Source organism: Amycolatopsis endophytica (assembly GCF_013410405.1).
GTDB lineage: Bacteria > Actinomycetota > Actinomycetes > Mycobacteriales > Pseudonocardiaceae > Amycolatopsis_E > Amycolatopsis_E endophytica.
On the sequence record NZ_JACCFK010000001.1, the window covers coordinates 4,800,414 to 4,913,537 of the forward strand.

111 protein-coding genes and 5 pseudogenes (2 of these 116 running past the window's edge) are annotated in these 113,124 nt (G+C 72.1%); 63 read left to right on the forward strand and 53 right to left on the reverse strand.

The window, feature by feature from the left end; genetic code table 11:
* On the reverse strand, positions 1-644 hold the 5' portion of the coding sequence (locus tag HNR02_RS23670; RefSeq protein ID WP_179775310.1) for a dihydrodipicolinate synthase family protein. The gene continues 301 nt to the left of window position 1, outside the view; the window shows 644 of its 945 coding nt (coding positions 1-644); it begins with the start codon at positions 642-644; its stop codon lies beyond the left edge, outside the window.
* A 200-nt stretch (positions 645-844) separates the two neighbouring features.
* On the opposite strand from HNR02_RS23670, the gene HNR02_RS23675 reads away from it, so the two are divergent.
* Genes HNR02_RS23675 through HNR02_RS23710 form a run of 8 tightly spaced genes read left to right on the forward strand, consistent with a single transcriptional unit; the run spans position 845 to position 10,777 of the window.
* Positions 845-1,921, forward strand: a complete 1,077-nt coding sequence (locus HNR02_RS23675; RefSeq protein ID WP_179775311.1) for a LacI family DNA-binding transcriptional regulator — start codon at positions 845-847, stop codon at positions 1,919-1,921.
* Entirely contained in the window at positions 1,918-4,023 is a 2,106-nt protein-coding gene (locus HNR02_RS23680; protein ID WP_179775312.1) for an amylo-alpha-1,6-glucosidase, read from the forward strand. The genes HNR02_RS23675 and HNR02_RS23680 overlap by 4 nt, the downstream gene beginning before the upstream one ends.
* Entirely contained in the window at positions 4,020-4,949 is a 930-nt protein-coding gene (locus HNR02_RS23685) for an ABC transporter permease (protein ID WP_179775313.1), read from the forward strand. The genes HNR02_RS23680 and HNR02_RS23685 overlap by 4 nt, the downstream gene beginning before the upstream one ends.
* Positions 4,946-5,818 (forward strand): ABC transporter permease, encoded by an 873-nt coding sequence (locus tag HNR02_RS23690; RefSeq protein WP_179775314.1) that lies wholly within the window; start codon positions 4,946-4,948, stop codon positions 5,816-5,818. Before HNR02_RS23685 ends, HNR02_RS23690 begins: the two co-directional genes overlap by 4 nt.
* 27 nt (positions 5,819-5,845) lie before the next feature.
* The gene (locus HNR02_RS23695; RefSeq protein ID WP_179775315.1) at positions 5,846-7,375 is read left to right on the forward strand and encodes an ABC transporter substrate-binding protein; all 1,530 of its coding nucleotides are present in this window, start codon (positions 5,846-5,848) and stop codon (positions 7,373-7,375) included.
* Entirely contained in the window at positions 7,372-8,388 is a 1,017-nt protein-coding gene (locus HNR02_RS23700) for an ABC transporter ATP-binding protein (RefSeq protein ID WP_179775316.1), read from the forward strand. The genes HNR02_RS23695 and HNR02_RS23700 overlap by 4 nt, the downstream gene beginning before the upstream one ends.
* Positions 8,385-9,173 (forward strand): ABC transporter ATP-binding protein, encoded by a 789-nt coding sequence (locus tag HNR02_RS23705; protein WP_312861110.1) that lies wholly within the window; start codon positions 8,385-8,387, stop codon positions 9,171-9,173. The genes HNR02_RS23700 and HNR02_RS23705 overlap by 4 nt, the downstream gene beginning before the upstream one ends.
* Entirely contained in the window at positions 9,170-10,777 is a 1,608-nt protein-coding gene (locus HNR02_RS23710; protein WP_179775318.1) for an FAD-dependent oxidoreductase, read from the forward strand. The genes HNR02_RS23705 and HNR02_RS23710 overlap by 4 nt, the downstream gene beginning before the upstream one ends.
* 132 nt (positions 10,778-10,909) lie before the next feature.
* Here the strand turns inward: HNR02_RS23710 and HNR02_RS23715 are convergent, their stop codons facing one another.
* Both HNR02_RS23715 and HNR02_RS23720 read right to left on the reverse strand, forming a co-directional pair.
* Positions 10,910-12,511 (reverse strand): MDR family MFS transporter, encoded by a 1,602-nt coding sequence (locus tag HNR02_RS23715; protein WP_179775319.1) that lies wholly within the window; start codon positions 12,509-12,511, stop codon positions 10,910-10,912.
* A complete protein-coding gene (locus tag HNR02_RS23720; RefSeq protein WP_179775320.1) occupies positions 12,508-13,089 on the reverse strand; it encodes a TetR/AcrR family transcriptional regulator in 582 nt (193 codons plus the stop codon). Before HNR02_RS23720 ends, HNR02_RS23715 begins: the two co-directional genes overlap by 4 nt.
* Before the next feature lie 157 nt (positions 13,090-13,246).
* Here HNR02_RS23720 and HNR02_RS23725 point away from each other — a divergent pair, with 157 nt between their 5' ends.
* On the forward strand, positions 13,247-14,092 hold the full coding sequence (locus HNR02_RS23725; protein WP_179775321.1) for a glycerophosphodiester phosphodiesterase: 846 nt from the start codon (positions 13,247-13,249) through the stop codon (positions 14,090-14,092).
* 38 nt (positions 14,093-14,130) lie between these two features.
* Here HNR02_RS23725 and argG read toward each other — a convergent pair whose 3' ends face one another.
* Positions 14,131-15,582, reverse strand: a complete 1,452-nt coding sequence (gene argG / locus HNR02_RS23730) for an argininosuccinate synthase (RefSeq protein WP_179775322.1) — start codon at positions 15,580-15,582, stop codon at positions 14,131-14,133.
* 187 nt (positions 15,583-15,769) lie between these two features.
* On the opposite strand from argG, the gene HNR02_RS23735 reads away from it, so the two are divergent.
* Positions 15,770-16,981, forward strand: coding sequence for an acetyl-CoA C-acetyltransferase (locus HNR02_RS23735; RefSeq protein ID WP_179775323.1), 1,212 nt, complete (start codon positions 15,770-15,772; stop codon positions 16,979-16,981).
* Here HNR02_RS23735 and HNR02_RS23740 read toward each other — a convergent pair.
* From HNR02_RS23740 to HNR02_RS23750, 3 genes are all read right to left on the reverse strand, one after another.
* Positions 16,915-17,928, reverse strand: coding sequence for an RluA family pseudouridine synthase (locus HNR02_RS23740; RefSeq protein ID WP_179775324.1), 1,014 nt, complete (start codon positions 17,926-17,928; stop codon positions 16,915-16,917). The two genes, HNR02_RS23735 and HNR02_RS23740, sit on opposite strands and share 67 nt — an antisense overlap.
* A 34-nt stretch (positions 17,929-17,962) precedes the next feature.
* Positions 17,963-19,405 (reverse strand): MDR family MFS transporter, encoded by a 1,443-nt coding sequence (locus HNR02_RS23745; RefSeq protein ID WP_179775325.1) that lies wholly within the window; start codon positions 19,403-19,405, stop codon positions 17,963-17,965.
* Between the two features lie 309 nt (positions 19,406-19,714).
* A complete protein-coding gene (locus HNR02_RS23750) occupies positions 19,715-21,319 on the reverse strand; it encodes a DNA polymerase domain-containing protein (RefSeq protein WP_446680330.1) in 1,605 nt (534 codons plus the stop codon).
* A 98-nt stretch (positions 21,320-21,417) separates the two neighbouring features.
* Between HNR02_RS23750 and HNR02_RS23755 the strand changes: the two genes are divergently transcribed.
* From HNR02_RS23755 to HNR02_RS23795, 9 genes are all read left to right on the forward strand, one after another.
* Entirely contained in the window at positions 21,418-22,125 is a 708-nt protein-coding gene (locus HNR02_RS23755) for a GntR family transcriptional regulator (RefSeq protein WP_179775327.1), read from the forward strand.
* 86 nt (positions 22,126-22,211) lie between these two features.
* Positions 22,212-23,345: an N-methyl-L-tryptophan oxidase gene (gene solA, locus HNR02_RS23760; protein ID WP_312861111.1), complete on the forward strand. Its 1,134-nt coding sequence runs from the start codon at positions 22,212-22,214 to the stop codon at positions 23,343-23,345.
* A gap of 17 nt (positions 23,346-23,362) precedes the next feature.
* Positions 23,363-24,814: a sodium:solute symporter family protein gene (locus tag HNR02_RS23765; RefSeq protein ID WP_179775329.1), complete on the forward strand. Its 1,452-nt coding sequence runs from the start codon at positions 23,363-23,365 to the stop codon at positions 24,812-24,814.
* Entirely contained in the window at positions 24,811-25,971 is a 1,161-nt protein-coding gene (locus HNR02_RS23770; RefSeq protein WP_179775330.1) for an NAD(P)/FAD-dependent oxidoreductase, read from the forward strand. Before HNR02_RS23765 ends, HNR02_RS23770 begins: the two co-directional genes overlap by 4 nt.
* A 133-nt stretch (positions 25,972-26,104) precedes the next feature.
* Entirely contained in the window at positions 26,105-27,385 is a 1,281-nt protein-coding gene (locus HNR02_RS23775; protein WP_246338624.1) for a sensor histidine kinase, read from the forward strand.
* On the forward strand, positions 27,382-28,044 hold the full coding sequence (locus HNR02_RS23780) for a response regulator (RefSeq protein ID WP_179775331.1): 663 nt from the start codon (positions 27,382-27,384) through the stop codon (positions 28,042-28,044). The genes HNR02_RS23775 and HNR02_RS23780 overlap by 4 nt, the downstream gene beginning before the upstream one ends.
* A gap of 83 nt (positions 28,045-28,127) precedes the next feature.
* A complete protein-coding gene (locus tag HNR02_RS23785; RefSeq protein ID WP_179775332.1) occupies positions 28,128-29,006 on the forward strand; it encodes an ABC transporter ATP-binding protein in 879 nt (292 codons plus the stop codon).
* The gene (locus tag HNR02_RS23790; protein ID WP_179775333.1) at positions 29,006-30,127 is read left to right on the forward strand and encodes an ABC transporter permease; all 1,122 of its coding nucleotides are present in this window, start codon (positions 29,006-29,008) and stop codon (positions 30,125-30,127) included. The genes HNR02_RS23785 and HNR02_RS23790 overlap by 1 nt, the downstream gene beginning before the upstream one ends.
* 67 nt (positions 30,128-30,194) lie before the next feature.
* On the forward strand, positions 30,195-30,809 hold the full coding sequence (locus tag HNR02_RS23795; protein WP_179775334.1) for a TetR/AcrR family transcriptional regulator: 615 nt from the start codon (positions 30,195-30,197) through the stop codon (positions 30,807-30,809).
* Here HNR02_RS23795 and HNR02_RS23800 read toward each other — a convergent pair whose 3' ends face one another.
* From HNR02_RS23800 to HNR02_RS35605, 4 genes are all read right to left on the reverse strand, one after another.
* Positions 30,810-32,030: an FAD-dependent oxidoreductase gene (locus HNR02_RS23800; protein ID WP_179775335.1), complete on the reverse strand. Its 1,221-nt coding sequence runs from the start codon at positions 32,028-32,030 to the stop codon at positions 30,810-30,812.
* A 42-nt stretch (positions 32,031-32,072) separates the two neighbouring features.
* Positions 32,073-33,617 (reverse strand): carboxylesterase/lipase family protein, encoded by a 1,545-nt coding sequence (locus HNR02_RS23805; protein WP_179775336.1) that lies wholly within the window; start codon positions 33,615-33,617, stop codon positions 32,073-32,075.
* A 78-nt stretch (positions 33,618-33,695) separates the two neighbouring features.
* Positions 33,696-34,367 carry a response regulator gene (locus tag HNR02_RS23810; RefSeq protein ID WP_312861112.1) on the reverse strand — a complete coding sequence of 224 codons (672 nt, stop codon included), beginning with the start codon at positions 34,365-34,367 and terminating at the stop codon, positions 33,696-33,698.
* Positions 34,364-35,509 (reverse strand): sensor histidine kinase, encoded by a 1,146-nt coding sequence (locus tag HNR02_RS35605; RefSeq protein ID WP_218903058.1) that lies wholly within the window; start codon positions 35,507-35,509, stop codon positions 34,364-34,366. The genes HNR02_RS23810 and HNR02_RS35605 overlap by 4 nt, the downstream gene beginning before the upstream one ends.
* A 128-nt stretch (positions 35,510-35,637) precedes the next feature.
* On the opposite strand from HNR02_RS35605, the gene HNR02_RS23820 reads away from it, so the two are divergent.
* Entirely contained in the window at positions 35,638-36,267 is a 630-nt protein-coding gene (locus tag HNR02_RS23820; RefSeq protein WP_179775338.1) for a VC0807 family protein, read from the forward strand.
* Between the two features lie 34 nt (positions 36,268-36,301).
* Here the strand turns inward: HNR02_RS23820 and HNR02_RS23825 are convergent, their stop codons facing one another.
* Positions 36,302-36,883, reverse strand: a complete 582-nt coding sequence (locus HNR02_RS23825) for a hypothetical protein (RefSeq protein WP_179775339.1) — start codon at positions 36,881-36,883, stop codon at positions 36,302-36,304.
* A 35-nt stretch (positions 36,884-36,918) separates the two neighbouring features.
* The gene (locus HNR02_RS23830) at positions 36,919-37,491 is read right to left on the reverse strand and encodes a class F sortase (protein WP_179775340.1); all 573 of its coding nucleotides are present in this window, start codon (positions 37,489-37,491) and stop codon (positions 36,919-36,921) included.
* Positions 37,492-37,646: 155 nt separating this feature from the next.
* Here HNR02_RS23830 and HNR02_RS23835 point away from each other — a divergent pair, with 155 nt between their 5' ends.
* The 4 genes from HNR02_RS23835 (at position 37,647) to HNR02_RS23850 (ending at position 40,345) form a co-directional block, all read left to right on the forward strand.
* The gene (locus HNR02_RS23835) at positions 37,647-38,222 is read left to right on the forward strand and encodes a TetR/AcrR family transcriptional regulator (RefSeq protein ID WP_179775341.1); all 576 of its coding nucleotides are present in this window, start codon (positions 37,647-37,649) and stop codon (positions 38,220-38,222) included.
* Complete coding sequence (locus tag HNR02_RS23840) at positions 38,219-39,367, forward strand: GDSL-type esterase/lipase family protein (protein ID WP_179775342.1); 1,149 nt, start codon at positions 38,219-38,221, stop codon at positions 39,365-39,367. The genes HNR02_RS23835 and HNR02_RS23840 overlap by 4 nt, the downstream gene beginning before the upstream one ends.
* Before the next feature lie 72 nt (positions 39,368-39,439).
* Positions 39,440-39,769, forward strand: a complete 330-nt coding sequence (locus HNR02_RS23845) for an MmcQ/YjbR family DNA-binding protein (protein WP_179776093.1) — start codon at positions 39,440-39,442, stop codon at positions 39,767-39,769.
* Between the two features lie 99 nt (positions 39,770-39,868).
* Entirely contained in the window at positions 39,869-40,345 is a 477-nt protein-coding gene (locus tag HNR02_RS23850) for a DUF2087 domain-containing protein (RefSeq protein WP_179775343.1), read from the forward strand.
* Positions 40,346-40,431: 86 nt separating this feature from the next.
* On the opposite strand, the gene HNR02_RS23855 is transcribed toward HNR02_RS23850, so the two are convergent.
* Both HNR02_RS23855 and HNR02_RS23860 read right to left on the reverse strand, forming a co-directional pair.
* Positions 40,432-41,358 carry a DUF5829 family protein gene (locus tag HNR02_RS23855; protein WP_312861113.1) on the reverse strand — a complete coding sequence of 309 codons (927 nt, stop codon included), beginning with the start codon at positions 41,356-41,358 and terminating at the stop codon, positions 40,432-40,434.
* Between the two features lie 34 nt (positions 41,359-41,392).
* On the reverse strand, positions 41,393-41,938 hold the full coding sequence (locus HNR02_RS23860) for an NADPH-dependent FMN reductase (protein WP_179775344.1): 546 nt from the start codon (positions 41,936-41,938) through the stop codon (positions 41,393-41,395).
* A 529-nt stretch (positions 41,939-42,467) separates the two neighbouring features.
* Between HNR02_RS23860 and HNR02_RS36195 the strand changes: the two genes are divergently transcribed.
* Complete coding sequence (locus HNR02_RS36195) at positions 42,468-42,782, forward strand: sigma factor-like helix-turn-helix DNA-binding protein (RefSeq protein WP_281377272.1); 315 nt, start codon at positions 42,468-42,470, stop codon at positions 42,780-42,782.
* Positions 42,783-42,889: 107 nt separating this feature from the next.
* Positions 42,890-43,460, forward strand: a pseudogene (gene shbA, locus HNR02_RS23870) (RNA polymerase sigma factor ShbA).
* Here shbA and HNR02_RS23875 read toward each other — a convergent pair.
* The 6 genes from HNR02_RS23875 to HNR02_RS23900 form a co-directional block, all read right to left on the reverse strand.
* The gene (locus HNR02_RS23875) at positions 43,452-45,542 is read right to left on the reverse strand and encodes an iron ABC transporter permease (RefSeq protein WP_179775345.1); all 2,091 of its coding nucleotides are present in this window, start codon (positions 45,540-45,542) and stop codon (positions 43,452-43,454) included. The pseudogene shbA and the gene HNR02_RS23875 overlap by 9 nt on opposite strands.
* A 7-nt stretch (positions 45,543-45,549) precedes the next feature.
* Complete coding sequence (locus HNR02_RS23880) at positions 45,550-46,524, reverse strand: ABC transporter substrate-binding protein (protein ID WP_179775346.1); 975 nt, start codon at positions 46,522-46,524, stop codon at positions 45,550-45,552.
* Between the two features lie 30 nt (positions 46,525-46,554).
* Positions 46,555-47,382 carry an ABC transporter ATP-binding protein gene (locus tag HNR02_RS23885; RefSeq protein WP_179775347.1) on the reverse strand — a complete coding sequence of 276 codons (828 nt, stop codon included), beginning with the start codon at positions 47,380-47,382 and terminating at the stop codon, positions 46,555-46,557.
* A 260-nt stretch (positions 47,383-47,642) separates the two neighbouring features.
* Positions 47,643-48,794 (reverse strand): DUF6236 family protein, encoded by a 1,152-nt coding sequence (locus tag HNR02_RS23890; protein WP_179775348.1) that lies wholly within the window; start codon positions 48,792-48,794, stop codon positions 47,643-47,645.
* A gap of 51 nt (positions 48,795-48,845) precedes the next feature.
* Positions 48,846-50,369, reverse strand: a complete 1,524-nt coding sequence (locus tag HNR02_RS23895) for an acyl-CoA synthetase (RefSeq protein WP_179775349.1) — start codon at positions 50,367-50,369, stop codon at positions 48,846-48,848.
* Positions 50,362-51,240 (reverse strand): amidohydrolase family protein, encoded by an 879-nt coding sequence (locus HNR02_RS23900; RefSeq protein WP_179775350.1) that lies wholly within the window; start codon positions 51,238-51,240, stop codon positions 50,362-50,364. The genes HNR02_RS23895 and HNR02_RS23900 overlap by 8 nt, the downstream gene beginning before the upstream one ends.
* Before the next feature lie 74 nt (positions 51,241-51,314).
* Here HNR02_RS23900 and HNR02_RS23905 point away from each other — a divergent pair, with 74 nt between their 5' ends.
* The 8 genes from HNR02_RS23905 to pntB all read left to right on the forward strand — a co-directional run bounded on the left by HNR02_RS23905 (position 51,315) and on the right by pntB (position 59,255).
* Positions 51,315-51,737, forward strand: coding sequence for a MarR family winged helix-turn-helix transcriptional regulator (locus HNR02_RS23905; protein ID WP_179775351.1), 423 nt, complete (start codon positions 51,315-51,317; stop codon positions 51,735-51,737).
* Positions 51,738-51,851: 114 nt separating this feature from the next.
* Positions 51,852-52,823 (forward strand): thiamine pyrophosphate-dependent enzyme, encoded by a 972-nt coding sequence (locus HNR02_RS23910; RefSeq protein WP_246338625.1) that lies wholly within the window; start codon positions 51,852-51,854, stop codon positions 52,821-52,823.
* A complete protein-coding gene (locus HNR02_RS23915) occupies positions 52,816-53,805 on the forward strand; it encodes an alpha-ketoacid dehydrogenase subunit beta (RefSeq protein ID WP_179775352.1) in 990 nt (329 codons plus the stop codon). Before HNR02_RS23910 ends, HNR02_RS23915 begins: the two co-directional genes overlap by 8 nt.
* Positions 53,798-54,124 (forward strand): biotin/lipoyl-containing protein, encoded by a 327-nt coding sequence (locus HNR02_RS23920; protein ID WP_179775353.1) that lies wholly within the window; start codon positions 53,798-53,800, stop codon positions 54,122-54,124. Before HNR02_RS23915 ends, HNR02_RS23920 begins: the two co-directional genes overlap by 8 nt.
* A 2-nt stretch (positions 54,125-54,126) precedes the next feature.
* Positions 54,127-54,786, forward strand: coding sequence for an alpha/beta fold hydrolase (locus HNR02_RS23925; protein WP_179775354.1), 660 nt, complete (start codon positions 54,127-54,129; stop codon positions 54,784-54,786).
* Positions 54,787-54,884: 98 nt separating this feature from the next.
* Positions 54,885-56,096: a hypothetical protein gene (locus tag HNR02_RS23930; protein WP_179775355.1), complete on the forward strand. Its 1,212-nt coding sequence runs from the start codon at positions 54,885-54,887 to the stop codon at positions 56,094-56,096.
* A 158-nt stretch (positions 56,097-56,254) separates the two neighbouring features.
* Positions 56,255-57,781: a Re/Si-specific NAD(P)(+) transhydrogenase subunit alpha gene (locus tag HNR02_RS23935; protein WP_179775356.1), complete on the forward strand. Its 1,527-nt coding sequence runs from the start codon at positions 56,255-56,257 to the stop codon at positions 57,779-57,781.
* A 22-nt stretch (positions 57,782-57,803) separates the two neighbouring features.
* On the forward strand, positions 57,804-59,255 hold the full coding sequence (gene pntB / locus HNR02_RS23940) for a Re/Si-specific NAD(P)(+) transhydrogenase subunit beta (RefSeq protein WP_179775357.1): 1,452 nt from the start codon (positions 57,804-57,806) through the stop codon (positions 59,253-59,255).
* A gap of 4 nt (positions 59,256-59,259) precedes the next feature.
* Here the strand turns inward: pntB and HNR02_RS23945 are convergent, their stop codons facing one another.
* The 6 genes from HNR02_RS23945 to HNR02_RS23970 form a co-directional block, all read right to left on the reverse strand.
* Positions 59,260-60,765, reverse strand: coding sequence for an amino acid permease (locus tag HNR02_RS23945; RefSeq protein WP_179775358.1), 1,506 nt, complete (start codon positions 60,763-60,765; stop codon positions 59,260-59,262).
* 119 nt (positions 60,766-60,884) lie between these two features.
* Positions 60,885-61,592: an alpha/beta fold hydrolase gene (locus tag HNR02_RS23950; protein ID WP_179775359.1), complete on the reverse strand. Its 708-nt coding sequence runs from the start codon at positions 61,590-61,592 to the stop codon at positions 60,885-60,887.
* Positions 61,593-61,599: 7 nt separating this feature from the next.
* Positions 61,600-61,872, reverse strand: coding sequence for a hypothetical protein (locus tag HNR02_RS23955; RefSeq protein WP_179775360.1), 273 nt, complete (start codon positions 61,870-61,872; stop codon positions 61,600-61,602).
* A 25-nt stretch (positions 61,873-61,897) separates the two neighbouring features.
* Entirely contained in the window at positions 61,898-63,244 is a 1,347-nt protein-coding gene (locus tag HNR02_RS23960; protein ID WP_179775361.1) for a TRAP transporter large permease subunit, read from the reverse strand.
* A gap of 42 nt (positions 63,245-63,286) precedes the next feature.
* On the reverse strand, positions 63,287-64,108 hold the full coding sequence (locus HNR02_RS23965; RefSeq protein ID WP_179775362.1) for an HpcH/HpaI aldolase/citrate lyase family protein: 822 nt from the start codon (positions 64,106-64,108) through the stop codon (positions 63,287-63,289).
* Positions 64,105-65,292: a CaiB/BaiF CoA transferase family protein gene (locus HNR02_RS23970; RefSeq protein ID WP_179775363.1), complete on the reverse strand. Its 1,188-nt coding sequence runs from the start codon at positions 65,290-65,292 to the stop codon at positions 64,105-64,107. The genes HNR02_RS23965 and HNR02_RS23970 overlap by 4 nt, the downstream gene beginning before the upstream one ends.
* 101 nt (positions 65,293-65,393) lie before the next feature.
* On the opposite strand from HNR02_RS23970, the gene HNR02_RS23975 reads away from it, so the two are divergent.
* Positions 65,394-66,059 carry a GntR family transcriptional regulator gene (locus HNR02_RS23975; protein ID WP_179775364.1) on the forward strand — a complete coding sequence of 222 codons (666 nt, stop codon included), beginning with the start codon at positions 65,394-65,396 and terminating at the stop codon, positions 66,057-66,059.
* A 41-nt stretch (positions 66,060-66,100) separates the two neighbouring features.
* On the opposite strand, the gene HNR02_RS23980 is transcribed toward HNR02_RS23975, so the two are convergent.
* From HNR02_RS23980 to HNR02_RS23990, 3 genes are all read right to left on the reverse strand, one after another.
* Entirely contained in the window at positions 66,101-66,556 is a 456-nt protein-coding gene (locus HNR02_RS23980) for a pyridoxamine 5'-phosphate oxidase family protein (protein WP_179775365.1), read from the reverse strand.
* Entirely contained in the window at positions 66,553-68,802 is a 2,250-nt protein-coding gene (gene treS / locus HNR02_RS23985; RefSeq protein WP_179775366.1) for a maltose alpha-D-glucosyltransferase, read from the reverse strand. Before treS ends, HNR02_RS23980 begins: the two co-directional genes overlap by 4 nt.
* A gap of 67 nt (positions 68,803-68,869) precedes the next feature.
* Positions 68,870-70,033, reverse strand: coding sequence for an MFS transporter (locus HNR02_RS23990; protein WP_179775367.1), 1,164 nt, complete (start codon positions 70,031-70,033; stop codon positions 68,870-68,872).
* A gap of 77 nt (positions 70,034-70,110) precedes the next feature.
* On the opposite strand from HNR02_RS23990, the gene HNR02_RS23995 reads away from it, so the two are divergent.
* From HNR02_RS23995 to HNR02_RS24005, 3 genes are all read left to right on the forward strand, one after another.
* A complete protein-coding gene (locus HNR02_RS23995; protein WP_179775368.1) occupies positions 70,111-70,668 on the forward strand; it encodes a TetR/AcrR family transcriptional regulator in 558 nt (185 codons plus the stop codon).
* Between the two features lie 19 nt (positions 70,669-70,687).
* Complete coding sequence (locus HNR02_RS24000) at positions 70,688-72,097, forward strand: class I adenylate-forming enzyme family protein (RefSeq protein WP_179775369.1); 1,410 nt, start codon at positions 70,688-70,690, stop codon at positions 72,095-72,097.
* 194 nt (positions 72,098-72,291) lie between these two features.
* Positions 72,292-75,594: a type ISP restriction/modification enzyme gene (locus HNR02_RS24005; RefSeq protein WP_179775370.1), complete on the forward strand. Its 3,303-nt coding sequence runs from the start codon at positions 72,292-72,294 to the stop codon at positions 75,592-75,594.
* Positions 75,595-75,620: 26 nt separating this feature from the next.
* Here the strand turns inward: HNR02_RS24005 and HNR02_RS24010 are convergent, their stop codons facing one another.
* Positions 75,621-76,658, reverse strand: a complete 1,038-nt coding sequence (locus HNR02_RS24010; protein WP_312861115.1) for a LacI family DNA-binding transcriptional regulator — start codon at positions 76,656-76,658, stop codon at positions 75,621-75,623.
* 116 nt (positions 76,659-76,774) lie between these two features.
* Between HNR02_RS24010 and HNR02_RS24015 the strand changes: the two genes are divergently transcribed.
* Genes HNR02_RS24015 through HNR02_RS24025 form a run of 3 tightly spaced genes read left to right on the forward strand, consistent with a single transcriptional unit; the run spans position 76,775 to position 79,399 of the window.
* A complete protein-coding gene (locus tag HNR02_RS24015; RefSeq protein ID WP_179775371.1) occupies positions 76,775-77,857 on the forward strand; it encodes a fatty acid desaturase family protein in 1,083 nt (360 codons plus the stop codon).
* A 13-nt stretch (positions 77,858-77,870) separates the two neighbouring features.
* Complete coding sequence (locus HNR02_RS24020) at positions 77,871-78,185, forward strand: Rieske 2Fe-2S domain-containing protein (RefSeq protein ID WP_179775372.1); 315 nt, start codon at positions 77,871-77,873, stop codon at positions 78,183-78,185.
* Positions 78,185-79,399 carry an NAD(P)/FAD-dependent oxidoreductase gene (locus tag HNR02_RS24025; protein WP_179775373.1) on the forward strand — a complete coding sequence of 405 codons (1,215 nt, stop codon included), beginning with the start codon at positions 78,185-78,187 and terminating at the stop codon, positions 79,397-79,399. The genes HNR02_RS24020 and HNR02_RS24025 overlap by 1 nt, the downstream gene beginning before the upstream one ends.
* A 14-nt stretch (positions 79,400-79,413) precedes the next feature.
* Here the strand turns inward: HNR02_RS24025 and HNR02_RS36965 are convergent.
* A pseudogene (locus HNR02_RS36965) lies at positions 79,414-79,584 on the reverse strand (aromatic-ring hydroxylase C-terminal domain-containing protein); the annotation flags it as partial.
* A gap of 179 nt (positions 79,585-79,763) precedes the next feature.
* On the reverse strand, positions 79,764-79,982 hold the full coding sequence (locus HNR02_RS36815) for a hypothetical protein (protein WP_179775375.1): 219 nt from the start codon (positions 79,980-79,982) through the stop codon (positions 79,764-79,766).
* Positions 79,983-80,001: 19 nt separating this feature from the next.
* Here HNR02_RS36815 and HNR02_RS24040 point away from each other — a divergent pair, with 19 nt between their 5' ends.
* From HNR02_RS24040 to HNR02_RS36545, 3 genes and pseudogenes are all read left to right on the forward strand, one after another.
* A complete protein-coding gene (locus tag HNR02_RS24040; RefSeq protein ID WP_179775376.1) occupies positions 80,002-80,457 on the forward strand; it encodes a Fur family transcriptional regulator in 456 nt (151 codons plus the stop codon).
* Entirely contained in the window at positions 80,454-82,730 is a 2,277-nt protein-coding gene (gene katG, locus HNR02_RS24045; RefSeq protein WP_179775377.1) for a catalase/peroxidase HPI, read from the forward strand. The genes HNR02_RS24040 and katG overlap by 4 nt, the downstream gene beginning before the upstream one ends.
* Before the next feature lie 31 nt (positions 82,731-82,761).
* Positions 82,762-83,148, forward strand: a pseudogene (locus tag HNR02_RS36545) (PLP-dependent lyase/thiolase); the annotation flags it as partial.
* A gap of 407 nt (positions 83,149-83,555) precedes the next feature.
* Here the strand turns inward: HNR02_RS36545 and HNR02_RS36550 are convergent.
* The 4 genes and pseudogenes from HNR02_RS36550 to HNR02_RS24070 form a co-directional block, all read right to left on the reverse strand.
* Positions 83,556-83,783 (reverse strand): annotated as a pseudogene (locus HNR02_RS36550) (TetR family transcriptional regulator); the annotation flags it as partial.
* 2 nt (positions 83,784-83,785) lie between these two features.
* Positions 83,786-85,957, reverse strand: a complete 2,172-nt coding sequence (locus HNR02_RS24060; protein WP_179775378.1) for a xanthine dehydrogenase family protein molybdopterin-binding subunit — start codon at positions 85,955-85,957, stop codon at positions 83,786-83,788.
* Positions 85,957-86,916 (reverse strand): FAD binding domain-containing protein, encoded by a 960-nt coding sequence (locus HNR02_RS24065; protein WP_179775379.1) that lies wholly within the window; start codon positions 86,914-86,916, stop codon positions 85,957-85,959. Before HNR02_RS24065 ends, HNR02_RS24060 begins: the two co-directional genes overlap by 1 nt.
* On the reverse strand, positions 86,903-87,367 hold the full coding sequence (locus tag HNR02_RS24070) for a (2Fe-2S)-binding protein (protein WP_179775380.1): 465 nt from the start codon (positions 87,365-87,367) through the stop codon (positions 86,903-86,905). Before HNR02_RS24070 ends, HNR02_RS24065 begins: the two co-directional genes overlap by 14 nt.
* A 201-nt stretch (positions 87,368-87,568) precedes the next feature.
* On the opposite strand from HNR02_RS24070, the gene HNR02_RS24075 reads away from it, so the two are divergent.
* A complete protein-coding gene (locus HNR02_RS24075; protein ID WP_179775381.1) occupies positions 87,569-88,135 on the forward strand; it encodes a TetR/AcrR family transcriptional regulator in 567 nt (188 codons plus the stop codon).
* Between the two features lie 357 nt (positions 88,136-88,492).
* Positions 88,493-89,782, forward strand: a complete 1,290-nt coding sequence (locus HNR02_RS24080; RefSeq protein ID WP_179775382.1) for an MFS transporter — start codon at positions 88,493-88,495, stop codon at positions 89,780-89,782.
* Positions 89,783-89,823: 41 nt separating this feature from the next.
* Here HNR02_RS24080 and HNR02_RS24085 read toward each other — a convergent pair whose 3' ends face one another.
* On the reverse strand, positions 89,824-91,623 hold the full coding sequence (locus HNR02_RS24085) for a glycoside hydrolase family 15 protein (RefSeq protein ID WP_179775383.1): 1,800 nt from the start codon (positions 91,621-91,623) through the stop codon (positions 89,824-89,826).
* A gap of 113 nt (positions 91,624-91,736) precedes the next feature.
* Between HNR02_RS24085 and HNR02_RS24090 the strand changes: the two genes are divergently transcribed.
* Positions 91,737-92,792: a glucose 1-dehydrogenase gene (locus tag HNR02_RS24090; protein ID WP_179775384.1), complete on the forward strand. Its 1,056-nt coding sequence runs from the start codon at positions 91,737-91,739 to the stop codon at positions 92,790-92,792.
* A 9-nt stretch (positions 92,793-92,801) separates the two neighbouring features.
* Here HNR02_RS24090 and HNR02_RS35620 read toward each other — a convergent pair whose 3' ends face one another.
* From HNR02_RS35620 to HNR02_RS24120, 7 genes are all read right to left on the reverse strand, one after another.
* Complete coding sequence (locus HNR02_RS35620) at positions 92,802-93,023, reverse strand: hypothetical protein (RefSeq protein ID WP_246338627.1); 222 nt, start codon at positions 93,021-93,023, stop codon at positions 92,802-92,804.
* A gap of 129 nt (positions 93,024-93,152) precedes the next feature.
* The gene (locus HNR02_RS35625; RefSeq protein ID WP_312861116.1) at positions 93,153-93,647 is read right to left on the reverse strand and encodes a cation:proton antiporter domain-containing protein; all 495 of its coding nucleotides are present in this window, start codon (positions 93,645-93,647) and stop codon (positions 93,153-93,155) included.
* Positions 93,648-93,710: 63 nt separating this feature from the next.
* The gene (locus HNR02_RS24100) at positions 93,711-94,373 is read right to left on the reverse strand and encodes a winged helix-turn-helix transcriptional regulator (RefSeq protein ID WP_179775385.1); all 663 of its coding nucleotides are present in this window, start codon (positions 94,371-94,373) and stop codon (positions 93,711-93,713) included.
* Positions 94,374-94,375: 2 nt separating this feature from the next.
* On the reverse strand, positions 94,376-94,588 hold the full coding sequence (locus HNR02_RS24105; RefSeq protein ID WP_179775386.1) for a hypothetical protein: 213 nt from the start codon (positions 94,586-94,588) through the stop codon (positions 94,376-94,378).
* A gap of 135 nt (positions 94,589-94,723) precedes the next feature.
* Positions 94,724-94,939: a hypothetical protein gene (locus HNR02_RS24110; RefSeq protein WP_179775387.1), complete on the reverse strand. Its 216-nt coding sequence runs from the start codon at positions 94,937-94,939 to the stop codon at positions 94,724-94,726.
* Positions 94,936-96,312, reverse strand: coding sequence for a sensor histidine kinase (locus HNR02_RS24115; RefSeq protein ID WP_312861117.1), 1,377 nt, complete (start codon positions 96,310-96,312; stop codon positions 94,936-94,938). Before HNR02_RS24115 ends, HNR02_RS24110 begins: the two co-directional genes overlap by 4 nt.
* The gene (locus HNR02_RS24120) at positions 96,309-96,989 is read right to left on the reverse strand and encodes a response regulator (RefSeq protein ID WP_281377273.1); all 681 of its coding nucleotides are present in this window, start codon (positions 96,987-96,989) and stop codon (positions 96,309-96,311) included. The genes HNR02_RS24115 and HNR02_RS24120 overlap by 4 nt, the downstream gene beginning before the upstream one ends.
* A 123-nt stretch (positions 96,990-97,112) precedes the next feature.
* On the opposite strand from HNR02_RS24120, the gene HNR02_RS24125 reads away from it, so the two are divergent.
* On the forward strand, positions 97,113-97,529 hold the full coding sequence (locus HNR02_RS24125) for an ATP-binding protein (RefSeq protein ID WP_218903062.1): 417 nt from the start codon (positions 97,113-97,115) through the stop codon (positions 97,527-97,529).
* 7 nt (positions 97,530-97,536) lie between these two features.
* Here HNR02_RS24125 and HNR02_RS24130 read toward each other — a convergent pair whose 3' ends face one another.
* The 3 genes from HNR02_RS24130 to HNR02_RS24140 all read right to left on the reverse strand — a co-directional run bounded on the left by HNR02_RS24130 (position 97,537) and on the right by HNR02_RS24140 (position 98,938).
* Entirely contained in the window at positions 97,537-98,001 is a 465-nt protein-coding gene (locus HNR02_RS24130; protein WP_179775389.1) for a DUF4440 domain-containing protein, read from the reverse strand.
* Between the two features lie 111 nt (positions 98,002-98,112).
* The gene (locus HNR02_RS35630; RefSeq protein WP_312861119.1) at positions 98,113-98,580 is read right to left on the reverse strand and encodes an alpha/beta hydrolase; all 468 of its coding nucleotides are present in this window, start codon (positions 98,578-98,580) and stop codon (positions 98,113-98,115) included.
* A 103-nt stretch (positions 98,581-98,683) separates the two neighbouring features.
* Positions 98,684-98,938, reverse strand: a complete 255-nt coding sequence (locus tag HNR02_RS24140) for a hypothetical protein (protein WP_179775390.1) — start codon at positions 98,936-98,938, stop codon at positions 98,684-98,686.
* A 158-nt stretch (positions 98,939-99,096) separates the two neighbouring features.
* Between HNR02_RS24140 and HNR02_RS24145 the strand changes: the two genes are divergently transcribed.
* The 12 genes from HNR02_RS24145 (at position 99,097) to HNR02_RS24200 (ending at position 105,060) form a co-directional block, all read left to right on the forward strand.
* Complete coding sequence (locus HNR02_RS24145; RefSeq protein ID WP_179775391.1) at positions 99,097-99,285, forward strand: CsbD family protein; 189 nt, start codon at positions 99,097-99,099, stop codon at positions 99,283-99,285.
* Between the two features lie 113 nt (positions 99,286-99,398).
* Positions 99,399-99,971 carry an RNA polymerase sigma factor gene (locus tag HNR02_RS24150; RefSeq protein WP_179775392.1) on the forward strand — a complete coding sequence of 191 codons (573 nt, stop codon included), beginning with the start codon at positions 99,399-99,401 and terminating at the stop codon, positions 99,969-99,971.
* Positions 99,962-100,510, forward strand: a complete 549-nt coding sequence (locus HNR02_RS24155) for an Asp23/Gls24 family envelope stress response protein (RefSeq protein WP_179775393.1) — start codon at positions 99,962-99,964, stop codon at positions 100,508-100,510. Before HNR02_RS24150 ends, HNR02_RS24155 begins: the two co-directional genes overlap by 10 nt.
* Before the next feature lie 45 nt (positions 100,511-100,555).
* Entirely contained in the window at positions 100,556-100,972 is a 417-nt protein-coding gene (locus HNR02_RS24160) for an Asp23/Gls24 family envelope stress response protein (protein ID WP_179775394.1), read from the forward strand.
* On the forward strand, positions 100,969-101,283 hold the full coding sequence (locus tag HNR02_RS24165; protein ID WP_179775395.1) for a hypothetical protein: 315 nt from the start codon (positions 100,969-100,971) through the stop codon (positions 101,281-101,283). The genes HNR02_RS24160 and HNR02_RS24165 overlap by 4 nt, the downstream gene beginning before the upstream one ends.
* A gap of 130 nt (positions 101,284-101,413) precedes the next feature.
* On the forward strand, positions 101,414-101,881 hold the full coding sequence (locus HNR02_RS24170) for an Asp23/Gls24 family envelope stress response protein (RefSeq protein ID WP_179775396.1): 468 nt from the start codon (positions 101,414-101,416) through the stop codon (positions 101,879-101,881).
* Entirely contained in the window at positions 101,878-102,171 is a 294-nt protein-coding gene (locus HNR02_RS24175; protein WP_179775397.1) for a hypothetical protein, read from the forward strand. The genes HNR02_RS24170 and HNR02_RS24175 overlap by 4 nt, the downstream gene beginning before the upstream one ends.
* Before the next feature lie 28 nt (positions 102,172-102,199).
* Complete coding sequence (locus HNR02_RS24180) at positions 102,200-102,376, forward strand: hypothetical protein (protein WP_179775398.1); 177 nt, start codon at positions 102,200-102,202, stop codon at positions 102,374-102,376.
* 204 nt (positions 102,377-102,580) lie between these two features.
* Complete coding sequence (locus HNR02_RS24185; RefSeq protein ID WP_179775399.1) at positions 102,581-102,970, forward strand: Asp23/Gls24 family envelope stress response protein; 390 nt, start codon at positions 102,581-102,583, stop codon at positions 102,968-102,970.
* Complete coding sequence (locus HNR02_RS24190; protein WP_179775400.1) at positions 102,967-103,500, forward strand: DUF6286 domain-containing protein; 534 nt, start codon at positions 102,967-102,969, stop codon at positions 103,498-103,500. Before HNR02_RS24185 ends, HNR02_RS24190 begins: the two co-directional genes overlap by 4 nt.
* The gene (locus HNR02_RS24195) at positions 103,500-104,075 is read left to right on the forward strand and encodes an Asp23/Gls24 family envelope stress response protein (RefSeq protein ID WP_179775401.1); all 576 of its coding nucleotides are present in this window, start codon (positions 103,500-103,502) and stop codon (positions 104,073-104,075) included. The genes HNR02_RS24190 and HNR02_RS24195 overlap by 1 nt, the downstream gene beginning before the upstream one ends.
* Positions 104,076-104,109: 34 nt before the next feature.
* Entirely contained in the window at positions 104,110-105,060 is a 951-nt protein-coding gene (locus tag HNR02_RS24200; RefSeq protein ID WP_179775402.1) for a YihY/virulence factor BrkB family protein, read from the forward strand.
* 102 nt (positions 105,061-105,162) lie between these two features.
* On the opposite strand, the gene HNR02_RS24205 is transcribed toward HNR02_RS24200, so the two are convergent.
* From HNR02_RS24205 to HNR02_RS24215, 3 genes are read right to left on the reverse strand one after another with little or no spacing between them, the layout of a single operon-like run.
* Positions 105,163-106,356 (reverse strand): SAM-dependent methyltransferase, encoded by a 1,194-nt coding sequence (locus HNR02_RS24205; protein WP_179775403.1) that lies wholly within the window; start codon positions 106,354-106,356, stop codon positions 105,163-105,165.
* Entirely contained in the window at positions 106,353-107,066 is a 714-nt protein-coding gene (locus HNR02_RS24210) for a DUF1365 domain-containing protein (protein ID WP_312861120.1), read from the reverse strand. The genes HNR02_RS24205 and HNR02_RS24210 overlap by 4 nt, the downstream gene beginning before the upstream one ends.
* On the reverse strand, positions 107,063-108,340 hold the full coding sequence (locus tag HNR02_RS24215; RefSeq protein WP_179775405.1) for an NAD(P)/FAD-dependent oxidoreductase: 1,278 nt from the start codon (positions 108,338-108,340) through the stop codon (positions 107,063-107,065). Before HNR02_RS24215 ends, HNR02_RS24210 begins: the two co-directional genes overlap by 4 nt.
* A 110-nt stretch (positions 108,341-108,450) precedes the next feature.
* Between HNR02_RS24215 and HNR02_RS24220 the strand changes: the two genes are divergently transcribed.
* Both HNR02_RS24220 and HNR02_RS24225 read left to right on the forward strand, forming a co-directional pair.
* A complete protein-coding gene (locus tag HNR02_RS24220; protein WP_179776100.1) occupies positions 108,451-109,671 on the forward strand; it encodes an SAM-dependent methyltransferase in 1,221 nt (406 codons plus the stop codon).
* Positions 109,668-110,414 (forward strand): DUF1295 domain-containing protein, encoded by a 747-nt coding sequence (locus tag HNR02_RS24225; RefSeq protein WP_179775406.1) that lies wholly within the window; start codon positions 109,668-109,670, stop codon positions 110,412-110,414. Before HNR02_RS24220 ends, HNR02_RS24225 begins: the two co-directional genes overlap by 4 nt.
* Before the next feature lie 181 nt (positions 110,415-110,595).
* Here HNR02_RS24225 and HNR02_RS24230 read toward each other — a convergent pair.
* Positions 110,596-111,417 (reverse strand): annotated as a pseudogene (locus HNR02_RS24230) (integrase core domain-containing protein); the annotation flags it as partial.
* A 2-nt stretch (positions 111,418-111,419) separates the two neighbouring features.
* Positions 111,420-112,616, reverse strand: a complete 1,197-nt coding sequence (locus HNR02_RS24235; protein ID WP_179775407.1) for an MFS transporter — start codon at positions 112,614-112,616, stop codon at positions 111,420-111,422.
* Positions 112,617-112,732: 116 nt separating this feature from the next.
* Here HNR02_RS24235 and HNR02_RS24240 point away from each other — a divergent pair, with 116 nt between their 5' ends.
* Positions 112,733-113,124, forward strand: the 5' portion of a protein-coding gene (locus tag HNR02_RS24240; protein ID WP_179775408.1) for a winged helix-turn-helix transcriptional regulator. Its footprint extends 52 nt past the window's final position; the window shows 392 of its 444 coding nt (coding positions 1-392); the start codon lies at positions 112,733-112,735; the stop codon falls past the right edge of the window.

Sequence of the window (113,124 nt, forward strand, 5' to 3'; positions counted from 1 at the left end):
GCCGCCCCGGCACGCAGCCCGGCGGCGAGCTGCCGCTCGGCGCCCTGGGCGATCCCGAACCCGGGCCGTTCCCCGGCCAGCTCGCAGAACCGGGCGAACAGGCGCGCGTCGCCGGAACTGTCCTTCACACCGACGATCCCCGGTTCGTCCAGGAGTCCGCGCAGCAGTGACGCGGTGACGGGGTTCCCGGTGTAGCCGGGGCTGTTGTAGACGATCACGGGACGGCCGTGCGTGGCCACCTCGCGGAAGTGCCGGTGCAGCTCGCTCTGGCCGTGCCGGTAGTAGAACGGCGCGAGCGCGACCACGGCGTCCAGGCGCACGTCATCGAGAATTTCTAGGCGCCGCAGGGTGTCCCGGGTGCCTGCTCCCGGCACGGTCACCAGTATGCGGGCGGGTTCCCCGGCCAGGTCACGCCACTGGGCCGACACTTCCGTGGCGTAGTCCCGCACCTCGGTGGCGGTCAGCAGCGGCCCCTCACCGTTGGTGCCGCCGAGCATGAGCGTGGTGATCCCGCCCGCGGCGAGGTGCTCCAGCAGCGGGAGCACGGCGGGTGGATCGGGCCGCCCGCGCCGGTCGAGCGCGGTGACCAGGGGGATCGTCACACCGGTGACGAGGTGGTCGGAGCTGTCGGACGTGGCCGTCATGGGCACTCCCTCCGGGAAGTCGTTCGGATGCTAACCGCGGCCGGGGCGGGGGACCAGGGGCTAATAGGAATTAGCAAAATCGGCACGGTGGCGGATAACGAGTAGGACACCAAGTATGCCCAGGATCCTTGACATGCCAGGGATTCGCGGTCAACACTTTGCGACCATCGCACTGGGGCGAATTAGCGGGAGGACGGACGATGAACCGCGGACCGGTCCGGCGGCCGACGCAAGCCGATATCGCCCGGCTTGCCGGGGTCAGCCAGGCCACCGTCTCGCTCGTGCTGAACGACCGTGACTCCGACGTCCGGATCAGTCCGGCGACGCGTCAGCGCGTGCTCGCGGCGATGCGGGAGTGGGGTTACGTCGCGAACCTCTCCGCTCGCTCGCTCGCCGGCGGCCGCAGCCGCATCATCGGGGTCTACACGTTCGAACCGGTCTTCCCGACCACGAGCGTGGACTTCTACTTCCCGTTCCTGCTCGGCATGGAACAGCAGGCCGCGGAGCTGGGGTACGACCTGCTGCTGTTCACCAGCGCGGGCGGGCAGCGGCAGATCTTCCGCGACGGCACCACGCGGCTGTCGCTGGCCGACGGCGCGCTGCTGCTCGGCCGGTACCCCAACACCGAGGAAATCGAGCAGCTGCGCGACTTCGGCTACCCGTTCGTCTACGTCGGGCACCGCGAGGTGTCCGGTCCGCCGGTGTCCTATGTGGCCGCCGACTACACCAGTGCCACCCAACAGCTCACCGAGCGGCTGTTCGGGCTCGGGCACGAGCACGTGGCCTACGCCCGGATCGGCGACGGCGACCTGCAACCGAGCCGGGACCGCGAAAAGGGGTTCCGGCGGGCCGTGCCGTCGGGCCGCGAACGCAGGCTGCCCGGTCCGGTGTGGACACTGGAGTCCACCGAGGACGTCGAGGGCCTGCTCGCTGAGATGCGCCGCGGCGGCATCACCGGCCTGGTGGCCGAGCAGGACCTTCTCGCCGAGGAGATCCTGGCCGTCGCGCACCGGCGGGGACTGTCGGTGCCCGGCGACCTCAGCGTCGTCGCGCTCGGCGACACGATGGGCGCGCGCGGTACCGGCACGGACTGGACCCGGCTCGTGGTGCCGCGGGAGGAAATGGGCAGGCAGGCCACCCGCCTGCTGGTGCGCCTGCTCGAAGCCGACGACCGCGAGGCCGTCAGCGAGAACGTCGAATGCCCGCTCGCGCCGGGCACCACCGTGGGACCACCGGCCGGGGGCGGCGAAGCCCCCAGAAACGGGAGAGAGTCATGACGCAACCCGCCCCCACCGACTGGAACACGTGGGACGTGCGGTACCACACCGCGGCGGCCCACCTGCCCTCCGGGCTGCGCGTCCGGATCGGCATCGGCACTCCGGACGGCGAGGTCTTCGACGGGTTCACCTGGCGGCAGGGCCTGGAACGGCTCGGGCACAAGACGGTCGACGGCGAGTACGCCGAGGTCACCGTCCGGCACGGTGAAGCCGTCCTGCGGCTGGTGTTCACCAATCCGCGCAAGGACGTCCTGTGCGGTCTGGCCGAATGGGCCGGTCCGGTCCCCGAAGGTCATTCCGTCCACCTGATCGTCGACAAGCTGCCGGGCGCCGCCGCGCCGCCGGACACCGAGTGGCGCACCTCGATGTCGGTGGCTCCCACCGTGCACGACGACGACGGCGCCACCCGGCTGGACCTGGGCACGGCACCGTCGTACCGGTTCGCGTGGGCGCCCGCCGGGGACACCGGCGAAGATCTGGAGTTCGACTTCGACGCCGCGCGGGAGCGGGCCGAGTCGGCGGCGATCGGCAGCTCCGGCTGGCTCGGCCGCGCCGCCGAGGGCTACCAGCGGGCCCTGACCTGGAACACGGTGATCCGCACCGATCTGGGCCGGGTCATCACGCCGACCTCGCGGGACTTCGTGTGCCAGGCCCGCGGCGGCTTCTACGGCACCTGGGCCCTGCACGGCTGGGACACGTTCTTCTGCGGGCTGACCGCGACCTGGATCGGGCACGACTACGCGCGCGGTATCCACGAGCAGATCCTGGAGCAGGTGACCGAGCGCGGGTTCGTGCCCAACCGCGTCTCCGACGAACGCGGCCGCACCGACGACCGCTCGCAGCCGCCGGTGGGCGCCTACACGATCCTCAAGTCCTACCTGAGCACCGGGCTGTCCGACGAGACCCGCGACCGGCGCCTGCTCACCGAGACCTACCCGGTGCTGCTGCGCTGGCACGACTGGTGGAGCAGCGACCGGCGGGGGCCGCACGGCATGCTCGCCTGGGGTTCGGACCCGACCGACGATCCCAAATCGGCCACGGTGGACAGTACGCGCCGCGAGTCCGGGCTGGACGATTCACCGATGTACGACGAGATCCGCTACGACCCGGACACCCACACGATGGACCTGGCCGACGTGGGTCTCAACGCCCTGCACGCGATGGACGGCGAAGCGCTCGCCCACATGGCCGGTCTGCTGGGGGACACCGCGACGGCCGAGCGGCTGCGCGCGGAAGTGGCCGACACGCGCAAGCGGATCGACGAGGTCTTCTGGGACGGGGACGCCGGCCACTACCGCAACCGGCGCGCCGACGGATCGTTCGACGTGCACCTCGCTCCGACGATGCTCTACCCGCTGCTGGCCGGTGTGCCGGACGCGGAACGCGCCCTGGCGACAGTGGATACGTTGCTCGCGCCCGACCTGCTCGGCGGATCGCCGCCGCTGCCCAGCGTGTCGCGCAGCGATCCCGGCTACAACCGGCACTACTGCCGCGGCCGCATCTGGGGCCCGATCGCGTTCCTCGTCGTGGAGGGGCTGCGCCGCTACGGGCTGGACGACCGGGTCGGCCACATCGTCGACGAGCTGCTGAGCATCTTCCGCCTGGAGTGGGAGGAGCACAGCCACGTGCACGAGAACTACTTCTCCAGCCCGGATGAGGACATCCACCCCTTCGAGGCGCGGTCGGACTTCCTGCTCAGCTGGGGCAACCTGCTGGCCTACCTGGCGATGCAGCAGCTGGCCGACCCCCGCGCGGGCGGGTGGCGCTTCGCCCACCCCGGCCGCGAAACCGGGCTGACCAACCTCACCCTGCGCGAAGGCCCGCTCGGCGTCGAGGCCACCGCCGGACGGTTCCGGGTCACGCTCGACGGCTCGACGCTGGTGGACGCGCCTGCCGACGTGGTGATCGAGGACTACACGCGCGACGGCGACATGGTGCGTGCGGTGATCCGCAACCCCGGCGGCGGAGTGGTCACCCTCGGTGTTCCGGCGGCGGCCGGTGAAACGGTGACGGTCCGGGGGAGCAGCGTCGCGGTCGAACCCGGCGGCGTGGTCACCCTCGCCGCGGCCGACGGGGAAGTCGTCCTCGGCAGGCCGTCGTGATCCGCGTCGTCGTCAAGCGGCTCCTGATCGGTGTACTGGTGATGTGGGGTGCGGCGTCGCTGATCTTCCTGATCGTGCGGGTCGCGCCCGGCAACCCGGCGACGATCCTGCTGGGCCCGGACGCCACACCGGACCAGGTGCAGGCGCTGACCGCGAAACTCGGCCTCGACCGGCCGCTGATCGCGCAGTACCTGAGCTACCTCGGCGACGTGGCCCGGCTGCACTTCGGCGACTCCTACCGGCTGGGCGGCCCGGCGATGGCGGAGGTGTTCGGCCGGCTGCCCGCGACGTTCGAGCTGATGCTGTTCTCCACCCTCATCGCGGTGGTCGCGGGACTCACGCTCGGCCTGGTGGCCGCGGCCCGTGCCGGCGGGATGCTGGACCGGGTGGTCTCGGCGGGCACGATCGCGTTGCAGTCGTTCCCCACGTTCTGGGTGGGCATCATGCTCATCCTGGTCTTCGCGCTCGTCCTGCGCGCGCTGCCCAGCGCGGGCGCCGGCACACCGGCGCACCTGGTCCTGCCCGCGGTCACGCTGGCACTGCCGTTCACCGCCACCGTCGCGCGGCTGACCCGCACCAGCGTCTCGGAGACGCTGCGCGAGCCCTACATCGCCACCGCCCGGTCGAAGGGCCTGGCGCAGCACCAGGTGCTGTTCGGGCACGCGCTGCGCAACTCGCTCATCCCGGTGGTCACGGTCGTCGGCCTGCACATGGGCGGGCTGATGGGCGGCGCGGTCGTGGTGGAGAACGTGTTCGCGTGGCCGGGGCTCGGCACGCTGGTGGTCGACGCGGTGTCCAACCGCGACTACGAGGTGGTGCAGGCGGCCGCGTTCCTCATCGCGGGCGTCGTGATGCTGTTCAACCTCGTCGCCGACCTCCTCTACTCGCAGCTCGACCCGCGCATCCGGCTGGAGGGAGCGGCATGACCGCGCAGGCCGTCGTCGCGACCACACCACGCCGCCGCGCCGCGGGCCGCTGGTTCGGCCGCGTCCCGCACGTGGTGCTCGCGATCTACGCACTGGTCGCCGTGTTCGGGCCGCTGCTCGTCGACTACGACCCGGTCAGCACGGCGCTCAACGACCGGCTGCTCGCGCCGGGATCGCCACTGTCCACCGGCGGGACCGCGTGGTTCGGCACGGACGGCCTGGGCCGGGACGTCCTCGCGCAGGTGATCTACGGTGCGCGCACGTCGGTGATCATCGGGTTCGCGACGGTCGCGGTGTCCTGCGCCGTCGGCGTCGCGGTCGGCGCCGTCGCCGGGTACTTCCGGGGCTGGCCGGACACGATCCTGGCCCGCGGCATCGACATCCTGCTCGCGTTCCCGGCGATCCTGCTCACCATCGTCATCGCGGGCGCGTTCGAGCGCAGCGTGCTGGTCGTGGTGACCGCGCTGTCGGCGACGGCGTGGATCTCCTTCGCCCGCGTCACGCGTTCCGTCGCACTGTCCACCCGGGAACGCCCCTGGGTGGACGCGGCGCGGGTGCTGGGCGTCGGGCGGTTGTCCATCCTGTGGCGGCACATCCTGCCGTTCACGATCGGGCCGGTGATCGCGCTGGCCACCCTGGAGTTCGCGCTCATCGTGCTCGCCGAGGCCGGCCTGTCCTTCCTCGGCATCGGACTGCCCTCCTCCGCCGTGTCGTGGGGGCAGGTCATCGCAGGCGGCAAGCAGTACCTGGCCACGGCCTGGTGGATCTCGGCCATCCCCGGCATCGCGCTGTCGCTGCTGATCATCAACATCGGAATCCTCGGCGACCAGCTCACCGCGCGGCACGGGCGCGGCCACGTCGGCCGGTAACCGTCCACAGCAGACAGGAACACGCTCATGACCAGAATCCCCGGCAAGGGCAGGACCCGCCGCGTCGCGCTCGCCGTCTTCGCGTCGGCCGCGGTGGCGCTCACCGGATGCGGCACCACCGGCGGGGCCGGTGGTGCCGCCGACGGTGAGATCACGGTCGCCGGCACCTACGCGATCGAGAACCTCGACGCGGCCAGCCCCTCGGGCGGCGGCAGCACCGGCACCCAGCTGGTGTCGTTGCAGATCTTCAGCAGGCTCGTCAAACCACGCGCGGACGGCACGCTCGAAGGCGACCTCGCCACGACGTGGAAGGCCGACCCGACGGCCTCGGAGTGGACCTTCACCCTGCGTCCCGGCGTCACGTTCAGCGACGGGCGCGACCTCACCTCGGCCGACGTCGTCGCCGCGTTCACCCGCTTCCTCGAACTGAAGAGCACGAACGCCAACAACTTCACCGGCGACACGATGACCGCGACCTCGCCGACCGAGGTGGTGCTCAAGTCGCCGAAACCGGACGCGGCGATCCCGTACAAGCTGGCGTTGTTCTACGTCGTGCCGGGCACCGTGACCGGTGAGGACCCGGCCTTCTTCAAGAACCCCGTCGGATCCGGGCCGTTCAAGGTGGAGCGGTTCGATCCGTCCGGCACGGTCGTGCTGGTGCCCAACGAGACCTACTACGGCGGCGCGCCGGCCCTGAAACGCGTGACGCTGCGCAAGATGCCCGAGCTCGCGGCCCGGCTGACCGCGCTGCGCTCCGGCGAGGTCGACCTGATCTGGGGCATCCCGGACGACCAGCTGCCCCAGCTGCAGCAGGACCCGGCACTGACCGTCCAAACGGCACAGAGCACCGCGGTGTTCACCATGTGGTTCAACTCGTCGGTCCCGGCACTGACCAAGCCCGAGGTGCGGCGGGCGCTGTGGCAGGCGGTCGACTTCGCCACGATCATCAAGCAGCTCTACCCGCAGACCGGCACCCTGTCCGAGTCGCCGGTGTCCCCCGTCACCGTGGGATACGTGCCGCAGCAGCCGGTCCGCTACGACCCGGCCGCCGCGAAGGCGGCGCTGCAGGCGGCGGGCTTCGACTTCTCGGCGAAGCTGCGGCTGCAGTTCGCCAACGCCGAGTTCCGCCAGTTCAACCAGGCGGTCGTGTCCGATCTGGCCAAGATCGGCGTCCAGGTCGACCTGCGGGAGAAGGAACAGGCCGTGTTCACCAGCGACCTGCTGGCGATGAACTGGGACATCAACTTCCAGCAGCTGTCCAACCCGACCTTCGACGGATCCAACACGCTCGGCAGGCTCTACCCGTGCGCGGCCAAGCGCACCGGCTACTGCAACCCGGAGCTGGACCGGCTGCTGACCGACGCGGTGGCGACCCCGGACCTGGGCGAGCGCACCCGCCTCTACGGCGAAGCGAGCAAGATCATCTGGGGCGACGCGGTCGGTATGTTCCCGATGGCCGTCAAGTACGCCTACGCGTGGAACAGCTCGCTGAGCGGGGTCGTACCGGATCCCAACGGCCTGCCCGACTTCGCCTCCATCCGGGCCGGCGGGGCATGAGCCGCGCGGCGGCCGCGCAGGTGGTCCCGGCGGCCCCGGTGTCCGAGGCGCTGCTGGAGGTCGACGGGCTGACCGTCGACCTGCCCTCGGCGCGCGGAGAGCTGCGGGTGGTCGACGGGGTGTCGTTCGACATCCCGCCCGCCACGACGGTCGGGCTGATCGGCGAATCGGGCAGCGGCAAGACCATGACCGCGAACGCGGTGATCGGCCTGCTGCCCGGCGGCGCGGGCACCGGGGGAGAGCTGCGCTGGCGTGGCGACGACCTGCTGCGGCTCCCGGCGGCGCGCCGTCGGCGCCTGCGGGGCCACGAGATCGCGATGATCTTCCAGGACCCGCTGGCCGCACTCAACCCGACCCAGACCATCGGCCGTCAGGTGGGCGAAATCCTCCGGCGAGCCGGGCGGCCGCGTGCCGAGGTCCGGCGGCGGGTCCTGGAGCTGCTCGACCTGGCCGGGGTGCCGGACCCGCCGGTGCGCATGCGCAACTACCCGCACGAGTTCTCCGGCGGCCTGCGCCAGCGCGCGATGATCGCGCTCGCGCTGGCCGGAGATCCGGCGCTGCTGCTGGCCGACGAGCCGACCACCGCGCTGGACGTCACCGTGCAGGCGCGCATCCTGCGCCTGCTGCGGAGCGTCCAGCACGAACGGGGGCTGGCGATGCTGCTGGTCAGCCACGATCTGCGGGTCGTGGCGCACGTGGCGCACCAGGTCGTGGTGATGTACGCGGGGCGGGTCGCCGAACGCGGGCCCACCGCGGAGGTCCTGCGGACCCCGGCCCACCCCTACACCCGCGCGCTCGTCGAGAGCGTCCCCGCCGTGCGCACCCGGACCGCGCTGGCGCACCCGCTGCCGGGCACGCCCGCCACCCCGGCGAACCGGCCCGCCGGGTGCGCGTTCCACCCCCGCTGCCCGCTGGCGCGCGACCGGTGCCGCACCGACCAGCCGGAGGTGCGCGAGGTCGCGCCCGGACGGTGGGGCGCGTGCCACTTCGCCGGGGAGGTGCTGGACCGGTGACGTTGCTGGAAGTCCGCGATCTGCGGGTCGGATTCGGCCGCGGCCGCACGGTGTTCGTCGCGGTCGACGGCGTCAGCCTGAGCGTGGACACCGACGAGACCGTCGGCCTGGTCGGCGAGTCGGGGTCCGGCAAGACCACGGTGGCGCGCACGATCGCCGGGCTCGTCCGGCCCACCGCGGGCACGGTCCTGCTCGACGGCCGTCCGCTCGGGCCCGTCGGGCGACGGCCGGCGGCACACCAGCGGGCCGTGCAGATGGTGTTCCAGGACCCGCGTTCGTCGCTGAACCCGCGGATGACGGTCGCCGCGATCGTCGGCGAAGCGTGGCGCACGCATCCGGACTCGGCTCCCGAGGGCGACCGGACGGCGGCGCTGCACCAGCTCCTGGACGACGTCGGCCTCGACTCCGGGGTGGCCGGGCACCGCGCGAGCGAGCTGTCCGGCGGGCAGTGCCAGCGCGTGAGCATCGCCCGCGCGCTCGCCGTGCGGCCACGGCTGCTGGTGTGCGACGAGGCGGTGTCCGCATTGGACGTTTCCGTGCAGGCGCAGATCCTGCGGCTGCTGGTCGATCTGCGACGGCGGCACCAGCTGGCGATGCTGTTCATCTCACACGACCTCGGCGTGGTGCACCAGATCGCGGACCGGATCGCCGTGATGCGGCGGGGCGAGCTGGTCGAGGAGGGACCGGCCGGGGACGTCCTCGGCGCACCGCGGCACGAGTACACCCGCAGTCTGCTGGACGCGGCTCTGGAACTGAACGACGCAGGAGGGGAAGGCACCGGGTGACCACCGAATCGAAGACGGACGTGCTCGTCGTGGGTGGCGGGCTGGGCGGGGTGGCGGCGGCGCTGGCGGCGCTGCGGCGCGGGCGGTCGGTGCTGCTGACCGAGGAAACCGGCTGGCTGGGCGGGCAGATGACCAGCCAGGGCGTTCCGCCCGACGAGCACCCGTGGATCGAGCAGTTCGGCTGCACCGCGAGCTACCGCGCGCTGCGCGAGGCGATCCGCGACCACTACCGCCGGTGGTATCCGCTGACCGAGCAGGCCCGCGCGCGGGTGGACCTCAACCCCGGCGAGGGACGGGTGAGCAGGCTCTGCCACGAACCGCGGGTCGCGGCCGCGGTCATCGAAGCGATGCTGGCGCCCTGGGAATCGTCCGGGTCGCTGCGGGTCTGGTACCACCACCGTCCGGTCGCGGCCACTGTGGACGGTGACCGGATCACCGGTGTCACGGTGGCCGGGCCCGCGGGCGTGACGCGCGAGGTGACGGCCCGGTTCGTGGTCGACGCGACCGAGCTGGGCGATCTGCTGCCCCTCGCCGGCGCCGAGCACGTGACCGGGTTCGAATCGCGGGAGCAGACCGGGGAACCGAGCGCGCCCGAGCAGGCCCAGCCGTCGAACATGCAGGCGTTCTCGTGGGTGTTCGCGGTGGACCACCTCGACGGCGAGGACCACACGATCGACCGGCCCGCGGGCTACTCGTCGTGGGTGCGCTACCAGCCGCCGGGCTGGCCGAACCCGCTGCTCGACCTGACCGCGCCCGATCCGCGCACGCTGGAGACCGTCGAGCGCACCTTCGTCCCCAACACCGACACCGGACCGGTCGTCGCCGACCAGAGCAAGGACCCCGGTGACAAGGACCTGTGGGTGTTCCGGCGCATCCTGGCGCGCCGGGCGCTGCGGCCCGGGTTCGCCGCCAGCGACATCACCCTGGTGAACTGGCCGATGATCGACTACCTGCCCGGGCCGCTGATCGGCGTGGGGGAGGAGGAGAAGGCCAAGCACCTCGACGGGGCGCGGGAACTGAGCCTGTCCATGCTGTACTGGCTGCAGACCGAGGCGCCGCGCCCGGACGGCGGCACCGGCTGGCCCGGGCTGCGGCTGCGCGGTGACGTGATGGGCACGGCCGATGGCCTCGCGAAGGCGCCCTACATCCGGGAGTCCCGTCGCATCACGGCGTTGCGCACGGTCGTGGAGCAGGACCTGTCCCTGGCCGTGCGCGGTGACCGGGGCGCCGAACCGTACGCGGACTCGGTCGGGGTCGGGATGTACCGGATCGACCTGCACCCCTCCACCGGCGGCGACACCTACATCGACGTCGCGAGCTGCCCGTTCCGGATCCCACTGGGCGCGCTCGTGCCGGTCCGGCTGCGCAACCTGCTGGCGGGCGGCAAGAACCTCGGCACGACGCACATCACCAACGGTTGCTACCGGCTGCACCCCGTCGAATGGAACATCGGCGAGGCGGCGGGAGCGCTGGCCGCCCACTGCGCCGGGAACGGCTTGGAGCCGCACCAGGTCCACGCTCGCGAGGAGCTGCTGCGCACGTTCCAGGACGAGCTGGTGGCCGACGGGTTCGAGCTGGCGTGGCCGGAGGTCCGCGGGTACTGAGGATCGCCCGTCACCTCAGCGGGCCGCCGAGGTGACGGGCGACGTCCGGGATGCCCCTCGTCACGGGCGGTGTACTCGGCGGGCAGCCGCATCTGGTGGACCACGCCGCCCCATCCCACCGCGGCGGTGATGTCAGATTTTCCCGGTGCGTTGCTCGGCTTCCAGCCGTTCGGCCTCCTCGCCGCCGATGGCTTCGCCCCGCGCCACCAGCCCGGCGACGTCGGAGAGCGGAATCTGCTTGAGCACCAGCGCCAGCACGAACGCGATCCCGATGAACGGCAGCAGGTACCAGAACACCGGGGCGAGCGCGTCGGCGTAGGCGGTGACCACGCCGTTTCGCACCGGTTCCGGCAGCAGGTTCAGCGCGGCCGGGTCGAGGGTCGCCGTGGCGGCCGAGGCGTCCGAGGCCGAGGCGCCCGCCGCGGTGAAGACCCCGTTGAGGTTCTCGGTCAGGCGCGTGGTGAACAGCGTGCCGAACACCGCGGTGCCGAGCGCGGCCCCGACCTCGCGGAAGTAGTTGTTCGTGCTGGTCGCGGTGCCGATCATGGCGGCGGGCACGGCGTTTTGCACCACGAGCACGACCACCTGCATGATCAGCCCGAGCCCGGCGCCGAACACGAACAGGTAGACGCAGATCAGCCAGATCGGCGTGTCCGCGGACAGCGTGGTCATCAGGACCATCGCGACGCCGGTGACGACGGTGCCGAGGATCGGGTAGATGCGGTAGCGGCCGGTCTTCGTGATCGCCGATCCGGAGATGATCGACGTGCCGATCAGGCCGACCATCATCGGCAGGAGCAGCAGCCCGGACGCGGCCGCCGAGGTGCCCGAGGACATCTGCAGGAACGTCGGCACGAACCCGATCGCGGCGAACATGCCCAGGCCCAGCGCCAGTCCGATCGCGGTGGCGTTGACGAAGATCGGGTTGCGGAACAGGCTCAGCGGGATGATCGGGTCCGCGGCGCGCCGTTCGGTGAGGACGAACGCGACCCCGGACACGAGCAGGCCCGCTCCCCAGGCCCAGGTCGACAGCGCGCCCCAGCCGTGGGCCCGGTCGCCGCCGAAGTCGGTGAAGAAGATCAGGCACGTGGTGGCCAGCGAGAGGAACACGACGCCGGCGACGTCGATCGGCTGGGTGGCCTTCTTGGCCGGCAGCGTCAGCGCGACGAGCGCGATGACGAACGCGGCGATGCCGACCGGGATGTTGATGTAGAACGCCCACTGCCAGGTGAGGTGATCGACGAAGAACCCGCCGAGCAGCGGGCCGCCGACCGCGGACAGACCGAAGATGCCACCGAGCGGGCCGAGGTACTTGCCGCGCTCGTTGGCGGGCACGATGTCGGCGATGATCGCCTGCGACAGGATCATCAGACCGCCACCGCCGAAGCCCTGCAGGGCGCGGAACACCACGAACACCCAGAAGTCCGTGGCGAACGCGCACCCCACCGAGGCGAGGGTGAACAACGCGATCGCGACGAGGAACAGCCGCCGCCGCCCCAGTACGTCGCCGAACTTGCCGTAGATCGGCATCACGATCGTGGTGGCGAGCAGGTAGGCGGTGGTGATCCACACCTGGTGCTCGACACCACCGAGATCACCGACGATCGTCGGCATCGCGGTCGCGACGATCGTCTGGTCCAGACTCGACAGCAGCATGCCGGCGATGAGGGCGCTGAAGATGATCCAGATCCGCCGCTGGGTCAGCAGCAGTGGTCCGGGCGCGGTGGTGGTCATGGCGTCCGTTCGGTCTCGGTGGTCAGGAGTGCGCGCGCGGCGTCGAGCCGTCGCGCGAGGAGGTCGGCGAAGCTGGTTTCGTTGCCCTCGGCGAGGAAGGCGGGCACGGCCGAGGTGGCGAGGGCGCCGACGATCTGCACGGCGGCCGCGGCTCGCAGGTCACCGGGAGGCAGGCCCTCCCGTCGCTCGACCAGCTCCACATCGGACTGCTGGTCGGCGAACAGGTGGCCGACGAACTTGGCGAGCAGCCGCGGTTCCGCTTCGACCGCGGCGTGGATGTCGCGCCACCTCTCGATGGTCATGTCGGCGTCGGCCCAGCGCCGCGCGGTCAGCGTCGCCAGGTCGTCGAGCAGGGTGGGGGAGGCGCCGCGCGCGAGGAACTCGGCCACGTGCTCGTCGTCGTCGCGGTGCAGTGAGCGCCCCAGGACGGCGTCGTCCTTGGAGGCGAAGTAGTTGAAGAAGGTGCGGCGTGAAATGTCCGCCCGCTCGCACACCTCCTCGACGGTGAAGCCGGACAGCCCGCGCTCGGCGGTGAGCTGCCGCGCGAGCGTGGTCACCCGCGCGGCGGTTCGCGCCATCCGTCGCGACCGGCCTCCAGTTGCACTGTTCATCTCAGAGTGCATTATTGCACCATCTCCGAGAGGGTGCAGAAACCAGTCGGTTTCGCCTTCCGTCCTCCCGCGAGATCCGCTCCCGTTGCCCGTGCGTCACCGGCGGCTCGCAGCATGATCGTCCATGCGGAACACTGCGATACGACTCGCCCTCATCGCTCTGCTCGGGTTCCCGGCGCTCGTCACGGGCGGCACGGCCGTCGCGGCACCGGAACCGGGACCCGACGTGATCGCCCACCGCGGCTCCTCGGGGATCACACCGGAGAACACCGCGGTGGCGCTGCGGACGGCGATCCGGCAGGACGCCGACTTCGTGGAGATCGACGTGCAGCGCACCAGCGACGGAAAGCTGGTCAACTTCCACGACTGCACACTGGAGCGCACCACCGACGTCGAGGAGCGCTTCCCCGGCCGCCCGTCCTACCGCGTCTCGGACTTCACCTGGGCCGAGCTGCGCACACTGGACGCCGGATCGTGGTTCTCCGGCCGGTACGCGGGCGAGCCGGTCATCTCGGTGGACGAAGTGATCCGGACCGTGGCCGGCCGGACCGGCCTGCTCGCCGAGATCAGCCCGTGCGACCACTACGACGGCCTGCCGCGGGATCTGGCCGCGTCGCTGCGCTCCCACCCGCGCTACGTCGAGCGCGCCCTCGCCGACGGGCAGCTCGCGGTGCAGTCGTTCGTGGTGGAGGACGCGAAGACCTTCCACTCGCTGCTGCCCGAGGTGCCCATCGGTGTGCTCGACGCGGAGCGGCCGAGCGACGCGGAGCTGACCGAGCTGAGCACCTGGGCCGACGACGTGAACCCGCAGTACACCGTGACCGACCAGACCCTGGTCGACCGGGTGCACGAGCTGGGCATGGGCATCAACGTGTGGACGGTCGACGAGCCGGGCAGCATCCGGAAGATGGCCGGCCTCGGTGTCGACGGCATCATCACCGACTACCCGCAGTCGCTGACGGGGCGGTGACCCGGCGGGGGAGGGCGGTGCCCTCCCCCGTGCGCGGGTCAGTCCGTGCCGGACTCGATCGCGGCGTGGTCGAGGAACTCGTCCTGTTCGGAGGCGCCGCCGCGGGAGGCGATGGTCTCCGCCCCGCCCGCGGGCATCGGCCCGATCAGCCCGGTCGAGGCGGCCTGGGCGGCGCCGACCAGTGTCGGGTGCTGGGGCGCGCCGACCATGCCGAGGCCCGCGTACTGCTCCAGGCGGGCACGGGAGTCGGCGATGTCGAGGTTGCGCATGGTCAGCTGGCCGATGCGGTCGACCGGCCCGAACGCCGAGTCCTCGGTCCGCTCCATCGACAGCTTGTCCGGGTGGTAGCTGAACGCGGGGCCGGTCGTGTCGAGGATCGAGTAGTCCTCGCCGCGGCGCAGGCGCAGCGTCACCTCGCCGGTGACCGCGGTACCGACCCAGCGCTGGAGCGACTCGCGCAGCATCAGCGACTGCGGGTCGAGCCAGCGGCCCTCGTACATCAGGCGGCCCAGACGGCGGCCTTCGGTGTGGTAGCTGGCGACGGTGTCCTCGTTGTGGATCGCGTTGACCAGTCGCTCGTAGGCGGCGTGCAGCAGCGCCATGCCCGGTGCCTCGTAGATGCCGCGGCTCTTGGCCTCGATGATGCGGTTCTCGATCTGGTCGGACATGCCCAGGCCGTGCCGCCCGCCGATCGCGTTGGCCTCCAGCACCAGGTCGACGGAGGTGGTGAACTCCTTGCCGTTGATGCGCACCGGGCGGCCCTGCTCGAAGGCCACGGTGACGTCCTCGGCCGCGATCTCGACGGCGGGGTCCCAGAACCGGACGCCCATGATCGGCTCGACCAGCTCGATGCCGGCGTCGAGGTGCTCCAGCGCCTTCGCTTCGTGGGTGGCGCCCCAGATGTTGGCGTCGGTGGAGTAGGCCTTCTCGGTGCTCGCGCGGTAGGGCAGGTCGCGGGCGGTCAGCCACTCCGACATCTCGGTGCGGCCGCCCAGTTCCGTCACGAAGTCGGCGTCCAGCCACGGTTTGTAGATCCGCAGCGCCGGGTTGGCGAGCAGGCCGTAGCGGTAGAACCGTTCGATGTCGTTACCCTTGAAGGTGGAGCCGTCGCCCCAGATCTGGACGTCGTCCTCCAGCATCGCGCGCACCAGCAGCGTGCCGGTGACGGCCCGGCCGAGCGGGGTGGTGTTGAAGTAGGCGCGCCCGCCCGAGCGGATGTGGAAGGCGCCGCAGGCCAGCGCGGCCAGCCCCTCCTCGACGAGTGCCTCGCGGCAGTCGACCAGACGGCCGATCTCCGCGCCGTAGGTCTTGGCGCGCCCCGGGACCGACGCGATGTCGGGCTCGTCGTACTGGCCGATGTCGGCGGTGTAGGCGCAGGGCACCGCACCCTTCTCGCGCATCCACGCGACCGCAACCGAGGTATCGAGGCCGCCGGAAAAAGCGATCCCGACACGTTCGCCGACAGGCAGAGAAGTGAGCACCTTGGACACGGGAGACAGTATATGCATGCGGATGCATGATCATGCAAACCGGGTCGGTGTGATGTGGGTTGCCCGAGACGGCGGCGCCGGGTGAGACGACGGGCGTCTCACCGGAGTGGGAATCGGGTATTGGACTTGCCGGTGCGGGGATGCGAGTGTCGGCTGACAGCCCGTCGCACCACTGGGAGGACAACGCATGTCCGTCGACGTCGTCATCTGCGAGCCGCTGCGCACGCCGATCGGCCGGTTCGGGGGTGCGCTGGCGGGCCAGACGCCCGCCGCGCTCGCCGCGCACGTGCTGTCCGCCGTGGTGGAGCGCACCGGCGTCGACCCGGAACGGATCGACGAGGTCATCCTGGGCCACGCCTACCCGACGTCGGAGGCACCCGCGATCGGGCGGGTCGCGGCGCTGGACGCGGGCCTGCCGGACACGGTCACCGGCATCCAGATCGACCGGCGCTGCGGATCGGGCCTGCAGGCGGTGCTGGACGCGGCGATGCAGATCCGCGCCGGGTTCAGCGACGTGGTGCTGGCCGGCGGTGCCGAGGTGATGAGCGCCGCGCCGTACTACACGCATGAGGGCCGGTGGGGGATCAAGGGCGCGGGCCTGCAGCTGCACGATTCGCTGGCCCGTGGCCGCTCCACGGCGGGCGGGGTGAACCACCCGGTGCCCGGCGGGATGATCGAGACGGCGGAGAACCTGCGCCGCGAATACTCGATCTCGCGCGAGGACCAGGACGCACTGGCGCTGCGCTCGCAGCAGCGCGCCGCGGCAGCCATCGAGGGCGGCCTGTTCAAGGACGAGATCGTCCCGGTCACGGTCAGGTCCCGCAAGGGCGAGACGGTGGTCGACACCGACGAGCATCCGCGCCGGGACACCACCGCCGAGGGCCTGGCGAAACTCAAGCCGGTGATGCGGCGCCAGGACCCGGACGCGACGGTCACCGCGGGCAACGCCAGCGGCCAGAACGACGCGGCCGCCGCCTGCCTGGTCACCAGCCGCGAGACGGCGGACCAGCTGGGGTTGCGGCCGCTGGTGCGGCTGGTGTCGTTCGCCCGGGCCGGGGTGCCCGCCGAGACGATGGGCATCGGCCCGGTGCCCGCCACGAAGGCGGCGCTGGACAAGGCGGGGCTGTCCCTGGGCGATCTGGACCTGATCGAGCTCAACGAAGCCTTCGCCGCGCAGGTCCTGGCCTGCACGCGCGCGCTCGGCCTGGGTGAGGCCGACCACGAACGCCTCAACGTCAACGGATCCGGGGTGTCGCTGGGCCATCCGGTGGGCGCGACGGGCGCCCGGATTCTCGCGACCCTGGCCCGTGAGATGACCCGCCGCCAGGCCCGCTACGGCCTGGAGACGATGTGCATCGGCGGCGGGCAGGGGCTGGCCGCCGTGTTCGAACGCGTCTGACCCTCGCCGGGCGTCACCCGCCGTTCCAGTCCGCGTAGGAGATCCCATGCCGCCAGCGCGAGCCGGCTTTCGAAGCGGCGCTGCACGCCGGTCACCGGGTCGGTGAACTCCAGCGTCTTCGCGAGCAGTTGCAGTGGACGGCTGAAATCGTCGAGCGGCGTGTCGATCAGGGTGGGATAGAAGCGGTCGCCCAGGATCGGGATGCCGAGGCGGTTCATGTGCACCCGCAGCTGGTGGGTGCGCCCGGTGAAGGGCACGAGCCGGTAGCGGCCGCGGTCGTCGGCGTGCTCGATCAGCTCGACGCGGGTCTCCGCGTTGACCGGCCCGGGCACCTCGCGCGCGGTGATGCTCCCGCGGTCCTTGACGATCCGGCTCCGCACGAGCGCGGGCAGGTCGAGTGCGGGATCGACGGGCGCGACCGCCTCGTACTCCTTGCCGATCCGGCGATCCCGGAACAACGTCTGGTACCGGCCGCGGTACTCGCGTCGCGTCACGAACAGGACCAGCCCGGCGGTCACCCGGTCCAGCCGGTGCGCCGGGCTGAGCTCGGGCAGCCCGAGGTCGCGGCGCAACCGGACGAGCATGGTCTCCAGCACGTGCCGCCCGCGCGGGATCGTCGCCAGGAAATGCGGCTTGTCGGCCACGACGATGTGCTCGTCGCGGTGCACGATGCCGATGGGAAACGGCACCGGCACCTCCTCCGGCAGGTCGCGGTGGAACCACACGAACGATCCGGGCCGGAACGGGGTGTCCGCCGTGACCGGCCCGTCGGCGCCCACGATCCGTTCCTCGGCGAGCATCTCGTCGAGCCGGCCCTCGGGCAGCCGCGTCAGGCGCTCGGCGAGGTGATCGCGGATGGTGGCCCACGAGCCTTCGGCGGGCAGCTTCAACCGCGCCGGGTCGAGCCCGTGGCGCCGCGGCAGCGGCGCCGGCCTCCCGCGGCTCATACCGCCTCCGCTGCCGGTCCGGACGAGAGCGTGGTCAGTGGATGCTCACCGGCTCGCCGGCTCCCGTGGTGCACCGCACGAACAGCGAGGTGACCAGTGCCAGGAGGCCGACGACGCCGGCGACGACGAACGCCAGCCGGAGCCCGGACGCGTCCGGGGTGCCTGCCGGGTCGTTGCTGCCGATCGTGGCGACGCTGACGAACACCGCCGTGCCGAACGCGCCGGCCACCTGCTGCAGCGTCGCGAGGATCGCGCTGCCGTGCGAGTAGAGGTGGTCGGGCAGCACCCCGAGCGCCTCGGTCATCAGCGGGGTCATCATCAGGCCCAGCCCGGCCATCAGCAGGACGTGGATGACGATGACCAGCGCCAGCGGAGAACCCGGGCCGAGCGTGGTGAACAGCCACAACGACGCGGCCATCGCCGTCGCGCCGGGGATCACCAGCGGCCGGGCACCGTACCGGTCGAACAGGGAGCCGACCGGACGGCCCAGCAGGCCGAGGACCAGGCCGCCGGGCAGGACGGCCAGTCCGCTGACGAACGTGCTGGTGTGCAAGACGGTCTGCAGGTACAGCGGCAGCATGATCGAGGCGACACCGAGCAGGCACACGAACAGCAGCGCGGTCAGCGTCAGGGCGATCACGAAGCTGCGGTGGGTGAACGGCCGCAGGTCGAGCAGGGCGCGGTCGTCGCGCTGCAGGCGGGTCTGGCGCCAGGTGAACACGGTCAGCGCCGCGAGCCCGACGACGATCGGCACCCACGGCGGCACCGCGTGGTGGCCGCCGGACTCGCCGACCGCGGCCAGTCCGTAGAGCACCCCGCCGAACCCGAGCGCCGACAGCAGCACGGACGGCACGTCGAGCGGCACCGCGCGGGGGTTGCCGGTCAGGCGGAACCAGACGGCGCCGATGACCAGCGCGGCGAGCGCGAGGGGCAGCACGGTCCAGAACATCCAGCGCCAGCCGAGCCCGGACAGCACGGCGCCGCCGATGGTCGGGCCGATCGCGGGGGCGACGGCGATGACGATCGTGATCGTGCCCATCGTCGCGCCCCGCTTCGCGGGCGGCACCATGCGCATCACCGAGGTCATCAGCAGCGGCAGCATCACGGCGGTACCGCACGCCTGCACGACGCGGCCGACCAGCAGCATCCCGAAGCCCGGCGCGAGGCCGCTCACCGTGGTGCCGAGGCTGAACAGGATCAGCGAGGCGAGGAACACCTGCCGCGGGGTGAACCGTTCGAGCAGGAACCCGGTGGCCGGGATGACCACGGCCATCGTCAGGAGGAACCCGCTGGTCAGCCACTGCACGGTGGGCGTGGACACAGAGAGGTCCACGGTGAGGTCCCGCAACGCGACGCTCAGGATCGTCTCGTTGAGGATCATCACGAACGCCGAGACGACCAGCACACCGATCAGCAGACCGGCTCGCGGCGGGGCCTCGTGGGCGGCGTCGGCCGGAGCGGTCGTGGGGGCGGGCATGCGAGCACCTTCCAGGAATCGTGTGCGGGATCGCGGCGTCGGCGCCGCCGAAGCGGCCGGCGCCCGGGCAGGGGCGAGGGCCGTGTCTTCTGTATACGGCGCCAACGCCTTTCCGGTCCACTTAATTTCCGGCGATCGTGACGAAAGTTCCGGTTCGTCGGGCGAAACCGGCCGCGGACCGGGCACGCTCCGTGGAGCGCGACCGCGGTGGCGCGAGCACGGGGCGGCTCGCCGTCCGGAACGTGGGGCTCACGTGCGGGAAGGTGGGACTCGCGCGAGGTGGGACTGTCCGTTGTGGACGGATGGGTGTCACGGTGCGGGCAGGTGCTGCGGACGGCCGATGAGCGGGGCGAGCGGATCCCCCGCGTCACGGACGCGGTCGAGCACCGTCCGGACGGTCCAGCGGTCCGGGCGCAGATCCGGGTCGTCGAGCTCGTCCCAGGTGATCGGGACCGAGACCGGCGCGCACGGGGCCGGGCGCGGGCTGAACGGCGCGACCAGGGTCTTGTTGATCGCGTTCTGGGTGTAGTCGAGGCGGGCGCGGCCACCGCGCTCGTTCTTGTACCAGCGCCAGCTCACCAGGTCGGGCAGCACCCGGCCGACCACCCGCGACACCTTCTCCACCCGGGCCCGCGTGTCGTCGAAGGTGTAGCCGCCGGCGACCGGCACCCAGATCTGGACGCCGCGCTGCCCGGTGACCTTCGGCATGCCTGCCACGCCCAGGTGCTCCAGCGCCGTGCGGTACGGGCGGGCGAGTTCGAGGACGTCGCCGAAGCCGGTGGCGGGTCCCGGGTCGATGTCGATCAGCGCCCAGGTGGGCTCGTGCACGGTCGGCAGCCGCGAGGTCCACGGGTGCAGCTCGACGCCGCCGAAGTTCACCATCCACACCAGCGCGGGCACGCTGTCCAGCACCGCGTAGCACTGGGTCTCGCCGGGGTCGGCGTCGGTGTTGTGCCAGCGGGTCAGCCAGTCCGGGGCGTGGCCGGGCACCTCCTTGTGCCAGAAGCCCGGCCGGTCCACCCCGTCGGGGTAGCGGTGCGCGTTGACCGGCCGCCCGGCGAGGTAGGGCAGCATGAACGGGGCGATCGACGCGCTATAGCGGATGAGGTCCCGCTTCGTCACCGGTGGTTCGCCGCCGGTGCCGGGGAACAGCACCTTGTCCAGATTGGTGAGCTTGAGCCGGCGGCCGGCCACGGTCCAGGTGCCGCCCTTGCCGAGTTCGTCCAGCGCGGCGAGTTCGTCGTCGTCCGGCGGTTCCCAGCTGCCGGCCGGTGCGGCCAGCGGCAGCTCGGCCTCCTTCGCGGGCACGCCGCTGCGCCACAGCGCCTCCGGTGCCGCGGCCACTTCGTCGTTGGTGCGGCCCGTCTTGACCGAGCGCGGCAGGTCCTCCGGATCCCACCCGGAGGAGGCGTGCTCGTCGTGCTTGTGGATCAGCGGCCACTGCTCCTTGCCGCGGCCCTTGTCGCGGGTGCGCACGAGCGCGAACCGGCCGGTCAGTTTCTCGCCCCGCAGGTCGAAGTGCAGCTCACCGTCACCGATCGCGCGCACCGGATCGGCACCGTCGGCCGGCTGCCAGGTGCCCCGGTCCCAGACGATCACGTCGCCACCGCCGTACTGGCCGCGTGGGATGACACCCTCGAAGTCGGCGTACTCCAGCGGATGGTCCTCGACGTGCACCGCGAGCTGCCGCACCCCGGGGTCCAGCGTCGGCCCCTTCGGCACCGCCCAGCTCGCCAGCGCGCCGTCCACCTCCAGCCGGAAGTCGTAGTGCAACCGCCGGGCACGGTGCCGCTGCACGACGAACCGGCGGCCCGGCCCGGCCTTCGCGGGCGCACCGGCGGGCTCCCCGGTCACCGGGAAATCCCGCTTGGCCCGGTACGAGGTGAGCCGGTCCCGATCCCTGCGTGCGCCCACCACCCGGAGGTACCCAGGACGGTGCCGACCATGCTTCTGATTTTGACCGGCCAAATCAAGTATTGACCGGTCAATTAGTGCTCGGCTAGATTTCTGCCATGGCGATGCCGGCGTACCTGCGGATCCGCACCGAGCTGGAGCAGCGGATCCGCTCGGGCGCGCTGCCGCCGGGAAGTCGGCTGCCCACCGAAGCCGAACTGCAGCGGGAGCACTCCGTCGGCCGGGCGACCGCGCAGCGGGTGCTCACCGAGCTGGCGCAGGCCGGGCTGGTGGAGCGTCACCGCAGGCGGGGCACGTTCGTCGCCTCCGGCGCGCGGCAGGAAAACCTGCTGCGCGTGGCCAACCCCGTGCTGAAAGGACCGGAGATCCCGGGCAGGCACGCGGTGGACGCGGTCACGCTGATCCCGGCCCGCGAGGCCGAGGCCGACCTGCCGGGCGTCGCCGGCGACGCGCCGGTGCACCAGCTGCGGCGGCTGAAGTTCGACGTCGACGAGAACCCGATCGCCGTCGAGCTGAGCGTCGTCCCGTTCGCGGTCGCGCCCCGGCTGCGCGAGGAGGACCTCGTCCACCTCACGATGCACGACTACTTCGCGCGTGCCGGCATCCCGGCCGCGAAATCCCGCGTCTACATCGACCCGGTCAACCTCGACGAGGAGACCGCGCACCGGCTGCGGCTGCCCGCGGGCACGGCCGTGATCCGCCTGCGGCGGCTGACCTGGCTCGCGGACGGCGAACTCGCCGAAGCGTCCTGGTACATCGTCCGCCCCGACCTCGTCGAATACTTCCTCGAGCAGACCATCCCGTAGCCCGGACCCACCGAACCGAGCCGATCCGCCGCGATCGGCCGATGCCCCCTGCCCAGTTTCACGACAGTACACAAAGGAGTGTGACCGTGACGACCCGGCGAATCGCGATCATCGGCACCGGAGTGATCGGTGCGATGACCGCCTGGCAGCTCAGCCGCCGAGGGGCCGAGGTACTGGCCTTCGACGCCCACTCACCCGGCCACGATCGCGGCGCCTCCGCCGGTGAGTCGCGCATCTTCCGGACCGCGTACAAGGAAGGGGCGAACTACGTTCCGCTGCTGCGGAGGTCCGGCGACCTGTGGCGTGATCTGGAACGTGCCACGGGCACCGGTCTGCTGACGCTGTGCGGCGGGCTGACCCTCGGCAGCGCAGGCCACCCGGATGTCCAGGCCGTCCAGCGCTGCGCGCGCGAGCACGGTCTCGCGCACGAGATCCTCGGCGCCCACGAGGTGGCCAAGCGGTTTCCGCAGCACACCGCCGACGAGGACGAGGTGGCGGTGTTCGATCCGGCGGCCGGGGTCCTGCGTCCCGAGCCCGCGGTGCAGGCCGCCCTGCACGCCGCGGTGGACGCCGGTGCGACGCTGCTGCCGCACCACCCCGTCCACGAGGTCGCCGAAACCGCCGCCGGATGGCGGATCACCAGCGAGGGCAGGCACTTCGACGTCGACCACGTGGTCTTCGCGCCGGGGCCGTGGGCTCCGCGCCTCGAACCGCTGCGGGGGCTGCCGGTCGAGGTCCGGATGATCACCGCCTGCTGGTTCGCCGCCCGTGACCAGGCCGCCCACCGCCCGGACCGGCTGCCGATCGCCATCCGCCGCCACCCCGAAGCCGCGTTCTCGTGCTTCCCGTCGCTGGACGGTGTGTCGATCAAGATCGTGCCGCACCACCTCGGGTTCCCGGTGGTGGAGGGCCCGGACGCGCTGCCCCGCACCGCGGCCCCGGAGTTCGCCCGTGCCGCTTCGGCGGCCGCGGCCCGGCTGCTGCCCGGTGTCGTCCCGCACCCGATCCGGATCACCACCTACGCCGAGGGGTTCACGCCCGACGATCACGCGCTGCTCGGCGCGCTCCCCGGAGTCCGCTCCGCGACCGTCATGACCGGGTTCTCCGGTCACGGCTTCAAACTCGCCCCGGTCTTCGGCGAGATCGGCGCCGACCTCGTCCTCACCGGCGGCACCGGCCACGACATCGGCCACCTCGACCCCAGCCGCTTCGGCGCCTGATCCCCGGGAGGCACCCCATGTCCACGGGTTCGACCGCGCAGATCGCCGGGATCGTGCTCGCCAGCCTGCTGGTGATCGGCGCCGGCGCCGCCATGTCCCTCTACTTCGGACGGCGGGCGAAGACGTCGCAGGACTGGCTCGCCGCCAACGAGTCGCTGCCGTTGTTCGTCGTCGTCATCACCCAGTTCGCCGCGGCCGCGGGCGGTGGCGTGCTCATCGCCCACGTCGGGATCGGATACAGCTCGGGCTGGTCGGTGTTCGTCTACGAAGGGTGCGTGCTGGTCGGGTTCTTCCTGCTCATGCTGATCGCGAAGTGGCTGCGCCAGCAACGGTTCACCACCGTGCCCGACGTGGTCACCCGCCTGTTCGGCGAGAACCGGCTGCTCACCTCCATCGCCGCGCTGGCCGCGCTCGTGGTCCCGTTCGGCTGGATCGCGACCCAGTTCGTCGCCTTCGCCCGGCTCTTCGGCCAGCTGACCGGGATCCCGCTGCCCGTGCTCGTCACGGTGATCACGATCGCGTCGCTGACGTTCGTGCTGCCAGGGGGCCTGACCTCGGTGGCGTGGGCCGATTTCGTGTTCGGTCTGTTCAAGATCACCATGGCGATCGCCGTCGCGCTCTACGGCATCCACCTGGCCGGCGGCTGGACGCATCTCACCGAGACGGTGCCGTCCCGGCTGTGGAGCCTGGAGGGCGTCACCGCGGTGGGCTGGAAGCAGATCTGGCTGTGGGCCGCCGCGATCATCCCCGGCACGCTCACCAACCAGCTCTACTACCAGCGCGTCTTCGCGACGAAACGGATCGGCGACGCGCGCCGGGGACTCGCCTTCTCCGGTCTGACGATGCTCATCAGCGGGGTCTACGCCGGCTGCATCGGGCTCGCGGTGCGCGCGATGAACCCGAACCTGGCCGACCAGGAGGACGCGGCCGGGTGGCTGCTCACCCAGCTCCCGTCGTGGATGCTCATCGTCTTCGCCGCGTTCCTCGTCTCCACGATCGTGGCGACCAGCGGCGCCGCCCTGCAGTCGGTCACCGCGAACCTCACCCGCGACGTCTACCAGAACATCGTGGGCAGGAAGCCGGGGGAGCGCCGCACCGTGGCGGTGTCGCGGCTGCTGACCGTGGTCGTGTCGATCGTCGCGGCCGTGCTGGCGGTGGTGTTCCCGCAGGCCCTGCCGTGGCTCGTGGCCACCTACGCCTACTCGGCGGCGGCGCTGGCCGCGCCGATCTTCCTCGGCTACCTGCTGCACCGCCGCCGGACACTGACGCCCGCGACGGCCATCGCCGGCATGGTGGCCGGTATCGCCGGATGCGGCACCGCGCAGATCCTGGACACCACCGTGCCGTACGCGGTCTACGGCATCGCCGCCTCCGCCGTGGTGCTGCTGTTCATGGCCGCCGTGACGTCCACCAAGAGGGCGGCCGCACCCGCGCCGGCCGTGCACCGCGAGATTGTGAGGGAACCATGAAGATCGCCGTCGTCGGCCTCGGAGTCCTGGGCGCGGGCGTTGCCCGCTCGCTCGCGGTGGCCGGCGCCGAGGTGACCGTGTTCGAACGGTCCGCGCCACTGGCCGGGACCTCGGGCACCTCGTTCGCCTGGACCAACTCGCACAGCAAGAACCCGCGCTCCTACCACGACCTCAACGTCGCCGGCCTCGCCGAGCACGACGCCCTCGCCGCGGAGGGACCCTCGCCGTGGCTGGTGCGCACCGGAAACCTCGAGTGGGCCTCGGATCCCGACGGCGCGGACCGGCTCGCCGCGTCGGCCGCCGAGCTCGCCGCCCGCGACTACCCGGTCACCTGGATCACCCCGCGGCAGGCCCGGGACCAGGTGCCCGACCTGCGCGTGCCGGACGGGGTGGCGGACATCGCGTACTACCCCACGGAGGGCCACATCTTCCCGGCCCTGCTCGTGGCGCGGCTGTGGGGTGAAGCCCGTGACCACGGCGCGCGCCTGCGGTGTCCGGCCGAAGTGCTGGGCGTGTCCGAAACGGACAGCGGAGTGCGGCTCGACACCTCCGACGGCGTCGCGGAGGCCGACGCGGTCGTGCTCACCGTGGGACGCTGGACCGAAGCGCTCACCGCCACCACCGGGCATCGTATCCCGATGGCCGACCCCGATGCCGCCGGTACCGCGACCGTCGGCATGCTCGGCTACACCACCCCGCTGCCCACCCGGCTGGACCGCGTCCTGACCACACCGCGGCTCAACGCCCGCCCGGATGGCGGCGGGCGCCTGATCATCCAGGGACTGGACCTCGACGCCGACGCCGACCCGGCCGCCCCGCCCGCGCCCGACGGCCACCATGCCGAAGAGTTGTGCCGTCGCCTCGGCGATCTGCTCGACGGAACCCGGGGCGCCCGGCTGGAGTCGCTGCGGATCGGTCAGCGCGCGATGCCCGCCGACGGCCGCACCGTGGCCGGGTTCCTCGGCGACCGCGGGCGGATCTACACCATCGCCACCCACAGCGGGATCACGCTCGGTCCGCTGCTCGGGCGACTCGCCGCGGAAGAACTCCGCACCGGCGAACCAGCCGACCTCCTCGCCGACTTCCGTCCACAGCGGCTCATCGGCGCCACCGGCCTGCCCGCGCTCCAGCCGGCCCGGTTCGCCGGGCAGCAGTGACCCCTCCGCCGCACCGGGCGGGTGCCCTCCGGCGCGGCGGCACCCGCGTCGGCCGGTCACTCGCAGGTCTCACCCGGTTCCGCTCGCGGTCTGCTTCCCGGCCACGTCAGCGCACTGGGTTACCGTGTCGGCCATGGACGGACCGGAGCGGCAGCCGGGCTGGGGGCGGTGGCAGCGGCCCCGGCCGACGGCGCGTGAGCAGCGGCAGGACGTCGTGCTCATGGTGCTCGTCCTGGTGCTCTCGGCCGGGATGACGTTGCTGACCAACAGCATGGGCATGTTCGTGTTCGGCTCGGCGCCGTCGCTGGCCGAGCAGTTCGCGTGGATCCCGGCCCTGACCGTGCCGCTGGCGTGGCGGCGCCGGTTCCCGCTGGCGGTGCTCGCGGTACTCGGCGTGGTGTTCATCGCCGCGCAGGTGCGCCACGTCGGCGACAGCATCATGCCCTCGGTCGCGCTGTTCCTCGCCATCTACAGCGCGGGCGCCTGGTCCCGCCACCGAGTGCGGGCGCGGTGGACACGGGTCGCGGTGATCGTGGCGATGTTCGTGTGGCTGGGCATCGGCCTGGTGGCCTACGCGGTCTCGCCCGCCGAGCTGCCCCAGGCGGCCGGGCCACTGGACCCGCTGGTCGCGACCGTGCTCCACCAGGTCGTGTTCAACCTGCTGTTCTTCCTCTCCGCCTACTTCTTCGGCGAACTCGCGTGGCGCTCCGCGCGCAGCCGGGCCGAGCTGGCGAGCCAGGCCGAGCAGCTGCGGGCCTCGCAGGAGCAGAACGCGCGCGGCGCCATCATCGCCGAGCGGGTGCGCATCGCCCGCGACCTGCACGACGTCGTCGCCCACCACGTCTCCGTGATGGGCATCCAGGCGTCCGCCGCGCGCCGCGTGCTCGACCGCGACCACGAGCTGGCCGGCTCGGCACTGCGCACGGTCGAAGAGACCGCCCGCACCGCCATCAGCGAGCTGCGCGGCCTGCTCGGCGTGCTGCGCTCGGAGCCGGACACCGGGGAGGACCACGAGGCATCGCCGGGGCTGGCGCAGCTGCCCGATCTGGTGGCGGCCACCAGGTCCGCGGGCCTGGACGTGCGCTACGGCGAGTACGGCGAGCCCCGCCCCGTCCCGGACAGCGTCGCGATGACCGCCTACCGCGTCGCGCAGGAGGCCCTGACCAACGTGGTCCGGCACTCCGGTGCCCGCTCCGCCGAGCTGCGGGTCCGGTTCCTGGAGAACAGCCTGGAGATCGAGGTGACGGACGACGGTCACGGCGGCTCACCGTCCTCCGGGTTCGGCCTGATCGGCATGCGGGAACGGACCGCCGTGCACGACGGCGAATTCGAGGCGGGCCCTCGCCGGGACGGCGGGTTCCTGGTGCGGGCCAGCCTGCCCGCGCCCCGGCACGCGGAAGCGGCGATCCCGTGAGCACGCTGCGCGTCGTGCTGGCCGACGACCAGGACCTGGTCCGCGCCGGCTTCCGGGTCATCCTCGGGACGGAGGAGGGCATCGACGTCGTCGGCGAGGCACGGGACGGCGCCGAGGCGGTCGAGGTCACGCGGCGCGTGCGCCCCGATGTCGTCCTGATGGACGTGCAGATGCCGCGCGTGGACGGGCTGGAGGCCACGCGCCGCATCCTCGGCGACCACCCCGCGGAATCGGCGGTGAAGGTGGTCATCCTGACCACGTTCGACCACGAGGACTACCTGTTCGAGGCGCTGCGCGCGGGCGCGAGCGGGTTCCTGCTGAAAAACGCCTCGCCCGAGGACCTCGTCGAATCGGTGCGCATCGTCGCCCGCGGTGACGCGCTGCTCTCGCCGGAGGTGACGCGGCGCGTGATCGCCCGGTTCACCACGACCACCCCCGCGGGCCGCCGCCCGCCCGACCTCACCGACCGCGAGTTCGAGGTGCTGGTGCTGATGGCCCGCGGCGCCAGCAACGGCGAGATCGCGGCCGAGCTGTACCTGGGCGAGACCACCGTCAAGACCCACGTGTCGCGGATCCTGCGCAAGCTCGGCCTGCGCGACCGCACCCACGCCGTGGTCTTCGCCTACGAACAGGGCATCGTCGCCCCCGGCCTGGCCTGAACCCGGGTCCTCCGCGAGGAGGACCCCGCGGGTCGGCCCGCGGCCGGACGCCACGGCGGCCCTGGCCGGATAGCGTTCCGGTCATGTTGACCGTGACCTCACTCAGCCGGAGCTTCGGCGATCACCGCGTGCTCGACGACGTGTCGTTCGCGGTGCGGCCGGGCCGCATGACCGGCTTCCTCGGCGCCAACGGGTCCGGCAAGACCACCACCATGCGGATCATCCTCGGCGTCCTTGCCGCGCACGGCGGCACGGTCACCTGGCACGGCCGCGAGATGACCCCGGCGCAGCGGCGGCGGTTCGGCTACATGCCCGAGGAACGCGGCCTCTACCCGAAGATGAAGGTCGGCGAGCAGATCGCCTGGCTCGGCCGGCTGCACGGGCTCGACGACGACGCGGCGCGCACGGCCACCGGCCGCCTGCTGGACCAGCTGGAACTGGGCGGGCGCGCGGACGACCGGCTGGAGGAGCTGTCGCTGGGCAACCAGCAGCGCGCCCAGGTCGCCGCCGCGCTGGTGCACGACCCGATGATGCTGATCCTGGACGAGCCGTTCTCCGGGCTCGACCCGCTGGCCGCCGACATCGTGCTCACCGTCCTGCGCGAGCGTGCCGCCTCCGGGGTGCCGGTGCTGTTCTCCAGCCACCAGCTCTCGCTGGTCGAGCGGCTCTGCGACGACGTGGTGATCATCTCCCGCGGGGCGATCACGGCGGCCGGGACGCGGGAGGAACTGCATGCCCGCTACGGCACGTCCCGGTTCGAACTCGTGGTGGACGCCGACGCCGGCTGGGTGCGCGACCAGCCCGGCGTCCAGGTGCTCAGCGTCGACGGGCCGCGGGCGGTGTTCGAGCCCTCGGGCGGCGGTGAACAGCGGGTGCTGGAGGCGGCGCTGCGGCGGGGAGAGGTGCGCAGCTTCCAGCCCGTCGTGCCTTCGCTGGAAGAGATCTTCAAGGAGGCCGTGTGATGACCACGCTGACACCGTCCAAGGTGGACATCCGTCCGGACGGAGACGAAGGGGGCACGTCGTTCTGGACCGCGACGAGGCTCGTCGCCGAACGTGAGGTCCGGTCCTTCCTGCGCACCAAGGGGTTCTGGATCGGGCTCGCCGTGATCGTGGCCGGCCTGTTCGCGGCGGGCATCCTGCCGTCGGTGTTCGCCGGGGGGCCGCCGAGCGTGGCCGCCGTCGGCCCGCAGGCCGCGCAGATGGCCTCCGCGGCGGAGCTGGACGTGCGCGAGGTCGCCGACATCGGCGCCGCCCGTGAACTGGTGCGCACCGAGGAAGTCGAGGCGGCGATGGTGCCCGACGCCGCGAGCGGGGTGCGGGTGCTGGCGCTCAACGACCCGCCCACGGACGTGGTCATGGCGCTGAGCGTCTCGCCACCGGTGGACCTGCTCGAACCCGGTGACGTCGGACCGGGCGCGCGGCAGCTGGTGATCATGGTGTTCGCGCTGGTGTTCCTGATGGTCGGCATGGGCGGGATGGCCATCGCCCAGAGCACGGTGACCGAGAAGCAGACCCGGATCGTGGAGATCCTTGTGGTCACCGTCCCGGTGCGGGCGCTGCTCGCCGGGAAGGTGCTGGGGCACACGCTGCTGACGGTCCTGCAGGTCGCCGTGATCGCCGTCGCCGGGCCGGTCGCGCTCAGCCTCGGCGGCCAGTCCGCGTTGCTCGCGGTGGTGGCGCCGGCACTGGGGTGGTTCGTGCCGTTCGTGTGCGCGGGTTTCGTGCTGCTGGCGGGAATGTGGGCGGTCGCCGGTTCGGTGGTGAGCAGGCAGGAGGACCTCGGTTCCAGCATCGGGCTGGTCATGATGCTGGTGATGGGACCCTATTTCGCGGTGATGTTCGCCTCCGGCAACGCGACCCTGCTCGGTGTGCTGTCCTACCTCCCGTTCTCCGCGGCGGTCGCGATGCCGGTGCGCCTGTTCACCGGCGAGGCGCAGGCGTGGGAAGCGCTGGTGTCACTGGGGGTGCTGGCCGTGTCGGTGGTGCTGATCGTGGCGCTGGCGAGCCGGCTCTACACCGGGGCGCTGCTGCAGACCGGCGGCAAGGTGGCGCTGGCGAAGGCGTGGCGCAGCCGCGAGTGAGGACGGCGCCGGGCCGGCCGGGGCCGCCGGTTAGCATCGGGGCCGGGCACCGGATCGAGGAGGGGCGATGGCCGCGCGCCGCACCGGCGGCAAGCCGACGTTCACCGAACAGGCGCGCCGCCGTCAGCTGATCGAGGCCACGATCGAGGTGATCTCCGCGCGCGGCTACGGTGGCGCGTCGCTGGCCGCGATCGCCGAGCACGCGGGCGTGTCGAAGGCCGCCGTGCTGTACCACTTCGGATCGAAGGACGATCTGGCCGAAGCGACGCTCGGGCACGTGTTCGAGGCGTTCGGCGCGCACGTCCTGGACCGGATGGCGGCCGCGCCGGACACGCGGGCGCGGCTGTCGGCCTACGTGCGCGGCCTGATCGACTACCAGGGCGGCCACCGCACGCACGTCCGGCTCATCACCGAGGTGCTGCTGGACGACCGGGGCGGGACGCGGTTCCGGCAGCCCGGCCAGCACGACCGCAACCAGCGGTGGCAGATGCTGGCCGAGCTGCTCGCGGCCGGTCAGGCCGAGGGCGTGTTCCGCCCGTTCGACGCGAAGACGACCGCGCTCGCCATCGGCGGCGCGATCGACAACGTGGTGTCGCAATGGCTCGCCGACCCCGGTCTCGACCTCACCGCGGCGGCGGACGAGCTGGAGACGTTCGTGCTGCGCGCGGTCGAGGCGAGCTGATCAGCGCCGGGCGAACGGCGGTGCGTGTTCGGGTCGCACCCCGATGCCGCCGAGGCGGGCGGTGAGCCCGCGCAGCGCCGGGAACCGGTCCACGGCACGCAGCATCAACGGCACTCCGTCCAAAGTGCCCTCGAGTGCGGGCCGCAGCAGCGTCTGGTGCTCGCCGTGTTGCTGGGCCTGCGCCACCACCATCGGCAGGTTGCGGCGGCGCTGGACGCGGGCCAGGTCGGGGGTGCGGAGGGTGCCGCGGCGCAGGGGCCCGGCCAGGATGCGGGCGGCGGCGACGGCGTCCTGTACGGCGAGGTTGACCCCGACCCCGCCCACCGGGGACATCGCGTGCGCGGCGTCGCCGAGACAGAGCAGCCCCGGCCGGTACCAGCGGCGTACCCGGTTCACCCGCACGTTCAGCAGCTGCACGTCGTCGCACGTGGTGATTCCGGCGAGCCGCTCGGGTGGCCAGTCGAACAGGTCCGCCAGGTCGCGCCGGAACGCCTCCAGCCCGCGGGCCCGCAACGCGGCGTCCTGGCCCTTCGGGATGAGGTAGGAGGTCTGGTAGTAGTCGCCGCGGTCCATCGTCACCGCGGCCAGCCCGCGGGTGAAGCGGCCGAACACCCGGCCGTCGGTGGTCTCGCCGGCGGGACCGGCCGGGACCCGGACCTGCCACACGTCCATCGGCGCGGGCAGCTCCCGCACCGGCAACCCGGCTTCGGCGCGCACCACCGAGTCGCGTCCGTCGCAGGCGAGCACCAGGGTGGCGGCGATCGTGCCCGTGGTGCCGTCGGTGCCGCGCCAGTGCACCCCGGGCACCCGGTCGCCGTCGTGACGCAGCCCCGGCACCTCGGTGTCGCGTCGCAGCGTGAACGTCGGCTCGCGCTCCGCTTCGCCGGCGAGCAGGTCGAGGAAATCGCCCTGCGGCACCATCGCGATGGAGGGGTAGCGGCCCGGAACCCGCCGGAAGTCGGCGGCGACGACCACCCGGTCGCCGATCCGCATCCGCATCTCCGCCAGGATCCCGCGGGGCAGCGCGGCGAACCGCTCGCCCAGACCCAGCTCGTCCAGCAGGCGCAGGGTACCCGGATGCACCGTGTCGCCGCGGAAGTCCCGCAGGAAATCGGCGTGCTTCTCCAGCACCGTGACCCGCGCTCCGGCCCGCGCGAACAACAACCCGGCCACCATTCCGGCCGGCCCGCCACCCACGACACACACGTCGGTCTCGTCCACGACCGCGAATCTAACCGATCGGTCAGATGTCTGTCCGGCTGGTCAGTAGTGGCGGCCCGCCCAGAAATCGCAGCGGTGCCCGGCGCCGGTGTCCACCGGGGCGACCGCGCCGGGCGCGAGCCGTTGCGCCACCGGGTGCTCCGGTCGGGCGGCTTCCCATCCGGGCCCCGGGGAGCCGGTGCGGGCGAAGGCGGCCCAGTAGCCCACGACGAGATCGCCCAGCTCCCGTTGCGCCGGAGTCGCCCGCAGGTCCCGGCCGCCGAGGTCGAACACCAGCGGCAGGTCGGTGGCGTGCGCGGGGCCGGTCACGGCGACGCCGTTGACGTCGGGCGCGTCCGGGTCGTCGTATTCGTAGGCATAGACGGTCGTGGTGCGGGCCAGCGCGGAGACGTCGGCGCGCGTGGGGCAGGCCCAGGCGGCGTCGGTGGACACGGCCGACCATGCCGCCACCGGCGAGTCGTAGTCCCGCAGCGGGTAGCGGGCCGCCACAGCCGCGGCGGAATCGCCGAACCCGCCGATCAGACCGGGGTAGGCCGCGGCTTCGAACCACTGTGGACGGATCGCGGCCGCCCCGGCCATGAAGGAGGAGGCTTCGGCGCGCGTGCCGCCGTAGATCACCGGGACGCGGGCGGCGCGTCCCTCGCGCAGCACGGCCGCCGGGTCCTCGGGCAGCAGCGGGGTGCCGTAGGCGAGGTTGTTCGCGAACAGCTGGTCGACCGGGGCCAGATCGGCGACCGGACGGGACCGCAGGCACGCCAGCGCGCGCTCGCCAGAGCAGCCCAGCGAAGCCGCGGCCGCGGCGCCGGTGGACCGGTTGTCCGCCACCGGAACGTAGGGCGCGGACTCCGGCGCCGACGGGAACAGTGTGCCGGCGGGCCAGCGCAGCGAGCACGCGCCGGAGGAGACGATCGCGCGATCCACGAGAGCGGCTTCGGGCGAGGTCAGCAGAGCGCAGGCGGCCATGCCCCCGGCGGACTGCCCGGCGACCGTGACATTGTCCGGGTCCCCGCCGAACGCCTCGGCGTTGTCGTGCACCCAGCGCAGCGACGCCACCTGGTCGGCGAAGCCGAAGTTGCCGGACCCGGCCAGGCCGGGCAGGCCGAGGTAGCCGAGCACGCCGAGGCGGTAGTTCACCGTCACCACCATGAGGCGCCCGTCCCCGGCGAGACGGCGGGCGTCGTATTCCGCGCCGCTGCCGCTGGTGAACCCGCCGCCGTGCCACCACACCACGACCGGCAGCCGCTCGCCGGGCCGCACGTCGGGCGGGGTGGTCACGTTGAGGAACAGGCAGTCCTCGTCGGTGCGGGTGCCGGGAACCGCCGCGGGCGACCCCTGCGGGCAGCGCGGCCCGGGTTCGGTGGCCCGCGCGACGCCGTCCCACGGTGCCGCGGGCTCGGGCAGGGTCCACCGGCGCTCGCCGGTGGGCGGCTGGGCGTAGCGGATCCCGAGGAACTGCCGGGCCGCGTCGTCCACCTGTCCCTCGATCAGCCCGCCGGTGACGCGGACGGCCGCCGGATCGGGCGCCGGAGGAGACCCGCAGGCGGTCGCGGCCAGCAGAACGAGAACGAGCAGCCATGCGATCTTCATGCCCGCAGGAGACCAGCCGGAGCCGGTTCGCCGCATCGGCCGCCGGAGCAAACCGGGGTAGCCGAAAGTCGAAGTGGCCTACCGGAGTTCCGCGTCGTGCACCAGCACTGCGATCTGGGTGCGGTTGTCCAGTGCGAGCTTGGTCAGCGCGTGGGAGATGTGCGCCTTGACGGTGGCGACACTGGTGTCCAGTTCGGACGCGATCTCGGCGTTGGACCCGCCCCGCGCGACGGCGAGCGCGACCTCGTGTTCGCGGGCGCTGAGCGCGCTCAGTGCCCGCCGCGCACGCTCCAGGGTGTCCCCGGCGGTGGTGATCCGCCGCATCAGGCGCCGGATCACGCCGGAGGACAGCATCGGCTCCCCGGCGGCGGCCTGCCGCACGGCCTCGACGATCCGGCCGGGCGGAATGTCCTTGAGCAGGAACCCGGTGGCGCCCGCGCGCAGGGCGTGCAGCACGTTCTCGTCGGTGTCGAACGTGGTCAGCACGACGACCTCCGGCGGCCGCGGACGGGCTCGCAGCCGCCGGGTGGCGGTGATGCCGTCGAGGCGGGGCATCCGCACGTCCATCAGCACCACATCCGGGCCGTGCGCGTCGGCGAGCGCCAGTGCCTCCTCGCCGTCGGAGCCCTCGGCCACGACGCGGATGCCGTCGGCGCCGTCGAGCATCATCGTCAGCGCGTTGCGGACCAGCGCGTCGTCGTCGACGACCAGCACGCGCACGGGCCGTTCCGGGTTCCGGGGATCGGTCACGCGGGCCACGGTAGCTCAGCGGTGACGACGAACCGGTCCTGGTCACGACCGTGCCGCAGCCGCCCGCCCGCGATCTCGGCGCGCTCGGCCAGCCCGACGAGCCCGGTTCCGGCGCCGGGTGGGGCGGCGGCGGGCCGCGCGGGCAGTGCGTTGCGCACCAGGATGCGCAGCCCGTCGCCGGGCGCGCCGGACAGGTCGACCTGCACCGGCAGGCCCGGCGCGTGCTTGCGTGCGTTGGTCAGGCACTCCTGCACGATGCGGTAGGCCGCGCGCCCGGTGGACGCCGGAGCCGCCGCGGAACCGGTGTCGTCGGTGAGCCGGACCTCCGAGCCCGCCGCGGTCACCTCGCCGACCAGCGCGGCCACGTCGGCCAGCTCCGGCTGCGGCAGGTTGCCGTCGCTGACCGGCGTGTCGGCTCGCAGCACGCCGATGACGTCCCGCAGCTCCTCCAGTGCCTGGTGCACGCCCTCCCGCACCACACCCGCCGCGCGCGCGATCCGCTCCGGCGGGGCGTCCGGCCGGTACTCCAGCGCGCCCGCCGAGGTGGCCACGAGCGAGAGGCGGTGCGCCAGGACGTCGTGCATCTCCCGCGCGATCCGGGCCCGCTCGGCCGACCGGGCCGCCGCCCGTGCCGCGGCCACCCGTTCGGCCTGGCCGGTTTCGGCCTGGTGCAGGCGTTCCCGCAGCGACGCGACCAGCTCCTGCCGGGTCCGGGCCCACGCGCCCCAGGCCACCAGCGCGGCGTGCACGACGACGTCGAGGACCACGAACCACCCGTAGGACAGGCCCGCCACCGGCCAGATCAGCCCCTGCACGGCATGGGCCGCCGCGCCTGCCGCGCCCATCGGCAGCGCGATCCGCAGGGGCCGCTCCCGCGCCGCCTGCAGCACGGCGACGGTCGCGGCGGGAGTTCCCGCCGGGGACAGGGTGGCCAGCACCTGGAGCGCCGAGGCCACCCGCACCGGCCACCGCAGCAGCAACGGCGCGCCGAGCACCGCGAGCCCTCCGGTGGCGATGTCGAACGGCAGGTTCGCCCCTGCTGTCCCGGTCCGCGTGAGCACGGTCGCCGCGGTCAGTGTCCCGATCCCGGCGAACACGACGGCCACACCGGCCAGGACGGAGCGGATGCAGGGAGGCGGCACCAGCCGAGGGTAACCGCGGTCCGCGGTGTTCCCCATAGCCGAAAGTCGAACGCCGCCGATCGGAAGGCGGGGGCGGTCCGGCCGCCGGTGCGATGTGCCCGGGACGGCGGGTGCGCGATCGTCGGGTGGTGACCGCCTCCGCCCGCACCCTCGCACTGGACATCGCCGCGCCGCTCGCCCTGTTCTACGGGCTGCGCGCGGCCGGTGCGGGCGACGTGCCCGCACTCGTCGTGGGGGCCGTCCCGCCCGCGCTCAACGTCCTGGTCACGGCGATCCGGGACCGGAGCGTCGAGGCGCTGGCGATCGGGGTGCTGTTCGGCACGGTGCTCGGTGTCCTCGGCGCCCTGCTCGGCGGCGGGCCCCGGGAGCTGCTTGCCCGCGGGGCGTGGTTCAGCGCCCCGGCCGGGCTGTGGGCGCTCGCGACGCTGCGCCGCCCGCGGCCGCTGTGCTACGAGGTGACCCGCGCCGTGATGCCCCGCCGCGCGGCGCTGATGGACCGGTTGTGGGACACCGACGAGCGCTTCCGTGCGGCTTGGCGCACGATCACGATCTGCTGGGGCCTCGCCACCCTCGTCGACAGCGCCATCCGCGTGGTGATGGCCTACGGCCTGCCGGTCGCCCTGGTCCCGGCACTGGACACGGTGCTGACGATCGTCACCATCGTCGTCCTGCAGGTGCCGACCCATCTGCTGATCCGCCGCACCGGGCACTGGCACAGCGTGTTCGGGCCGCTGCGCCGCCCGGGCCACGCGCGGTGATCACCCGCCTGCCCGGTCACGATCCGCGCGCGTGTCAGGCGGCCGAGCCGTCCCCGGTTTCCGGCGCGCCCCGCGGACGGATCTTCACCTGCGGTGGCGTGCCACCCCCGCTCGACGACTGACCACATCGGACGGATGCGGCAGGCGTGGCGGACGCCGGGGGTTCCGTTGTGGACGGTTGGCCGCTGGTCGTCGGCGGGGTGCTCGACGTGCTCGGCGGACGGGTGGTCGTGCGGGTCGGCGAGGGTGCCGAGGACGGGGGAGTGCAGGCGATCGAGAACCGCACGGTCACCGTGCCGTCCCCGGCGGGGCCGCCGCTGCCGGAACACGTGAAACTCGCCTGGTACCGCCCGGGCCGGTCGCCCGCCTTGCCGGTGCCGGTGAAGTGGCTGCCCGACCGGGTCAGCGACACCGGCGCCACGAGACCGGGCGAGGTCACGGTGCCCGCGTTCCCGGCGCAGTAGGCGGTGAAGGCCAGCGGCTGCCCCGCCACCGCCGCGGTGGGACTGACCCGCAGGGTGGGCGGTGGCGCGGTCGCGCTCGCCGTGGTCAGGCCGAGCAGGCTGCCACCGAGGGCGAGCGCGCCGGCACCGGCGAGGATCCGGGTCCTGTGCATGGTGTGCTTCCTTTCCCCCGTTCCGCGTGCCCGGTTCAGGCGGGCACGGCGAAGACGATGATGTTGTCGCGGTAGCTGTGCGCGTCCCGGTCGAACGAGCCGCCGCAGGTGATGAGCCGTAGCTCCGGCCCCGCGGTATCGCCGTAGACGGCTTCGGACGGGAAGACGTCCTTGTCGATCTGCTCGGTGCGGCTCACCGCGAACCGGACGACCGAACCGTCCTTCCGGGACACACTGACCTCGTCGCCGGGCACGAGTTCGCGGAGGCGGTGGAAGATTCCCTGCCGTCCGCCGCCGTCGACGTGACCGAGGATCACGGCAGGCCCCACCTCGCCGGGCGCCGGACCGTAGGAGTACCAGCCCGCCTGCCCGGGCGTGCCGACCGGCGGAACCTCGATGGTCTGGTCGGCGTTGAGTCCCAACGGGACGAGCGTCGAGTGCGCGCCGATCCGCGGGATGTCCACGGCACCGGGCTCGGCCGCGGGCTGGAACTGTTGTGCCGTCGAGGATTCGGACGCGGGCGCCGGCCGGTGAGCGGGCGAGCCCGCGCATCCGCCCACCAGCGCGAGGCCGATCAGCACGACCAGCCACCACACCCGTCTGCCCATGACCGCCCCCAGTGAACGACGAAACACTGTCGCTGCGTACTCGTCCGGCGCGAGGCCCCGGTTGCCGCCGAGACCGAACCGTGATCGGCGACACCGCTCGGCAATTGGCTAATATACTTAGGTAATATCCGAAGAAGCGAAGGCGAGGAGGCGGAATGGCACGGGCGGGGCTGACCGCCGAACGGCTCACGCGCGCCGGAGCGGAGATGGCCGACGAGGCCGGGTTCGCGCAGGTGACCGTGAGCGCGCTGGCGAGGCGATTCGATGTCCAGGTCGCCAGCCTGTATTCGCACGTCCGGGGCTCACGGGACCTCCGGACCCGCATCGCGCTGCTGGCGCTGGACGAGCTGGCCGACCGCGCGGCGGACGCCATCGCCGGCCGGTCGGGCAAGGACGCGCTGGTCGCCCTGGCCGACGTCTACCGCGACTACGCCCGCGAGCACCCCGGCCGCTACGAGGCGTCCCGGCTGCGGCTGGACCCGGAGACGGCCGCGGGCAGCGCGGGCGTCCGGCACGCGCGGATGACCCGCGCGATCCTCCGCGGCTACGACCTCGCCGGAGACGACCAGACCCACGCGGTCCGGCTGCTGGGCAGCGTTTTCCACGGGTTCGTCGACCTGGAGGCCGCGGGCGGGTTCGACCACAGCACGCCCGGCTCGCAGGAGTCCTGGTCGCGCATCCTCGACGTACTCGACACCGCACTCCGTACCTGGTCCAGGGGGACACCGTGATCACCACACCCATCACCACCGGACTCGTCCGCGGCGCGCTGGAGCTGGAGACCACCCCGCACGGTCTACTGCCGCACCGGCTGCCGTCCTGGGCACGCGCCCAGGGCTCCGACGCGCAGCTCGCGATGGCCGAATCGCAACCCTCCGGCGTGCGGCTGGTCTTCCGGACCGCGGCCACGGTCGTGGAGCTGGAGACGCTGCCCACCAAACGCGTCTACGTGGACGTACCGCCGCGCCCGGAGGGGGTGTACGACCTGCTCGTCGACGGCCGCCTCACCGCGCAGGCGGGTGCGGCGGGCGGCACCACGATCCGCGTCGACCTGGCCACCGGCGCCACGCGAACCTCGCCCGGCCCGGCCGCCACGGTGCGGTTCGACGGTCTGCCCGCCCGGCCCAAGGACGTCGGGATCTGGTTGCCGCACAACGAAACCACCGAACTCGTCGCGCTGCGCACCGACGCGGCCGTCGAGCAGGCACCCCGCGCCGGCCGGGTGTGGCTGCACCACGGCAGCTCGATCAGTCAGGGCTCGAACGCCACGAGTCCCAGCACCACCTGGCCGTCGCTGGCCGCGGCGCTCGGCGGTGTGGACCTGGTCAACCTGGGATTCAGCGGTGGCGCGCTGCTCGACCCGTTCACCGCCCGCACGATGCGCGACACGCCCGCCGACCTGGTCAGCGTCAAGATCGGCATCAACGTGGTGAACAGCGACGCGCTGCGGCTGCGGACGTTCGGTCCCGCCGTCCACGGGTTCCTCGACACGATCCGCGACGGCCACCCGGACGTCCCGCTGCTGGTCGTCTCGCCGCTGTACTGCCCGATCCACGAGGACACCCCGGGCCCCGGTGCCTTCGACTCCGAGGCGCTGCGGGCCGGGACGGTGCGGTTCCGGGCCACGGGCGATCCGGCGGAGCGCGCCGCCGGGAAACTCACGCTGCGGATCATCCGCGACGAGCTGGCGAAGATCGTGGCACAGCGCGACGATCCGCACCTGCACTACCTGGACGGCCGCGAGCTCTACGGGGAGGCCGACTTCGCCGAACTGCCGCTGCCGGACGCGCTGCACCCGGACGCGGCCGCGCACCGCCGGATCGGGGAGCGGTTCGCCAAGTTCGCCTTCGCGGGCCCGTTCGCCGCCGGTTTCTGACCTACCCCGCCGTTACGATGGCTCGGTGAACGAGGGGCAGTGGTGAGCGTCCGGGTCGAGCGGTTCCAGCGGATGGTCGACGCGCTGGCCGACGTGCAGCGCGGGAAGGGCGGTGAGTACGAAACGTTCGGCGTGCGCGGCAAGCGGTTCGGCTACTACTGGCCGCGCACCCGCACCGTCGGGCTGAAACAGCTGTTGTCCGAGCAGCAGGCGCTGGTGTCCGAGCGGCCCGAGGTGTTCGAGGAGCAGTTCACGGCGGGCGGGTTCGGCTGGGTCGTCGTCCACCTGGAGGGCATCGAGGCCGACGAGCTGTCCGAACTGGTCTACGAGGCGTGGCGGCTGAGCGCACCCGAAGAACTCGTCGCGGCCCAGCCGGCGCCGCCCCGGTGGGCGAGCCGGTGACGGCGCGACCGGGACATGCGGGTGATCCGGGTTCCGCCGCGCCGGTGGTGAGCGTGAAACCCGCTCGCGAGTGGGCGTGCCGCCCGGTAGTTTCGAGTCATGGCCTCACCGGAAGCGCTGGTTTCGGCACTGGCCGATCCCGGACGACTGCGGCTCTTCGCCCGGATCTGCACCGCACCCGACGGGCTTCCGGCGGCGGGTGAACCCGCCAAGCTGGTGCGGCGCCTGGTGGCGGCCGGCCTCGTGACGTTCGACGGCGACCGCTGCCGGGCCGTGCCCGAAGCCTTTCGTGAAGCGCTGGCCAGACCGCCCGCCGACCCGGTGGAGGCACTGTTCCGCGGCGGGCGGCTCGTGACGATTCCCCGCCCTGGCGAGCTACGGCAGGCCCTGTTCGCGAAGCTCGCCGAGCGGTTCGAACCCGGCCGCCTCTACCGCGAACGCGACGTCCGCGAAATACTCACCGCCGTCCACGACGATCACGCCGCGCTCCGCCGCCACCTCGTCGACGACGGCTTCCTCGAACGCAGCAACGACGGCAGCAGCTACGGGCGCCCATCGGAAACGCGGCCCGGCTGATCCCGCCGGACGGCCTACCGAGGAGTCCGTGGTCCTGCGGGGTGGCGGGCCGGGCAGCGACGCGCGCTGCCCGGCCCGCCACCGGTTCAGGACGTGGCGGTGCCGGTGAAGGTCCAGACCGCGGTCGAGCCGGGGCCGACGACCAGCTTCGACTGGCCGATCTGCTCGACGTGCCGCGGTACGGACTTGTTCAGCGTGAACACGACCTGCTTCAACCCGGCCTGCTCGCGGGGGACCGAGTCGTAGCGGATGGTGGTGCCGCCGCCGCTGGCGATGACACTGCCATCGCTCAGGGTGCGCACCTGGACGCCACCGGCCCGCAGCACCGGCACCATGGTGGCCAGGTCATCCGCGGTGACCCCGATGCGGATCGAGGCGATGTCCCGCATCAGGTGGTCCTGGTAGTCGTCGGGCAGGTAGCGCTCCCGGCTGACGTCACCGGCGTAGCTCGCGGGTTCGGTCTCGCTGCGCGGGTCGGCGAAGTACTCCGGCAGGTACTCCATCGCCCAGCCGTCGAACGCCTGGTAGGAGGTGGCGGTGCGGATCGTGTCGAACCAGGGGACCAGTACGCCGTCACCGAAGTCGCGGTTCTGGCGGTAGGGCACCGGCGTGATGCCCTGGTCCTCCAGGCGCTGCGTGACGGTCGCGAGGTCACCCTCGTGCTCGGTCGACAGCGCGGTGCCCGCGGAGCCGAACAACGCGTCCGTACCGGGCAGATCGCCCTCCGCGAACAGCTCGATGTAGGTCTCCCGGCCCTTGAGGTAGCGGCCCTTCCAGGTCAGGCCACCGCCGGTGGTGGTGCGGACCTCGAAGTTCGCGAACTCCCGCAGGTAGGCGGAGTTCTCGATGGCGTCGGCGGTGGGTCTGTCGAGCACGTCGTAGGCGTGGTTGTAGAAGAGCAGCTGCGGTACGCGGCTGTCCTCCTCGGCTTGCGCCGTCACCGCGCCGGACAGAGCCAGCCCGGACACGGCGAGGACGGTGATCAAGCGGCGCATCTTCCTGTGTGCTGTCACGCGACCGAGTGAACCCGGTGCGGTCAAGGGGAAACTAGGACAGGCGGGAGGTGAGGGTGGTGATCTGGTCGAACAGCGTGGTCAGCTCGGCGGTCCGCCGGTCCTGCAGCGCCAGGCTGTCGCCGTCGAAGTCGGCGAACAGGGAGAGCGAGACCTGCGCGCGGACGGCGATCATCTGGAAGTTGGCGACGATCTGGCGCCACTGCTCGACGGCGCGAACCCCGCCGTCGGCGCCGTAGGCGACGAACCCGACCGTTTTGCCCGTCCACTCCGGGCCGAGGCTGTCGACGGCGTTCTTGAAGGCGCCCGGAACGCCGTGGTTGTACTCGGGGGTCACGAAGACGAAGCCGTCGCACCCGTCGACGGCCTGGCTCCACCGGGTGACGTTGGGCGAATCGTACTGGCGGTTCGCGGCCGCCGGGACCACGGGCGAGGTGAACAGCGGCACGTCGAAGTCCCGCAGATCGAGCACCTCGAACCGGGCGTCGTCACGTTCGGACGCCGCCGCCTCCACCCACTTGGCCACCTGTTCGCCCTTGCGTTCGCTGCGCACCGAGCCGATGACGATGCCGATCTTCATGCCGTGACACCTTCCGGTCGTCCGATGTGATCACTACGAACCTACCTCCGGCCCCGCACCGCCGTCCGGGTGAGCCCGGTGTGCGGCGAATGGCGGCCGAGCCTGCCGCCCGCCGTCACGCGCCGCGTGGGCGTGGAATTCTTTGTCACCTCGGCGGGGTCCGCGTCACTTACTGGTGACGCTTGCTGAGGGAGGCTCCGTGAACAGACAGACCGGCACGACAGGCGGGCATGCGAGGAGCGAGCGCGCGCGGCTGCGTGGTGCACCGCCACGTCCGGTGGGGCCGGATCCGGCGTGACGCAAGAGCAAGGCGCCGGGCCGGGGGACGTGGCGGAGCGCGCCGCCACACTGCGGAAGTGCCACTACGTCGAACTGGCCCGGTTCGCGGTCAAGCTCGGCAGCTCGATCCCGGACGCGCGGGTGTTCGCCCGAGGACGCGGTCACCGAACTGGTGCTCCGGGAGTGCCGGGATCCCGGTGCGGAGCCGGTCCGCAACGAGCGAGCCTGGCTGTACCGGGCCGTGCGCAACATGGTGCTGGCAGCCCTGCGCCGGGGATCACGCATCGCCGACCTGGACGCGCACGAGGTGGTGGACCGGGCACAGCAGACGACCTGGTCGTCCCCGGAGCGGCATCTCGAGGCGGTGGAAGCCCTCCGGGCCGTCCGGGAACTCCCGGAGCGCTACCGGGACGCGGTCGTGCTCGCGACGGAAGGGTATTCGGTCAGGGAGATCGCGCAGGCGCTGCGGATCTTCCGAAACCGCGGCGAAACAACGAATGTCGCGGGGCCGCTCCCGGTTGCGGACCCGGCTGGGACGGATCGAGGAGGCGAGGCCCCACGATGACTGATGACCCGTTGTCCCGCCGCCTGACAGCCGCGGACGCCTATCTCGACGCGATCTTCACACCCGATATCGCGGAACCGGCCCGGAACGAGGCGTTCCGGGCGAACGTGGTCGCGCGGACCGGAGGGGCGCGCCGTCCGCGCGCCAGGGTCGATCGGCTGAAGGAATCGGTGAGCGCGGCTGTCCAGGGCGAACCGGCGGCGGTCGAACGGCTGCTCGCCGCGATCCGTCCGTCCGTGGTGCGGTACTGCCGTGCTCGCCTCGGCGGACGGTCGTTCGCTTCCGCGGATGACGTCGCGCAGGAAGTCTGTCTCGCGGTACTGACGGCGCTGCAGTCCTACCGGGAGCACGGGCGCCCGTTCCTCGCCTTCGTGTACGGCATCGCGCGTCACAAGGTGGCCGACGCACATCGCGCGGAACCGGATGCCGAGGTGCCCGAAAGAGCCGGGAGCGGCGAAGGACCCGAACAGCAGACTGGGCTGACCGCGCGGATGACCGGGTTGTTGCGCGAGCTGCCCGACGAGCAGCGGGAGATCGTGGTGCTGCGGATCGTGGTGGGATTTGTCGGCCGAGGAGACCGCCGTCGCCGTCGGCTCGACGCCGGGCAAGGTTCGCGTCACGCAGCACCAAACTCTCGCGCGGCTGCGCACGCTCCTGGCGCGGAAGTCCTCAGCGTGAGCGGCTCCGGTGCAGCAGCCAGACGAAGTAGGGCACCCCGACGCACGCCGTCATCAGTCCGGCCGGCAGTTGTGCCGGGGCGATCACCGTGCGGCCCACCGTGTCGGCCACGGTCACCAGGATCGCGCCCAGCAACGCGGCCACCGGGAGGGCCCTGGCATGACGGCGCCCGACGAGTGCGCGGGCCGCGTGCGGGGCCACCAGGCCGACGAACGCGATGACGCCGACCCCGGCCACCGCGGCCGCGGTCAGCAGCACCGCGCACACCAGCAGCACCAGACGCGACCGCGCCACCGGCACGCCCAGCACCCGCGGTGTCTCGTCGTCCAGTGACAGCAGGTCGAGCTCGCCACGGGCCCGCACCAGCAGCGGCACCACCACGAGCACGGCGAGCGCCATCGGCACCAGGTGCGTGAACGACCGGCCGTAGGTCGATCCGCCGAGCCAGGTCAGCGCCTTCGTCTCGTTCCACGGGTCGGACAGCGTGATCACCAAGGTCACCAGCGCCTGCGTCGCCGCCTGCACCGCGAACCCGATCAGCACCAGCCGTTCGCTGGCGAACCCGCCCCGCGCCGCGAGCGCGAACACGAGCACCGTCGCGGCCGCGGCGCCGATCCCGGCGAAACCGGTCTGCGCCCAGAACGAGATGCCCGGGATGAGCGTGATCGCGGTGACCGCGCCCAGACCCGCGCCGCCCACCACGCCGACGATTCCCGGCTCGGCCAGCGGGTTGCGCGCCACCGCCTGGATCAGCGCGCCCGCCAGCGCGAGCGCGGCGCCCGCCAGCACCCCCGCGACCACGCGGGGCAGCCGGTTGTCCATCACGTTCGTCACGATCGGCCCGGCCTGCCCGCTGACCCAGTTGACCACGTCGCCCAGCAGCAGTTTCGTGTCGCCCAGCAGCACCGAACCGACGACCACGCCCACCGTCGCGACCACCAGGACACCGAGCACCACGCGGAACCGCGTGGGCGTGACACCGCCACGGGTCCCGGCGGCGGGCGGTTCCGCCGCCGACGCGCTGACCCGCACGTTGCGGGCCAGCAGCATCAGGAACACCGCGCCGAGGAGCGTCGTGACCACACCCGTGGGCACCTCCAGCGCGCCCTGCGCCCCGATCACCGCGCGCATCAGGACGTCGGCGCCCAGCAGCAGCACCACACCCAGCGCGGCGGAGACCGGGACCAGCGCGGCGTGCCGGTGCAGACCGGGCACCACCGCCGAGAGCAGGCGGACCAGCGCGGGCGCGGCCAGCCCGACGAACCCGATGGGGCCCGCCAGCGTCACCGCCGCCGCCGACATCAGCACCGCCAGCACGATCGCGCTCGCGCGGACCCGCCCCACGTGGACACCGAGCGTCCGCGCGTGGTCGTCGCCCAGGTACACCAGGTCCAGTCGCCGCGACAACGCGAGCAGCAGCACCAGCGCGCCCCCGACCACCGGCGCGAGCGTTCGTACCCCGCCGAGCCCGTTCTGCCCCAGCGCCCCGGACCCCCAGGCGTAGAGGCCCTGGGTCTCCTGGGCGAACAGCAACAGCAGCACGCGGGTCACCGAGATCATCGCCAGCGCGATCGCCGTGCCCGCCAGCACCAGCCGCACGACACCGGCGCCGCCGGTGCCCGACAGCGCCAGCACGAGCGCCGCCGCGCCCAGCCCGCCCGCGAACGCGACACCCGCCGAACCCAGCAGCGGCAGCGAAATCCCGAACGCCGCGACGGCGACGATCGCCAGGTGCGCCCCGGCGTCCACCGCGAGCGTGTCCGGCGAGGCCATCACGTTGCGCGACACCGACTGCAGCACGGCGCCCCCGACGCCGAGCGCGACGCCGACGAGCAGCGCGGCCAGCAGGCGGGGGAGCCTGGACTCCAGTACGACGGCGGCCGTCCCGTCCCCGCCCTGGCCGGTGACCAGGCGCAGCAGGTCGAGCGCGTCGAGGGCCGAGGTCCCCTGGGTGAGGTGCACCGCCGAGCCCGCCACGATGAGCACGGCGAGCCCGGCGACGAGCAGGGCGAGCCTGCCGCCCCGCCGGGGAGGTGCCGCCCCGGCGGGAGCGGACGGCGGTGCGAGTGTCGCGCTGTCCACTGTGGAACTAGACCTTCAGTGCGGCGATCGCCGCGTCGACGTACTGGGCCATCGACTTCGGGCCGCCGAACATCCACAGCTTGTCCGGGAACCGGTGCACCTTGCCGTTCTCGACGAAGGGCAGGTTCGTCCAGATCGCGTTGTTCGCCAGAGCCCCTGCGTAGGGGTCGGCTTCGGAATCGTTGGCCTCATACCAGAAGCGGACGTCGGGCAGCTGGGTCAGACCCTCCACGTCGGCCTGGGCGAGACCGTAGGCCGGGTCGCCCTCCATCGGCCACGCGTTCTGCAGGCCGAGGCGCTCGAACACCGCCGACACCAGCGAACCCTTGGTGAAGGGGCGGATGGAGACGGTCCCGGAGCTGACGTAGGCGTCGGAGAAGGCGACCTTCTCGCCGGTCGCGCCGAGGGCGTCCACTTCGGACCTGCCCTGGGCCAGCTTCTGGTCGAAATCGGACTTGAGCTGCGCGGCCCTGTCCTCGGTGCCGGTGGCCTTCGCGATCATGTCCAGGTTGGTGAACATCCCGCCGATCGGGTCCTTCGCGTCACCGCCCTGCAGGACGATCACCGGGACGCGCGCCTCGATCTGCTCCAGCGCGCCTTCGGTGAGGCTGTCGGTGACGACGACGAGGTCGAGGTCCAGCGCGCCGAGCGTGTCGATGCTGGGTTCGCCGCGGGTGCCGAGGTCCTTCGGCGTCCCGTCCAGCGGCGCCGCGCTCACCCACGTGCCGTAGCCCTCGATGTCGGACACGCCGACGGGCATGACGCCCAGCGACACCAGGTTCTCGACGCCGTTCCACTCGGTGGCCGCGACCCGCTCGGCCGGTCCGTCGAGGGTGACGGTCTTGCCGCGGGAGTCGACGACCGTGACCGGGTCGCCGCCGCCGGCGCCGGCCTGGCTGCCGGTTTCCTCGGTGGTGCCGCAGCCCGCCGCGAACAACGCGGCGACCACGGACACCCCGATGAGCCCTCGGGTGATGCGCATGATTCTCCTTGAGTGGGGGTGGGGGAGTTCTCAGGCCGGGGTGGCGCGGAGGTCGTTGAAGCGCCCGACCGCGCGCGTGTGGATCCGCCCGTCGGAGGGATCGAGGTGGACGTCGACGCGGATGCCGTAGGCGCGCGTCAGGTTTTCGGCCGTCAGGACCTCGGCGGCGGCCCCGGACGCGGTGACCCGGCCGTTCTCCAGGAGCAGCACGCGGTCGGCGACCGCGGCGGCCTGGTCGAGGTCGTGCAGCACCACGCCGATTCCGACGCCGTGCTCGTCGGCCAGGTCGCGGACGACGTCGAGGATTTCCACCTGGTACCGCAGGTCGAGGAACGTGGTCGGCTCGTCGAGCAGCAGCAGCGCGGTGTCCTGCGCGAGGCAGGCCGCGAGCCACACCCGCTGCGCCTGCCCGCCGGAGAGCGCTTGCACGGGCCGCTCCGCCAGCGCGGTGAGACCGGCGAGCGCGAGGGCGCGGTCGACGGCCGCCGCCCCGTCGGGGTCCTGGCCGCCCCAGCGGGAGCGGTGCGGGTGACGGCCGAACTCGACCAGCTCCCGGACCGACAGGCCGGCGGGCGCGCTGCGCTGCTGGGACAACAGGGTGATGCGCCGCGCGAGCTCCCTGGCCGAGAGGGCTCGCAGGTCCGCGCCGTCGGCGAAGGTGACCGCGCCCGCCGTCGGCGGGTGCAGCCGGGCCAGTGCCCGCAGCAGCGTGGACTTGCCGCTGCCGTTGGGGCCGATCAACGCGGTGACGGTGCCCGCGTCGAGCGAGACCGACGCGGCGTGCACGACGACGTCACGCCCGTAGGCGACGTCGAGTGAGCGTGCGGAGACGCCGGGAGCGGCGTGTGGCGGGAACACCCGCTCACATTAAAGAAAGGCTAACCTAAGTTACAAGCGTGTCGTGCGGCACAGTGCCCGCCGGGGCCGCGAGGCGGCGTGCGGCGCCGAGGATTCGGTTATGAAAGTCGACGAGCTGATCGAGACGGTGAAGAAGTCCGCCGGTGCCGAGACCGGGTACGCCGCGCCGTACGAGAAGGACGGCATCACGGTGATCGCCGCGGCGAGCGTGGCCGGCGGGGCCGCGCCATCAAAGACGGCAAGCTGTTCGGGACCGCGGGTCAGCGGAGCTTGCCCAGCAACGTGCTCGCGGAGAGTTCGCGGCCGACGGCCAGCAGGTAGGACACGGGGGAGTCGCGAATCGTCGCCCGTCGGGAGCGGACCCGCCCGGCGAGGTAGGGCACGACCGACACCGCGACCGCGGCGCCGGCGACGGCCAGCTGGCCGCCCGCCGCGGCGAGACCGCCCAGGACGGTGCCGCCCGCGGCGCCGAGGTCGATCTTCTGGGCGAGCGCGCCTGCCGACGATTCGATCCCGAAGCCGCGCAGCGCCCGCCGGAGCTCGTCGAGCCGCGGCCCGGTCTCCCGTTCGTAGAGCGCTTTCAGGTGTGCCGAGGCGACGGGCAGGCTCTCCACCTCGGCGATGTCCGCCAGCTGTGGCCCGAGGCTCGCGACGTGGTCGTGGAAGGCGGCCAGCTCGGCGCGGTGTCGCTCGCGGAACCGGATCAGCTTCCGCGTGGGCACCCGGTCGAGGTCGTCGGGCACCAGCACGCTCCGCAGCGCCACGTGGAGGTAAGCGCTTTCCGCGCTGTCCAGAGTTGAACGCGGCGCGGGGTCACCGGTCAGCAGTTCGCTGAGCCGGTCGAGGGCGCCGACCGCGGTGTGCATGCGCGGGTCGTCGGTGGCCGGGCGGAGCCGCTCGTGGCGTGCCATCGCGTCGGTGAGCACGGCGAGGTAGACCGAGCCCAGCGGCGGACGCAGGCCCAGCCATGGCCCGGCCGAGCGTCTCGCCAGCCCGGCCCGGACCAGCATCGCGGCCAGCCGGCTCGCCATCTTGGCGCCGGGCGCCTCGGCAAAGACCCAGACCAGTTCGGAATCCCCCGGCTCGGGCTCCGGGGCGCGCTGCGAGGGAGGTGGCTCGTAGCCACGCCAGGCACCGTCGTATCCGAGCCGGTAGCCGTTCAGGATGCGGTCCGGATCGGTGTCGATGACCTGCTCGAATGACGTGGCGACGGTGTCGAGCACCCTGGGACCGGGCGTGGTTTCGACGATGAAGTCGGATTCCCGGCGCAGCTGCCGGACCAGGTCCTGATCCCGGTCGGGCGCGCCCGGCGGGCGGACGCGGACGATCCCGTCCCAGGTCAGCAGGGCGAGTTTCAGCCAGTGGTCGTTCTGGAAGTGCATCCACGGGTAGTAGAGCGCGATCTGCGGCACGGGCCCCCCATCCTGCGACGTCGAGCACAGCGTCCCACGAACCCGGCTCGGCTACTCCCGCGGAACCCCGGCCAGGGCGCGCAGCGCGGGTTTGCGGACCTTGCCCGTCGCGGTCTTCGGCAGCTCGTCCACGAACCGGAACTGCCGCGGCACCTTGAACCCGGCGAGCCGTTCCCGCAACCGTGCCCGCAGCGCCCCGGCGTCCACTTCGGACCCGGCGACGACGAAGGCCAGTCCCACCTCGCCCCACCGCTCGTCCGGAACGCCGATCACCGCGGCCTCCATCACCTCCGGCAGCGCGAGCAGGGCGGACTCCACTTCCGCGGGGTAGACGTTCTCCCCGCCGGAGATGAACATGTCCCGGTAGCGGTCCCGGATGAAGAGGTAGCCCTCGGCGTCCAGCGAACCCGCGTCGCCCGTGCGGTACCAGCCGTCGGCGAGCACCTCGGCCGTGCGGGCGGGGTCGTTCCAGTAGCCCGCCATGACGTTGGGGCCGCGGACGATCACTTCGCCGACCTCGTCGACGTCCGCGTCGTCGCCGTCCGGGCGCACGACCCGCACGCTCGTGAAGAACACCGCTTTCCCGGCGGAACCGGCCTTCCGTTCGGCGTCCGCCGAGTCGAGCACCGTGCACCCCGGTGCGGCTTCGGTCATTCCGTACGCCTGCTGCATCGTCACGCCCCGGTCGAGCCAGGTGCGCAACGTCGGCAGGGGAACCGGCGCACCGGCGGCGCCGATGGTGCGCAGCGCGGACAGATCCCGGCTGTGGAAACCCGGCTCGCGGGCCATCGCGTCGAGCATCGTGGGCACGGCGAAGAACGAGTTGATCCGCTGTTCCTCGATCACCCGCAGCGTTTCCGCGGCGTCGAAGCCACGCACGATCACCGCGCACCCGCCGCGCAGCAGCGTCGGGTTCACCGTGCCGTTGAGGCCGCCGATGTGGAACAGCGGCGCGAGGGCCAGGGTGCGTTCGTGCTGGGTGAAGTCGAAACCGAGGAGCTGGTTGACCGCGTTCCACGTCATGTTGCCGTGGGTGAGCACGGCGCCCTTGGGTTTCCCGGTGGTGCCGGAGGTGTACATGATCAGGCACGGGTCGTCCAGCTCCACCGGAACGTCCCGCGTGTCCGGCTGCGCCGCGGCGAGCAGTTCCTCGTAGGGCAACGATTCCGAGCCACCGGTCACCGGGGGCTCCGCGGCGACCCACCGCACTCCGGGCTGCCGCAGCGCGTCGGCGAGCGGGCCGTGGTCGCGTCCGTGCACGACGACCGAGGCGCCGGAGTCCCCGAGCACGGCGGACACCTCGGGTGCGGTCAGTCGCGCGTTCACCGGAACCCAGATCGCGCCGAGCTGCCCGCACGCGTACAGGGTTTCCAGCGCGGAGGGGTGGTTCCCGCCGGTCCACGCCACCCGGTCGCCGGGACCGGCGCCGAGACCGGCCAGCGCGGAGGCCGCGCGGCGGACGCGAAGCGCGAACTCACCGTGCGAGGTGGTCCGTCCCTCGAACCAGAGCGCGTCCCGCCCCGGGGACATCGCGCGCCGCCGCTCGGGCCACGAACCCAGACCCGCTTTACGCATCGCGCAGCCCGAGGGCGCGGATCGCGTTCTCCTTCATGATCAGCGGGCGGACCTCGTCGCGGATGTCGAGCGTGTCGAAATCGCGCAGCCAGCGTTGCGGGGTGATGAGCGGGAAGTCGGAGCCGAACAGTACCTTGTGCTTGAGCAGCGTGTTCGCGGCGCGAACCAGCTGAGGCGGGAAGTACTTGGGCGACCAGCCGGACAGGTCGACGTAGACGTTGGCCTTGTGGGTGGCGATGGAGATCGACGAGTCGGCCCACGGCACCGACGGGTGCGCCAGGATGATCGTCAGATCGGGGAAGTCGGCGGCCACGTCGTCGACCAGCATCGGGTCCGAGTACCGCAGCTTGATGCCGCGCCCGCCGGGCAGCCCCGCGCCGATCCCGGTCTGTCCGGTGTGGAACAACGCGGGCACGCCCAGGCTCTGGAACTCCTCGTAGAGCGGATAGACGCGGCGGTCGTTGGGTTCGAACGCCTGGATCGAGGGGTGGAACTTGAACCCCCGCACCCCGTGGTCCTCCACCAGCCGCCGCGCCGCCCGCACACCCGACAGTCCCCGGGCGGGGTCGATCGAGCCGAACGGGATGAGCGTGTCCGGGAACTGGGCGGCCGCGTCGGCGATCTCCTCGTTGGAGACCGGACGGTGGCCGGTGGCCATCTCGGTGTCGACGGTGAACACGACGGCGGCCATCTTCAGCGCCCGGTAGTGCTCGGCGATGTCGGCGACCGTCGGCTGCGGCGCCTCTCCCTTGAAATACCGGGCGGCGGCGTCGAGCAGTTCGTCGTCCATCGTGAGATGACCGTGGTCGTCGGCGTGCACGTGGGTGTGGACGTCGATCGCGACGAGCGCGTCCAGGTCGAGGTTCGTCATCGGGCCTCCCTCGCTTCCGGTGGTGACACTAGGCAGATATGATTGAGGTTGTCAACGATTGAGGGAGACCACGAATGCCAGTGCTGACCGACGACCTCGGGTTCCTGCTCTCGCGGGCCAGCGGGCTCGTCGTCCGCGGCACCAACGCCGCGCTGGCGGCGGACGGGCTCCGCGTCCGGCAGTACTCCGTGCTGGTCCTCGCGTGCGACGCACGGGGCGGCGTTTCGCAGCGCGACCTCGCCCGGATCCTCGGTCTGGACCCGAGCCAGATCGTGCAGCTCGTCGACGAACTCACCGCCTCCGGGCTCCTCGAACGCCGGTCCAGCCCCGCCGACCGCCGGACCAAGCTCATCGTGGCCACCGAGAAGGGCCGCATGGCCCGGGAAGAGGCGGCCGGGCACGCCGCCGCCGCGCTGCGCGAATCCCTGCACGCGCTGAGCGCGGCGGAGCGGGAAACGCTGCGGGTGCTGCTGCGGCGGGTGGTGCTCGCGCCGTAACCGCTGGACAAAGTGCCCAGCCGAACCGGACATCGGGCGCCCAGATCGCGCAGGATGAGCAGCCGGGGACGCGACTGTTGCCCACCGCGGATCCCGTTGTGCAGGCTTCCTGCCATGCACACAGCTGATGTCCGCGCGCTGCACCGCCTGATGCTGGTGGCCCGGCGGCTCGACGAGGAGGCCATCGCCCTGCAACGGCAGGGGGCGATCCCCGCGTACGCGCCGTCGAAGGGGCAGGAGGCCGCTCAGGTCGGCAGCGCCGCCGCGCTCGATCCGGCCCGCGACTTCGCGTTCCCGAACTACCGCGATCTCGGCGCGGCGGTCGCGATGGGCGTCGACCTCGTCGCCTACCTCTGCACGCACCTCAATGTGTGGCACGGCGGTCTCTACGACGCGAAGGTCTCCCGGCTGGCCCCGTTCAACGCCGTGGTCGGCGGTCCGGTCACGCACGCGGTCGGGTGGGCGATGGGGGCGAAGCTGGACGACACCGGCGGTGTGGCGATCAGCTGGTTCGGCGACGGCGCCAGCTCGCAGGGCGACATCCACGAGGCGATGAACTTCGCCGGGGTGTACCGGCTGCCGGTGGTGTTCTTCTGCCAGAACAACGGCTGGGCGATTTCCCTGCCGACCGAACGCCAGGTGGCGGGCGGGTCGGTCGCCGCGCGTGCCGCGGGCTACGGCATGGCGGGGGAGCGGGTCGACGGCAACGACGTCGTGGCCGTGTTCGAGGCGACGCGGCGGGCGCTGGACCGGGCGCGCGCCGGTGCGGGGCCGAGCGTGATCGAGGCGATGACCTACCGTCTCGGGCCGCACTCCACTTCGGACGATCCCGGACGGTACCGCGCACTGGAGGACGAGCGCGCGTGGCTGGACAAGGATCCGCTGGCCCGCGCCGCCGCGACCTTGAGCGCCGAGGACGTCGCCGCCGCGGAGGAGCACGCCGCCGAGGTCGTCGCCCGCGTGCGCGAGGGCCTGCTGACACTGCACGAGCGGCCCGGCGAGGAACTGTTCATCCACGTCTACCGCGAACCCACGCACGCGTTGCTGGAGCAGCAGCGCGCCTGGAAGGAGACCGCCGGTGCCTGAGTTCTCCCTCCAGCAGGCCCTCAACCTGGCCCTGTGCCACGCGTGCGAGGACGACGACCGGGTGCTGGTCTTCGGTCAGGACGTCGGTGTGCTCGGCGGCGTGTTCCGGGTGACCGACGGGCTGCAGGCCAAGTTCGGTGAGCGGCGCGTGTTCGACACGCCACTGGCCGAGTCCGGGATCATGGGCATGGCGGTCGGTCTGGCGATGGCGGGCTGGCGGCCGGTGCCGGAGATCCAGTTCGACGGGTTCGCCTACCCGGCGATCGACCAGATCGTCAACCAGGTCGCCCGCATGCACTACCGCAGCCGCGGGGTGCTGCCGATGCCGGTCACGCTGCGGCTGCCCAGCTTCGGGGGCATCAAGGCGCCCGAACACCACGGCGAGAGCCTGGAGGCGCTGTTCGCGCACGTGCCGGGGTTGAAGGTGGTGTCGCCGTCGTCGCCGTCGCAGGGCTACCACCTGCTGCGGCGGGCGATCGCCGATCCGGACCCGGTGATCTTCCTGGAACCCAAGTCCCGGTACTGGCACCGCGAGGAGTTCGATCCGGCGGCGCCCGTTCCGGAGATGCCGGTGGGCACCAGCCGGGTGGTGCGTCCCGGCAAGCACGCGACGCTGGTCGCCTGGGGCGCGATGGTGTCGCGGTGCCTGCGGGCGGCGGAGCTGGCCGCCGAGGACGGTGTCGAGCTGGAGGTGCTGGACCTGCGCTGGCTCAAACCGATCGACGCCGACGGGCTCGCCGCGTCGGTGGCCCGGACCCGGCGCGCGGTGGTCGTCCACGAGGCGCCGCTGACCGCGGGGCTGGGGGCGGAGGTGTCGGCGCTGGTGACCGAACGCTGCTTCGGCGAGTTGCGTGCGCCCGTGCAGCGCGTCACCGGCTACGACGTCCCGTACCCGTCCGGCGCGCTGGAGGACGAGTACCTGCCCGGCATCGACCGCATCCTGACCGCTGTGCAGACCACCTTGGAGTACCGCCGTGGCTGAAGTGACCTTCCCCCTGCCCGATCTCGGCGAGGGCCTGATCGGCGCGAAGGTGCTGGACTGGCTCGTCGCCGAGGGCGACTGGGTCGAGCGCAACACCCCGCTGGTGGAAGTGGAGACCACGAAGGCGGCGGTGGAGATCCCGTCGCCGCAGTCCGGGCGCGTGGCCCGGCTGCACGTCCGGGAGGACGAGGAACTGGCCGTCGGCGACCCGCTGGTCACCTTCACCGTCGACGACGACCAGGCCGGGATCGTCGGCACGGTGCCGCGCGAGGAGCGCGAGCCCGCGCGCCGGGTCCGTCTGTCGCTGCCGGAGGACTGACCGTGTTCGCCACCGCCGCCGACGGCACGAAGCTGTTCCACGACCACCGGCCGGGCCCGCGGCCGGTGCTGCTGATCCACGGGTTCGCCTCGGATTCGGCACGCACCTGGGCCGCCACCGGGTGGGTCCGCGCTCTCGGCGAGCGCGGTCACCTGCTGGTGGACCTGCGCGGACACGGGCACAGCGACCGGGCCGCGTCCGGGTTCGCACCCACCGAGCAGGCTCGGGACGTGCTCGCGGTGCTCGATGCGGCCGGGATGTCGACGGTGGATGTGGTGACCTACTCGATGGGCGGGGTGATCGGGTGGGAGCTGGCCCGCCTCGCGCCCGGCCGGATCCGCCGGATGGTGCTCGGCGGAATCGGCGGCCGCCCCGTCGAGGGCGACGACCTGCGCCGGGTGCGGGACGGCTTGGCCGGTGAGGGGCTGGACGCCTGCATCGAGGCCGTGTCCGGGAGCCGTCTCACGGGCGAGGCGCCGTGCCCGGTCCTGCTGGCCGCCGGTGAGGCCGACGAGATCGCCGCGGACGCCCCGGAGTTCGCGGCCGCGCTGGGCGTGCCGTTCGTGCCGGTCCCGCGGCGCAACCACCTGACGGCGGTGTCCAGCCGGATCTTCAAGCAGGCCGCGCTCGACTTCCTGGACGCGGCGCGCGCCGCGAAGTAGCGGTCCCGGCACGCCGGGTCAAGGGCCGTCACCCGGTCGGTTGGGGCACTCGCTATGATCGCGATCCCCACCGCCGAGAACTTCACAAGGACAACTACATGGAAACCGAGAGCGACCAGCAGGCTGCTTCAGCGGGTGTCCTCAGCAGCGCGGCCCACGCCGCCCGCCTGGTCATGTTGAAAACCATGGAAGAGAAGGTCCGTTACGCCTGCGAGGCCCTGGTGCAGCCGTCCACGTCGGACGTCCTGGCCTTCCTGTTGACCTACGGCGTGGTGACCAACCCCAAGCGCGAGCGGTCGTCCGTGGGCAAGATCGTCGACAAGTGGCGCGAGGAGCGCGGGATGGGCGACACCGGTGACCTGCCGCGGCTGTCCGTCGAGATGCTGAGCGAACTCGACGCCCGCCGCGACGCCGACAAGGACACCGCCGGGGACTCCGCCACCGTCACGCTCCCCGAGGTCGCGCCCGAGGCCGAGGCCAAGCCCGAGGTCAAGCCCGCGGCCACCGTCGAGGTCAAACCGGAGCCCGCGGCCGAGCCGGAGAAGGCCGCCGCCGAGCCGCCCGTGAAGGACGAGGACGCCGGGGCCACCGGCAAGCAGTCCTCGCCCGCGGGCTCGCGCGGCTTCTACCTCGTCGCGTTCATGTCGCTGCTGGTGTCGGTGGACACCTCGTGGCGGTTCTTCGGCGACAAGCTCGGCATCTCGAACATCTACGAGCGGGCCGCGATGTTCGCCGTGGTCGAGGTCGCCCTGATCGCGTGCGGTTTCGCGATGCGCGCCGAGATCCGCAGCCCGAGCGGCAAGCCCGGTCCGGCCCGGCTGATCCTGTGGGCGCTGTGCGCCGCGTCCGGCTACATGGCTTTCGACCTGGCCGGCCCGGTGTCCGGTCTCGCGCGGGTCACGCTGGGCCCGGTGCTCGGCGTCGTCATGCTGCACCTGGCGCTGGGTATCGAACTGCGTCACTCGCGCCAGCGCATCACCACGTGGGCCCGCGTCAGCCGCGAGCTGAAAGAGCGCTTTCTGTCCCGGCTCGGCCTGGGCGACGACGAGCGCGACGCGCTGGCCCGCACCCGCGACCGCGCCGCGCGCCGCGCCGCGCATCTGGCCCGCGCGTCCTGGTTCACGCCGTTCCGCAAGACCCGCCTCGACCGTGCGCTGCGTTCGGCCAACGCGGCGCACGACGACCGGATGCGGGCGCGGCTGATGGCGGAGCTGGCCGCGGTCCAGCACGCCGACGAACTGCGCCGCCTCGACCTCGCCTCCCCCTGGTCGGACTCCCTCACCAACAGCCTCAAGTTCCTCAAGCGCTGACTCTTCCCCACTGCGGCATTGGTGGCGTTCAACGCTACGAATGCCACAGTGGTGGCGTCTGACGCCACGCGGCAGGATGGCGTGGTGGCCGGGGTCACAGGCGAACCGATGGCCCCGGTGCTATGAAGGCGTCGCCGGAACGTGGACGAGGAGATGCGATGCTGGTCGGAGTGCTGAAGGAGGCCGTACCGGGGGAGACCCGGGTGGCCGCGACACCCACGACGGTCGCCCAGTTGCTGAAACTGGGGTACGAGGTCGTGGTGGACCCGGGCGCCGGCGTGGCGGCGAGTTTCTCCGACGAGGCGTACACCGAGGCCGGGGCGTCCACCGGTGAGGCGGTGCGGGCCGACATCGTCCTGGGCGTCAACGCGCCGAGCGCCGACCAGCTCGACGCCATGAAGCCGGGCGCGACGCTGATCAGCCTGCTGTCCCCGGCCCTGAACTCCGATCTGGTCGACGATCTGGCACAGCGTCCGATCACGGCGATGGCGATGGACGCGGTGCCGCGGATCTCGCGGGCGCAGTCGCTGGACGTGCTCTCCTCGATGGCCAACATCGCGGGCTACCGCGCGGTGGTGGAGGCCGCGCACACCTTCGGCCGGTTCTTCACCGGGCAGGTGACCGCCGCGGGCAAGGTGCCGCCGGCCAAGGTACTGGTGGTGGGTGCCGGGGTGGCCGGGCTCGCGGCGATCGGCGCGGCGGGGTCGCTCGGAGCGGTGGTCCGGGCGACCGACCCGCGGCCCGAGGTCGCCGACCAGGTCGCCTCACTGGGCGGGGAGTACCTGTCCATCGAGCAGGCCGACGCCGAAGTCTCCGCGACCGGCTACGCCAAGGAGATGGACGACGACTACAAGGCCCGCGAAAAGCAGCTCTACACCGACCAGTGCCGCGACGTCGACATCATCGTCACCACGGCGCTGATCCCGGGCAAGCCCGCACCGAAGATCATCAGTGCCGAAATGGTCGCCTCGATGCGGGCGGGCAGCGTCATCGTCGACATGGCCGCGGCCAACGGCGGCAACGTCGAAGGCACCGTGGCGGGCAAGGCGGTCACGACCGGCAACGGCGTGACCATCCTCGGCTACACCGACCTGGCCGGGCGGCTGCCGACCCAGTCCTCCCAGCTGTACGGCACGAACCTGGTCAACCTGATGAAGCTGGTGACCCCGGCCAAGGACGGCACCCCGGTGTTCGACCTCGACGACGTGGTCATCCGCTCGATGACCGTGGTGCGTGAGGGCGAGCTGCTGTGGCCGCCTCCCCCGGCGCAGGTGTCGGCGGCTCCGGCGAAAGCCGCTCCGGCCAAGGCGGTGAAGGAGCCGGAGCCGGAGAAGAAGATGTCGCCGCTCGCCCGGCTCGGCCTGACCGCGGTGGTCGGCGCGCTGCTGTTCCTGCTGGTCGCCGTGTCACCGCCGGCGTTGCAGGGACACCTGACGGTGTTCGCGCTGGCCGTGGTCATCGGCTACTACGTCATCGGCAACGTGCACCACGCGCTGCACACGCCGCTGATGTCGGTGACGAACGCGATCTCCGGGATCATCGTGGTGGGCGCGCTGTTGCAGGTGGGTCACGGCAACGCGGTGGTCACCTGGGTGTCCTTCGCCGCGATCCTGCTGGCCTCCATCAACGTCTTCGGTGGGTTCGCCGTCACGCGGCGGATGCTGTCGATGTTCTCCCGCAGCTGAGCCCCGGTCAGGAGACACGGTCATGAACCTCGACTCGATCGCGCAGGCCGCCTACCTGGTGGCCGCCCTCTTGTTCATCCTGGCGCTGGCGGGCCTGTCCAAGCACGAGACGGCCAAGACCGGCAACGGGTTCGGCATCGCCGGCATGGTGATCGCGCTGGCCGCGACCATCGCGCTGGCCGTGCACCGCGACATCTCCGCGCTCGGCATCGTGCTGCTGGTGGTGGCGATGGTGCTGGGCGCGGCCGTCGGCCTGCAGCGCGCCCGCGTGGTGCAGATGACCGGCATGCCCGAGCTGATCGCGCTGCTGCACTCCTTCGTCGGTCTCGCCGCGGTACTGGTGGGCTGGAACGGTTACCAGGAGGTCGAAGCCCATCCGGACGGGGCCGAAGCCCAGGCGCTGGCGGCGCTCGGGCTGAGCGGCATCCACTCCGCCGAGGTGTTCATCGGCGTGTTCATCGGCGCGGTCACCTTCACCGGGTCGATCGTGGCGTTCCTCAAGCTGTCCGCGCGGATCGACTCCAAGCCGCTCATGTTGCCGGGCAAGAACTTCCTCAACCTGGGCGCGCTGGCGGCGTTCGTGGTGCTGACGGTGTGGTTCGTGATCGACCCGCAGCTGTGGCTGCTGATCGCGGTGACCGTGGTGGCGCTCGCGCTGGGCTGGCACCTCGTGGCGTCCATCGGCGGTGGCGACATGCCGGTCGTGGTGTCGATGCTCAACAGCTACTCCGGCTGGGCCGCGGCCGCGTCGGGATTCCTGCTGGAGAACAATCTCCTGATCGTCACCGGCGCGCTGGTGGGCTCCTCCGGTGCCTATCTGTCCTACATCATGTGCAAGGCGATGAACCGGTCGTTCATCTCCGTCATCGCGGGTGGTTTCGGAATCGAAGCAGGTCCGTCCGAGGACACCGACTACGGCGAGCACCGGGAGATCACCGCGGACGGCGTGGCCGAACTCCTCGCCGACGCGAGCAGCGTGATCATCACGCCCGGCTACGGGATGGCGGTCGCGCAGGCGCAGCACGGCGTCGCGGAGCTGACCCGGAAACTGCGTGAGCGCGGCGTCGAAGTCCGGTTCGGCATCCACCCGGTCGCCGGTCGGCTGCCCGGGCACATGAACGTGCTGCTGGCCGAGGCGAAGGTGCCCTACGACATCGTGCTGGAGATGGACGAGATCAACGACGACTTCGCCGACACCGACGTCGTCCTCGTCATCGGCGCCAACGACACGGTCAACCCGGCCGCCGCCGAGGACCCCGGCTCGCCGATCGCCGGCATGCCGGTGCTGACCGTGTGGGAGGCGAAGAACGTCATCGTGTTCAAGCGGTCGATGTCCTCGGGCTACGCGGGCGTGCAGAACCCGCTCTTCTTCCGCGACAACACGGCGATGCTGTTCGGCGACGCGAAGGAACGGGTGGAGGACCTGGTGCACGCGCTGCCCGCCGGTGTTCCCGCCCGCGCGGGAGCCCGCTGACGGCTCAGACGGCGCGCAGGTCTGCTTCGACGGCTTCGAGTTCGGCTGTCGTGCCCTGCACCTTCGGGCCGGTGAACCACCTGCGCGCCGAGGCGAACCACCACACCGCGGCGCCGCCGAGGACGACGAGGAACGCGATCGGCGTGTAGTTGAACGTGTCCACCGTGACCGGAGCGGCCTGGGGCAGCATGAACAACACGAAGATCACCACCACCCACGCCGTCGCGACGATGCCCACCGGGCGGCCCCACCGCCCGAGATGCCAGGGGCCCCGCTCGAACGCCTCGCCCCTGCGGACGCGCAGGAACACCGGGATGACGTAGGCGACGTAGAGCCCGACGGTCGCGATCGAGGTGACCGCGGCGTAGGCGGTCGCGCTCCACAGGTAGGGCAGCGCGAGAATCAGCGCGCCCGCCGCGGCCAGCCACACCGAGTTCGTCGGCGTGCGGGTGCGCTTGTTGATCCGGTGCCACAACCGGGCACCGGGCACGGCGCCGTCGCGGGCGAAGGCGTAGATCATCCGCGAGTTCGCCGTCACCGACGCCATCCCGCAGAACAACTGCGCGCCGATCGCGATCAGCAACAGGAACTTGCCGGTGGTCGCGCCCGCCGCATCGATGAAGATCTGCGCGGGCGGCACGCCGGTCGCCGAGTTCACGGCGCCGTCGTAGTCCTGGATCGCGAAGGTCAGCCCGAGCAGCAGGATCCAGCCCGCGACGAGCGAAACCAGGATCGAGCCGACGATGCCGCGCGGGCCCGCCTTCGCCGCGTTCTTCGTCTCCTCCGTCATGTGCGCCGAAGCGTCGTAACCGGTGAGCGTGTACTGCGCGACCAGCAGCCCGAGCGCGAACACGTACGGCGCGAAACCCCAGCCGGTGTTGTTCACGAAGTGGCCGAAGACGAACGACGCCGGCTGGTGCCTGCCGGGCACGAACACGAGCACACCGACGATCACCAGCACGCCGATGAGGTGCCACCACACGCTGACGTTGTTCAGGATGGCCACCAGCCGCACTCCGAAGGTGTTCAGCAGCCCGTGCACGGCCAGGATGATCGCGAGCAGCAGGATCGTGTGACCCGGCGTCGCGCTGAACCCGAACTGCAGGTCCAGGAACGCGTTGAGGAACAGCGCGGCGCCGAAGTCGATGCCCGCCGTCACCGCGACCTGTCCGATGAGGTTGAACCAGCCGGTGAACCACGACCACGCCGCGGCCGTGCGCGGCGGGGCGAGTTTCGCGGCCCAGTAGTAGAGCCCGCCCGCGGTCGGGTAGCTGGAGCACACCTCCGCCATACCGAGCCCGACGAGGATCACGAACACCCCGACCAGTGGCCACCCCCAGATCATCGCCGCGGGCCCGCCGGTGTCGAGTCCGAACCCGTAGAGCGTGAGGCAGCCGGAGAGGATGGAGATGATGGTGAAGGAGACGGCGAAGTTGGAAAACGCCGACATCGTCCGCCGGAGTTCCTGGGCGTAGCCGAGCTGGTGCAGGCGCGTGCTGTCCTCGTCCACGGGTCACCTCGGTGATCGGCTCGAGCGGTGAAAGCGCGTTCACCGAAGGTAGTTGCGGCCGGTGGAAGCCGCAAGACGCGATCCCGGCCGCCAGGGAAACAGAGCCCGCGGTTGCGGGCTCAGCCGGTCCTGGCGAGCAGGTCGCGCACCGCGTCGGCGGTCGCGGGCGCGTCCTCCCAGACCGGGGTGTGTCCGGTGTGGAGGGTGCGCAGATCGCAGTCCGGCAGGCCCGCCGCGATCGTCTCGGCGTCGGCGACCGTGCGGGCGCGGTCGTGCACGCCGTGCAGAAGCGTGACAGGGCACGTGATTCCCGGCAGGAGCGGGGTCAGGTCCTCGTCCCGCTGGCTGCGCAGCACTTCCAGTGCCGCGGCCCGCGGTACTCCCGCGGCGTAGGCGAGCAGCACGTCCCGGACCTCCGCCGGGACCGGTTCGGCGAACGAGCGGTCCAGCACCGCGGCGTGCAGCCGCGGGCCCCATCCGTTCGCGATGGTGCCCAGGATGCGGTCGACGTCGCCGTGTCCGCGCATGTGCGCGCCGGTGTTGGCCAGCAGCAGTCCCGAAACCAGATCCGGCCGGGCGGCGGCCAGCGCGAGCGCGATCGCGCCACCGGTCGAGTGCCCGGCGACGAGCACCGGCCCGCCGTGCCGCTGCTCGATCCGGGCGGCCACGAAGTCCGCGACGTCGCCGATCCGCCACGGCCCCGGCCCGCCCATCCAGTCGACGGCGTCCACGTCGACCGTGCCCGCCACACCGGCGGCGAGCCGGTCGAAGACACGCGGGCTGCACAGGGTTCCGGGGAGGGCGACGAGGATCGGCACGACCCCCATCCTGCCGTCAGTCCTCGCCGCCGGACCAGCGGTGCAGGTAGGACATGACGAACCCGACCAGCCCGGTCACGGCGGCGGCCGCGGTCATCGGGATGCCGAGCACGCCGACGACATCCTCGACGAGCGCGCCGTCGCCGGACAGGATCCCGGCGGCCTGCACGAGGACCAGGATGATACCGAGCGCGAGGAAGACGACCAGCCCGGTCTTGAAGACCGGCATGGTCACCCGCTTGAGCAGGCCCCGGACGGCGCCGTCGGTCGTTTCGGTGTGTTCGGGCATGGTGTGCTCCAGTGCGAAGAGGGGATCAGCCGAAGAGGGGGAGGACGCCGACCGCGACCAGGACCCCGATGACCAGGACGGGCAGCACGAACCACAGGATGAGCCGCACGAACATCCGGGCCGGGTTCACCCCGGCGATGCCGCTGGCGATGTAGATCGGCGCGGCACCGGGCGGGGACGCGCCCTCGGTGGAGGCGAAGATCAGGATGGCCACGGCCGCCGCGACGGGCGGCACGCCCGCGGCGACCAGTGCGCTGAAGCTGACCCCGCCGACGGCGGCGATCGTCGCGGTTCCGGTCAGCGGCGCGGAGATCACGACGATCAACAGGCCCACCAGCGCCGCGATCACGACCGCGGGTGCGTCGATCCGGTCCATGATCGAGGACAGTTCCCCGACGAGCCCCAGCTCACCGAGACTGGCCGCGGCGGCGAACGCGAAGAACAGCGTGGCGCCGATGACCGCGTACTTCGGCGCCATCGCGCCCAGCAGCTTGTTCCACTCACGCCCGGTGCGGGGCACGCGCTTCCACGCCACCAGCAGCGTACCGAGGATCATCAGCACCGGGATCCAGACGACGATGCTGATCTCGCCTGCCGCGTCCTCGCCGATCCAGCGCTCCAGCAGGCGCTGGCCGGTGTCGATGGTGAGGAACACCGGGATCGCGATGCCGAGGTAGACCAGCAGCGAGGTCCAGCCCTGCCGCCACGCGGTGCGCAACGGCAGGATGCTGTCCGCGGCGACCCGGTCGATCTTGTGCCGCCGCACCCAGATGAACACCACCAGGAAGCGGTAGAGCACGGTCCACAGCCCGCCGGCGAACGCGCCGACGAGCATCTGGTCGGCGGTGAGCACGGGAGCCACCGCCGCCGAGCCGAGGAGCAGGAACAGCGACGAGCTGGGCGGGATGGAGATCCCGAGCCCGGCGTTGCCCGCGACGAGGCTGGCCGCCAGGTCCGGGCGCCACTTCGAGCGCGTCATCCACGGGATGGTCACGGAGCCGACCGAGGCCGCGATGCCCGATCCGGATCCCGCCGCGCCGCCGAGCAGCGCCGCCGCCGCGGTCGAGACGTACCCCGCGCCGCCGCGCACCCGTCCGAACAGGGCGTTGAGCAGCGTGACCTGGCGGTCGATCAGGCCGAGTTCGGTGAGCAGGGAGCCCATGAACACGAACGCGAGCGCGGCGAACACGACCTCCTCCGTCGCCGCGTCACCGATGCCCGCCGCGACCAGTGACAGGACGTCGGTGCCGCCGAAGAGGCAGACCACGACGAAGCCGAGGACCATCGCTTCGCCGATGTTGCGTTTCAGAACCGCGTTCCACACCACGATGACCGCGATGTAGGTGATCAGCGCCCAGACGGCGACGCCCATGTCGTACTCCTTCGTATCGGAGGGCGTGAAAGTGGGGAGGGGTCAGCCGCTCAGGCGCGCGGCCAGGTCGAGGACGCGGCGGGCGCGGTCGACGATCGGCTGGTCGACGAACGTCCCGTCCGGCAGGGCCAGGGCGCCCCGCGCGCCGGTGGCGTCGGCCGCCCGCACGATCTCGCGGGCCCGCTCGACCTCCTCGCCGGTCGGCGCGAACGCCTCGCGCACCACGGGGACCTGGCGCGGGTGGATGACCGACCGGCCGAACATCCCCAGCTCGCGTCCGTGCCGGGTGCCGGCGAGCAGGCCCGCCTCGTCCCGGACGTTGGCGAACACCGACATCGCGGGCGCGGGCAGACCCGCGGCCGCGGCGGCGAGCACCGCCCGCAGCCGCAAGTGGTCCAGCGCCGCGGGAGCGGTGATCGCCAGCGCCGAGACCAGATCCTGTTCCCCGAGGCCGATCCCGGCGACCCGCGGGTGGGCGGCGATCTCGTCGAGCGCGGCGATTCCGCGGGCCGACTCGATCAGCGTGTGCACCCGCAGGTGGTCGGGCAGGTCCGCGGTGATCGTGTCGAGTCCGGCGGCGGATTCGACCTTGGGCACCCGCACGCCGGACAGTCCCGGCAGTCCGGCGAGGGCCGCCAGATCGGCGCGCCCCCGGTCGCCGTCGTTGATGCGGACGTGGACGGGCGGCCCGCCGGGACGCGCGGCGAGGTAGTCGGCGACGGCGGCCCGCGCGCTGTCCTTGTCGGCCGGGGCGACGGCGTCCTCCAGGTCGGCGATCACGACGTCGGCGCCGCTCGCCGCGGCCTTGGCGAAGCGTTCCGGCCGGTCGCCGGGCACGTAGAGCCAGGTCAGCGGGGTGCTCACGCGACCACCCCGGCTTCGCGCAGACCGGCGATCCGGGCGGCGTCGTAGCCGAGTTCGCCGAGGACCTCGTCGGTGTGCCTGCCCTTGGCCGGTCCCGGCCAGCGGATCCGGCCCGGGGTGTCGGACAGGCGGAACTGCACGTTCTGCAGCGTGACCTCGCCGAGTTCCTCGTCCGGCAGGTCCAGGAACGTCCGCAGCGCCTGGTACTGCGGGTCTTCGACGATGTCGGAGGCGTCGTAGACGAGCGCGATCGCGGCCTCGGCCTCCTCGAAGGCGGCGATGACCTCGTCGCTGTCGCGCTCGGCGATCCACCGCGCGACGGCGGAGTCCAGTTCCTCGACGTGGGCGACGCGGCCCTGTCCGGTGGCGAACCACGGTTCGCCGATCAGCTCGGGACGGCCCACCAGCCGCATGACGCGTTCGGCGATGGACTGCGCGCTGGTCGAGACCGCGACCCAGCGTCCGTCGCGGGTGCGGTAGGTGTTGCGGGGAGCGTTGCTGTTGGAGCGGTTCCCCGTGCGCCGCGGCAGGACACCGAGTTTGCGGTACGCGGTGACCTGCGGTCCGAGCAGGCCCACGATGGGTTCGATGATGGCCATGTCGATGACCTGCCCGCGCCCGGTCTGCTCGCGGGCCTGCAGGGCCAGCATGACGGCGTAGGCCATCGCCAGCCCGGCGATGCCGTCGGCCAGCGCGAGCGGCGGGAGGACCGGCGGACCGTCCGGTTCCCCGGTGGAGGAGGCGAAGCCGCTCATCGCCTCGGCGAGCGTGCCGAACCCGGGCCGGTGGGCCATCGGGCCGGACTGGCCGAACCCGGTCATGCGCGCCACGATCAGGCGCGGGTTGATCTCCCGTAGCTCGCCGGGTCCCAGGCCCCACCGTTCCAGCGTGCCCGGCCGGAAGTTCTCGATCAGCACGTCGGTGCGGGCGGCGAGCTCACGCAGGACCCGCTGACCCTCCGGTGTGGACAGATCGACGGCGGCGGCGCGTTTGTTGCGGGACAGGGACTTCCACCAGAGCCCGACGCCGTCGGCGGCCGGTCCGTGCCCGCGTGCCGGATCGCCCCGCTCCGGATGTTCGATCTTGATCACGTCGGCGCCGAAGTCCCCGAGCATCGCGGCGGCCGACGGTCCGGCGAAGAGGGTGGCGGCATCGACGACGCGCAGCGACGACAGTGGGCTCATGAGTCATAAGTTATAAGATGTCGCTGCGGTGACAATGACCTTGTAGCCGCCGTCACACCGGTAGCGTGGCGGTCGGCAGGACAACGAGGAGGAGCGCGGAGATGAACGCAGGTCCGGGGGCGCGGCCGGGACCTCCGCAGAGCAAGGCGGACTACGTGTACGCCTCGCTGCTCGACGACCTGCGCAACGCCCGGATCTCCGGCGGCACCCCGCTGCGGGCCACCGAGATCGCGCAGCGGCTCGGCGTCTCGATCACGCCGGTGCGGGAAGCGTTGCGGCGCCTGGAGAACGACCGCCTGATCCGGTACGAGCAGAACCACGGCGCGACGGTCATCGACCTCTCCGCCGAGGCGCTCGTCGAGTACTACAACGTGCGGGCCGTGGTGGAGGGACTGGGCGCCCGGCTCGCCGCGGACCACATCACGCGCGAGCAACTCGACTCACTGTGGGCCCGCCACGAGCAGATGGTGGCCGACGAGAAGGCCGGCCGCTACGACACCCTCGGTGAGCAGAGCCGCGAGTTCCACCTCGCGATCACCGACATCGGCGGCCCCGCGTTCCTCGGCGGGCACGCGCGCGCGGTACGCAACAGCTTCCCGGTGCCGGCGCACGCCTCGCTGTGGCTCGACCCCGACCAGGCCCGCAACCACCTGACCGTGCACGAGCAACTGCTGAAAGCGCTGCAAGCCGGCGACGGCGCCGCCGCCGAACGCATCATGATCGACCACGTCCGGTTCAGCGGCCACTACCGCCGCACCCGCGACTGACCCCGACGATTCCCCCATGCCACTTTGGTGGCGGGCCGGTGTCAGGCGCGTTCGGCCTTCCGCAACCCGCCGTCCGGCGTCCACCACTCGACCACCAGCATCGTCGCCTCGGGATCGAGGTGGGTGTGCACGACTTCGGTGATGTCGGCGCGGAAAAGGTCGCCTTCGGGGCCGTCGGTGATGGGCCCGGCGGGGACCGCCCGCCCGGCGATCTTCGCCTCACCGGGCCACTCCGCTTCCGCACCGTCGACGGGATCGACGGTGGCGCTGTGCAACGCGAACCGCGGCTCGCGAAGCAGATCCGCGCCCTTGCGGGAGCCCGGCATCGACCCGAAGGTCAGTTCGCCGCCCTCGAACGCCGTTTCGATGCCGGAGATCCGCGGGCCACCGTCCGCCCGCACGGTGGCGATCGTCTGGTGCTTGCGCGCGTCGAACAGCGCCCGTACCGTCCGGGCGAACCGCGGCACCGCCTCCTCGACATCACGCCACGCCGTCACGCGCCCATCGTCGCACGATCCACGTCCGGGGTGGTGACCAGCAGCGACATGCCCTGGTGCGGGTCGAGGTCGAGGCTGAAACTGTGCAGGTCGTCGACCACCGCCACCGGATCGCCCGCGAACATGTCGCGGATTTCGCCGCCGGGCGGCAGCCATCCGGACCGGACGGTGCCCGACACCGGCTCGGCGCGGAAGTTCAGCACCGTCAGCTGCACCTGGCCCGCCGTGGCCAGCTCGTGCACCATGACCAGCAGTCCCTTGTGGGACACGTCCGGGATGTCGACCTGACGGCTGGTCGCGATGCCGTAGTGGCCGCGCACCGCCAGGATCGCCTGCAACTGCCGTAGGAAACTCGTGTCGTCGTCGAGCTGGTCGGGGATCGGACCGTAGAGGCTGCGGCCACGCGGCATCCCGGCCTGGGACTTCGACGCCTCCGGTGCGACGCCCATGAGATCGTGGGCGGCGCGGTGGATCCAGCGGGTGTCGCCGCCCGCGATCAGCTCGCCGACCTCACCGGCGGGCAGCGTGAGCATGCCGCACAGGTCCCACCCGGACAGCGCGAACACACCGGGCTGCAATGCGTTGAACATCGCCAGCAGCAGGTGCGCGCGCCGGATCCGGTGCACGTCGGTGCCCTCGCCGATCGAGTCCAGGCTCGGGAAACCCAGCGTGGCGGCGATGATCGTCGCGGTCGTGCACGCGATGCCGTTCGTGGTGAAGATCCGGTTGTACGGGTGGTCCGGGCCGGTCAGCGCCCCGATGAGGTCCGCCCGGATCCGCCCGGCCAGCTCGCCGCCGGTGACCTCCTCACCCTTGTAGTGGTAGACGTCGTCCTGGTGCCCGGTCGCCCAGTGCACCAGCTCGTAGGTCAGCTCGTCGTGGTTCTGCAGCGCGTGCACCAGCGACGCGGGCTCGACGCCCAGATCCAGCGAGCTGCGCAGCGTCAGTCGCAGGAACTCGGTGTCCCCGGTGGCCAGCGCGTGCTGGTAGGCGGGCCGGTTGATGAAGTCGTAGGACAGGTCCGCGCCCGCTTCCGAGGTGACCCGGATGTCGTCGATGGTCAGGTTCAGCTCCTGGAAGGTGAACCCGCCGACCTTGCGGACCATGCTGCCGATCAGCTGGTTCGCCGCCTCCGACAGCGGATGCCCCTCCGACCACGCGGGCAGGCCCTCGGCGCTCTTCTCCACGCCGAGGAAGCCGTTGGCGTCCAGGCGGAGCCCGCCCGAGCCGAGGTCGGCCAGCGAGTGCAGGGCGTCGCCGATGACCAGGCGCATGCCGGCGAACGACGGGTCCAGCCAGTTGATCGAGGGCTGACCGTCCTTGAAGTAGTGCAGATACACCCACCGGCGGCGCACCCCGTCCGGTCCGGCGACCGCACGGGTGACGCTCCAGTTCGTCTCCTTCACACCTTCGGCGTAGAAGATCACGCGCTGCAGCGGGCCGATGATGTAGCCGGCCTTGTCCAGCCAGTCCTCGCACACCGCGTCGATGTTCACCGAGTCGCGGCCGGGCGGGACCTCGGGCAGGTGCTCCCAGTCCTCCTCCTCGATCTCGACCATGTGGTAAATGCCGGGGTAGTCGCCGACGTTCATCTCGGCGAGGCGGAAGTCGGCGCCCTTGCCGGTGTGGCCGGGCACGACGTCGTCGATGATCGTGCCGCCGTGGAAGGTCGCCATCCCGCACATGGCACGGAACTCGGCTTCGGTGCCGAACGTCGGATCCAGTTGGGTGCTGATCCGGTCGAAGTGGCCGTCGACGCTCGGGGTGTACTCCCAGCCCTGGATGCCGCCCGCCCGCTTGACCGGTCCGGTGTGGACGGCGTCGATCCCGATGGTGGCGAACGCCTTCCACAGGTCCTCGTCGGCCAGCGCGGCCAGGAACGACTCGCCGGGCCGGGTGATCAGCGAGATCGGGTACGCGGTGAACCACACCGACGCGGTTTCCACGGCGTGCCGCGACGCCGGGTGGGCGTAGGGGTTGCGCCACATGGTGCCCTGGCCGGAGAACTGGCGGCTGATCTCGTTGGCGTCGGCCAGCATCGACTGGCTGCGCAACCACTCCACGTACGCCGGGTTCCCGCCGTCGGCCGGGCCGTCGCGGGTGACCGACCGCCGCGTGAACGGCCACCGCACGCGCGGACGGTGCCGCAGACTGCGCGGCCGCGCGGGATGCCGGTACTCCTCGTAGCTGATCTCACTGGGCTGGTGCGGGTGCTCCTCGTCCCCGGGATCCCGTTCGTCGTCCACTGCACTCTCCCCGGACCCGCGTGGCGGGTCGATCGCCGACCGCCCGAGCGTACTTCGATCGGCTTCCTCATGCCCGCTTCGATCCGCCGACCACGGGCGCGAGCAGCGTCGCCGCGGCGACGAGGACGAGCACGACGATCATCGCGTGCCGCAGACCGTAGGCGTCGCCGAGGAATCCCAGCGCGGGCGGGCCGACGAGGAACGCGACATAGCCGACGGTGGCGGCGAGGGAGACCCGCGCGGTCGGGTCCGGTCCGGAATCGCCCGCCGCCGACAGCGCCACGGGGAACCCGAGCGAAGCACCCAGCCCCCACAGGACGACCGCGGAGCCGGCGACGACCTGGTTGTCCACGAAGATCACCAGTGCCAGCCCGGCGTCACCGGCGATCGCGCTCGCCCGCATGACCGCCGCCCGCCCGTAGCGGTCGAGGAAGAACCCGCCGATGAACCGCCCCGCCGTCATGGAGGCGGCGAAGACCGCGTAGATCGCCGAGCCCAGCGCCGGGTCGAAACCGTGACCGTCGACCATCACCAGCGGAAGCCAGTCGTTCGCGGTGCCTTCGGCCAGTGCCATCGCGAGCACGAGAGCGCCGATCAGGAGCAGGCGGGAGTCCTTCCACACCGCCTGGGCCGTCTTCGGCGCCGAGGACTTCTCATGGCGGCCGACCTCGCCCGGGACGTGCCGGATGGCGAGGGCGAACACGGCGACGCCGAGGACGCCGACCGTCACCAGGTGCGCGGCGACGGAGAAGTCCGCCGCGGTGAGCACGATGCCCGCCGTGGCGCCGATCGTGGTGCCCAGGCTGAAAAACCCGTGCGCCGCGGGCAGCACCGAGCGGCCCACGACCCGTTCCAGCGCGGCGCCTTCGACGTTCAGGGCGACCTCGCCGCCGCCCATGCCGAGCCCGAACAGGAAGAGCCCGGCGGCGACGAGCGGGCTGGACGCGAGCGCCCCGCCCAGCCCGATCAGCGGCATGCTGACGATCACCCCGAGCGTGCCCGCCATCGCGACCGGGCGCGCGCCCAGCCGTGCGACCAGCGCGCCGGAACAGAGGATCCCGCTCATCGAGCCCGCGGACAGCCCGAACAGCACCAGCCCCATTTCCGCCGTGGACGCGCCGAGCAGGTCCCGGATGGCCGGGGTGCGCGTGACCCACGACGAGATGGCCAGTCCCGGCAGGGCGAAGAGCGCGTACAGCGCGGATCTGCGGGCGCGCGTGGCGGTGTCCAAGGGGTCTCCGTTCCTCGTGGCGTCTGTGTACAAACGTACACACTTCGGTAGGATCGTTCACGACGGCAGGGAGGGGCATGGCTGGGACGAGACGGGTCGCCAACGATCCGGGACGCCGGGAGCGCATCCTCGACGCGGCGCTCGACGTGATCGCCGGGCACGGGGTGCACAAGACGACGCACCGCCGCATCGCCGAACGCGCACAGGTGCCGCTCGGTTCGCTGACCTACTACTTCGACGGCCTGGAGGCGATCTTCGAGCAGGCGTTCGCGCGGTTGTCGGAGCTGATGTCGCAGCGCTACCGGGACCGGCTCGCCGCCGCGCGCGACGCGGGCGAGGCGTGCGAGGTGGTCACCGACCTCATCTGCGGGCCGGACTACGCCGGCTCGCGCGAGGTGGTGCTGCTGTTCGAGATGTACTCCTACGCCAACCACAACCCGGCCGTGGCCGACATCGCGCGGCAGTGGCTGTTCCGCAGCCGCGATGCCCTGGAACGACACTTCCCGCCACGGGCCTGCCGGGCGATCGACGCGCTGGTCGAGGGCTGGCCGATGCACGAGGTTTTCGAGCGGGCGCCACTGGAGCGCGCCGCGGTGCTGGCCACGGTGACGGCGATCGCCGAGCACGTGTCCTGACCCGGGTACGGTCCGGGGCGTGGCTTCGCAGAGTGCCTTCCTGACCGCCGTGCTCGCTGCCCTGGCCCGCGGCGGGGACGACGTGCTGTTCGGCGGCGACGCTCCGGTGACCTACCGCGAGGCCCGTGATGTGTTGTTCCGCCTGCACGCGGGCCTCGGCGATACCGGCGTGGTGGCCGTCGACCTGGCGAACCGGCCCGACACCGTGCTCGTGCAGCTCGCGGCGATGCTGCGGGGCGCGCGTGTGCTGCTCGTGGCGGCCTCGGCGCCCCGCGCGGACCAGCTCGCCGCGGCGGCCGCGGCCGGGGTCACCACCGTGGTCACCGACCGGCCCGGCGCATGGTCCGGCGACGACGTCCGGACACCGGCCGACCTCGACGGCGAGCCGGTGCCCGTGGTGCTGCCCGCCGCGGTGGACGTGCTCTTCCCGACCGGTGGCACCACCGGCGTGCCGAAACTCATCCGCCACAGCGGGATCTACGACGGTATGGCGCACATCTTCACGCCGTCACCGTCGCAGCGCGAGCGGGTGCTCGTGGTCGCCCCGCTGACCCATCTGACCGGCCACGCGAGCGTCGTCGGCGCGCTGCTGCGCGGCGACTCGGTTTTCGTCCACAAGGGATTCGACGCCGGCGCGGTGCTCGACACGATCGGACGGCACCGGATCACGTCGCTGTCGCTGACCCCGCCGCGCCTGGCCGCGTTGCTCGACCATCCGGCGCGCCCCGGCACCCGGCTCGACAGTGTCCGGTCCCTCTCGCTGGGCGCCGCGCCGTTGCCGCCGCACCGCTTGGCGCAGGCGCTGGAGGTGTTCGGGCCGGTCGTCGGGCAGGGGTACGGCCTCACCGAGGCGCCCATGATCGCGAGCATCTCCGCCGCGGAGCTGGCCGGGCGCCCCGACCGGCTGTCCTCGGTCGGCCGGATCGTGCCGGGCATGGAAGCACGCACCGTCGACGGCGAGGTCCAGGTACGGGGACTGTCCATGATGGACGGATACCTCGGCGCGCCGCCGGTCGGCGACGGCTGGCTGCGCACCGGCGACCTCGGCCGGTTCGACAGCGAGGGCTACCTCCACCTGCTCGACCGGGCCGACGACGTCGTCGTGCTGGGGGAGCACGGCACGAAGGTCGCGCCCGCCGTGGTGGAGTACGCCCTGGCGGCCCACCCGTGCGTGCGTGACGCCGCGGTGTTCGGTCTCCCCGGCGACGACGGACCCATGCTGCACGCCGTGGTGGTCGCCGACGGCCCGGTCAGCGCCGACGAGATCCGGAACCACGCGCGAACCACCTTCGACCGCGACCACTACGTCCCGGCGACGGTGGAGTTCGCCGACGCGCTGCCCCTGACCGGCGCCGGCAAGGTCGACAAGCGGGCCCTGCGCGCGGCGAGGACGGGCCGGCACGCGGAGGAGCCCGCCGACGAGAAGTGAGTGCGCGCTTCACCTGGCCGGAGCAACGCAGGGACTCCGACGGCGGTACCCATCGTGCCTCTTCGGCTCGACTGAACGGACCCTTTCCCGACTTCACGTGGAAATGACAGAAGTCTTCCCTCGTAAGGCGGCAGACACGATCGACTCCAACCGGTTTCTTGGGGATGACAGATCATGTCACGACGGGAGACGGTATGCAGGGGAATCGCCGGATCGGCAATGCGCGGGGCTCCTACGATGTCGATGTCGTCATCTCGGACTTCGGTCGTGCCGTGACTCGCAAGCTCCGCACGGGTCAGGGGTCGCCCGAAAACCATCTCCGCGGACCGTTCGAAAAGATGGTGGCCGCCCTCGCCGCGGGCCTGGGATTGACGATCACCACCATTGGCGAGACACAGCTGCCCGATCTCGCCATCCGGCCGGACTACGCGATCGACGTCAACGGCGCCCGCGTCGGATATGTCGAGTTGAAAAGACCCGGTCATGGAGTGCCGGGAACCTGGTCGAGGCCGGCCAAGCGTGACCGTGATCAGTGGGAGAAGCTCCAGCTGTTACCGAACGTCCTCTACTCCGACGGTGAGCAGTTCGCGCAGTACAGCTTCGGGAAGTTGCAGAGGGAAGTCGCGCATCTGGAACCCGGGCTGACTCATGCCGGCGGAAGACTGCACGCGGTGGGAAGCGGTTTCGCGCGCGTCATGACCGACTTTCTCTTGTGGGAGCCGACCCGGCCGCGCACGCTGAACGAACTCGTCCGCATGGTGTCGAGACTGTGCCGGCTGCTTCGCGACGACGTGGCGGCGGAGATCACGCGCGAACAGGCCGGGCTGTCGGAGCTGCGCACGTTCAGCAGGCTCGCGACGGACTGGCGTCAGGTCCTGTTCCCGAATCTGACCGATGCGCAGTTCGCCGACCAGTACGCCCAGACCATCACTTTCGCGCTCCTGCTCGCTCGTGTCGAAGGCGTCAGTTTCCCGGGCCGGTCGATCGGCGAGATCGCGCGGCTGCTGGGCAAGAAGCACTCCTTGATGGGACGCGCGCTGGCCGTGCTGACCGACCAACCGGACGAAGAGCACAGTCTCGCGCTCACCACGATGCTGCGGGTTCTGAGCGTGGTGGACTGGGCGGAGTTTCCCGATGACTCGTACGAGATGCTGTACGAAGACTTCCTGATGGCGTATGACCCGTCGCTCCGCCGGAAAAGCGGAGTCTATTACACGCCGGCGTCCTTGGTCTCGTTCATGACCCGGTTCGTCGACGACGTACTTCGCGAGCGGTTGGGCCGGCGCCTCGGTTTCGCCGAACCTGACGTGATCGTGGTCGATCCCGCCATGGGGACCGGAAGCTTTTTGGCCGAGGTCGTGAACACCGTCGCTGCCACGGTCCGGGATGACGAGGGGCCGGGTGCGGCTGCCCCTCGCCTCCGCGAGTTGGCAGGCCGCCTGATCGGTTTCGAGAACCAGGCTGCGCCGTACGCTATCGCGGAGTTGCGGATGCACAGCTTGCTGAAGAAGCGCCACCGCGCCGAGGTTCCCAGGAGTGAGCGGCGGTTTCTCGCCGACACCTTGGACGATCCCGATGCGCAGACACTGCCGATCGGGTCGATGTACGAGGCGATCGACCGGTCGAGGCGTGGCGCCAACCTGGTCAAGCGTGAGGAGCCGGTGATGGTCGTGATCGGCAATCCGCCCTATGCCGACAGGGCCAAGGGCACGGCGAAGTGGATCGAGACCGCCACCACCGCCAAGACCGTGCCGAGTCTGCTCGCGTTCCGCAAACCCGGAAACGGACGCCTTGAATACGTGCTGTCGAACGCCTATGTCTACTTCTGGCGCTGGGCGACGTGGAAGGCGTTCGATGCGCACCCTGGCCACCCGGCGGGAGTGGTGGCCTTCGTGTGCCCGGCCGGGTTCCTTTCCGGTCCTGGTTTCGCCGGCATGCGTGAGTACCTCCGTCGCACCGCGGACGAGGGCTGGATCATCGATCTCACCCCGGAAGGTCATCAGCCGCCGATGAACACCAGGTTCTTCCAGGGCAATCAGCAACCGATCTGCGTGGCGGTCTTCATCCGCCGAGGAGAACCGGATCCGGGCGCTCCGGCGCTCGTCCGGCGGACGTCCGTCGAGGGAACGACGGAACAGAAGACGGACGCGCTGGCGACGCTGACCCTGGATGGAGCCGGATGGGACGAGTGTTCGAGTGGCTGGAGCGAGCCATTCCAACCGGGCGGTCCGGGTGCCTGGACGGCCATGCCTTCGGTGGCTGATCTTTTTCCCTGGACGATGCCGGGGGTGAAACCGAACCGGACGTGGGTGTACGCACCGGATCCCGGCACTCTGCGGAAGAGATGGTCCGTCCTCACGCAGGCGCGGCCGGAGGACAGACCCGCTCTGCTCAAGGAAACGCGGGATTCCCAGATCGGCGCCGAAAAGCCCGCCGTTCCGGGCATGGCAGCCCATCGCGGAACCCTTCTCGACGAGACCGGTCCGTGCCCGGCGCTGACGCGTGTCGCCCACCGGCCGTTCGACCGGAAGTGGGTGATACCCGATGCGAGGCTGCATGACAGGCCGCGACCGCCGCTGTGGGGAACGGCGTCGGCGCGGCAGATCTTCCTGGTCGAACAACACGCTCATCCGATCACGGATGGCCCAGCTCTTCTGTTTTCCGCCCTGATCCCCGACATGGACTGTTTCATGGGCCATCACGGCGGCCGCGTCGCCGCCCTCTACCGCGATCGGCCGGGCACGATTCCGAACCTCGCACCCGGGTTGCTCGATCTACTGGCACAGGAGTTCGACCAGACCGTCGAGCCGGCCGATCTCCTCTCCTACGTTGCCGCGGTGACGGCGCACCCCGGGTTCACCCGTCGTTTTGCCGGCGAGCTCAAGGTGCCCGGGATCAGGATTCCGATCACGCGGCGGCGACGTCTGTGGAATGAAGCGGTGCGCCTCGGCCGTGAAACGATCTGGCTCCACTCCTTCGGCGATCGTTGTGCCGATCCGGCCGCAGGCCGCGGCGGCATCCCGAGAATGACCACTGATGGCCCGGTCGTGCGAAGACCCATCCCGGACGACGAGGACGGCATGCCGGAGGTCGTCGATTACGACCCGCGAACCCGGACCCTGCAGGTGGGCCAGGGAGAGATTTCGCCGGTGTCTCCGGAGGTCATGACCTACCGGGTGTCGGGAACCCTCGTGGTCAAGCACTGGTTCGGCTACCGGAAACGGAAGCCGACCGGGGTCCGGTCCTCGCCGCTGAACGACATCACCGCCGGCACGTGGACCGCGGACATGACCACCGAGCTGGTCAACCTCCTGCACCTCCTTGGCCGGTGTGTCGAGTTGGAACCGGACCAGGACAGGGTGCTCGACAAGGTCATGAACGGGCCGCTGTTCACGATCGATGACCTGGAGACGGCGGGGATCCTGCCGGTACCTGCCGCGGCGCGAAAAGCCCCGGCGACGCAGCAGGAGGCCGACCTGTTCTCAGCGGACGAGTAGCGGGCCGTCGTCGTTCGCCGGAAGTGTCACCTGCGCGGTGCGGCCGTGGATTCGCGTACCACCAGGCGCGGTGGGAGTGCCACGGCGCGTGGTTCCCGGTCCAGGACCTCCACGCGCTCGACGGCGGCTTGCACGGCGAAACCGGCCATGCCGGGGATGTCCTGGCGGACCGAGGTCAGCACGATTCCCGGCAGGCGGGCGATCCGGGAGTCGTTGTAGCCGACGAGGGAGAGGTCCCGCGGCACCCGCACACCGGCCCGCACCATCACGTCGAGCAGGCCCACGGCGGATTCGTCGGCGGCCGCGACGACCGCGGTCGGCAGGCCGTCGCGCAGGAGTTCCCGTCCGGCGCGGGCACCGTCGTCCTCGGTGTAGCCGCCGGTGACCACCCGGAGGTGACCGGACAGGCCGTGGGCGCGCATCGCCTGCTCGTAGCCGATGCGGCGTTCGCGCGCGGCGGGCAGGTCGTCGCCGTCGACGTGGGCGATGTCGCGGTGCCCGAGGGAGACCAGATGGTCGACGGCCTGCCGGATCCCGTCGGCGTCGTCGCTGCGGACGACGTCGACGTTGCCCCCGGTGAGCCCCCGGCCCACTTCGACGACCGCGACCTCCGCCGACACGGCGCGCAGTGCGCGGTCCCGTGGTTCCGGGCCGATGACGATCAGGCCCTCGCAGCGGTAGCGGAGCAGTTCGTCGATGACGTGGTCGTGGTCGCGATCGGGCGTGACGGCGCCCAGCACGAGGTGCCGCTCCAGCTCGCGCACCAGCGGGAACAGGTGCTCGACGAACTCGACCTCGAAGGGACGGCGCAGGTCGAACACCACGCCCAGGTGGTAGGTCCGGTTGCTGCGCAGCGTCCGGGCCAGCGAGTCGGGGCGGTAACCGATTTCGGCGGCGGCGTCGAAGACGCGCTGGCGGGTCGCGGCGGAGGCGCCCTCCTTGCCGCGGAACACGAGCGAGACCAGTGCCCGCGAGACACCCGCCCGTTCGGCGACGTCGGACATGGTGGGCTTGCGGCCCCGGCTCGACGCGCGGCCCTTCCGAACCGGCTCAATCCCCGTCACGCTCACCCCTTTCCGGCTCCGACGGCCAGGTTACCGGCCCTCTTGACAGCCACCGTGGCGACGTTCATCATGCTTCTAGATCGAGATACTATCTCGTTCTAGTAGAGAGGCGCGGGATGCGGAACAAGGACAGGCTGGCGCGCTACAGCCTCACCGGCCCGGAGGCGGCGCGCGCGGTGGAAGCCGGGCTCGCCGACGGCGACTGGTTCCGCAGCGCCGTGCCGCGCAAGCGGATGAAGGAGCTGATGCGCCGTTCGGACTGGCCCGGTCTGCGGGACACCGGGCTCTGGCTCGGCCTGATGATCGTCGCGGGCGGGCTGGGGATCTTCTTCTGGGGAAGCTGGGCGGCGGTACCGTGCTTCCTGGTCTACGGCGTGCTCTACGGGTCGGCTTCGGACTCACGCTGGCACGAGTGCGGGCACGGCACGCCGTTCCGGACCCGGTGGTACTCGCAGGTCGTCTACCAGCTGGCGTCGTTCTTCATGATGCGCGAGCCCACCGTGTGGCGCTGGCAGCACGCGCGCCATCACACCGATACCCTCATCCTGGGCCGGGACCCGGAGATCGCCGTGATGCGGCCCGCCCGGCTGGCGCGCCTGCTGGCCAACCTGGCCGGACTGGTCGACGTTCCGGTCGCGCTGTGGGCGATGGTGCGGCATTCGGCGGGGCGGCTCGACGCCGAGGAACGCGTGTTCATCCCGGAATCCGAGTGGCACAAGGTGTTCCGCACCTCGCGGATCTGGCTGGCGATCCACGCCGGCACGATCGCGGCGTGCTTCGCGTGGGGCAGTGTCCTGCCGGTCGTGCTGATCGGCGGCCCGCGGATCTACGGGACGTTCCTGCACGTCGTCTACGCGGTGACCCAGCACGCCGGGATGGGGGAGAACGTGCTCGACCACCGGCTCAACACCCGGACCGTCCACATGAGCCGGATCCACCGGTTCCTGTACTGGAACATGAACTACCACGTGGAACACCACATGTTCCCGATGGTGCCCAGTCACCGGCTGCCCGAGCTGCACGAGGAGATCAAGCACGATCTCGCCCCGGCCTACCCGTCGTTGTGGGCGGCCTACCGCGAGATCGTCCCGGCCGTGCTGCGGCAGTTGAAGGATCCCACGTTCTACGTCCGCCGCGAGCTCCCGCCGGGAGCCGCCCCGTATCACCCGCGGTCCGACGGACGCGCGCAGGCTCACTGAGGAGGGAACGCCGATGTCCCGGTGGATCGCCGCGTGCGCGGCCGACGACGTCGACGACGAGGACGTCGTCCCGTTCCGGCACGAGGGCCGTGACTACGCGATCGTGCGGTCGCCCGCGGGTGACTTCCACGCGATCGACGGCCACTGCACCCACGAACGCGAATTGCTGTGTGACGGGCTGGTCCTGGGTTCCACGATCGAATGCCCGAAACACAACGGGCGCTTCGACTACACCAGCGGCGAGGCGCTCGGCGCGCCGGTCCTCGTGGGCCTGCGCACCTATCCGGCGCGCGTGCAGGACGGGACCGTCCACATCGAGATCGACTGATGGCCGGGCCGGGAATCGTCATCGTCGGCGCGGGGGAGTGCGGCACCCGTGCGGCGTTCACGCTGCGGGAGCTGGGGTGCACGGATCCCGTCACACTGATCGGCGCGGAACCGGCGCCGCCCTATGAACGGCCGCCGCTGTCCAAGAACTGGACGTCCACGCCGATCTGTGACCGGGCGATGCTCGACGACCGCGGCATCGCACTGCTCGACGGGATCGCGGTCAGCAGGTTCGATCCGGCCCGCCGGACCGTGGAACTCGCCGGCGGAACGGTACTGGGATACGACCGTCTCCTGCTGGCGACCGGGGCGCGGGCGCGACAGCCGCCCCCGCTCGGCGCGCCGGTCCGGACGCTGCGCACCCGGGCGGACGCCGCCGCGTTGCGGCCGGTGCTGACCTCCGGTGCCCGGATCGGGGTGATCGGAGCGGGCCTGATCGGGCTGGAGGTGGCGGCGTCCGCGGTGGCGCTGGGATGTTCGGTCACGGTGGTGGAGCAGGGTCCGCGCGCGATGGGGCGTGCCGTTCCGGCGCGGATCGCGGCGGCGGTCGAGCGACGGCACCGCGACGAGGGCGTGCGGCTGCGGTTCGGCACCACCGTCGCCGCTCTCGGGCGGACCTCGTCCGGGATCGACCTCGCCGGTGACGAGGTGGACGTGGTCGTGGCCGGTCTCGGCGCGGTGCCCGAGACGGCGCTGGCCGCCTCGGGCGGGCTGGCCGTCCGGGACGGGATCGTGGTCGACGGGCGGTTCCGCACCTCGGCGCCGGGCGTGTTCGCCGCCGGTGACTGCTGCTCGTTCCCGCACCCGCTGTACCGGACCCGGCTGCGGCTGGAGTCCTGGCGCGCGGCGCGGGAACACGGAGCGGCCGCGGCGCGGGCGATGCTGGGGCTGGACGACGAGCGCTACGCCGGTGTCCCCTGGTTCTGGAGCGACCAGTACGAGCTGACGCTGCAGGTGACGGGTCTGCCCGCGGCCGCGGTGGCTGACGTCGTCCGGCCGCGGCCGGACGGGACGGAGATCTGGTTCGGCCTCGCCGCCGACGGCTCGCTCGTGGCTGCCGCGGGTGCGGGCACGGGCACCACGGTCGCCCGCGACATCCGGCTCGCCGAACTGCTCATCGCGCGCCGGGCCGCGCCACCACCGGCCGTCCTCGCCGATCCTCGCGCCGGGCTCAAGTCGCTCCTGCGTGCTCCGGAGCCGGCGCGTCCACGGTGAGGGACACGCTCGTCTCAGGCATCGCCGAACCACACGGGCAGCCGCACGGCCGGGTCCCGCGGGTCCTTGCCCACCCACGCCACGTGCCCGTCCGGCCGCAGCAGCACCGCGGGCACGTCCAGTTCCGCACGCACCTCGACGACCTGGTCGACCCGGTCCGCCCAGCCCGCTACCGAAAGACGGCCCGGTGCCCGGCCGCGGATCCGCGCCGCCGGTTTCCAGCCCAGGTTGACCACGTCCTGGACAGCGCTCGGGGCGGGCGCGCCGATCCGGTGCCTCCCGTCCCCGGGTGGCATGGCGCCGAACCGCAGCTGGGTCCGGCGCACCCTGGTGACCACCGCGGGCACCGTCTCCGGATCGGCGGTCACCGCCACTTCGCCGAGCAGCGTGTCCACTCGGGATGGTGCACGGGGAAGCCGGCACCGAGCAGCTTGCCCAGCGCGAGGAACCGGTCCAGGATCCCGCGCTGGTCCGGCACCTCCACGCTGCGTGCGTGCTGGCCGAGCGCCCGCACTTCATCGTGCGCCGGTACCGGCACCGCGCCGGACGCGCCGACCGGGGTAACTTGATTCGCTCCAGACAAGTGCTCTAGGGTTCGTCGCGTGACGTCGGACTTCGAGGCGCAGCTGCGGGCCGTCTCGTTGCGCGTGACCCGCCCCCGCCTGGCGGTGCTCGCCGCGCTGCGCGACCACCCGCACGTCGACACCGAACAGGTGATCGCGCTGGTGCGGGCCGAGCATCCCACGGTGTCGCACCAGGCGGTCTACGACGTGCTGCGGGCGCTCACCGACGCGGGACTGGTGCGGCGCATCCAGCCCGCCGGGGCCAACGCCCGCTACGAATCCCGGGTGGGGGACAACCACCACCACGTGGTGTGCCGCACCTGCGGCGCGATCGCCGACGTCGACTGCACCGTCGGTCACCCGCCCTGTCTCACCGCCTCCGACGACCACGGTTACGTGATCGACGAGGCGGAGGTCGTCTTTTGGGGCACCTGCCCCGACTGCGCGGCCGAACGCAGTTCCCACGATTCGCCGGCTCGGAAGGCAAGTAGATGAGCGACACCCAGGACAACGTCCCCTCGAGCGCGCAGGGGGTGGACCAGAAGGCGGCGGCCGGGTGCCCGGTCGCGCACGACTCCGTCACCGCGCACGGCAGCGAGAGCGAGAACCCGGCGATCGACTCGCCGACCTCGAAGACCGGTGGCCGTCCGCGCACCAACAAGGACTGGTGGCCCAACCAGCTCGACCTGACGGTGCTGCACGCCCACTCGTCGAAGTCGAACCCGCTCGCCCCGGACTTCGACTACGCCAAGGAGTTCGCCAAGCTCGACGTCGACGCCCTCAAGCGCGACATCACCGAGGTGCTCACCACCTCGCAGGACTGGTGGCCCGCCGACTTCGGCCACTACGGCGGCCTGATGATCCGCATGAGCTGGCACTCCGCGGGCACCTACCGCATCCACGACGGCCGCGGCGGCGCCGGTGACGGCGCGCAGCGCTTCGCCCCACTCAACAGCTGGCCGGACAACGCCAACCTGGACAAGGCGCGCCGCCTGCTGTGGCCGGTCAAGCAGAAGTACGGCCAGAAGATCTCCTGGGCCGACCTGCTCGTGCTCGCGGGCAACGTGGCGCTGGAGTCGATGGGCTTCAAGACCTTCGGCTTCGGCTTCGGTCGCGTGGACACCTGGGAGCCGGAGGAGATCTTCTGGGGCCCCGAGGACGACTGGCTGGGCGACGAGCGCTACGCCAGCGACACCGAGATGGTGCCCGACCTCGGCGCGACCGAGATGGGCCTCATCTACGTCAACCCCGAGGGTCCCCGCGGCAGCGCGGACTTCATGGCGGCCGGTCACTTCATCCGGGAGACCTTCGGCCGGATGGCGATGAACGACGAGGAGACCGTCGCGCTGATCGCCGGCGGCCACACCTTCGGCAAGACCCACGGCGCCGGTGTCGCCGACGACCACGTGGGCCCGGAGCCCGAGGCCGCCCCGCTGGAGGCGCAGGGCCTGGGCTGGATGAGCACCCACGGCAGCGGCAAGGGCGGCGACACGATCACCAGTGGCCTCGAGGTCACCTGGACCGACCGGCCGACCGAGTGGAGCAACCGCTTCTTCGAGATCCTGTTCGGGTACGAGTGGGAGCTGACCACGAGCCCCGGCGGCGGCAAGCAGTACGTCGCCAAGGACGCTCCGGAGATCATCCCGGACCCCTACGACCCGAACAAGAAGTACAAGCCGACCATGCTCACCACGGACCTGGCGCTGCGCTTCGACCCGGTGTACGGGCCGATCTCCCGCCGGTTCATGGAGAACCCGGACGAGTTCGCGCTGGCGTTCGCCAAGGCGTGGTACAAGCTGCTGCACCGCGACATGGGCCCGGTCAGCCGCTTCCTCGGCCCGTGGGTGGCCGAGCCACAGCTGTGGCAGGACCCGGTGCCGGCCGTCGAGGGCGAGCTCGTGGGTGAGGCCGACATCGCCGCCCTCAAGGCGAAGGTGCTGGACTCCGGCCTGACCACCGCCCAGCTGGTCAGCACCGCCTGGGCGTCCGCGGCCAGCTTCCGCTCCACCGACAAGCGCGGTGGCGCCAACGGTGCCCGCATCCGCCTGGAGCCGCAGCGCAACTGGGAGGTCAACCAGCCCGAGCAGCTCGCGCCGGTCCTGGAGAAGCTCGAAGGCATCCAGAAGGAGTTCAACGAAGCCGGTGGCGCGCAGGTCTCGCTCGCCGACCTGATCGTGCTGGCCGGTTCGGCCGCGGTCGAGAAGGCCGCGCGCGACGCCGGTGTCGAGGTGACGGTGCCGTTCCACCCGGGCCGCACGGACGCCTCGCAGGAGCAGACCGACGTCGAGTCGTTCGCGGTGCTCGAACCGCGTGCCGACGGGTTCCGCAACTACCTGCGTGCCGGTGAGAAGCTGCAGCCGGAGGTGCTGCTCGTCGACCGCGCCTACATGCTGAACCTGACCGCGCCGGAAATGACCGTCCTCGTCGGCGGCCTGCGCTCCCTCGGCGCCAACCACGGTGCCAGCGAGCACGGTGTCCTCACCGACCAGCCGGGCGTGCTGACCAACGACTTCTTCGCGAACCTGCTCGCGCCGGGCACCCGGTGGAAGGGCTCGGAGTCGGCGGAGAACGTCTACGAGATCCGCGACGCGGCCACCGACGAGCTGAAGTGGACCGCCACCGCGGTCGACCTCATCTTCGGCGCCAACTCGCAGCTGCGTGCCCTGGCGGAGGTCTACGCCAGTGCGGACGCCCGCGAGAAGTTCGTCGCGGACTTCGTCGCGGCCTGGACGAAGGTCATGGAACTCGACCGGTTCGACCTGGCCTGATTCGTTGCATCGCGAGCCCGGCCGGTCCCTGATGGGATCGGCCGGGCTCGTCCCGTTTCCGCGCGGCCGTCTCCCGCGGGTGATCGATCCGGTGTTCCCGGACAGTCCGCTCGACCGGTGCGAAGCGCTGGAGCCACGCCTGGGCTGCGCGGTGAGCATCAAGCTCGAAACGGCGAACCCGGTCCGCAGCTTCAAGGCCCATGGAACCGAACTCGTCGCGAGCGCGCTCGCCGGAACCGGTTCGCGGGCCGTGGCGTGCGCCAGCGCGGGCAACCTCGGCCAGGCCCTCGCGTGGTCCGGCCGCCGCCGGGGGATCGAGGTCACCGTGGTGGCTTCCCGCGCCGCACCGACCGTCAAACTCGACCGCATCCGCGCGCTGGGCGCGGCCCTGGACCTCGTCGACGGCGACATCGAAGCGGCCCGTGAGCGCGCGGCCGCCCTCGCCCGGCGGGAGGGCATCCGGCTGGTCGAAGACAGCCTGGACATCGACCGGCACGATCGACACCATCACCGACGGCGCCGCCGGCCGCCACCCCATCCCCGAGGTGCTGGACGACCGGCGCCAGGTCGCCGACGACGTGGTCCTGGTCCGGGAAGCGGCGATCCTGACCGGAATGCGGATGCTGCTCGACCACGCGGGCCTCGTCGTCGAACCCCTCCGCCGCCCTCGGCATCGCGGCGATCCTGGAGAACCGCGAGCGCTTCGAGGGCCGCCACGTGGCCACGATCATCTGCGGCAGCAACGTCGACGCGGACGCTTACCGTCGCTGGACCGCGGCCGGGAGGCCGTGACGCCACGCGTGCCGCACCGTCCACAGCGGACGCTCAGGTTCCGGGCCCGAGCGCGCCCGGGAGGAGAGCGGCGACGGCGGCGCGGTGGGCGGGCGTGTCCTCCCACCGCGGCTCGCGTCCGGCCTCCACCACCCCGAAACCGGCGTGCACCAGCACCCGCGCCTGACGCCCGTCGAGGTCCGGGCGGACCGCGCGCAGGTGCTGTTCCCACACCGCGATGTGCTCACGCCGCGCGACCAGCGGCTGCCGCAGGGACCGGGGGGTCAGCCGAGCAGGTCCTCGATCCGGATCGGGATGTGGCGGACCCGGATGCCGGTGGCGTTGTGGATCGCGTTGGCGACCGCCGCCGCGACCCCGACCGTGCCGATCTCGCCGAGGCCGCGTGCGCCGAGGTCGTTGTGCAGCGTGTCCGGGTACTCGACGAACTGCACGTCGATCTCCGGGATGTCGGCGTTGACCGGGACCAGGTAGCCCGCGAGGTCGGCGTTGGCGAACCGGCCGCTGGGCTCCACCTCGAAGCCCTCGTGCAGCGCCGCCGACACGCCCCAGATCATGCCGCCCTCCAGCTGGCTGCGCGCCGCCCTGGGGTTGATGACCCGGCCGCCGTCGAAGACCCCGAGCATCCGCGACACCCGCGCCTCCCGCGTCAGGCGGTGCACCCGCACCTCGGCGAAGTGCGCGCCGAACGAGCTGAACGAGTGCTTGGTCATCTCCTCGCCGGGCGCCGTCGAACCGACCGCCGTGATGCTGGAGCGGCCCACCGCGCGCAACACCTCGCCGAAGGTCATCGACCCGGTCGCACCGTGCACCCGGCCGTCGGCGTAGGTGGTCTCCTCGCCGTCGAACGGGGCGCCCGGAGCCGAGGCGAGCGCGAGCAGCTCGTCGATCACCTGGGCCGCGCCCGCCATGATCGCCGTGCCCGCGCTGGCCGTGGCGGTCGACCCGCCCGACATGCCGCCGGCGGGCAACGCCGAGTCGCCGAGGCGCGGCGTGATCCGCGCGGCCGGGATGTCCAGCGATTCCGCGCCCACCATCGCCATGACGGTCAGCAGTCCGGTTCCCGGGTCCGCGCCGCTGGTGCCGACGTCGGCGGTGTCGTCCGCGTTCAGCGTGACGCCCACCGACGCCGGGAACCGGAGCGCGGGGAACATCGCCACGGCCACACCCATGCCGACCAGCCAGTCGCCCTCGGCGCGGCCCCGCGGCGCGCGCTCGGACCACCCGAACCGTTCCGCGCCGATGCGGAAGCACTCGTCCAGGTGCTTGCTCGACCACTGCAGGTCCTTGCCGGGCGGGGCCAGCGAGTTGTTCCGCTGCCGCAGCTCGATCGGGTCCATCCCGAGCGCCTCGGCCAGCTCGTCCATCGCGCTCTCCAGCGCGAACGAGCCGGGCGCCTCACCCGGGGCCCGCATGAACGTGGTCGGCGGGAGGTTCAGCGGCACGATCTTCTGGCTGATCGCCAGGTTCCGCGTCGCGTACCACTCGCGGGAGGTGCCGTGCGAGGTCGGCTCGATGAACGAGCGCGCGATGTCGGTGCTGCACCACGAGTCGTGACGCAGCGCGACCAGCGTGCCGTCCCGCTCCGCCCCCAGCGTGATCCGCTGCACCGTCGCCGCCCGGCCCGCGGTCGCCGTGAACACCTGCTCCCGCGTCAGCGACGCCTTCACCGGCTTGCCGAGCGCGCGTGACGCGGCGGCGGCCAGGAACGCCGGCGCGGAGGTGCGGCCCTTGCCGCCGAACGCGCCGCCCACGAACGGGTTCAGCGCCCGCACCGCCGACGGGTCCAGCTCCAGGGCCGTCGCCAGCTCGTAGGCCTGCAGATCGGAGCCCTGGTTTCCACTGTAGACGGTCAGCGTGCCGTCCTCCCACACCGCGACGGCCGAATGCGGCTCCATCGGGGTGTGGTTCTGCGGCGCCGTGTGGTAGGTCGCGTCGACGACCACCGGGCTCGCGGCGAAGGCGTCGTCGATGGAGTCGATCCCGTCCTCCAGCACCGTGAGCGTCGGCGGCGCGTCCGTGTGGCCGGGTGCGGCCTCCACCGCCGTGTCGAGCCCGTCTTCCAGCGACGTCAGCGCGGGCCGCTCCCGGTAGGAGACCTCGACCAGCATCGCGGCGTCGCGCGCCTGCTCGAACGTCTCCGCCACGACGAAGCCGATCGGCTGCCCGACGTAGGCGACCTCCGTGTCACGCAGGGGTACCCACGTCTCGCCGAGCATCGGTGTCGCGACGGGGGCGAGCGCCAGCGGGTCGAACGGCGAGTACACCGCGAGCACGCCAGGCGCGCTCTTCGCCGCGGTGACGTCCATGCTCTCGATCTCGCCGTTGGCGATGGTGCTGACCACGACGTAGCCGTACACCATGCCGGGGAAGTTGTGGTCCACCCCGTACTTCGCGCTGCCGGTGACCTTCAGCGGCGCGTCCAGCCGTGCCGGCATCAGCGGCTCCCCTCGGTGACTTCGAGCAGGGCGCGGACGATCGTCCGCGGCAGCAGGGTCAGTTTGAAAGCGTTTTCCGTCAGCGGCTGCGCGTCCTCGACGGCGAGCGCGGCCGCCGCGGCGAAGGACTCCTCCGTCGCCGGCTTGCCGCGCAGTGCCGCTTCGACGGCGCTCAGCCGCCACGGCACGGTGCCCACGCCACCGGCCGCCACCCGGGCGTCGGCGACGATCCCGTCCCGCACGTCCACGGCGACCGCGGCCGAGCACAGCGCGAACTCGTAGGACTGCCGGTCGCGCACCTTGACGTAGGTCGAGCGGGCGGCCCAGTCCAGCCGCGGCACGATCACCTCGGTGATCAGCTCGCCGGGGCGCAGGTCGTGCTCGACCTCCGGGGTGCCGCCGGGGGTGCGGTAGAAGTCGGCCAGCTTGACGGTGCGCTCACCGTCGGGCCCGGTGAGCCGGATCTCGGCGTCGAGCGCGACGAAGGCGACCGCGACGTCGCTGGCGTGGGTGGCGACGCAGGATTCGCTCGTGCCGAGCACCGCGTGCATCCGGTTCGCGCCGGAGATCGCGGGGCAGCCACTGCCCGGGTCGCGCCGGTTGCACGGCATGGACACGTCGCGGAAGTAGGTGCACCGCGTGCGCTGCATCAGGTTGCCGCCGATGCTCGCCATGGTGCGCAGCTGCTGGGAGGCGCTGAGCAGCAGGGCGCGCGAGATCACCGGGTACACGCCGGGGTGCGCGGCGATGTCGGCCATCCGCTCGAGCGCGCCGATCCGCAGGCCCTCGGCCGTGTCGATGCCGTGCAGCGGAAGCCCGTTGATGTCCAGGACGTGCCGCGGCGTCAGGACGTCGAGCTTCATCAGGTCGACGAGCGTGGTGCCGCCCGCCAGGAAGGTGCCGGTCGAGCCCAGCGCGTCGCCGACGCTCGCCGGGGCGGTCAGCTCAAAGGGTCGCACCGGTGCTCCTCGTCGTTTCGGAAGCCTGGCGCACGGCCTTGACGATGTTCGGGTACGCCGAGCAGCGGCAGATGTTGCCGGACATGAACTCGCGGACGTCGTCGACGTCCTGCTCGACGGCGGCCACCGCGGACATGATCTGCCCGGGCGTGCAGAACCCGCACTGCAGGGCGTCCTGGTCGGCGAACGCCTGCTGCACGGGGTGCAGTTCGTCCCCTGTGGACAGTCCTTCCACCGTGGTGACCGGTTTGGTCACGGTGGCGGCGAGGGTGAGGCACGACAGCACGGGCCTGCCGCCGACGTGCACCGTGCACGCGCCGCACTGGCCGCGGTCGCATCCCTTCTTGGGCCCGGTGATGTCGAGCCGCTCGCGCAGCGCGTCGAGCAGCGTCACACCGGGGTCGACGGTGAGGTGTTCGGGGTTTCCGTTCACTTCGAGTGAGATGTCCACTGAATCTCTTCCCTGACAACGTGGTGGGTGAACGGCCCTGGGCGGGGCCGGTCGGCCGGGAACGTCAACCGGATAAAAATCCGCTTGGGCTGAGATCGACGGTATCGGATTACAATCCGCTTCGCAACGAACAGTACCCCCGGAGTTACTCCAGGTCGGCGGGTTACCGTGATCGGGCACCGGAGGAGGCGAGGGAGGAACATGACGGGTTCGGTCAGCCCACGCCGTGCCGACACCCGGCGCAACCACGAACGCATCCTGGCCGTCGCGGCGCAGACTCTCGCCGCGACGGGCGAGGTGTCGTTCAACGCGATCGCGAAGCGGGCCGGGGTCGGCGTGGGCACCGTGTACCGGCATTTTCCGGCCCCCGCGGACCTCATCCTGGCCGTGTACGAGCGCGAGGTGCGGCAGCTGGTGGACGTCGTGCCGGAGCTGCTGGAGCACGCCGGGCCCGCCGGGGCCTTCCGCACCTGGACGGCGGGCCACCTGGCGCGCTACATGATCACCAAGTGCGGTCTGGCGAAGGCGCTGGCCGCGGCGACCGCGGAGCGGGGAACGCTGCCCGGCGGTGGGGTCACATCCATCGGGAGCGCGATGGACGCCCTGCTGCGCGCCAACGCCGAAGCGGGCCTGGTGCGGCCGGACGTGACGGCCGAAACGGTGATGCGCGGGCTCATGGGCCTGCTCTACCTCGACCCCGACGGTGACTGGGAAGGTCAGGCGGCCGAGCTGGTCGAGCTCGTGTGGCGCGGCATCCGCGCCGGCTGACTCCCGAGGTCCGGCGCGGACGGTCGGTCTGCGCCGGTTCGCGTCCGGCATCCTGTCCCGCTGCTACGAACCGGAGTGCTCCCGCCGCGGTGCGTGCTGCCGCGCCGCATCCTCGCGGACCGCCCGCCTGCTCCGGTAACGCTCCCGTCGACGCACCGGAAGTCTCATGGCCGGTCCGGGGCACTGCCGCGAGCGCGCTTGCGGACAGCGTCCGCAAGTGGTTAGGTTCCCCTTACTGGAGGCGGCCGGTGGCCGACGAGGGGGAGCGGCGGACTGGACCGGGCAGGTGATGTGGCTGCTCGCCGGGTCGACCCCCTGGTCCTGCTTCCCCGCCGCACGATCCGGAAAGGACAGTCGATGACCACGAGACTCACCGTCGCGGCGGTGCTGGTGGCGGCGTTCGCCGTGAGCACCGCCCAGACGATCGTCATCGCGGCGCTGCCCGCGTTCTCCCGCGAGTTCGGGGTGTCGGCCACCGCGGCGCCCTGGGCGCTCACGGCGTTCATGCTCGCCGCCGCGGTCGCCACCCCGATCGCCGGACGGCTCGGTGACCTGTTCGGGTACCGGCGCATCGCGCTGGGCTGCCTCGGGTGTTTCGTCGTGGGCTTGCTCCTGTGCGCGCTCGCCGGCTCGTTCCCGCTGTTGCTGGCCGGACGGGCGATCGCCGGGCTCGCGGCCGGGGTGTTCCCGCTCGCGTTCGGGCTCGTGCGGCGCGCGGCGCCGCCGGAACGGCTGCCGGGTTTGATCGCGCTCCTGTCCGCGATGTTCGGGATCGGTGGATCGGCGGGCATGCTCGCCGCGGGCCCGCTGCTCGGCTCGTTCGGCACGGACGCGCTGTTCTGGCCGCTGCTCGCGCTGGGGCTCGTGGCGCTGGTGCTCATGGCGCTGCTGCCCGCCGGCGAAACCCGGTCCGGTGGACGAATCGACTTCGCGGGTGCGGCCCTGCTCGGCGGTGCCCTGGCCGGGCTGCTGCTGGGCATCAGTCAGGCCAGGGCGTGGGGAGCCGGGCCGGCCGTCGGGGTTTTCGCGGTGACGGCGGGGTTGTTCGCCGCGTTCGCCGCCGTGGAGTTGCGGACGCCGGGGCCGCTGGTCGACCTGCGGCTCCTCGGCAGGCGCGCGATGGCGGTCACGAACGCGGCGACCACGGTGATCGGCGCGGCGATGTTCGGGGTGATCACGCTGGTCCCGCACCTGGTGGCGGAGGACCGGATCGTGATCGCGCTGCTGCCGATGGTCGTCGCGATGCTGGTCGCCACACCGCTCGCGCCGCGGCTCGGCGGCAGGGTCGCGGTCCGGGCGGGCGCCGCGCTGGGCATCGTCTCGTGCGTGGCGCTGGCGTTCGCGCACGACGTGCTGTGGCAGATCGGCGTGGCGGGATTGTTCCTCGGCGCGGGGTATGGACTGGCCTTCGCCGCGTTCGGCACGCTCGTGGTGGACGCCGTCGAGCCGCACCAGACCGGCGTGGCCACCGGAGTCAACACCATCGCACGGACGGCCGGCGGCGCGATCGGTGCCCAGCTCGCCGCGGTGCTGATCACCGGCGGCGGTTACGGCCTGGCGTTCACCGTGTTCGCGGTGATCGCGGCCGTGGCGCTCACGGTGACCACCGCGCTGCCCCGGCGCGCGCCCGCGCTCACACCCGCATGAGACGGCGGTCTCCCTTGGGCATCAAGGAAGAACGGAAACGCTCAGCCGCTCCGGCGGTGCACTGGGCCGGTGTTCCGGTCGAGGTTGAGCGCGGTGCTGATCAGCGCCACGTGGGACAGGGCCTGGGGCACGTTGCCGACCAGGCGTCGTGCGCCGGTGTCGTACTCCTCGGACAGCAGGCCGACGTCGCTGCGCAGGTCGAGCAGGCGCTCGAACAACGCGCGGCCCTCGCCGCGGCGGCCCTGCAGGATGTAGTTGTCGGCCAGCCAGAAGGAGCACGGCAGGAAAACGCCCTCGCCCGCGGGCAGGCCGTCCAGCTCCTGCGACCGGTCCGTCATCGGGTACCGCTGGACGAGGCCGTCCCGCAGCAGGTGCTTCTCGATCGCCGCCACGGTTCCGCGCGTTCTGCGGTCATCGGCGGGCAGGAAGCCCACCGCGGGGAGCAGCAGCAGCGCGGCGTCCACAGTGGATCCACCGTAGTACTGGGTGAACGTGCCCTGGTCAGCGTCGAAACCATGGCGGCAGACGTCGGTGAAGATCTCCTCGCGCAGGGCCTTCCAGCGGTCGAGGGGCCCGTCCAGCCCGAACTGCTCGACACCCCGCACCGCGCGGTCCACCGCCGCCCACGCCATCACCCGCGAATGGGTGAAGTGCCGCCGCGGACCGCGCATCTCCCAGATGCCGTTGTCCGGATCGTCCCAGTGGGACTCCAGGAAATCGAGCAGCGAACGCTGCAGGCGCCAGGCGTCCCGGTCGGGCGGGATGCCGCGCGCGCGGGCCTGGTGCAGCGCGTCCATCAGCTCGCCGTAGGTGTCGAGCTGGAACTGCGCCGACGCGGCGTTGCCGGTGCGGACCGGCCGCGAACCGGCGTATCCGGGCAACCAGGGCAGTTCGGACTCGGTGAGCCGCCGTTCCCCGTCGATGCCATACATGATCTGCATCTGCTCCGGGGCGCCGGCCGTGGCGCGCAGCAGCCATTCGCGCCAGTCGCGGGCCTCGCGTTCGTACCCGGCCTCCAGCAACGTCATCAGCGTGAACGTGGCGTCGCGGATCCAGCAGAACCGGTAGTCCCAGTTGCGCACCCCGCCGAGCCGTTCGGGCAGCGAGGTGGTGGCCGCGGCGGCGATCCCGCCACTGGGAGCGTAGGTAAGCGCTTTCACCGTGATGAGCGACCGCACCACCGCGTCCCGGTAGGCACCCCGGTACGTGCACCGGGCCGCCCAGTCCCGCCACCAGCGGTCGGTGTCACGCAGCGCGGTGACGACGTCGACCGGCTCCGGAGCGGACTGCCGCGCGCCGGTCCACGACAGGCGCAGCCCCGCCCGCTCGCCCTCGCCGACGCTGAACTCCGCGGAGCAGACCGCGCGGTCGTCGTGGCGGTGGGGCACGTCGCCGTCGAGGATCACCGCGTGGGGTCCGGAGATCGCACGCAACCGGTCGTCGTCGCCACGGATCCAGGGGTGGTCATGGCCGTAGTCGAACCGCACCGTGACCTCGCTGCGCATCCGGACCCGCCCGCGCACCCCTTCCACGAGCCGCAGCACCCGCGGATGCTCAGGCCGCACCGGCATGAAATCGGTGATCCGCACGGTGCCCTCGTCGTTCGCCAGCTCCGTCTCCAGCATCAGGGTGTCGTGCCGGTAGGCGCGGCGGACGGTCCGGGCAGCGCCCGCCGGGGCCAGGGCCCACCGGCCGTGCTCGGCCCCGCCCAGCAGAGCGGCGAAACAGGCGCCCGAATCGATCCGCGGCAGGCACAGCCAGTCGATCGAACCGTCCCGGCCGACCAGACCGGCGGTCCGGGTGTCGCCGATCAGGGCGTAGTCCTCGATGCGCAGTGCCACCTCGCTCCCTCCTGACCGGACAGTCGTGGTGGTACCCGCAGATGTCCCCGGTCATGCGTCACCGGCCGCGCGGCGGGTACCCGGGCCGGGGCGGGCGACCGGAAGGAGAACTCATGCGCGCGGTGACGGTGCGGCCCGGCAAGGCGGAGTCCCTGGCCGTGTCCGAAGTGCCGGATCCACGGCCGGGGCCGGGGGAGCTGGCGGTCGACGGGCTGGCACTGGGGATCTGCGGCACGGACCGGGAAATCCTCGCGGGGGACTACGGGTGGGCGCCGCCCGGCCGGGACCACCTGGTGCTGGGGCACGAGTCGCTGGGACGGATCCGCGAAGCGCCGGAGGACAGCGGATTCCGCCGTGGTGACCTCGTCGCCGGGGTGGTGCGCCGTCCCGATCCGGTGCCGTGCGGGGCCTGCGCGCACGGCCAGTTCGACATGTGCCGCAACGGCCGCTACACCGAGCGCGGCATCAAGGAGGCCGACGGCTACGGCAGCACGTCCTGGACGGTCGAGGCGGACTACGCGGTGCGCCTGGACCCCGGCCTGGAACGGAACGGGGTCCTGATGGAACCGGCGAGCGTGGTGGCCAAGGCCTGGGACCAGATCGAACGGGTGGGCCGCCGCGCCTGGTTCGAACCGGAAACCGTGCTGGTCACCGGTGCCGGCCCGATCGGGTTGCTGGCCGCGCTGCTCGGCCGCCAGCGCGGGCTCGACGTGCACGTGCTGGACCGGGTGACGGGCGGGCCCAAACCGCGGCTGGTCGCCGACCTCGGTGCCACCTACCACCACGGGGGACTGGACGAGCTCGGCCGGGAGCTGCGGCCCGACATCGTGGTCGAGGCGACCGGGGCGCCACCCGTGGTGCTGGGGGCGATGACCGTCACCGGCCCGTACGGCCTCGTCTGCCTGACCGGCGTCTCCTCGCCGGGCCGCCGGCTACCGGTCGACGCGGGCGGTCTCAACCGGGAGGTCGTCCTGGAAAACGACGCCCTGATCGGCTCGGTGAACGCCAACCTCGGCCACTTCCGGCTGGCGGCGGACGCACTGGCGAAGGCCGACCCGGAGTGGTTGTCCCGGCTGATCTCGCGCCGCGTGCCGCTGGAACGGGCGGAGGAGGCGTTCCAGCCCCGCGACGACGACGTCAAGGTCGTGCTCGACCTCACCGCGGTGTGAGCGCCAGGGTCACCGGGCCTCCTTGGTGCGTTCCCCGGCCACGTCGCGTGTCGCGGCTTCCGGCTGCCCGCACCAGGCCGCGGTGGCCCGCTCCCGCCCGGACAGCCGGGTGCCCAGCAGTGACAGCAGCATCGCGACCGGGCGTACCAGGAGGATCGCCAGCACCGCGAGGACCCAGCCGCCCGCGGAGAGGTGGCCGAGCCGGTCGGGCGTGATCAGCGCGCCGAACACCAGCAGCGCGGCGAACTTGGTGATCTCGGACAGCAGGTCGCCGAAGGGCTCGAAGCGTTGCGCCGCCGACCGGTTCCAGCACGATCGTGCCCAGGTGGGACTGCTCGTGCGAGGCGAGGGCGAGGAAGATCAGGACGAACGGCAGGGCCAGCCCGTCGTTGAGCCCGGATTCCACTTGAGCAGGCGCCGCAACCGCAGGGGCACGTCGGACCGGCCCACGATCGCCGAGGCGAAGACCGGATCGGTGGGGGAGAGGATCGCGCCGAGCAGGAACGCGGTCGGCCAGTCCAGGCCGGCGAGGAAGTGGGCGGGCAGCGCGATGCCGACCATGGTCAGGGGCATCGCCGGACCCAGCGCCCGGCCGGAGGGCCGCCAGGACTCGCGCAGGGCCCGCAGGTTCGCGCGCTGGCCGTCGGTGAACAGCACGGTGAACAACGCGAGGTCGGCGAGCACGGACACCAGCGGGTCCGTGGGGCCGGTGCTGATCAGCCCGAACCCGCCGTCGCCGATCAGCGCGCCCGCGACGAGGAACATCAGCGCGGTCGACAGGATCGTGCGCGCGGCCAGCCCGGACAGCGAGACGCTGATCAGCAGGACGATCCCGAAAGCCAGGACGAGCGCCACGGCCGTTCCTTCCGGTCGGTTCCCGCAGGGCTACTCCGTGGGCGGGTGCCGTAACTGGCGCGATCACGGTGAGCCCGTCCCGGCCCGGCTCGCGGACCTGGCGTCGCCCAGCCAGCGCACCACCTCGCGCACCGCCTCCCGGCTGCCCCGCAGCCGGATGGCGTGCTCGCCCAGCAGATTACGCCAGCCGCGGTGACCGAGCCACAGGTCGGACAGCGCGCGCAACGTGCAGTCGATGCGCACCCGCGCCGGGAGCGCGGGCGGATCGCGGTGCAGGGAGCAGCCGTCACGTCCGGCCGACACCCACCAGTGCGCCGGTGGCGGGACCTCGACGAACTTGAGGTGGATCGTGGCGGGACGGGCCATCGGGCCCGCCGCCCGGCAGATGTCCAGGAGCAGCGGCTCCGGGTGCCGCGGCGCGCCGGGCGGCGGCAGCCAGCGCCTGCCCCAGTCCCCGAGGTGCGCGATGACGCCGCTGAGGTCCCGGCCGGACTCCGAAAGCCGGTAGATCCCACGCTCACCGCCCCGCGCGAGGATTCCCGCGCGCTCCAGGTGGCGCAGGCGGGTCCGCAGCAGCGGCCGGGAAATCCCGGCCAGGCCACGAACCAGCCCGTCCACTGTGGCCGGTCCGTGCAACAGCTCGCGGACGATCAGCGGCACCCACGGCAGTGCGAGCACCTCGGAGGCCCTGGCGACGGGACAGTGCTGCCCGTAGCGGGTCGTCACGATCAGTCGTGCGCGGCCACCAGCCGGCGAAGCCGGTGGCGGGCCAGGCTGTGCAGCATCTCGGTCACCGCTTCGGACACGACGCGGCCGTCGAGGTCACGCAGCGCGGCGCGGACCACACGGTCGATTTCGCTCGTGGCAACCGCATCGCCGAACTCGCCTGCCAGGCTCGCGCTGACGGAGGTGACCAGATCGTCGTGCCGGTGGCTGAGCATGTCCCTCCTCGAAGTGTTCGGTGACGTCACATCCTCGCACCGTCACGCGGCCCGGCAGCTGACGATCTCCTGACAATGAGGATCTTTCGCGTTTTGTGTGTGGGCGGCGGGATTCCCGGCCGTCCACACGCGCCGTCAGGACGACAGCGTCGTCGTGGCGGGCGCCGGAGCCGGCGGAACGGCCGTCGTCGTCGCCGAGGACTGGTCGGGCCGCTGCGTCAGCCGGGGCGTGGTCGGGGCCGTGGGGGAGGTGGTCGTCAGGGGTTCCGGCTCCTCCTGCGCGGTCACCCCGCACGCGGTGAGAACCACGGCGGCCAGCGCGGCCGCGGCCAGTGACCTCCAGCGAGTCATGGCATGACCTCCGGGAGTTCGACGACGAACCGGGCGCCACCGCCGGGCCGGTCCTCCGCCCGGACCCGGCCGCCCAGCCTGCGCACGTGCTCGGCGACGATGGCCAGCCCGAGCCCGCTGCCGGTGTCCCCGCCGCGCTGCCCGGCCCGGTCGCCGCGGGTGAAGCGTTCGAAGATCTGGTCCCGCAGGTGCTCCGGGACACCGGGTCCCGCGTCGTCGACCTCCAGCCGGACCCGGCCGCCGCCGCTGCGGACGCCCACCCGCACCGGGCCGCCGGCGTAGCGGTCGGCGTTGTCGAGCAGGTTGCCCACGACGCGGTCCAGGCGCCGCCGGTCCGCGCGGACCAGGGCCGGCGTCTCGCTCCCGTCGAGCGGCGGGACGGGCCGGCCGCGGTGCGCGGCGACGTTGGTGACCAGCGCGGTGAGGTCGAGGACCTCCCACGCCTCGTCGTCGCCGTGCCGGTCGGCGCGGGAGATCTCGAGCAGGTCGGTGACCATGTGCCGGAACCGGTGCACCTCCAGCACCAGCAGGTCGAGCGCGCGCCGGGCGGGATCGGGCAGGTCCCGGCGGCGCCGCTGCAGCACCTCCGCGGCGCTGGTCATGGTGGTCAGCGGGGAACGCAGTTCGTGGCTGACGTCCCCGGCGAAGCGGGCGTCGCGCTGGACCCGGTGTTCGAGCGCCTCGGTGGTGGCGTTGAACGTGCGCGCGAGCGGCGCGAGGTCGGCGTCGGCCTGGTCCGGCAGCCGCGCGGTGAGGTCACCGGCCGCGACGCGGGAGGCGGCGGCGGTCAGCGCCGTCAGCGGACGCAGCGCGCGACGGCTGGTCCACAGGCCGAGCGCGCCGCCGAGCACACCGCAGGCCAGCGTGCCGCCCCCGAGGAGGCTGCTGAGGAAGCGGAAGGTGCGGTCCAGTTCGGTCAGCGGGAACAGTTCGATGTAGGCGCCGCCTTCGCTGGGCACCGGCAGGGCGATGGCGAGCGCGGGGTAGTCGTGCACCCGGACCCGCTGCCGCACCGCGTGCCCCGACCGGGCGGCGGAGACGAACGCCGGGGGCAGCGCGGCGAGGTCGACCGGCCGCCCGCTGGTCAGCTGCGTGCCGGGCCGCACGAGGATGATGCTGGAGTTCGGCCCGGTCGCCAGCCCGGTGAGCAGTTCGTCCAGTCCGGTGGAGCGGGTGCGGATGGCTTCGTCGACCAGCCTGCCGTTGACCTCGGCCTGCTGGGTCGCGCTCTGGCTGCGCTGGTCCAGCATGTAGCCGCTGGCCAGGTTCCAGGTCGCCAGCGCGAACATGCCCGCGACGAGCAGCGAACCGAGCCCGAACGCGATCGCCACCCGCCAGCGCAGCGACAGCACGTGCCGCCAGGGCCGTCTCACGGCCCTGGCTCGATCTTGTAGCCCATGCCCCGCACCGTCACGATCCGGCGCGGCTGGTCGGGATCGGTTTCGACCTTGCGCCGCAGACGGCGGACGTGCACGTCGAGCAGCCGCGTGTCGCCGAAGTAGTCGTAGCCCCACACCCGGCTCAGCAGCTGTTCCCTGGTCACGACCGTGCCGGGGGCCGCGGCCAGCTCGGCGAGCAGGCCGAACTCGGTGCGGGTGAGGTGGAGCTGCGTCCCGTCGCGGAACACGGTCGCCGCGTCGAGCCGCACCTCCAGATCACCGGCGTGCAGGACCGCCGGGCGCCCGGGCGAGCGGCGGCGCAGCAGGGCGCGCATCCGGGCGGCCAGCTCGCCCGCGACCAGCGGCTTGGTCACGTAGTCGTCGGCGCCGGCCTCCAGCCCGGCGATGACGTCCCGGCTGTCGGACCGTGCGGTCACGATGATGATCGGCAGGTCCCCGTCGGCGCGCAGCCTGCGGCACACCGTGATGCCGTCCATCCCCGGCAGCATCAGGTCGAGCAGAACGAGGTCGACCCGCTCCGCCTCCACCGCGTCGAGCGCCGTTTCCCCGTCGGGCACGTGCAGCACGCCGAAGCCCTCGTCATCCAGCGCGAGGCTCAGGGCCTGTGCGATGCGGTGGTCGTCTTCCACCAGGAGGACCTGCGTCGGCATGCCTGCCATTGTTACCACCGCCGGAACGGGGCCGGCCCGTGCGTGGCGAGCGCGGCGGCGAAGCGGGGGAATCGTCAGGAACTTGTCAGGTGACCGGAGTTGCGCCGTGGGCAGAGTTGAGGGGTGACGCGTCCACCCGGGGCCGGGCCGTTCGTGGCCGATCTCGCCGGAGGAAGGCCGGAGGGCACGCACGTGCTCCGGCGGTGGGCGGCCGACCGGCTCGGCGGGCTCGGTGAGGACCACCTGCGCGCGGTGCAGCTGGTGCTCACCGAACTGGTGGTCAACGCGCACGTGCACGGCGGCGGTGGGCGCAGCGTTCGCCTGCGACGGCGGGATCCCTGCGTCGTGCGCGTCGAGGTCGAGGACAACGCGGTGTTCCGGTCCGGCACCCGCCAGCGCGCGGGCGGGCGCGGGCTGCTCCTGGTCAGCGCGGTGGCGCGGAGGTGGGGCATCAGCCCCGCACCGGACGGGGGCAAGCGGGTGTGGGCCGAGGTCGACTGCGCGACCTCGCCCGGGCAGCCGTGCGCTTCCCGGGCCTGAACTCCGGTCAGAACGAGTCCTGCCGCTGGTGCCACACCAGCCACCAGGCGTCGCCGCGGCGGACGAAGAGGCTGGAGCATGCGGCGTGGTACTCGTCCCGCGCGCCCGCGACCGCCTGGTAGGTGAGGTAAGTGATCCCGTCGGTGATGGGCACGGCCCGTTCGGCGCGCAGCCGGTGGCGCGGCCAGGTGAGGTTCGGCGCCCAGCGTTCGAGCGCTTCCCGGCGGGTCAGTGGGCCCTCCGGGAGCAGCACCCGTGCGTTGACCGCCATGATCCGGTCGTAGACGTCCGCGGCGCGGCCGCGCAGGGTGGCCTCCCACGCCTGCTGTTCCAGATCGAGGGGCCCGCCGAGATCGGCGCTCACGGGACCGGGGCGGGGCACGGGCAAGTCGGTGAACCTCGGGGAGCGGCGCGCGGGAACACCAGGATCGTCGTCCGCGCGGTCCGCGACGGGGAAGCCGTGCAGCGGCATCGTCAGGTGATCGTCAGGTTGGGGCGGGCTTCCGCCGCGAAGGAGCCGCGTCGGTGGCGCTGGTGCGCGGCGAGGCACCGGAGAGTCCGGTTCTGCCCCGCTCGACGCCGGTCAGCCGCAGGTCACCTCGTCGCGGGGCAGGGTACCCGCCACCAGGAAACTGGTCGTCGTGTTGAGCGCGCACGCGTTGCCGCCGACCACGTAGGCGCCGTGACCGCTGCCCTCGAGGCTCACCAGCCGCGACCGGTCGCCGACCTTCTCGTCGATCAGCTCGCCGCCGCGGTGCGGGGTGGCCGGATTGTGCCGGTTCTGCACCACCAGCACGTTCGCCGGTCCCTCGTCCTCGACCGGGACCGGCGGCTCGGCCGGGGCGTCATCGAGGTGGCCGCCAGCGCGTACGGGCTCAAGCGCGTCCACTTCGTCGCCGAGCGCGGCGGCGAACACGTGCTGCGCCCGCACCACCGTTCGCGGGAAGGACGGCGGGCACGGTTCGCCCAGCGCTTCCCCCGCACCAGCGCCGCGGCCGGCGCGGTCGCCCTCGCCATTCTCCTGGCCGCGCTGCCCGTCACCCTCCTGCACGGCATCGAGACCGTCATCCGGAGCCCGGTGATCGCCGAACAGATCGGCGCGTCCGGCTCCTCGGCTCCGTCGCCCAGCGGCCGAGCCACCGGGCTCCGGCGCGCTACTGGACCCGGGGTGGCCGCCGCCGTCGGCGGTGACGTTGCCGCAGGGCGTCGAACACCCCGGCGAGACCCCGGCGGCGGGACACGAACACGATGCGCTCCCCGCCCGCCCGCCGGTCGGCGCGGAACCGGGCGAGCTGCGCGACGAACTCGTCGGGATCGCCACCGAAGTCCGGGTGATGCGCGCGGACCAGCCGGCGGTAGGCCGCCTTGTCCGCGGCCGTCCAGTCCCGGCCGGTACCGTCCTCGTCCATGCCATCCTCGCGGTTCGGCGCTGCTTTCCCCACATCGTAGAGGTGGGCGGCCCCGTGACGGGCATCACCGGAATCCGCCCGTGACAACCGATCGGCCCCGCGGGTCCTCACCCGAGAGTGGCGCACACGAGGTGCGCCCGCCGGAGGAGGGATGCAGGATGTCACTCGGGGACAAGATCGGGACCACGGCCGAGAACCTCACGGGCAAGGCCAAGGAGGCCGCGGGTGCGGCCACCGGGGACGAGCGGCTGCGCGGTGAGGGCAAGGCCGACCAGGCCAAGGCCGGGATCAAGGAGGCGGTGCGCGACGCCGCCGACACGATCAAGGGTGCCCTGAACAAGGACTGACCGGTGGCGGCCGGGCCGGGGATGCCGTCCGGGTGAACACCGTCACCCGGTCCGGCCGTGACGAATCGGGCGCAGCCGTGTCGGTAGGGCATGGGACGAGGAAGGACGGCGGGATGAGCACGCCCGTACCTGCCGATGCGCCGTCACCGCCGCTGGACGACACGACCCTGGTCGCGCGCGCCCGCGACGGTGACGTGCGCTCGTACGAGGAGCTGGTGCGCCGCTACCAGGCACCGATGTTCCGGCTCGCGGTGCGGATGCTGAGCAGGCAGGCCGACGCCGAGGACGTGGTGCAGGAGGTGTTCCTGACCGCGTGGCGGCGGCTGGCACAGCTGCAGGAGGACGCCGCGTTCGTGGGCTGGCTCTACCGCGCCACGACCAACCGGTGCCTCAACGCGCTGCGTGCCCGCAAACCGGTCGCCGAACTGCAACCGGACCAGCACGAGTCGCCGGGCTCGGCGGGACGTCCCGAGCGGGCGGCCGAGACCTCCGCGCAGATGCGGGCACTGACGGCCGCGTTGCGGGAGCTGACGCCCGAGCAGCGGGCGTGCTGGCTGCTGCGCGAAGTGCACGGCCGGTCCTACGACGAGATCGCGGAGGCGATCGGCACGACCACGACGGCGGTGCGCGGGCGCATCAGCCGTGCCCGAGTGCAACTGGCGGAGGTGATGGCGCCATGGCGGTGAACCCGGCCACGCAGGACTACGCGTTGCCGTGCGGGCGTGACGTGGACCGGCTGTGGGAGCGGCTGGACTCCTTCGGCGACGACCCGCACGAGCGCGACTGCCCGCACTGCCGCGCCGCGCACGGCAGCCTGCGGGTGCTCCAGGAAGCCACCACCGAACTGGCGCACGACACGAGCGCGCCGTCGCGGGACCTGACCAGCCGCATCATGTCCGCCGTGCGTGCCGACGTCCGGCGGCGCGAGCTGCTGCCGTTGCCCACGGCCGAGCCGGGCGAGGCCCGCATCAGTGAACAGGTCGTGGCCGCGGTCCTGCGCTTCGCCGCCGACACCGTCCCCGGTGTGCGTGCGCGCCACTGCCGGGTCACCGCCCGGCCCGGCGCCGCGATCGAGGTCGAGATGGACCTCGCCGTGGCCTACCCCGGCACGTCCGGGACGGCACTGGACCTGGTCCGGGAACGCGTCCACGCCGCCGCCGGCGCGCGGATCGGCGTCGAGCTGACCCGGCTCGACCTCACCGTCACCGACCTCTATGACGCCTGAGAAGATCGACCGGGCACCGGCTGCAGTTCAGGGGAGACCAGCGCAGTGATCACGATCGACCTCGGCGATGCCGCGGAGCCCACAGCGGAGGCCGTCATCGCCGCCCCGGTCATCGCCGCGATCGCCGCGCACGCGGCGGTCGCCGTGCCGGGCGTCGTCCGCACCCAGCCCGGGCTGCGCGGGCTGGCCACTTCGGTCGCCCGCGCCGCGCGGCAACGGATCCAGGGCCTGACGCCCGCTCCCGCGGACGGGGTGCGCGTGCTGGCCGCGGACCCGGACGAGGGCCGCGCTGGAGTGCGGGTGGAGGTCGGCGTCGTCCTGTCCGGGCAGGACCAGGCGGCCGCGGTCGCCCAGGCCGTGCAGCGCGCGGTCACCCGTGCCGTGGAGGCCGCCACGAGCGGTCCCGTCGCGTCGGTGTCGGTCACCATCCTCGACGTCGAGACCCCGGAGGTGCGGCGATGATCACCACGCGCCGCGAACTGGCGCAGGAGGTACTCGCCGCACTGCGGACGGTGCCGGGGCTGCGCCCGGCCGCGCCGGTCCTGCGCCCGGCGGCCCGGTTGTCCTTCGATCTCGACCTCCTCGCCATCGACGTGGACGACGACGTCGTCGAGATCCGGCTCGTCGCGCTCACCCTGCCGCTGCCCCCGCTGCTGCGGCGGGCGGTGGCGGCGCTGCGGCCGGTGCTGGAGGGCACCCGCTGGGCGGACGCACGGCTGCGGCTGCTGGTGACCGGCCTCGACGCCGCCGCGTTCCCGGCCGGTGCCGAGTGACCTGGACCACCCGATCGGGTGCGTGACCTTTTCCCCGCGACCGGGTCTTTCTGGTGTGGACGGAGCGCACGAGGTGCGAAACCGTTCCGGACAGCAGAAAATGATGCGACCGACGCGAGGAGAGACAGTCATGACCAACGCCACCACCGCGAAGCCGGCCGGATCGTCCGGCGGGGACGTCGAGAAGACCGGCACCGGCGCGCTGGTCACCAAACAGGGCACCACCACGATCGCCGACACCGTGGTGCAGAAGATCGCCGGACTGGCCACCCGCGAGGTGTCCGGCGTGCACGACCTGGGCGGCGGCGCGGCGCGGGCGTTCAGCGCGCTGCGCGAGCGGATTCCGGGCGCGACCGCGAGCGCCGGGCAGGGCGTCTCGGTCGAGGTGGGGGAGAAGCAGGCCGCGGTCGACCTGCAGCTGCTCGTCGAGTACGGCGTGTCCATCGCGGACCTGTCGCGCTCGGTGCGGCGCAACGTGATCACGGCGGTGGAGACGATGACCGGGCTGGAGGTCGTCGAGGTCAACATCAATGTGACCGACGTGCACATCCCCGGCGACGACAGTGATGCCCCGGCCGAGTCCGGCCGCGTGCAGTGACCGCGGGCGTCGAGATCGACGCCGGCCGCATCGCCACCGCTGTGCAGGCCTGCCCGCTCGTGGCGGGCCTGCACAGCGGACGGCTCGGCGAGATCGCCACCTACCTGCCCGGCCGCCGCGTGCCCGGCGTCCGGATCCGGCCGGAGGAGATCACCGTCGGGGTCATCGGCCGTTACCCCGCCCCGGTCACCGATATCGGACGCGAGGTTCGCGCCGCGGTCGGGCCGGTGGGCCGGGCGGTCCACGTCTGGATCGGCGACATCACCGCGGACGGCCCACGACCGGCGTGAGCCCACGCAACGAAGGAAGGCGATTTTCGTGTCCACCACTCACATCGGCCTGCTGACCGGCCTCGTGCTCGGCCTGGCGGCCGCGTTCGGCGGGTTCGGCGCGTTCCTCGCCGTGCTCGTCCTCGGCGCACTCGGCCTGGGCGTAGGCCGCTACCTCGACGGCAAGCTCGACTTGTCGCAGTTGACCCGCCGCGACCGCGGCTAGAAAGCTGTTCCGTAACGATTTGCGTGGCGGTGCGGGCGGCGGAACCTGAGGCGGCCCCTGGCTGTGGGATCGCCTCCTCATGAACGCCAGTTCACCACGTCGGCGCTGTCCTCGCCAGGAACCACCTCAGAACCTGCGGCGGTGCCGGTTGACGGCCCACCGCAAGCGGCTCCGCCGCTGAGGAAAACAACCCAAGGGGGTGCCATGACCACCACGACCCAGCCGGCGCCGCCGGACGTCGGCGACCGTGGCCTGACCACCGTCGCCGCACGCGCGGTCGAGCGGATCGCCGCCGAGGCGGTCACCGAGGTCGACGGCGTGGGTGGCGCCGCGGGCCGGGTGCTCGGCATTGCGACCGGTGGCGAGGACTTCGACCGCTCCGCGAAGGTCACCGCCACGGTCGCCCACCACCGGGTGACGCTCACCGTGCGCCTGTCGGTCGTCTATCCGAACCCGGTCGCGGCCACCACCGAATCCGCGCGCCGCCATCTGAGGCGCCGGGTGGAGGAGTTGACCGGGATGCCCGTCACCAGCGTCGACATCACCGTCACCGCGCTGCACAGCGACACCGTCACCACGAGGAGGGTGCAGTGAAACGCCGCCCCCGCCGCAGCCTTCCCGCGGCTCTGACCGCCCTGGTGCTGCTCGCCGCCTCGGTGGTCGTGGCCGCGTCGGCGATCCAGACGCTGCTGCGCGAGAAGCCCTGGATCAGCTACGACAGCGCCGCCCGCACCCTGCACGGTCTGCAGTGGACGGAGCTGCCACTGGCGATCGCCGGTGGCGTGGTCGCGGCGCTGGGCCTGGTCCTGGTGCTGGCCGCGGTCCTGCCCGGCGCGCTCACCATCCTGCCCCTGCGGGCCGGCACCGACGATGTGGACGCGGGCGCGTCCCGGCGCAGCTACCGCAGCACACTCCGGGCCGCGGTATCCACTGTGGACGGTGTCGCGTCGGCGAAACTCAAGCTGCGCAAGCGCAGGGTGTCCGCCCGCGTGCGAACCGACCGCACCAGGCCCGACGGCCTCGGCGACGCGGTGCGGTCCGCGCTGACCGACCGGATCGAGCAGATCCAGCCCGCCGCGACGCCGAAGGTCAAGGTCGTGGTCAAGGCCCCGAGGAGCCGATGATGCCCAGCCTCAACCGTCCCGCCCGTCTCAACCGTGGCCTGCTCGTCGTGACCGGCTTGGTCCTGCTCGCCGCCGGAGCCTTCACGCTGGCCACGCACTTCCGCGCGCTGACCGTGCTCGACCCCGACGCCACGCTGGTGCCCGGCACGGCCGCGCCACCCACCTGGGTCTTCTACGTCATCGCCGCGGGCGCGATCGTCGTCGGCCTGCTCGCGCTGCGCTGGCTGCTCGCCCAGCTGGCGCACAAACCCAGGTCCCGCACGTGGCGTCTGGAATCCGACCCCGACACCGGCCGCACCGAACTGCCCGCCGGGGTCGCGGTCGCCCCGCTCACCGACGAGATCCGCGGCTATCCCGGCGTCCACCACGTGGACGCGACGCTGGCCGGCGGGCGGGACGACGCCGCACTCGCGCTCGTGGTCACCGCCGAACAGGACGCCGACATCGCCACTCTGCGTGAGGAGATCACCGCGACGGCACTGCCCCGGCTGCGTCAGGCGCTCGATCTGGACACCCTGCCCACCACCCTCGAAGTCCGGTTCAGCACCGCGGGCGGTGCGCGCACGGTGCGCTGACCGGGCTTCCGCCCGTGTCCAGGAGAGGAGCCCGGTGCCCGTCCCCGCCCCGCGCCCGCCCCGGATCCGGCGGTCGCTGCGCCGGGTCCTGCTGACCCTGACCCGCTACCGGGAGCGCGACGGTGACCACTACGCCGCGGCGGTCACCTTCTTCACGTTGCTGTCGGTGGTGCCGCTGCTGATGATCGCCGTGTCGGTGGCGGGATTCGTCCTGGCCGGGGACCGGGAGCTGACCGCGCAGCTCGACCGCGTCCTGGCGAACACCTTCCCCGCGGCCATCGGCGACGAGGCCCGCGGTGTGGTGGCGGTCGTGATCGCCGAACGCGGCAAGCTCGGGCTCGTGGCACTGGCCGCCTGCCTGTACTCGGGCTGGAGCTGGATCAGCAACCTGCGCGACGCCGTGACCGCCCTGCTCGGCCAGCCCCGCGGCGCCCGGCCCCTGCTGCGCACTGCGCTGGCCGATCTCGCGACACTTGCGGGCATCGGCGGCGCGTTGCTCGTCTCGTGCCTGCTGGCCTCGCTCACCGGCACCGCCGGGATCTGGCTGCTCACGCTCACCGGTCTCGCGGACACGGCCGGCGCGCACCTCGCCCTCGTCGCGGGCTCGGTGCTGCTGAGCCTCACCGCCAACTGGCTCGTCGTCGCCTGGTGCCTGGCCTCGTTGCCGCGAGAGCGGTGCCCGCTCGCCCCTGGCCTGCGTCCCGCCGCGGTCGCCGCGATCGGCCTCGGCGCCCTGCAGCAGGCCGGCGGGCTCTACCTGCACCTGCTCGGCAGGTCTCCCGCCGTGGCCACCCTCGGCGCACTGGTGGGGGCGCTGCTGTTCGTCTACCTCACCGTCCGCTGGCTCCTGCTCGTGACGGTGTGGACCACGACCGCCGGTCCCCGGCAGGACACCAGCCCGGCCGGGGACGTCCGCCGCGCCAGCGGCACCCTCGCGGCCGGCGCGTCCGCCGGAGTCGCGCTGCGCACCCTGTCCGGCAGGTGAGGGCCGCGTGTCCGTCACCGGGCGCCCTGGTGACGGACACGCGATCGACCGTGGCCGCCCCCGGACGGCCGCGCCCGGTTCCGGGCTGCCCCGGAGGGCTGATCAGGGCTTGGTGAGCCCGACCTGGAGCACGTCGAGGTAGCGGCTGCGGAACCCGGCCTCGGAGTAGGCGAGGTAGAACTCCCACATCCGGCGGAAGGTCTCGTCGAAACCGAGTCCGGCGATGCGGGGCCAGGCGTCCAGGAACCGTTGCCGCCACAGGCGCAGTGTCCGCGCGTAGGAGTCCCCGAGGCTGCGCTGCCCCCCGACGTGGAGCGTGGTGTGGCGGTCGACGGCGTCGGCGATCGCCTCGCGGGACAGCAGGTGCCCGCCGGGGAAGATGTACTTGTGGATCCAGGTGTAGGACCGGCGGGTGGCCAGCATGCGGTCGTGCGGCATGGTGATCGCCTGCAGCGCGGCCCGGCCACCCGGCACGAGGAGCCGGTCGAGCGTGGCGAAGTAGGCAGGCCAGTACTCCTCGCCGACCGCCTCGATCATTTCCACGCTGGCGATCGCGTCGTAGCTGCCGCGCGCCTCGCGGTAGTCGCGCAGCACGACCTCGACCCGGTCGGCGACGCCGGCTTCGGCGAGGCGTTTGCGGGCGAGGGTCTGCTGTTCGGCGGAGATGGTGAGGGTGGTGACCTGCGCCCCGCGTCGCGCGGCGCGCAGGGCCAGCTCACCCCAGCCGGTGCCGATCTCCAGCAGCCGGGTGCCGTCACGGACCCCCGCGAGATCCAGGATGCCGTCGATCTTGCGCCGCTGGGCGGCGGCGAGATCCTCGTTGTCGTCATGGAACCAGGCGGCGGAGTAGGTCATGGTTTCGTCGAGGAACTCGGCGAACAGGTCGTTGGACAGGTCGTAGTGGCGCGAGATGTTGGCCTGGGCGCCGGTGATCGTGTTGCGTTCGGCGCGGGGTTTGCGGGCGTCGACGAAGCGGCGCAGCGCCTGCAGCGGCGGCGGCACCAGCGTGGCCATGCGCGCGGCGAACGGGGTGAGCGCGTCGGCCAGGTCGTCCACGGCGGTGAACTCGCAGGCCAGGTAGGACTCGCCGAAACCGATCTTGGCGTCCGCGCCGAGGCGGTGGAAGAACGCCCGCGGCTGGTTGATGCGCAGCCGCGGCCCGCCCGCGCCGATCCGCTCGCCGCCGGGCAGTTCCACGGTCACCGGCACCCGCCGGACGGCGAAGCGGAACAACCCTTCGGCGATCCGGGCGCGGGCGGGTGCGTGCGGGACGGGCAGGGACGGTGCGCTGGTCATCGGGGGTTCTCCTGGTGGCGGGGGACGATCGGCACGCGGCGCAGCCACAGCGCCACGCCGTGCCGTCGGATCAGGGCCCAGACACGCTGGGGGGTCAGCGGCTGGGTGAGCAGCAGCCGGACCAGACCGGCCGTGGTCGCGGGGCGGCGCTTGCCGCGCATCGACGCGGCAAGGCTGGTGTGCCCGTCCTGGACCAGGGAGATCGTGATCCGCAGGTCGTCGCCGGGCAGCGGCAGGCGCATCCGGTAGCGGCCGTGCACGGGCAGGAACGGTGAAACGTAGAACTCCTTGTCCGCCCCGGCCCGGCCGTCGCCGCCGGGACGCAGCAGGTAGCGGTGGCGGCCGCCGTAGGTGTTGTGCACCTCGGCCACGACGCACACCGGCTTGCCCGCCGGGTCGTGGCACCAGTACAGCGTGAGCGGGTTGAACACGAATCCCAGCAGGGCGGCCTGGGCGAGCATGAGCACCCGCCCGCCCCCGAGGTCGACGCCCTGCCCGGCGAGCCAGTCGTCGAGGTTGCGCCGGATCGAGCGGCCGGGGTCGCCGAGGTGGTCGCGGGCCCGGAACCGGGCGAAGGGCCGCAGCCACCACGGCAGCACCGGCAGCGCGTCGAGGTCGACCAGCCACAGGTGGATGCGGTGCGTGAAGCGGTAGGCGGGGTCGCGGCGGGCGTGGCTGACCTCGGTGTCGTAGAGGGCGGGGACGGTCACCACGGCACACCGAGCGACGCGGCCGCCCGCACCCCCGACGCGCATCCGTCCTCGTGGAAACCCCAGCCGTGGTAGGCGCCGGCGAAGGCGATCCGGCCGTCGTCCAGCTCCGGCAGCCTGCGTTGCGCCGCCAGCGTCTCCGGGGTGTAGACCGGGTGCTCGTACACCATGCGCGCCACCACGTCCGCCTCGGCGACGCGGCCTGCGCTGTTGAGCGAGACCAGGTAGTCCACCGGTTCGTCCAGGCGCATCAGCCGGTTCATGTCGTAGGTCACCAGCACCGGAGCGTCCGCGGTGGCGCAGCGTGGCTTGAGGTAGTTCCACGACGCACGGGCACCGCCGGCCCGCGGCAGCACCGACGAGTCGGTGTGCAGCAGGGTTTCGTTGCGCGAGTAGCGGAACGCGCCCAGCACCTCCCGCTCGGCCGCGGTCGGGGCGGCCAGCAGGTCCAGCGCCTGGTCGGCGTGGGTCGCGACGACGGCGCGGTCGAAGTGGTGCACGGCGCCCGAGGCGTCCCGGATCTCGACTCCGCCGGAGTCCCGGTGCACCGACCGCACCGGCGTGCCGTCCCGGACCGCGGCGAGGTTCTTGGCCACACGCTCCACATAGGAGCGTGAACCGCCGGTGACGGTGCGCCACGACGGTGAGCCGCCCACCGACAACATGCCGTGGTGGTGCAGGAAAGCGAACAGGTAGCGGGCCGGGTACCGCTTGCTCAGCTGCCCGCCCGCCGACCACACCGCCGAGACCAGCGGGATGAGGAAGTGGTCGACGAAGTACCGCGAGTAGCCGCCGATCGCGAGGAACGCGCCCAGCGTCGTGTCCCCGGCGTCGGGGTGGTCGAGCACGCGCCGGGCGTGCCGGTGGAAGCGCCGCACCTCACCGAGCATCCGCAGGTAACGGGGGTTGACCGCGTTGCCGCGTTGGGCGAACAGCCCGGTCAGCTTCCTGGCACCGGCGTACTCCAGACCGCACCCCTGGCACCGCACGCTCATCGACATCTCGGTCTCCCGCGTGCTCACCCCCAGTTCGCCGAACAGGCGCAGCAGGTTCGGGTAGGTGCGTTCGTTGTGCACGATGAAACCGCTGTCCACCGCGATCTCCCGGTCGTCCGGGGTGCGCACGGCGTGCGTGTGGGCGTGCCCGCCGAGCCGGCCGTCGGCCTCGAACAGGGTCACCTCGTAGCGCTTGCGCAGTACGTAGGCCGCCGTCAGGCCGGCGACCCCGGAGCCGATCACGGCGGCCCGCGGCGCGGGGTTCGACTGAGCATCCACGGCCGTGGTTCGCCACCACCGGCCCGGCGGATGGGTGGGTGTGATCGCGAACACGTGGCCCCATCCGCGCGGTCACCGGCGCCGAATAACCGGTGCCGCACAGAAAGGGTCTGCCCGTGTCACCTGCCGCTCCGCTGCTCGCCGAACTCGTCTCCCGGCTCGTCGGGGGCGCGCTGCCCGCCGGTCTGCGGGCCTGGGACGGCAGCACCGCGGGACCCGACGGCGGTCCCGTCGTCGTCCTGCGTTCCCGTCGTGCGCTGCGGCGCCTGCTGTGGGCGCCCGGCGAGCTGGGGCTGGCACGCGCCTACGTCTCCGGTGATCTCGACGTGGAAGGCGATCTCACCGAGGGGCTGCGGCGCGCGTGGGCGCTGTTCCGCACCGGAGCGCTCAGCCGCCCCCGCCTGGGCCCGGGGGAGTGGGCCGGCATCGTCGCGACGGCGGCCCGGCTCGGCGTGCTCGGCCCGCCGCCCCGTCCGCCCGCCGAGGAGGCCCGTCCCAGCGGACGCCTGCACACCAAGGCGCGGGACCGCTCGGTCATCGCCCACCACTACGACCTCGGCAACGACTTCTACCAGCTCATCCTCGATCCGGCGATGGCCTACTCCTGCGCCTGTTACACCGATCCCGGCGACGACCTCGCCACCGCGCAGCGCGCCAAGCTCGACCTCGTCTGCCGCAAGCTGGAACTGCGGCCCGGCATGCGGCTGCTCGACGTCGGGTGCGGCTGGGGCGCGCTGCTGCTGCACGCCGCCGAGCACTACGGGGTGGAGGCGACCGGCGTGACGCTGTCGGCGCAGCAGGCCGGGCACATCCGTGGCGAGATCACCCGGCGCGGCCTGACGGGCAAGGCGACGGTGCGCCTGCAGGACTACCGGGAGCTCTCCGGCGAACCATTCGACGCGATCGCCTCGCTGGAGATGGGCGAGCACGTCGGCGACGGCAACTACCCCGTCTACACCGCCACCCTGCACCGGATGCTGAAACCGGGGGCGCCGCTGCTGTTGCAGCAGATGTCGCGTGGCGCGACCGCGCCGGGCGGCGGCGCGTTCATCGAGTCCTACATCGCCCCGGACATGACCATGGTGCCCATCGGCACCACGCTGGGCCTGCTGGAGGACGCCGGGTTCGAGATCCGCGGCGTCGAGGCGCTGCGCGAGCACTACGTGCGGACCGTGCGCGACTGGTCGGAGCAGCTGGAAAAACACGCCGACCAGGTGGTCGCGATCGCCGGGGAAGGGCAGCTGAGGGTGTGGCGGCTCTACCTCGCGGGCGGGGCGCTCGCGTTCGAGGAGAACCGGATGGGTGTCAACCAGATCCTTGCCCGGCGATGACGTTCGCCTGGACCGCGGTGGCGGTGGCCGCGCTGATCCTCGCCACCTTCGCGGTCGCGTTGCGGCGCCGCCGGTTCGACACGATCGACAGCGCCTGGGGACTGGGGTTCGCCCTCGTCGCCGCCGTGACGCTCGCGCGGGAGGGCGGGGTACCGACCGCGGTGCTGACCCTGGTGTGGGGGCTGCGCCTGGCGGCCCACATCACGTGGCGCAACCGGCGCGGCGGGGAGGACCCGCGGTACGCGCGGATGCGGCAGGAGCCGGGCCGGATCTTCGTGCGGGTCTACCTGACCCAGGGTGTGGTGCTGTGGGTGGTCTCGCTGCCGGTGCAGGTCGCGCCGCACGGTTCGCCGCCGCTGTGGCTGACCTGTCTGGGTGTCGGGGTCTGGCTCGTGGGCTTCGTGTTCGAGGCGGTCGGCGACTTCCAGCTGCAGCGGTTCCGCGCCGATCCCGCCTCCGGGGGGCGGGTGCTGGACACCGGGCTGTGGCGCTACACCCGCCACCCCAACTACTTCGGCGACGCCTGTGCCTGGTGGGGGCTGTACCTGCTGGCCTGCCACAGCTGGCCCGCCGCGGCGACGATCGTGTCCCCGCTGATCATGACGGCGCTGCTGGCTCGCGGCACCGGCAAACCGATGCTGGAGCGCGACCTCGTCACGAGGCGCCCCGGCTACGCCGACTACGTCCGGCGGACCAGTGGATTCCTCCCCCTGCCCCCGAAGCGCGGTCCGGGAACCGTCTGACAAGGAGCGTGGGACTCGCCGACGGATCGGCGAGTCCCACGTTCCCGCACGCGAACTCCACGCCCGGCACCCGGCACCCGGCACCCGGCAACCCGGCACAGTGCCTACCGGCCTTTCCTCTCCCGCAGCCGATCGCCAAAACACTGAAGGATCGGGTCCGGGAGGGGCAATCGGTCGCCGGCAGTCGGGATGCTGGAGGCTCTCCAACGGCGGTGCTGTGTGGCCGGTGGTAGTTGTCATGGATGTTCCAGGCCCCGAGCGCTTCACGGCGTTGATCTTCTGAAGTCCAGGTGCGGGTGTAGGGGAATTCCTCGGAGATGATCCGGTTGTAGCGCTCCACTTTTCCGTTGTGGCGTGGGGTGTAGGGCGTGATGCGCTGATGGCGGGATCCGAGTAGGGCGGCGCGGGCGAATGCTTCGGCGCGGTAGCACGCACCGTTGTCGGTGACGATTCGCTCGATTCGGGTGATTCCGTGTGCGGCGAACCAGGCGCGGGCCCGGTGCATGAACGCGATCGCGGTGACGGCCTTCTCGTCCGATAGCCCTTCGGTGCAGGCGAGTCCGGAGTAGCCGTCGATCGCGGAATGCAGGTAGACGTAACCGCCCCGCTTGGACTTCCTCTTCGATTGCTCGGCGGCCTTGGCTCGCTCGCTCCCGCGTCCGTGGGCCCGCCAGCCTCCGCCGTCGGGGATCCGGCCGACCTTCTTCACGTCGATGTGGACCCTGTGTCCAGGGCGGCGAGCGATGATCTTTTGAGATTCGCGGTTAGTCTCGCCGTTCAGGTCGATGAACTCCGGGGAGGTTGCGGCTGGCTGTGTGCGCGGTGCGGAGGACCGATCGGCGAAGCCAACCGCGCCGAATTGACGGTAGCGGTTGACCCATTTCGATGCACAAGCGCGTGAGATCCCCATCTCTGCCGCGACGTGCGCGATTGGTCTGGTCTTGCAGCGCTCGATCAACCGCCGGCGTCCCTCGATCGACACTGGCGCGTTCGGATGATTCATCCTCAGCCTGCCTTCGGCGTCGCGTCCGTACGACCTGTCCTGTGGGCAGCGGCGTCACGTCGCGTTCTCGTGACCCTGCGCCGGCTGAGCGCCCAAGTGAGTAGTCCGCAGAGGGCAAAGCTTGCGCCGAGAACGGCACATCCTGTCCACCCTGAAGCGGAGTAGATCGTGGTGGTGGCGGTCGCGCCGAGGGCGGAGCCGAGCGAGTAGAAGATCATGTAGCCGCCGATGGCGCTGCTGGTCTGACCCGAGTACGCGGCGGTGAGAAGAGTCTGGTTGCTGACGTGCGCGGCCTGGACCGCGAAGTCCAGGACGACGACACCGACGATCACCAGCCAGAGCGACCAGGTCGCCTGCCCGGATGCGATCCAGGACAGCGCCAACAGAGCGAGCGCAGTACCGGTCACGGAGTTGGCCCGGCCGGTGTCGGCCCATCGGCCTGCCCGTGCAGCTCCCAGTGCGCCAGCGAGCCCGGCGATTCCGAACAAGCCGATCTGGGCCGTGCTCAGCTGCCACGGTTCGGCAGCCAGTGGTAGCGCGAGTCCGCTCCAAAGCGTGCCGAAGGACGCGAAGAGGAAGAACGCGATCAGACCGCGCGAGATGAACAGCGGCTCGCGGAAGAGGTGCCCGAGCGAGGTCAGCACGGCGCCGTAGGTCCGAGGACTCGACCGATGGTCTGCTGGCAGCTGCTTCAACACCGCGATCGAGAGCGCAACGAGGAGCAGCGTGAGCGTGACGTAGACGCTTCGCCACCCCCACAGGTCGGCGAGAACCCCCGCCAGGACGCGCGCCCCGAGGATCCCGATGATGACGCCGGAAGTCACGATTCCGAGCGTGCGACCCCGCTCCGTAGGCGTGGACAGATCAGCAGCAAGTGCGACGGTGGTCTGCACGACGACGGCGAACAGACCCGTCGCGGCGAGACCGACGAGCAACAGCCACAGACCAGGGGCGACCGTGGCCACGAGCATGCCGACCGCGGCGAGGAGGAGTTGGCCCCCGATGAGCTTGCGCCGGTCCAGCATGTCTCCCAACGGGACCAGGGCAGCCAAGCCGACCATGTAGCCGATCTGTCCAGCCGCCACGATCCACCCGAGGTCAGACTTGGGCACTCCCAGGTCTCGCCCAATCTGCGCGAGCACGGGCTGGGCGACGTAGATCGTCGCGACCGCGACCGAGCAGACCGTCGCGAGCAGCATCCTTCGGCCATACGTGAGTCCCACACCATCCCCAATCAGTAGCAATTTGCAACTGATCCGAGTATGGCAGAATGGTTTCAAACTGCAACTCATCGGGAGGCGTGATGAACTCGGTCATGCACGTTGACGACGTGACCTGGACCGACCCGACGTGCCCAGTCGCGCGGACGCTCGACCTCGTCGGAGACCGGTGGACCCTGCTGATCATTCGCGACGCGATGGACAACGCGCGGTCGTTCACCGACTTCCAGCAACGCACCGGCGTCGCACGCAACATCCTCACCGACCGGCTTCGCCGCCTCGTCGATCACGGCATCCTCAAACGAGAGACAGCGATCTCCGGACGACGCCAGGTCTACGTCCTTACCGACGCAGGCCGTGACCTCTTCACGGTCATCGTGGCCATGCGTCAGTGGGGTGAGCGTCACGCGTTCGCCGACGGCGAAGCGCACTCCGTCCTCGTGGACGAGAGCGGCAACCCGCTAGCCTGCCTGCGCCCGACCGACGG

Bases quoted from the DNA above. Each gene is read 5' to 3' on its own strand.
- HNR02_RS24090 (WP_179775384.1), top strand. From the start codon at position 91,737: ATGCGCGCGGTGACGGTGCGGCCCGGCAAGGCGGAGTCCCTGGCCGTG.
- HNR02_RS24165 (WP_179775395.1), top strand. From the start codon at position 100,969: ATGATCACCACGCGCCGCGAACTGGCGCAGGAGGTACTCGCCGCACTG.
- HNR02_RS23880 (WP_179775346.1), bottom strand. From the start codon at position 46,524: ATGCGCATCACCCGAGGGCTCATCGGGGTGTCCGTGGTCGCCGCGTTG.
- HNR02_RS23740 (WP_179775324.1), bottom strand. From the start codon at position 17,928: ATGAGCCGCGGGAGGCCGGCGCCGCTGCCGCGGCGCCACGGGCTCGAC.
- HNR02_RS24120 (WP_281377273.1), bottom strand. From the start codon at position 96,989: ATGCCGACGCAGGTCCTCCTGGTGGAAGACGACCACCGCATCGCACAG.
- HNR02_RS23700 (WP_179775316.1), top strand. From the start codon at position 7,372: ATGAGCCGCGCGGCGGCCGCGCAGGTGGTCCCGGCGGCCCCGGTGTCC.
- HNR02_RS24145 (WP_179775391.1), top strand. From the start codon at position 99,097: ATGTCACTCGGGGACAAGATCGGGACCACGGCCGAGAACCTCACGGGC.
- HNR02_RS24235 (WP_179775407.1), bottom strand. From the start codon at position 112,616: ATGCTGCTCGCGACGGTCTGCTCGGTCGCGGTCGCGACGATCTACGTC.
- HNR02_RS23725 (WP_179775321.1), top strand. From the start codon at position 13,247: ATGCGGAACACTGCGATACGACTCGCCCTCATCGCTCTGCTCGGGTTC.
- HNR02_RS23795 (WP_179775334.1), top strand. From the start codon at position 30,195: ATGGCCGCGCGCCGCACCGGCGGCAAGCCGACGTTCACCGAACAGGCG.
- HNR02_RS23905 (WP_179775351.1), top strand. From the start codon at position 51,315: ATGCCAGTGCTGACCGACGACCTCGGGTTCCTGCTCTCGCGGGCCAGC.
- HNR02_RS23720 (WP_179775320.1), bottom strand. From the start codon at position 13,089: ATGGCGCGAACCGCCGCGCGGGTGACCACGCTCGCGCGGCAGCTCACC.
- HNR02_RS24205 (WP_179775403.1), bottom strand. From the start codon at position 106,356: ATGACCAGCGCACCGTCCCTGCCCGTCCCGCACGCACCCGCCCGCGCC.
- HNR02_RS24225 (WP_179775406.1), top strand. From the start codon at position 109,668: ATGACGTTCGCCTGGACCGCGGTGGCGGTGGCCGCGCTGATCCTCGCC.
- HNR02_RS23675 (WP_179775311.1), top strand. From the start codon at position 845: ATGAACCGCGGACCGGTCCGGCGGCCGACGCAAGCCGATATCGCCCGG.
- HNR02_RS24105 (WP_179775386.1), bottom strand. From the start codon at position 94,588: ATGCTCAGCCACCGGCACGACGATCTGGTCACCTCCGTCAGCGCGAGC.
- HNR02_RS23745 (WP_179775325.1), bottom strand. From the start codon at position 19,405: ATGCCCGCCCCCACGACCGCTCCGGCCGACGCCGCCCACGAGGCCCCG.
- HNR02_RS23790 (WP_179775333.1), top strand. From the start codon at position 29,006: ATGACCACGCTGACACCGTCCAAGGTGGACATCCGTCCGGACGGAGAC.
- HNR02_RS24110 (WP_179775387.1), bottom strand. From the start codon at position 94,939: ATGACTCGCTGGAGGTCACTGGCCGCGGCCGCGCTGGCCGCCGTGGTT.
- HNR02_RS23680 (WP_179775312.1), top strand. From the start codon at position 1,918: ATGACGCAACCCGCCCCCACCGACTGGAACACGTGGGACGTGCGGTAC.
- HNR02_RS23775 (WP_246338624.1), top strand. From the start codon at position 26,105: ATGGACGGACCGGAGCGGCAGCCGGGCTGGGGGCGGTGGCAGCGGCCC.
- HNR02_RS24080 (WP_179775382.1), top strand. From the start codon at position 88,493: ATGACCACGAGACTCACCGTCGCGGCGGTGCTGGTGGCGGCGTTCGCC.
- HNR02_RS24005 (WP_179775370.1), top strand. From the start codon at position 72,292: ATGCAGGGGAATCGCCGGATCGGCAATGCGCGGGGCTCCTACGATGTC.
- HNR02_RS24195 (WP_179775401.1), top strand. From the start codon at position 103,500: ATGCCCAGCCTCAACCGTCCCGCCCGTCTCAACCGTGGCCTGCTCGTC.
- HNR02_RS24130 (WP_179775389.1), bottom strand. From the start codon at position 98,001: ATGCCGCTGCACGGCTTCCCCGTCGCGGACCGCGCGGACGACGATCCT.
- HNR02_RS24185 (WP_179775399.1), top strand. From the start codon at position 102,581: ATGACCACCACGACCCAGCCGGCGCCGCCGGACGTCGGCGACCGTGGC.
- HNR02_RS24170 (WP_179775396.1), top strand. From the start codon at position 101,414: ATGACCAACGCCACCACCGCGAAGCCGGCCGGATCGTCCGGCGGGGAC.
- katG (WP_179775377.1), top strand. From the start codon at position 80,454: ATGAGCGACACCCAGGACAACGTCCCCTCGAGCGCGCAGGGGGTGGAC.
- HNR02_RS24020 (WP_179775372.1), top strand. From the start codon at position 77,871: ATGTCCCGGTGGATCGCCGCGTGCGCGGCCGACGACGTCGACGACGAG.
- HNR02_RS24060 (WP_179775378.1), bottom strand. From the start codon at position 85,957: ATGCCGGCACGGCTGGACGCGCCGCTGAAGGTCACCGGCAGCGCGAAG.
- HNR02_RS23830 (WP_179775340.1), bottom strand. From the start codon at position 37,491: ATGGGCAGACGGGTGTGGTGGCTGGTCGTGCTGATCGGCCTCGCGCTG.
- HNR02_RS23955 (WP_179775360.1), bottom strand. From the start codon at position 61,872: ATGCCCGAACACACCGAAACGACCGACGGCGCCGTCCGGGGCCTGCTC.
- HNR02_RS23785 (WP_179775332.1), top strand. From the start codon at position 28,128: ATGTTGACCGTGACCTCACTCAGCCGGAGCTTCGGCGATCACCGCGTG.
- HNR02_RS24015 (WP_179775371.1), top strand. From the start codon at position 76,775: ATGCGGAACAAGGACAGGCTGGCGCGCTACAGCCTCACCGGCCCGGAG.
- HNR02_RS23900 (WP_179775350.1), bottom strand. From the start codon at position 51,240: ATGACGAACCTCGACCTGGACGCGCTCGTCGCGATCGACGTCCACACC.
- HNR02_RS23860 (WP_179775344.1), bottom strand. From the start codon at position 41,938: ATGAAGATCGGCATCGTCATCGGCTCGGTGCGCAGCGAACGCAAGGGC.
- HNR02_RS24150 (WP_179775392.1), top strand. From the start codon at position 99,399: ATGAGCACGCCCGTACCTGCCGATGCGCCGTCACCGCCGCTGGACGAC.
- HNR02_RS24075 (WP_179775381.1), top strand. From the start codon at position 87,569: ATGACGGGTTCGGTCAGCCCACGCCGTGCCGACACCCGGCGCAACCAC.
- HNR02_RS23835 (WP_179775341.1), top strand. From the start codon at position 37,647: ATGGCACGGGCGGGGCTGACCGCCGAACGGCTCACGCGCGCCGGAGCG.
- HNR02_RS36195 (WP_281377272.1), top strand. From the start codon at position 42,468: ATGGTGCTGGCAGCCCTGCGCCGGGGATCACGCATCGCCGACCTGGAC.
- HNR02_RS23695 (WP_179775315.1), top strand. From the start codon at position 5,846: ATGACCAGAATCCCCGGCAAGGGCAGGACCCGCCGCGTCGCGCTCGCC.
- HNR02_RS23910 (WP_246338625.1), top strand. From the start codon at position 51,852: ATGCACACAGCTGATGTCCGCGCGCTGCACCGCCTGATGCTGGTGGCC.
- HNR02_RS23970 (WP_179775363.1), bottom strand. From the start codon at position 65,292: ATGAGCCCACTGTCGTCGCTGCGCGTCGTCGATGCCGCCACCCTCTTC.
- HNR02_RS23995 (WP_179775368.1), top strand. From the start codon at position 70,111: ATGGCTGGGACGAGACGGGTCGCCAACGATCCGGGACGCCGGGAGCGC.
- HNR02_RS23755 (WP_179775327.1), top strand. From the start codon at position 21,418: ATGGCGATGCCGGCGTACCTGCGGATCCGCACCGAGCTGGAGCAGCGG.
- HNR02_RS23690 (WP_179775314.1), top strand. From the start codon at position 4,946: ATGACCGCGCAGGCCGTCGTCGCGACCACACCACGCCGCCGCGCCGCG.
- HNR02_RS24025 (WP_179775373.1), top strand. From the start codon at position 78,185: ATGGCCGGGCCGGGAATCGTCATCGTCGGCGCGGGGGAGTGCGGCACC.
- HNR02_RS23825 (WP_179775339.1), bottom strand. From the start codon at position 36,883: ATGCACAGGACCCGGATCCTCGCCGGTGCCGGCGCGCTCGCCCTCGGT.
- HNR02_RS23735 (WP_179775323.1), top strand. From the start codon at position 15,770: ATGTCCGTCGACGTCGTCATCTGCGAGCCGCTGCGCACGCCGATCGGC.
- HNR02_RS23935 (WP_179775356.1), top strand. From the start codon at position 56,255: ATGCTGGTCGGAGTGCTGAAGGAGGCCGTACCGGGGGAGACCCGGGTG.
- HNR02_RS23765 (WP_179775329.1), top strand. From the start codon at position 23,363: ATGTCCACGGGTTCGACCGCGCAGATCGCCGGGATCGTGCTCGCCAGC.
- HNR02_RS24140 (WP_179775390.1), bottom strand. From the start codon at position 98,938: ATGGACGAGGACGGTACCGGCCGGGACTGGACGGCCGCGGACAAGGCG.
- HNR02_RS24155 (WP_179775393.1), top strand. From the start codon at position 99,962: ATGGCGGTGAACCCGGCCACGCAGGACTACGCGTTGCCGTGCGGGCGT.
- HNR02_RS23975 (WP_179775364.1), top strand. From the start codon at position 65,394: ATGAACGCAGGTCCGGGGGCGCGGCCGGGACCTCCGCAGAGCAAGGCG.
- HNR02_RS23715 (WP_179775319.1), bottom strand. From the start codon at position 12,511: ATGACCACCACCGCGCCCGGACCACTGCTGCTGACCCAGCGGCGGATC.
- HNR02_RS23930 (WP_179775355.1), top strand. From the start codon at position 54,885: ATGGAAACCGAGAGCGACCAGCAGGCTGCTTCAGCGGGTGTCCTCAGC.
- HNR02_RS23950 (WP_179775359.1), bottom strand. From the start codon at position 61,592: ATGGGGGTCGTGCCGATCCTCGTCGCCCTCCCCGGAACCCTGTGCAGC.
- HNR02_RS23805 (WP_179775336.1), bottom strand. From the start codon at position 33,617: ATGAAGATCGCATGGCTGCTCGTTCTCGTTCTGCTGGCCGCGACCGCC.
- HNR02_RS23895 (WP_179775349.1), bottom strand. From the start codon at position 50,369: ATGCGTAAAGCGGGTCTGGGTTCGTGGCCCGAGCGGCGGCGCGCGATG.
- HNR02_RS23845 (WP_179776093.1), top strand. From the start codon at position 39,440: ATGGTCGACGCGCTGGCCGACGTGCAGCGCGGGAAGGGCGGTGAGTAC.
- pntB (WP_179775357.1), top strand. From the start codon at position 57,804: ATGAACCTCGACTCGATCGCGCAGGCCGCCTACCTGGTGGCCGCCCTC.
- HNR02_RS23850 (WP_179775343.1), top strand. From the start codon at position 39,869: ATGGCCTCACCGGAAGCGCTGGTTTCGGCACTGGCCGATCCCGGACGA.
- HNR02_RS23770 (WP_179775330.1), top strand. From the start codon at position 24,811: ATGAAGATCGCCGTCGTCGGCCTCGGAGTCCTGGGCGCGGGCGTTGCC.
- HNR02_RS23960 (WP_179775361.1), bottom strand. From the start codon at position 63,244: ATGGGCGTCGCCGTCTGGGCGCTGATCACCTACATCGCGGTCATCGTG.